The sequence below is a fragment of the Micromonospora sp. DT46 genome (assembly GCF_049841735.1).
Classification (GTDB): Bacteria; Actinomycetota; Actinomycetes; order Mycobacteriales; family Micromonosporaceae; genus Micromonospora; species Micromonospora reichwaldensis.
Map to the genome: position 1 here is coordinate 406,167 of NZ_JBNCKW010000006.1, position 113,448 is coordinate 519,614.

Sequence of the window (113,448 nt, forward strand, 5' to 3'; positions counted from 1 at the left end):
CGCGAGCGGCCGGGGCCCTGCACGTATAGCAGTTCCAGGATCGCCCGGGTCGCCTCGAACCAGCGGTCGAGCCAGCCGGGCGGCGGGACGCTGCCCTTCGGCGGCAGCTCCATCAGCAGCCCGCGCAGCAGCGGATGGTCGACCAGTGACTCGGCCGGCTCCACCGACCAGCTGCCGGGCGGGAACGACGGCTCGGTCAGCGGGTTGGGGTCCAGCGAGGGCAGGGAGAGCGGCGGACCGGGCTGCTCCGGCGGCGCGGCCGGGCTCTCCCGGCCACCCATCTCGGTGTCGGTCGACACCACCTCGGTGAGGACGGTGTCCCGCCGTGCCCCCCGGTACTTGCCCCCGAACCGTTCCGGCTTGCCCGGCCCGTTGGTGAGGTTGTCCGAACCGATCGTCGTCATCCGTCTCGCCTGCCTCGCTCGGTTGCCGATCCCGGCGGCGGCTCGTCGACCACCGCCGTGCCGAGGGGTACAACGACACGGGACCCGATGTGGCGACGCCGACGGCGGGACGACTTCGCGGCCGGTCCGGACGCGGGCACGACGATGCCCCCGCCCGGCTCCACTGCCGGGCGGGGGCATCCCGTCACGTTCCGGTCCCGTCAGCCCCTGTCGAACACACCGCCCCTGGCGCCGGCGACGAAGGCGTGCCAGCCACCCGGGGAGAAGACCAGGGCCGGGCCCGTCTTGTCCTTCGAGTCCCGCACGCCGACCGCCCCCGTCACGTACGCCACCTCCACGCAGTTGTCGCAGTTCGGCCCGCTCTTCGAGCTCTTGAACCACGCCGCCTGCGTCAGGTCCACGGGGAACCTTTTGGTCGCCCTTTCCACATCGGCTCCTCTGCCAGTTTCGCGATGTGTGCGATGGACTCCTCAGGACGAATGGCCGCCGCTCGGATGTGATCGAAGATGAAGCTGTACTTCTGCAGTTCGTCACTCTTCTCCAGGAAGAGCCCACCCGTGGCATTCTCCGCGTACACGACATCCGGATCACCGGGCTCAGGGAAGCTGAGGATCGTGAAGGTGCCGTCCATGCCGGCGTGCGCCCCTACCGCGAAAGGCAGGATCTGGAGCGTCACGTTCGGCAGTTCCGCCACCTCGACCAGGTGTTTCAGCTGGTCACGCATTACCTCGTCCCCGCCCACCGGACGGCTCACCACCGCTTCATCGAGCACCACCCACAGATCGACCGGATCATCCTGCGTCAACAACGACTGACGGCCCAGACGGACACGCACCCGTTGCTGCACCTGTTCGGGAGTGAAGTCGGGCCGGGCGGCCCGGATCATCGCGCCCGCGTAGTCCTCGGTCTCCAGCAGCCCGGGCACCACCTGCTGCTCGTACGCCCGGATCGAACCGGCCGCCGCCTCCAGCCCGACGTACGCGCCGACCAGCACCGTGCTGTAGGGGTGCCACCAGCCCTTCTGCCGCGCCTCGCGGGCGATCTGCACCAGCTCGTCGCTCTCGGCACCCACCACGCCGTAGATCCGCAGCATGTCCCGCACGTCGCGTGGCGTCGCGGTGGTGTGGCCGGTCTCGATCCGCGAGACCTTCGACGCCGAACACTCCAACTGCTCGGCGACCGCCTCTATGGTGATGCCGGCCCCCTCCCGCTGCCGGCGCAGTTCGGCGCCTAGGCGACGCCGCCGGATGGTGGGGCTGCGCCGCTCGCTCACGACACGACCCCGCCCGCTGGTCGGAACCACCGCCTGTCAGGCCTCACCCGGTCCACCTCCGCCTCGCCGTGCGCCACTGTCGTCACCCGCCAGGGGCGCGACCGTCGTACGGCGGGCGTCGTTCGCGGCGTGGGGTGGTGCCGGTCATCGGCCGGCCGCGACGGGCGAAACCGGCTCCCAGTGTGCCGGGCATACGTGAACGGCTTCAAGCGCTGCTTTGCACGAGCCGCTCACGTATCGGCAAAAGTCGACGTGCAACTTGCATGAAGCACGTCGCTGATGCACTCTGTCCGTATGGCACGGGTTACTCACAGTCTCCGTCCGCTTCCTCGCCGTGGTGACCCCACGGACCGCGGGACGCGCGGCGGTGGGACCGCCCGGCAGTCGACAACCAGACCTGCCCCGGGTTGATGACCTCGCCGCTGCACGCCAGTTGGCTGCGGCGGCGGGAGCGGTACCCGGAGTAGCCGAGTGATGGTCGGGTGGCGGTTCGCCACCAGCGGATACGGCCCGACCACCACCGCCCGCAGCACCGGTCCACGAGGCACGACCCCGCCACCGGGCCATCGACGTCCCCCGACCCCCACCGCCGGCCCCTCGGCCGGCCGACCCTTCCCAGGAGCCCATGTGCTTCCCCGCTCCGGTGACGTACTGCACGTGACTCGCGCGGCGAGTGTCCAGTTCCTCAGGCCCATCATGTTCCGGGTCATCCGGGTGCTGGACTGGCCGACCTACGACGGCTGGATCTGGCTCGAAGGCTACGAGTTGAACGCATCGGGGGACGCGGTCAGCCGGCGGTCGATCTTCGTCCAGCGGGAGGGGCTGCGCCACCTGCGCTCGGCCCCCGAGCCGCGTCCGCACACCGTGCGGGCGCCGCGCCGGCCCGCCGCCCGCACCCCGGTCCGGGTGGGCTGACCTGCGCGATCGGCAGTCGAGGGGCATGCCGTCGCCATAAGATGAGGTACGCCCACCCCGGCACGTTTCCACCCCGCGCGTCCAGGACCCCGAACCTGGGATGGCCATGGTCAATCAGCCCGCCGCGCGGCGGCACCACCGCTCCCGTATCGCCTACGCCTTCGGACTACTGGCGCTGATCGGCGCCGCCACCACACTGGTGGTCGTGGTCCGCGATCCCGCCCTCTCGTCCACCACACGGCTGACCACCCCGGTCCCGGCACCGGAGATCACCGTGGTGGACGAGGACCCGCCCTACGGCGACGACGTGCCGGACGCCCTCGACCCCCCGTACGCACTGACCGGGCCGAGGGAACCGGAAGCGCTCGGCGCCGCGGGCGACTCCGGACCCGCAGCCGGGGCGGGGGTTCCCACGGGCTCCCCGGACGGTGCGGCACACGCCGCCCGCCCCGCACCCGACGACGTCCGCCGTTCCCTCTTCTGGTCCGGCATCTTCGGACTGGCCATCTCGCTGGCCGGGCTCGGCATGGTCGGAACGAGACGACGCATGTGGTGACGCGGCGGCTCACCGGGTGGCGGTCGGTTCGACCGACGGCGTGACCTCGCCGGTCGGCGAGGCGGCGTCGCGAGCCACCACCAGCGTGACCTCCTCGTCCGCCGGCACCAGCTCCCCCGCCGCCGGCTCGGTGCGGATCACCGTGCCGGCCGGACGGTCCGACGTCTCGTACTCGACCCGGTGGTCCAGCCCGACGTCGTCCAGGATGGCCTGCGCCGTCTCCAGCGGCAGGTTCACCACCGGCGGCATCGGCAGTTCGGCCGGCTCCGAGGGCGTCGGGGACGCCGAGGGCGACGAGCTGGTGGGGGCCGCCGAGGTCGGCGCGGCGGTGGTCGGCGACGCGCGGGTCACCGACGGCGACGGCGACGGCTCCGGCCCGCTCGGACCGTCGTCCGCCGACTGGAGGGCCAGCCACAGCCCGGTGCCGAGCAGGCCGAGCAGCAGCAGCACGATCACGCCCCACAGGATCGGCAGCCACCAGCGCCGCGAGTCCTGCTCCTCGGCGTACCACTCGGCCTCCGGCTGGTCGGCCGGCCCGCCGGGGCGCACCTCCGCCCGGCCGGACCATGCCGCCGGCCCGGACCGCTCCGGCGGCACGGCAGCCGTACGGTCCAGCGGGGCGGTGCCGTCGCCGGGCATCGGCCGGGTGGCGTCGCCGGCGTCCGGGGCGCTCCGGTCGGGGCGGGGCAGCGGCTGCGTACGGTCGGGTTCCGGCCCGGCCGAGGGATCGCCCGGCGGAGGCAGCGGGCGGGTCCGGTCGTCGTGTTCCCCGGCGGGCGGCTCCCGGCGCTCGTCACTCATGCCGGCACTCCGCTCCGCTGCGTGCCGACCTGAGGCACCACCGCACCATGCCGATGATTCGCTCGCTGACGCTCACTCATGCCCGGCACTCCGCTCCGCTGCGTGCCGACCTGAGGCACCACCGCACCGTGCCGACGGTTCGCTCGCTGACGCTCACTCATGGCGCGTCCTCTCCCGGCCCGGGCGGGCGTCGCGGGCCCTGACCGCCAACCTAGCGGTCCCGGAGGCCATCGGCCGGGATCAGCGTGTCGGACGCTCCGTCACGGCGTCGGGGAGGGCGAACCGTCGTCCTCCGGCGCGTCGCCGCACCAGATCGACACCTGGTCGTTCCACCGGCCCGCACCGTCGCCGGCCGGATCCTGGCGGCTGACCTTGCCGGTTTTGCCCGTCCGGTACTGCGGGTAGAAGCCCTCGTCGACCAGCTCGTCCGCCGCGTCGTCGCAGTCGTCGCCCACCACGTCCGGCACGGTGGCGGCCGGGGCCGGACCGCTCACGTAGAGCGTCACGGTGCGCCCGGGCTGCACCTCGGCGCCCACCTCCGGGGAGGTTCGCTCCACGGTCGTCCCGGTGCCACGGCCGAAGACGAGCCGCCAGCCCAGCCGCTTCTCGCGGAGCTCCTCGCGGGCGTCCGTGAAATCCTCGCCGACGAGCGGCGGGACCGTCAGCCCGGCGGAGCGGCTCGGTGCGGTCGTCCGGGGAGCCGCCGCCGGCGCGGACCGGCCCGGGGTCGATCGGGTCGCGGCGGGCGTGCTGGTGGCGGGCAGACCCTCCGCCGCCGTCGGCGGGGCCGACGGGTCGTCCTCGCCGGCTAGGAGCCAGCCGCCGGTCGCGCCGACGGCAGCGAGCAGCACGACGGCCAACCCGCCCCTGAGCAGCAGCGTCGACCGGTCCGGCCCGGCGTCGTCCCGCGCGCCCGTGTCCCCGTCCGTCATACGCCCACCCCGCCTCGATCACCGGCGACCGTACCCGCTCCCGTCAACGCCGGCGTCATCGCGGTCGCCCGGGCCGGACCGCCACGACTCGCCGCGCCGACCACGGGACGTTACGCTCCCCGGCATGGCCAGACGAGGCTGGGGAGGATCGATCGCGATCGCGGTCGGCGTCGCTGCCGGCGCGGGCGCGGCCCAACTGGGCTTCGGCTACGGGCTGGGCATCATCAACTGGGCGCCGGCGGACGCGACCGCCGGCGCGACCGCCTGGGTGGCGGGCCTGATCTGGGCCACCTGGATCGCGGCCACCTCGACGGTCTTCGGCGCGGTCTGCGCGCAGCGGCTGCGCGACCGCGCCCCGGCGCCGGACACCGGTCCCGCCGACGCGGCTCCGGCCGGACCGGGTGGCGGCGCCCTCGGCTCCGCCGCGCTCGCCGTGGCCGCCGGGGTGGGCGCACTGATCACCGTGCTGCTGGTGGCCGTACCGGCCCGGCAGGCGGTGGCGGTGGCCGACACCGGTTCGCCCCGGAACGTCGCGGCCGCCTACGCGGCGGTCGGCGTGCTGGTCGGCGTGCTGACGGCGGCCTGGGCGCTGCGCTCGCGGGCCGCCGCGAACAACGTGCTCGCCACCGTCGGCTGGCTCTGGCTGCTCGCCGTGATCGCCGTCGTGGACGGCGTGCTGGCCGGGCGCGGCCTGACCAGCGCCCAGCTCGGCATCTGGCAGCTCGGCCCCGACGACGGACGGTACTGGATCCGCGACTACTTCTACTGGCCGGGCGCGCTGCTGTCCCTCGGTTCCGCGCTGGTGATCGGTGCCCTCGCGGCCCGCCGGGACGCCCGGGACCCCGATCACCGGGTCGGGGCGGCCGTCTCGGGTGCGGCCGGGCCGCTGCTCGTCGCGACCGCGTACTTCCTGGCGGTGCCGAGGCTGACCGCGATCAGCCCGGAGCAGGTGTCGGCGCACCTGATCGCGCCGTACGCGGTGATCGTCGGGGTCGGCGGCGCCGTCCTGGTCACCGTCCTCGCCCAGCGGGCCGCCCGACGGGCCGCGGCCCGGGGGCCGGTGCGGGTCCCCCGCCAACGCACCGGCGAGCCCGCCGACCACCCGGGCGACCCGGGGCGGCAGACCCCTCCGGTCGGCGGCACCGACGGCGACGCCCCGGCGACGCCGGACCGCAGCGACGCCCGCACGACGCCGGGCGGCAGCGACGCCTCCGCCAGGTCGGGCGACAGTGACACCTTCACCGGGCCGGGCGGCAGCGACGCCTTCACCAGGCCGGGCGACAGTGACGCCTTCACCGGGTCGGGCGGCAGCGCGCCGGGCGGGGAGCCCGTCGCGGCGGGCGGAGGAGCGTTCCCCGCCGACCGTGAACCGGCGCCGGTCCCCGCCTCCGCGAGACTCGCGGCGGCGTCCGGCACGCCAGCCGGGGAGCCGGCCGCGTCCGGGACGCCGGCCGGGAAGCCGACCGCTTCGGCCCCCGGGAACGGCACGTTGGCGTCGGCGACGACCGGGGAGCCGGCCGTGCCGGCCGCCGACGATCCGGCGGAACCGCAGGCCACCGGCCGCCGATCCCGCTCCGGCCGCCGCACCCGCTGACCGGCGGCCGGGCGGCGTTGGCCACTCCCACCCCGGCCCACTGAGGGGCCTCATCGCCGCACTCCACCCCGGCCCACTGAGGGGCGTCACCGCCTCGGGGCGCCGGGACGGTCAGTCGACGGGCCAGGTGTGCACGGGCTCGTTGCTGCGTTGCAGCTCGGCGTAGCGCTGCACCATGTGGTGCAGGGCGGCGCCCCGGTCCATGCCGCGGTGCCGCTCGGCCGCCCAGACCGCCTCGGTCTGCCAGACCGCGCCGTTGCGGCCCGTACGGCAGCGCTGCTCGATGATGCCGAGCAGCCGGTCGCGTTCGGCCGGGGACACCCCGAACCGGTCGAGCCCGGCGGCCGCCTTGGGCAGCAGGACGTCCAGGACCAGCTTGGTCACCGGCACCTCGCCGAGGCGGGGCCAGTGCAGGACGGCGTCCATGCCGCGCCGGGCGGCGGCGTGGAAGTTCTCCTCGGCGGAGCTGAAGGTGAGCTGGCTCCAGATGGGCCGGTCGGACTCCGCCAGCCCGCGCGCCAGCCCGAAGTAGAAGGCGGCGTTGGCCAGCATGTCGACCACGGTCGGGCCGGCCGGCAGCACCCGGTTCTCCACCCGCAGGTGCGGGCGGCCGTTCATGATGTCGTAGACCGGCCGGTTCCACCGGTAGACGGTGCCGTTGTGCAGGCGCAGCTCGCCCAGCTCCGGCACGCCGCCGCCGTGCAGGACCTCGACCGGGTCCTCGTCCTCGCAGATCGGCAGCAGCGGCGGGAAGTAGCGGACGTTCTCCTCGAAGAGGTCGAAGATCGAGGTGATCCAGCGTTCGCCGAACCAGACCCGGGGTCGTACGCCCTGCGCCTTCAGTTCGTCCGGCCGGGTGTCGGTGGCCTGCTCGAACAGGGCGATGCGGGTCTCCGCCCAGAGCTGCCGCCCGTAGAGGAAGGGCGAGTTGGCCCCGACGGCCACCTGCACCCCGGCGATGGCCTGGGAGGCGTTCCAGTAGTCGGCGAAGCTGTCCGGGGCGACCTGGAGGTGGAACTGGAGGCTGGTGCAGGCGGCCTCGGGGGCGATCGAGTCGGTGTGGGTCTGGAGGCGTTCGACGCCTCGGATGTCGAGCTCGATGTCCTCGCCCCGGGCGCCGACGATCTGGTCGTTGAGCACCCGGTACCGCTCGTTGGTGGAGAGGTTGTCCTCGACGAGGTGACGCTCGGTGAGGGTGGGCAGGATGCCGACCAGGACGATCTTCGCGTCCGACTTGGCGGCCCGCTCGTCGGCGCGGGAGAGGCTGCCGCGCAGGTCCTGCTCGTAGTCGGCGAAGCCGTCGCCCTCGATCAGCCGGGGCGGCGCGTTCAGCTCCAGGTTGAACTGGCCCAGCTCGGTCTGGAAGAGCGGATCGGCGATGTCGGCGAGGATCTGGTCGTTGCGCATCGCCGGCTCGGCCGCCGAGTCGACCAGGTTCAGCTCGATCTCCAGCCCGGTCATCGGCCGGTCGGCGTCGAAGCCGAAGTCGTCCAGCATCAGGGCGAAGACGTCCAGGCACCGCCGGACCTTCTGTCGGTAGCGGACCCGGTCCTCCCGGGAGAAGGCGCCCTGCTCGACGTCCCTGCCCATGTTTCCTCCCGGCGCGAGGCGCAGTCGGACCGTACCGGCCCGGTAAGCGCGTGGTGAACCCCTCCACGTTAGGAGTGTCGGCATCGCCGGGACCAGAGGAGGTCGCGGCGGTCCCACGGCCGGGACGACCGTACTCCGGTCGGCGGACGCGCTCCCGGCGGCATCTCTACCCAGCCGGCGCTGCCCGGCACCAGATCGGTCCGCGAATGAGTCGTGACAAATCGCACCCGGTCGGTGACTTCCACCCTACGTACACGCGTCGGGCCCGCGCCGTGACGCGGCGCGGGCCCGGAAGCGGTACGGCGGATCAGGCCTGGCGGACGGCCTCGCCCTCGATCTCGATCTTGATCTTCTTGCCGACCAGCACGCCCCCGGTCTCCAGGGCGACGTTCCAGGTCAGGCCGAAGTCCTCACGGTCGATCTCGGTGGAGGCGGAGAAGCCGAAGATGTCCTGCCCGAACGGGCTGCGGCCCACGCCCTCGAACTCGACCTCCAGGTCGACCGGGCGGGTGACGCCCTTGATGGTCAGGTCGCCGGAGAGGACGAACTCGTTGCCGTCGCGGGACTTCACGGCCGTGCTGCGGAACTCCAGGGTCGGGAAGGCCTCGGCGTCGAGGAACTCGGGGCTGCGCAGGTGCGCGTCCCGGTCGGCCTGGTTGGTGTTGATGGTGGCCGCCTGGATGGTGGCGCTGACCGAGGACTGCATCGGGTCCTCGGCGACGGTGATGGTGGCGCTGGCGTCGGCGAACTCACCGCGTACCTTGCTGACCATCATGTGCCGGGCGACGAAGCCCACGCGCTTGTGCGCGGCGTCCAGCAGGTAGGTGCCGGCGGTCGGGATGGTGAGGCCGTCCCAGTCGCGGGTAACCGGTGCGGTGCTGCTGGTCATGAAGCTGCCCTCCGTGGGGGAAGTTGTTTAGTAGCCCAACGACTGTCGCAGCAACTATAGGCACAGCAATATTCCTCGTGTCAAGTACTGCTACGATGGGCGCGTGGACCAGAACGTGTTCGACGACCCCCGGATCACCGCTGTCGGCCTGCTCGTCGAGGCGCACGCCGGGCTCTCGGCCCGGTTCGCCGCCCAGTTCGAGGAGCACGGCCTCTCACCGGTCGAGTTCGAGGTGCTGACCAGACTCGCCCGCTCACCCGGCAACCAGTTACGGATGACCGACCTCGCCGCCCAGACCTCGCTCTCGACGAGCGGCGTCACCCGCGTGGTGGACCGGATGGAACGCGACGGGCTGCTCACCCGCCGCGCCTGCCCCTCCGACCGGCGCAGCTCGTTCGCCGTGGTCACCGCCACCGGCCTGCAACGCCTCGACGAGACCCTGCCCGGGCACCTACGGATCATCGAGCAGTGGTTCACCGGCCAGCTCGAGCCGGCGGCCCTGGACGCCCTGCTCGACGGGCTGCGTCGGGTCCGGGACGCGGTGCACCCCGGCGCCACCGCCGGAAGCACCGGATCCGCCGCCGACTGCGACGAGACGGTCACGCCCTCCTGACCCGTTCCCGGGCCCGCTCGGCACCGGCAGAAAGAGCGGCAGAACTGCCGCGCCCACGGGACGATAGACGTTCAAACCGGACGGGCCGGCGTGCGGGCGGTGGCTAGTCTTCGGGCAGTGGGGACGCACCGGGGGGTGATGGCGCGGGCGACGAGCGAGGGGTAGCAAGAGGGGCTTCGTCGCCCGCGTCACCCCCGGTCGCTCTGCGCAACGCGCTCCACTCGCTCTGCGCCACGCCCTCCACGCGACGACCGACGCCGTCGCCGACGGGCCACCCGTTCCGGCCCGCCCTCCACAGGCGCAATTGCTCCTCCTCGTGCGGCAGCAGCCGGACACCGCTCTGCCGGCAGGCCCGGTCGAGACGGTCCAGCACGCCGGGGTCGCCCGAGCTGGCGGCCAGCCCCACCAGCGCCTCCACCACGTCACGTCGGTCCTGGCCGTCGACGCCCGCTTCCGCCGCCGCGGCGAACCACTCCGCCGCCAGCTCACGGTCGCCCCGGCACAGGGCCAGGTTCCCCTCGATCAGCGCGCAGATCCCGTCCTCCGGGCGTGCCCCGGGCGTCGGCGCACCCGGCAGGCGCCCGGGCGACCAGACCTCCTCGGCGCGGGGCACCGGGGGCGGGCGCAGCTCGGCCAGCACCTCGGCCGCCTCGGCGGACCGGCCGTCGCGGGCCAGCGCCAGCCCCACCGTGCCGAGCACCCGGCGACGGTGGCCCGGGTCGCCGACGTCCGCCAGCGCCGCCACCACCCGCCGGCCCTGGTCGACGGCGTCGGCGTAGCGGCCCTCCAGGCGGGACACCTCGGCGAGGTTGGCCCGCGCGAGCACCCGCAGCCGCTGCTCCCCGCCCTGGGCGGCGAGCCGGTCGACCGCGGCCAGCCGGCGCCGGGCGGCCGCCAGGTCACCGACCCGGATGTCGTGCCAGGCGAGGTTGTTCTGCGCCACCGTCATGTCGCGGGCCCGCCCGTGCCGGACGGCCAGCGCCAACACCGCCTCGGCCTGCGTACGCGCCTCGTCGTGCTCGCCGAGGGCGATCAGCAGCGCGCAGAGCACCGAGCGCGCCTCCAACTCCCCGGTGACGTCGCCCGCGTCCCGGAACGCGGCCAACGCCCGCCGCGCGGCCGGCAACTCCTCGGCCCCGGCGCCGTGCTCGGCGGCGAGCCGGGCCACCCCGAGGAACGCCCACGCCCGCAGCACCGGGTCGACATCGGCGGTACGCGGATCCGCCAGCAGGCGCCGGAGCCACTGCCTGCCGGGGACGTCGCGCCCCCGGAACCGCCACCACCGTGACAGCGACGCCGCCAACCGCAGTGCGGTCAACGGGTCGTCGACGGCGGCGTGCGCCAGGGCGGAGCTGATGTCGCCGGACACCTCGTCCAGGCGGTGCACCGCCGCCGGCAGGTTGGCCCCGACCAGCTCCGGCGCGGTCCGCGCCACCAGCCGGGCGACGACCTGCGCGTGCCGGCGCCGGATCGCGGTCAGCTCGCCCGCGCCGGTCGCCTGCTCCGCGGCGAAGTCCCGTACGGCGTCGAGCAGGCGGAACCGGAACGGCCCGGCGCCCCGGACGCTGAGCAGACCGAGCTCGACGAGCCGGTCGAGCAGCGGCACCGGGTCCACGACCACCGTCCCGTCCCGGTCGGCGGGATCGGCGAGCATCTCCTCGGCCAGCTCGACCGACCAGCGGTTGCCGAACGCGGCGAGCCGGCGCAACGCGGCCCGCTCGTCGGGGGCGAGGAGGCGGTAGCTGACGGCCACCGCGTCCCGCAGAGTCTCCGCCACCGCCGCCCGTGGGCTCTCCGGACGGCCCGGCTCCGTGCTGTCCCAGCCCGGCCGCCCGGCCGCCCCCGACGAGGTGGTCAGGTCGAGGACGCGGTCGCCGTACCGGTCGAGCAGCTCGTTGAGGTCGAGGATCCGGCCCCGGGCCGCCATCAGCTCGATGGCGAGCGGGAGCCCGCCCAGGCGGCGTACCAGGGCGGCGAGGGCGGGCAGCTCGGCGGGACCGGGCGGCTCCCGGCGGACCTGGGCGAGCCGGGCGGTGAAGAGAGCCACGGCGGGATAGTCGGCCAGCGCCGCCGGGCCCTCCCGCTCGCTGCCCGGCGGCGGTACGTCGAGCGGGGCGACCGGCCACACCCGCTCCCCGGGCAGGCCGACCGGGTGCCGGCCGGTGACCAGCACCCGCAGCGACGGCACCGCCCCGGCGAGCCGGTGCACCGTCTCGGCGACCGCGTCGGGAGCCCGCTCGGCCGCGTCCACGAGCAGCAGCGCCGGCCGGCCGGCGAGGCGGGCGCTCAGCTCGGGCAGCCGGGCGACACCGAAGACGGCGACCGAGGCGGAGAGCACGTCGGCCGCGTCCGAGCCCTCGCCGATGAGCACTCCGGCCGCCCCGCCGGGATGGTCGTCGGCGACCGCGTGGACCACCGAGAGGGCCAGCGCGGTCTTGCCCACGCCGGCCAGCCCGACCAGGCTGGCCAGCCGGGGCCCGCGCCCGTCGGTGAACAACCCGACCAGCTCGGTCAGGTCACGGTCCCGGCCGACCAGCGCGACCGGGGGCGGGAGCGCGGCCGGCGTACCGGCGTGGTGGTCGAGGTCGACGCGGGCCGGCGGGGCGCCGCGGGTGGTGGCCGGCGCGGCGGCCGGGACCGGCCCCCGGGCGGCGGCCAGGAACGTCGACCGGGCGGCTCCGGCCAGCTCCAGCGCGCCGGCGAGCAGCTCGACCGTGGTGCGCTGCGGCCGGGACGAGCGGCCCCGCTCCAGGTCGCGGACGGTCCGGATGCCCACACCGGCCCGGCCAGCCAGCTCGGCCTGGGTCAGGCCGGCGGCGAGCCGGTGCCCGCGCAACAGCTCCGGCAGCCCGGCACGACCGCCCGGATGCGGCGAACGATCATGATCCGGCGTCATGGGCAGGAAGGGTACGGACGGGGTACGACCGACGGCAGCCGAGCGTCGCCCTGCCGACGCCCCGGCGCGGATATCCGACAGCGGACCGGTCACACCGGGCGGGCCCGGTGGCGCGGAGGCGACTGCCTCGACGCCAGCGGACCCGTCGCCGTCACATGCCCAGATCGCGCGCGATGATCATGCGCTGCACCTCGGACGTGCCCTCGCCGATCTCCAGGATCTTGGAGTCGCGCCAGAAGCGGGCCACCGGGTACTCGTTCATGAAGCCGTAGCCACCGTGGATCTGGGTGGCCTCGCGGGCGTTGTCCACGGCGATGGTGCTGGCGTGCAGCTTGGCAATGGCGGCCTGCCGCTTGAACGGCTCGCCGGCGAGCATTCGCGCCGCCGCGTCGTAGTAGGCCAGCCGGGCGGTGTGCGCCTTCATCTCCATGTCGGCGATCTTGAACTGGATCGCCTGGTAGTTGCCGATCGGCTGGCCGAACGCCTGGCGTTCCTTCGCGTACCGGATCGACTCGTCGACGCAGCCCTGAGCGAGGCCGACGGCCAGGGCGGCGATGGCGATCCGCCCCTCGTCGAGGATGCGCAGGAACTGGGCGAAGCCCCGGCCGCGCTCGCCGAGCAGGTTCGCGGCCGGCACCCGGCAGTCGTCGAAGGTCAGCTCGTGGGTGTCCGAGGCGTTCCAGCCGACCTTCGAGTAGCCCGGCGCGACGGTGAAGCCCGGCGTACCCGAGGGGACGATGATCGTGGACAGCTCCTTGGCGCCGTCCGGGCGGGTGCCGGTGACCGCGGTGACGGTGACCAGCGCCGTGATGTCGGTGCCCGAGTTGGTGATGAACGCCTTGGAGCCGTTGATCACCCACTCGTCCGTCGACTCGTCGAGCACCGCGCGGGTCTGAGTGCCGCCGGCGTCCGATCCGGTGCCCGGCTCGGTCAGCCCGAAGCCGGCCAGCGCCTCACCGCTGAGCAGCTTCGGCAGCCACGTCGCCTTCTGCTCGTCGGTGCCGAAGCGGTAGATCGGCATCGCGCCCAGCGAGACCGCCGCCTCCAGGGTGATGGCGACGCTGGAGTCGACCCGGGCCAGCTCCTCCAGGGCGAGGCAGAGCGCGAAGTAGTCGCCGCCCATGCCGCCGTGCTCCTCCGCGAAGGGCAGGCCGAACAGACCCATCTTGCCCATCTGCCGGATCACCTCGTACGGGAAGGTGTGCTTCTCGTAGTGCTCCGCGATGACCGGGGCGACCACCTCGCGCGCGAATTCCCGCACGCTCTCCCGCAGCGCCTCTTGCTCCTCGGTGAGCCGGAAGTCCATGGAATCCTCCTGTGTGGATGGGCCGCCGGGCGCTCGTGACGCCGGGAACGGACGGGTCGCTGGTGCGGTGCGGGCCCGCGCCGGCCGGGTGGGGCCGGCGGCGGGATCAGACCGGGGTGACGCCGTGCCGGCGCCGGGAGAAGTGCCGCTCCTTCGTGCGGGCGGCGGCGAACCGGCGGACCAGCTCCGCGCGCAGCTCGTGCGGCTCGACGATCGCGTCGACGACCAGCTCGCTGGCGAGCCGGACCACGTCGATGTCGCGCTCGTACTCCTCGCGCTTCGCGGCGACGAACGCGGCCCGTTCGGTCTCGTCCCCGATCGCGGCGATCTTGTTCGCGTAGACCGCGTTGACCGCCGCCTCCGCGCCCATCACGGCGATCTTGGCGGTGGGCAGCGCGATCGTGGCCTCCGGCTCGAAGCCGGGACCGGCCATCGCGTAGAGGCCGGCGCCGTACGCCTTGCGGACCACCACGCAGGTCTTGGGTACGGTCGCCTCCGAGATCGCGGTGATCATCTTGGCGCCGTGCCGGATGATGCCCTGCTTCTCCACCGCGCTGCCGACCATGAACCCGGGCACGTCGGAGAGGAAGAGCAGCGGCACGTTGAACGCGTCGCAGAGCTGCACGAAGCGGGTGGCCTTGTCGGCCGAGTCGACGAAGAGGACCCCGCCCTTGAACATCGAGTTGTTGCCGACCACGCCGACGACCTCGCCGTTGAGCCGGCCGAAGCCGATGGTCAGCTCCTTGGCCCAGAGCGCCTGGATCTCGAAGAAGGAGCCGTCGTCGAGCAGGCCCTTGACGTACCGCCGCATGTCGAACGCCTGCCGCTCGCTCGCCGGCACCAGCGCGGCCAGGTCGGCCTTCTCCGGCGCCGCGACGGCGGGCACGGCCGGCGGGGCCTGCGTCCAGTTGGTCGGGAGGTACGACAGGTAGCGCCGCACCACGTCGAGCGCGTCGGCCTCGGTCTTGCAGAGGAAGTGCCCGACGCCCGACTCGGCGCAGTGCACCTTGGCGCCGCCCATGGCCTCCAGCGTGGTCTTCTCGCCGGTGACCATCTCGACCATCCGGTCGGAGCCGAGGTACATGCTGGCGTTGCCGTCGACCATGGCGACCACGTCGCAGAACGCCGGGATGTACGCCCCGCCGGCCGCGCTCGGCCCGAACAGGGCGCAGACCTGCGGGATGGAGCCGGAGGCGCGGACCTGGTTCCAGAAGATCTTGCCGGCGCCGCGGCGGCCGGGGAAGAGGTCGACCTGGTCGGTGATCCGGGCGCCGGCCGAGTCGACCAGGTAGACCATCGGCACGCTTGTCGAGTAGGCCCGCTCGATGATCCGGATGATCTTCTCGACGGTGCGGGCGCCCCAGCTGCCGGCCTTGACCGTGGAGTCGTTCGCCATCAGGCAGACCGGGCGGCCGTCGATGGTGGCGGTGCCGGTCACCACGCCGTCGGCGGGGAGGCCCTCGGCCATCGCGTTGGCGTAGAGGCCGTCCTCGACGAAGGAGCCCTCGTCGACCAGGAGCGCGACCCGCTCCCGGGCGAAGAGCTTGCCCTTGGCGGCGTTCGCCGCGTGGTACTTGTCCGCACCGCCGGCCCGGGCCCGCTTGCGCAGCTGCTCCAGTGCCTCACCGTCGAGCGTCACGCCGACTCCCTCGCCACCTGAGCCGGTCACCTCGCGGGCGGACCGACTGACCTGAACGATCGTTAGGCTAGCGCATCCCCCCACCCCCCGGCGACCCACGGCCGACGGAGGAGACGCCACCCGGCCGCACCCGGCCGATAGGCATTGAAAATCATGAATTTATAGGGCTACGCTCCTGACACCCCTCCTCCCGGATTGGAGTCAACGATGACCTCACGGCTCAACCGGCTCGCGGTCGCGTTCGTCGCGACGGCACTGGCCACCCTCGGCGTCACGGTCGCCAACCCGTCACCCGCCTCCGCCGCCATGACCATCTGCTACAACACCAGCCAGGCGGGGAGCTTCGCCGGCACCGCCAACCAGGCCGCCTCGATCTGGAACAACGCCACGTCGAACCTGACGCTCACGGCGAACTGCGGCTCCAACCTGCGGATCTACCAGATCACCGGCGGCGGCTCGTACGCCGTCCGGACCAGCCTCGGCAACGGGCGGGTCTACATCGACACCCAGCAGGCCCAGCAGTACAGCCCGCTGCGGATCATGACCCACGAGATCGGGCACATCCTCGGCCTGCCCGACAACTACAACGGCAACTGCGCGCTGCTGATGTCCGGCGGCAGCGCCGGCACCAGCTGCACCAACCCGTACCCGAGCACCACCGAGGCGAACCGGGTCACCAACCTCTTCGCCGGCACCCTCAGCACCAACCGCGCCGGGTCGCAGATCTTCCAGGACAGCTGGCCGAGCATGCTCACCACGGTGGGCTGACCGACCGGGCATGACGGAGGGGCCGGCGTCGTGCCGGCCCCTCCCGCGTGTGGTCAGCCCGGCAGCGGCGTCAGCCGGGTACGCGGCCCGGCGCGGAGCACCCCCGACGGGAGCCGCTTGCCGACCAGCTCCTCGGCCAGCTCGGCCACCTCGACCAGGGCGTCCAGGTCGATGCCGGTGTCGACGCCCATGTCGTGCAGCATGTGCACCGCCTCCTCGGTGGCCAGGTTGCCGCTGGCCCCCGGCGCGTACGGGCAGCCGCCGAGGCCGCCGACGCTGGCGTCGAACTCGGTCACGCCCAGCTCCAGCGCGGTGAGCATGTTGGCCAGCGCGGTGCCCCGGGTGTTGTGGAAGTGCAGCAGCACGGGGACGTGCGCGTTGCGGTCGCGTACCGCCGTCAGCAGCTCGCGGACCCGTCGGGGCGTACCCATGCCGGTGGTGTCGCCGAAGGCCACCCGGTCGGCGCCGTCGCGGACCACCCGGTCCACGATGGCGGCCACCCGGGCCGGGTCGGTGTCCCCCTCGTACGGGCAGCCGAAGCTGGTCGCCACGATCACCTCGGCCTGCGCGCCGGCGCCGTGCAGCAGGTCGATCAGCTCGGCGATGTCGTCCAGCGACTCGTCGGTGGAGCGGTTGACGTTGCGCCGGTTGTGCGTGTCGCTGGCCGAGACCACCACCTCGATCTCGGTGAAGCCGGCGGCCAGGGCCCGCTGCGCGCCCCGGGTGTTCGGCACCAGCGCCGAGTAGCGCACGCCGTCGGCCTTCGCGGCCCGCTGCCACACCTCGTCGGCGTCGGCCATCTGCGGGATCGCCTTCGGGTGCACGAACGAGACGGCCTCGATCCGCTGCACGCCGGTGCCGGAGAGGGCGTCGAGCAGCCGCACCTTGGCCTCGGTCGGGATCGGCTCCTCGTTCTGGAGCCCGTCGCGCGGCCCGACCTCCCGGATCGACACGGAGTTCGGCATTTCCGCCATAAGGGGTCACCTCACTGTGACGCAGAGCTGTTATGTCCCCTCCAGCCTCCCACCCCCTCCACCGCCCCACCCCGGTTGATCATGAAGTTGTCGCCATGACACGCCGCGGCCGAGGGCAACAACTTCATGATCAACGGGGCGGGACCCCGGGCGGACCGGGGCGGGGTGGGGGGGTGGGAGGCAGGGTGGGGGTCAGCGCATTCGGGTGACGATGGCCGTGTCGTAGTCGCCGGAGAGGAATTCCTCGTTCTCCAGGAGTTCGGCGAAGAAGGGGAGGTTGTTCTTCGGGCCGGCCAGCTGGAAGGCGGCCACCGCCGCCTTCGCGCGCTCGATCGCCTCGGCGCGGGTGGCGCCGTTGACGATGAGCTTGGCCATCAGGCTGTCGTAGAACGGGGTGACGGTGTTGCCCTCGACGTAGCCCGAGTCCACCCGGACGCCCTCGCCGGTCGGCTCCACCCAGGTCTTGATCACGCCGGGGCCGGGCAGGAAGCGCTTCGGGTCCTCGGCGTTGATCCGCAGCTCGATGGCGTGCCCGCGCGGGGCGAGCGCGTCCGGGTCGAAGGTGGGCGCCAGGCCGGCGGCCACCCGCAGCTGCTCCTCGACCAGGTCGACGCCGTAGACCAGCTCGGTGACCGGGTGCTCCACCTGAAGCCGCGTGTTCATCTCCAGGAAGTAGAACTCTTCGGAAGCCGGGCCGTCACCGCTGGCGTCCCGCTGGCGCGGGACCAGCAGGCACTCGACCGTGCCCGCGTTGCGGTAGCCCACCGCCTCGCCGGCACGCACGGCGGCGGCCAGGATGCGCTCGCGCAGCTCCGGGGAGACCGCCGGCGACGGCGACTCCTCGACCAGCTTCTGGTTGCGCCGCTGCACCGAGCACTCCCGCTCGCCGAGGGCGATCACCCGGCCGTCGGCCAGGCCGAGGATCTGCACCTCGACGTGGCGCACCCGGGGGAAGTACCGCTCGATCAGCACCGAGCCGTCGCCGAACATGCGCTCGGCGAAGGAGCGCACCTTGTCGTACTCGGTGCGCAGCGCGGCCTCCTCGGTCGCCACGCCCATGCCCATGCCGCCGCCACCGGCCGCGGCCTTGACCATCACCGGGTAGCCGATCTCCGCCGCCGCGACGACCGCCGCGTCGAGGTCGGCCGCCGGGTCGGTGGTGCCGGGCGCGACCGGCACGCCGGCCGCCGCCATCAGGTTCCGGGCGTTGATCTTGTCGCCCATCGCGGTGATCGCGTCCGCGCCGGGCCCGACCCAGATCAGCCCGCTCGCCTCGACGGTACGGGCGAAGTCGGCGTTCTCCGACAGGAAGCCGTAGCCGGGGTGGATCGCCTGCGCGCCGGTCGACTTGGCGGCGGCGAGGATGGCCTCGACGTTGCGGTAGCTCTGGGCCGGGTTGGCCGGGCCCACGCACACCGCCTCGTCGGCCTCCGTCACGAACGGCAGGCCGGCGTCGGCCTCCGAGTGCACCGCGATCGCGCGGATGCCGAGCCGCCTGGCGGTCCGGATGATCCGGCGGGCGATCTCGCCCCGGTTGGCGACCAGCAGCGACTCGATCATGTTTCCCTCCAGCGTCCGGGGGTGGGGACGGGTGCTAGGGAACCACGGCCGGAACGTTACTGACGAGTTGCCCCCGGTTCAGGAACCGGGGTGGGCCAGGAGGGCGGCCAGGGTGGCGGCGCGGAGCAGCTCGGCCCGGCGGCGCCGGTCCACCTCGCCGCCCAGGAACGGCGTCGAGTTCATCAGGCCGAACGCGGCGTGGGCCAGCACCCGCGCCTCGCCGTCGGGCATGCCCGGGTGCAGCGTGGTCAGCACCGTCACCCACTGTTCGACGTAGAGCCGCTGGAGCCGGCGGATCCGGCGGCGCGGCTCGTCGGGGAGGCGGTCCAGCTCGTGCAGGTGCAGGGCGATCACCGCCGGGTTGGCCAGCGCGAAGTCGACGTGGAAGTCGATCAGCGACTCCAGCGCGCCGCGCGGGTCGTCGGGGTGGCCGGCGGACCGCTGCTGGCCGCCGGCCAGCAGTTCCTCGCTGACCGGGATCAGCGCGGCGACCAGCATGGCCTCCTTGCCCGCGAAGTGGTGGTAGAGCGCCGGGCCGGTGACCCCGGCGGCCGCGCCGATGTCGTCCATCGAGACGCCGTGGTAGCCCCGGGACGCGAAGAGGCCGACCGCGATCTCCAGGATCTCGTCCTTGCGGGACCGGCGCCGGGCCGACCCCGCGGCACCGTTCGCCCTGCCCCGTGCCTGCTGCTCGACCGTCACCGGGCAAGCGTAGACCTCGACCGGCCCGGCGTGGAGCCTCCGCTACCCGTCGGTTGGCTCACGTCCGCCGCCCGGGACGCCAGGTCCGGGCCCCTTGACCCTCGACCCGGTCGAGCCCGAAGGGTCGCCGGCATGACCGCACCCCCGCTCGGCCGCGACTACCGACTGCTCTGGTCCGCCGCCGTGTCCTCGCGCCTGGGCGACGCCCTGCGTACGCCGGCACTGGCGCTGCTGGCCGCGACGCTGACCCGCGACCCCCGGGTGATCGCGGCGGTGACCGTGGCCGGGCAGCTCCCGCCGCTGCTGTTCGGCCTGCTCGGCGGCGTGTACGCGGACCGCTGGGACCGCCGCCGGACGATGGCGGTGGTGGACGGCCTGCGCGCCGCCGTGATCGGTGCCCTCGCCCTCGCGGTCGCCCTCGACCGGGCCGGCGTCGCCGCGCTGGTGACCGTGGCCTTCCTGCTCGCCGCGCTCGGCACCCTCTTCGACGCCGCCTCGTTCGCGATGCTCCCGTCCGTGGTGCCGCCGGCCGCGCTGCCCCGAGCCAACGGCCGCCTCCAGGCCGGCTCGGCGGTGGCGGGCGGCTTCCTCGGCGCCCCGGCCGCCGGCGTGCTCTTCGCCCTGGCCGCCCCGCTGCCGTTCGCCGTGGACGCCCTCACCTTCCTCTGCGCCGCCCTGCTGACCCTCGCCCTTCGTCCCGTCCCGCCCCGCCCCCGCGCGAGCCCCGGGCGGCGGTCGGTGTGGCGGGAGGGCGTCGAGGGGGTGCGATGGGTGCGCGGGGACGCGATGCTGTGGCGGCTGACCGTGGCGACCGCCGGGAGCAACCTGGCGATCAGCGGGCTGATGGCGGTGCTGGTGCTCTACGCGCTCGACGTGCTGCGGGTGCCGCCGGCCGGGTACGGGCTGTTCGCCGCGGGGGCGGTCCTCGGCGGGCTCGCCGGTGGGCTAGGGGCGGGTCGGTTGGCCGCCCGGCTCGGCACGGTGCCCGCGTTGCGCGTCGTGCTCGCCGGCCAGGCCGTCGCGCTGACCGGGCTGGCGCTGGCCCGGCACCCGGTGCCCGGCGGGCTGGCGCTGGCCGTGTTCGCCGCCGGCACCACGGTGTGGAACGGCCTGTGGGTTTCGTACGGGCAGCGCCACGTGCCGCCCGCCCTGCTCGGCCGGGTGGGCGCCGCCCAGCGGATGGTCGGCCTGCTCACCGCGCCGGTCGGGGCGGCCCTCGCGGGCATGGCCGGCGCGGCGTACGGGGTGGGACCGGTGGCGGCGGCGGTGGCCGGGGTCTTCGTGCTGGTCACCCTCACGGCGTGGCGGACGCTGCGACCGGCCGCGCCGGCACCGGCCGCCGGGCCCACCAGCGTCGCGACAGCAGCCCGGCCAGGGCGGCGCCCGTCGCGTTGAGCAGCACGTCGTCGGCCGAGGAGACCCGGCCGAGGTCGAGCGCGTACTGGAGGGACTCGACCAGCACGGAACCGGCCGCCCCGAGCAGGAACAGCCGGCCGACGCCGGCCAGTGCGGCCAGGCGTACCGGGGCGAAGAAGCCCAGCGCGGCGAAGACCAGCAGGTTGCCGACGACCTGGACCACGGCGGTCGCCGGCGGCCCGGTCAGCAGGTCGGCCAGGTCGCGCAGCGGCACCGGGTCGACCTGCCGGGGCGCGGGCCGGGGGGTGAGGATCATCCACACCCACGGCAGGGTGCCGGCCACCGCGCCCACCTCGGCGACGCTGCGCCGCCACGACTCCCCGACCGTCGCGGCGTCGCGCCGGTGGCGCGCCAGCACGGCGGTGAGGAGGGCCAGCAGGGGCAGCCCGGCGGCCACGGCGAGCAGCACGCCACCCCAGTCACGCCACACCTGACCCACCGGGGCAGCCTAGCCGCGCGCCCCGTCTCGCCTGATCCACCGGGCGGCCCGGCCGCGCGATCCGCCGGGCAGGTCAGCCGCGCGTCCCGTCGCGGTGGTGCAGGCCGGAGAGGCGCATCGCGATCCGGTGCCGGGCCGGCGGCACGGCGCCGAGCAGGCGGAACAGCAGGTTCCGGGCCGGCCGGGCGGCCGGTGGCAGGGTGGCGAGCCGGGTCAGCCGGGCGGCGAGGGACACCACCTCCCCGGCCATCGGGCGGCGCCGGGCCGCGTACGCGGCGAGCAGCCCGTCGGGCGCGCCGGCCAGCACGTCGGCGAGCGTGTCACCGAGGTCGACCGCGTCCACGATGCCGAGGTTCATCCCCTGCCCGCCCGCGGGGCTGTGCACGTGCCCGGCGTCGCCGGCGAGCAGCACCGGCCCCTTGCGGAAGGTGTCGGCGATCCGGTGGTGGATCCGGAACCGGGAGCCCCAGAGCACCTCCGTCACCCGGTCGGGGCGGCGGGCCGGCCCGCGCTCGTCGAGCAGCGCCTGGAGGTGGGCCTGGTCGGGCGCGGCCGGAGCCTCCGCCACGGCCGCGACCAGCCGGACCACCCCGTCGGGCAGCGGCGCCCAGACCAGCGGGCCGGAGCGGGCCAGGAAGAGGGACACCCGGTCGCGGGGCAGCGCGCTCTCCAGTCGGACGTCGGCGAGGACGAACGACTCCTCGCCGCCGGCCGGGCCGGCGAAGCCGATTCCGGCCCGCTCCCGAACCGTGCTGTGCATCCCGTCGGCGCCGACCAGGTAGCGGGCCCGGACCGTCGCGCCGCCCGCGAAGTTGACGACCACGCCGGCCGCGTCGGGGGCCAGCCCGGTCATCTCGTACGGGCGCAGCACCGGGACGCCGAGCGCGGCGAGCTGCCCGGCGAGCACCTCCTCCGTGACCGACTGGGACACCATCAACGCGTAGGCGTGCCGGGAGGGCAGCGTGTCGAACGGCACGGTGAGCAGCGCCCGGTCGCGGTCGCGGACCGTGAAGCCCGGCGACCGCAGGCCGCGCGCCACCAGCGGGGCGCCGGCGCCGATCCGGTCCAGCGTCTCCAGGGTGTACGCGTGCACCACCGCCGCCCGGGAGGTCCGCGCCGGCCGGTCCAGCCGGTCGACCACGGTCACGCCGACCCCGCGCCGGGCGAGGGTCAGCGCGGCGGTCAGCCCGGTCGGGCCGGCACCCACCACCAGGACGTCCGTGCTCGTGGGCAGCATCGCCGACCTCCGTCGCTCATGCCAACACCTGTTGGCAAACGATTGTTGGCAACGGTAGTTCTCCCGGCGCTGGAGTGTCAACAGGCGTTGGCATACGGTCGTGGGCATGACCGACGCCGCGCCGACCCGTACCCGCCGCTCCGACGCCACCCGGGCGGCGATCCTCCGCGCCGCCCGCGAACGCTTCGCCGCCGACGGCTACGACCGGGCGACCATCCGGGCCATCGCGGCGGACGCGCGGATCGACCCGTCGATGGTGATGCGCTACTACGGCAGCAAGGAGGGGCTCTTCGCGGCGGCGGCCGAGTTCGACCTGCGGCTGCCCGAGCTGGCCGACACGCCACCCGAGCGGCTCGGCGAGCTGCTGGTCCGGCACTTCGTCGACCGGTGGGAGACCGACGGGACGATGGCCGCGCTGCTGCGTACGGCCGCCACCAACCACGCCGCCGCCGAGCGGATGCGGGGCATCTTCGCCGACCAGCTCACCACGGCGGTGGCCCGGGTCGTCCCGGAACCGGCGCAGGCCCCCCGGCGGGCGGGGCTGGTCGCCAGCCAGATGCTCGGCCTGGCGCTGACCCGGTACGTGCTCCGGCTGCCCCCGGTGGTCGACGCCGACCCGGCCGAGCTGGTCGCCTGGGTCGCGCCGACCATCCAGCGCTACCTGTGCGGTGCGCCCGACGCCTGACCGGGCGCCGCCCATCAGCGCGGGATCCGGGGCGTGACCGTCGGTACCGCGTCGGTCGCGCCGCCGCCGTCCGGATTCCGGCAAACGGCCACCCAACCTTCTCCGGCCCCGGTGCGTCTGTCTTGTGACACGCGACGGCCGGCCGGAGGGGAGGGCGGATGGGACCGCCGACGACCGACGACGGGCGGGACGGCTACGTCACCTTCGTCGAGTGCCACCAGCACCGGCTGCTGCGCGCGGCCTACCTGGTCTGCGGCAACCGGCACCAGGCCGAGGACCTGCTCCAGGACGCCCTGCTCAAGCTCGCCCTGCGCTGGCCCTCGGTGCGGCACGGTGACCCGGCCGCGTACGTGCGGACCATCCTCTACCGCGACGCCGTCTCCTGGTGGCGCCGACGCCGCCGGGAGTGGCTGAGCGAGTACCCGCCGGAGCGGGCCACGACCGAGGGCGACGGGGCACTGCGGCTCGCGCTGCACGACGCGCTCGGTCACCTGCCGCCCCGGCAGCGGGCCGTGCTGGTGCTGCGCTACTTCGAGGATCTCACCGAGGCCGCCACCGCCGAGGCGCTCGGCGTCACCGTCGGCACCGTCAAGAGCCAGTGCCACGCGGCGCTGCGCCGGCTCCGGGAGATCGCGCCGGAGCTGGGACGCGACGAGGGGCGGCCCGGCGGCGGCCTGGTCACCGGAATGGAGGTGAACCCGTGAGGGAAAAGGAACTGCACCGGCTGCTCACCGTCGCCGCCGAGGACGTCCGGCCGGCGCACCCCGCCACGACCGGCTGGGAACGGGCCCGCCGGGTACGTCGTACCCGCCGTGCCGCCGGCGCCACCGTGCTCGCGGTCGCCCTGCTCACCGGCGGTACGGCACTGGCCCTGCGCCCCGCCGCGCCGCCACCATCGGCCACCACCGCGACACCGGACCGGAACCCGACCCCGCACCCCGTACCCGTGCAGACGCCCCCGGCCGACCTGGCCTATCCCGGGCACCCGCTGGGTCGCCTCGGCGACCCGGTCGGCGCGACGCTCTCGGCCCGCCCGGTACGCAAGGCGCTGGCGCTGCACCAGCCGATCGACCCCGGGACCGGCGTCGCCGGCCGGATCCGGGTGCTCGGCGACGACGGCGTCGTACGCGACCTCGACGTGGTCACCCCCGCCCCGACCCGCGACTCCGGGGGCAACGAGGCGGTGCCGCTGAAGAGCGGAAGCCTCTCCCCGGACGGACGGACGGCCGCCTTCGCCCAGACCGACGAGGTGATCGTGGTCGACCTGACCACCGCCGCCGTACGCCGCCACCCGCTCAAGGGTTACCTGGAGCACGTCCTCTGGTCCGGCGACCGGCTGCTCGTCGGCGACGACGACACCACGTACGAGCTGGACCGTGGCACGGGCGCCGCCCGGAAGCTGCCCGTGTCTCCCTGGGACGCGGTCACGCCCGACCCGGCGGCCCCGCCCAACGTCCCGCTCGAACTGGGCGGCACGCCACCGAACCTGACGGAGGTCCGGTGGAGCCACGACGAGACGTACCGGAGCATCCGCCGGGTCGACTTCCGCGCGCTACCGCCCGGTCACCGGGTCGACGAGTTCTACGGGCGGGGCTGGCAGCGCGGAAACCGGGTGACTCGCGCCGGCTGGATCACCACCGGCACGATGGGCGGGCTGGAGGGCGTCGCGCTGCTGAACGCCGACACCGGCATCGTGACCCATCTGCTCGACCTGGGCCGGGACCGCTGGAAGGGCTGCTGCGAGGTGCTCGGCTGGGACTCCGACGGCGCGGTGCTGCTGCGCCACAACCCGGGCGGACTGTTGCGCTGGCGGCCGGAGACCCGCGAGATCACGGGCGTGACGCGGAACCTGTTCGGGGCGGTGTCGCTCTCCGCCGGCTGACCTGTCCCGTACCACGGCACGGCCGATCCCCGTGCGACCGTGGCGGGCGCGCGGGGACCGGCCGACGCGTCAGCCCGCCAGGCCGCCGGGCTGGTCGCCCTTCACGACGGGGGCCCGGACCAGGTTGCCCCACTCGGTCCACGAGCCGTCGTAGTTGCGCACCTGCGGGTAGCCCAGCAGGTGCCGCAGCACGAACCAGGTGTGGCTCGACCGCTCGCCGATGCGGCAGTAGGCCACGATGTCGTCGTCCGGGCTCAGCCCGAGCTGGTCGGCGTAGATCGCGCGCAGCTCGTCCGCCGACCTGAACGTGCCGTCGTCGTTGGCGGCGGACTTCCACGGCTTGCTGACCGCGCCCGGGATGTGCCCGCCGCGCAGCGCGCCCTCCTGCGGATAGTCCGGCATGTGCAGCATCTCGCCGGTGTACTCGCCCGGCGACCGGACGTCGACCAGCGGACGGCCCGCCGCCACGTGCGCCATCACCTGCTCGCGGTAGGCCCGGACCGGCGCGTCGTTGCGCTGCGGCACCGGATAGTCGGCGCGGGTCCGGGCCGGCTTGTCCCGGGTCGTCTCGCGGCCCTCGGCGACCCACTTCTGCCGGCCGCCGTCGAGCAGCCGCACGTCCGGGTGGCCGAAGAGCGTGAACACCCACAGGGCGTACGCGGCCCACCAGTTGAAGTTGTCGCCGTAGAAGACGACCGTGTCGCCCCGGCCGATGCCCTTTGCGGCGCACAACTCGGCGAAGCGCTCGGCGTCCAGGTAGTCCCGGGTCACCTGGTCGTTCAGCTCGGTGTGCCAGTCCACCTTCACGGCGCCCGGGATGTGGCCGGTGTCGTAGAGCAGCACGTCCTCGTCGCACTCGACGACGACGAGCCCTTCGTCGCCCAGGTGCTCGGCCAACCATTCGGTGGTGACCAACCGCTGCGGGTCCGCGTACGACTGGAGTCGGGGATCGGGATCGCTCGGCACAGACATGATCCCCAAGGTACGCCGCATCGCGGGCCAGTGACCGACCATCGGGAACGGCGTCGCCGGACGGTCAGGCGCGGCGGTGGGCGATCCGGCCGGCGACCACGGTCACCAGGCAGGCGCCGTCGGCGTCGAGGACCGACAGGTCCGCGCGCCCACCGGGAGCCAGCGTCGGCGGTGCGGTGGCGGGCAGCACCAGCAGGTCGCTGCGCTCCACGGCGGCCCGCAGCGCCGGATCGGTCAGGTGGCCGGCCAGCACGGCGGTCACCCCGAGGCGCAGCAGCGCGTGCACCCGCTCGCGGGGAGTGTCGGCGGCCGGCAGCGGCCCGTCGTGCACCAGCCCCGGCCCGAGCGTGCCGGGCCAGCGGCGGATCCGGGCCCCGGCGTACGCCTCGGTCAGCTCGGCCAGCGGTCCGACCGCGACGATCCGGTCGGCCCGGACCGCGACGGCGGCCCCCGGGGTGGGCGGGGCGTCGGGCGCGGTCCGCAGCAGCGGCGCGGTGTGCAGGGTGAGCACGACTCAGTCGGTGATCGGGCCGAGCGACGGGCGCTTGGCGGTGACCGTGTCGCCGGAGGAGCGGCCGGTGAGCCGGCGCTTGATCCACGGCGCCAGGTGCCGCCCGGCCCAGCGCAGGTCGGCGGCGCGGGCGGCCAGCCAGGGCGTCGGCGCCGGGTGGGGCGGCACCATCAGCCACTCCTCGTCGCAGCCGACGCCCAGCGCGTTGAGCACCTGCGCGGCCACCCGTCGGTGCCCGGCCTCCGACAGGTGCAGCCGGTCGGTGCTCCAGAGCATCGGGTTGAGGTACGCGTCGTCGGCGTACAGGTCGACCAGAATGGCGCCGTGCCGCTCGGCGGTCTCGCCGACGGCCCGGTTGAGCAGTTGCACCCGGGGCGCGACGAGGCGCTGGCCGGGCAGCCGGGCCATCACGTCGGCGAACCGGAAGAGGACCACGTCGGCGCCGCCGGAGCGCAGCCTGCGCACCACGTCGTCGAAGCGGGTGACCAGGGCATCCGGGTCGAAGGTGCGGCGGAGCACGTCGTTGCCGCCGGCCGCGAAGCTGATCAGGTCGGGCTTCATGGCAAGCGCGGCGGGCACCTGCTCGGCCACCACGCCGGGGAAGAGCCTGCCCCGGATGGCCAGGTTCGCGTACCGGAAGTCGGGGCCGGCCCCGGCGGCCAGCCGGGTGGCCACCAGGTCCGCCCAGCCCCGGTAGCTGCCGTCCGGGTACGCGTCGTCCATGCCCTCGGTGAAGCTGTCCCCGACCGCCACGTAACTGCGCCAGCGCACCTGATCATCCCTCCGACATGCGGCAGGGAAGGGCGCCTCGTCATCGCTTCCGGTGGGGCAAGGGTCCTTCCCGACGCGGGACAGTCTTCACCAGGAGGGCCGGTGGCGGGGGGACCGAGGAACAAACGTGGCGGAGGTCATCGTGGACGGCGGGATCGTGGCAGGATGCACCGGCCGTGCCCCGCCCGAGCTGAAAAGTTCGATGGCGCTGTCGGCCATCCGTCGGAGCGTCCTATTTGCGGGGACTGCCGGCCGACCGGCACGGTCCGGTCAGGTGGATGGCGTTGCCAGCAGGTGCGCTGCGGCCTCCGGTGTGCGAGCCTCGTCCAAGCCTTTTTAACGAGGTTGTAACACTTGTCACCGCCGTGTCACCCTCTGCACTGCAGACGGCGACGCCGCCCGCACGTCCTGGGAGAATGCAGCGTGTCGAACCTCGACCTGGCACTGAAGACCGCGATGAGCATCGACGGCGCGATCGGCGCCGCACTCGTCGACTACAACAGTGGGATGACCCTCGGCGTGGCGGGCGGAACCGGGGAGATCGACCTGACCGTCGCCGCCGCCGGCAACACCGATGTCGTCCGCGCCAAGCTGCGCACCATCGAGATGCTCAACCTGAACGACGAGATCGAGGACATCCTCATCACGCTCGGCACGCAGTACCACCTGATCCGCCCAGTGACCAGCCGCACCGGCAAGGGGCTCTTCCTCTACCTGATGGTGAGCAAGAGCCGCGCCAACCTGGCGATGGCACGTCACCAGCTGCGCAGCATCGAGGAGAGCCTGGAGCTGTGAGCGGGATCGACGACACCGAGACCCCACTGCCCCGCCGCACCGCACGCACGGGCACCCTTCCGCCACCCCGGTCGTTGCCCCCGTCGCTCGCCGGGAACACGTCGCTGCCGTACCCGGCGATCGGGCACGAGCTGTCGGAGCTGCGCCTCCAGATCCCCGGGGTGCACGGCTGCGTCCTCGGCGGCGTGGACGGCCTGCTCATCACCCACAACCTGCAGACCGACGTCGACCCGAACGACCTGGCGGCGCTCGCCGCCACCACGTACGGGCTGGGCCGGCAGGTCGGGCTGCGGCTGGGGCAGGGCGACTTCCAGCAGTCCACCGTCCGCAACGCCGGCGGCTACCTGAGCGTCTACGCGGTCAGCTCGCAGGCGCTGCTCGCTGTCGTCGGCGAGGACAGCATCAACGTGGCCCGGCTGCACCTGCACGCCCCGCCGGTGGCCAAACGGCTCGCCGGCCTGCTGGATCAGGTCACGCTCGCCGGTCACGGCGCCCGCTGAGCCGGCCGGGCGGAACAAGGCGTTCCGCCCGGCCGCCGGCGCCGTGTCCGTCCCGCTGGAACAGTCGGAGGGGTGCGCGGGCCGCGTCGACCGGGTCAGGTCGCCGACGACCGCTGCCCGCCGCGCCGGCGGACGGCGAGCAGGAACCGGGCTGACGCCGTACCCGAAATGGATCGTCGTCCCGCCACCGGCCCCCGTACGCTGCGCCAATGCTGCTACGCATGTCGACCCTGCTGCTCCGGACCCTGCGCGAGGACCCGGCCGACGCGGAGGTGCCGAGCCACCGGCTCCTGCTGCGCGCCGGCTACATCCGTCGCGCCGCACCGGGCGGCTACACCTGGCTGCCGCTGGGCAAGCTGGTGCTGGACCGGGTCACCGAGGTGGTCCGGCAGGAGATGACGGCGATCGGCGACCAGGAGGTGCACTTCCCGGCGCTGCTGCCGGCCGAGCCCTACCGGACCAGCGGCCGGTGGACGGAGTACGGCGACGACATCTTCACCCTCGCCGACCGGCGCGGCGCGGAGCACCTGCTGGCGCCCACCCACGAGGAACTGGCCGCGCTGCTGGTCAAGGACCTGTTCACCTCGTACCGGGACTTCCCGGTGACGCTCTTCCAGATCCAGACGAAGTTCCGGGACGAGGCCCGGCCGCGCGCCGGGCTGCTGCGCGGGCGCGAGTTCCTGATGAAGGACGCCTACTCGTTCGACCTCGACGAGGCGGGCCTCGCGGCGGCGTACGAGCGGCACCGCGGCGCGTACCGACGGATCTTCGACCGGCTTGGGCTGGAACACACGATCGTGCGCGCCACCTCCGGGGCGATGGGCGGTTCGGCGTCGGAGGAGTTCCTGGCCGCGACGCCCGTCGGCGAGGACACCTTCGTCGGCTGCACCGCCTGCGACTACGCCGCCAACACGGAGGCGGTGACCACGCCCGCCCCGCCGGCCGGCGACCCGGACGCCCAGCCGCCGGCCGAGGTGCACGACACCCCCGAGACCCCGACCATCGCCAGCCTGGTCGAGCTGGCCAACGCCCGCCGTCTGGGCGGTCGGGACGACTGGACCGCCGCCGACACCCTGAAGAACGTGGTGCTCGCCCTGCGCCGTCCCGGCGTGCAGGAGGCCGAGCTGCTGGTGGTGGGGCTGCCCGGCGACCGCGAGGTCGACCTGAAGCGGCTCGGCGCGGCGGTCGCCCCGGCCACCGTGGACGTCTTCGACGGCTGGGACGCCCGACCCGAGCTGGTCCGTGGCTACATCGGCCCGCAGGTGATGGCGAAGCTGGGCATCCGCTACCTGGCCGATCCCCGGGTCGTGCCGGGCAGCGCGTGGCTGACCGGCGCGAACGAGCCGGGCCGGCACGCGACGGGCGTGGTCTGTGGCCGGGACTTCGAGCCGGACGGCACGGTCGAGGCCGCCGAGGTGCGCCCCGGCGACCCCTGCCCGGCGTGCGGCACCGGCGAGCTGACCATGCGGCGGGGCATCGAGATCGGGCACATCTTCCAGCTCGGTCGCCGCTACACCGACGCCTTCGCCGTCGACGTGCTCGGTCCCGCCGGCAAGCCCGTCCGGCCGACCATGGGCTGCTACGGGATCGGGGTGTCCCGCGCGGTCGCGGCGATCGCCGAACAGCACCACGACGAGCGGGGACTCGTCTGGCCGACGGCGGTCGCGCCGTGCGACGTACACCTGGTGGCTGCCGGGAAGGGGCCGCAGCTGGACGCGGCGCTGGAGCTCGGCGGGCGGCTCGCCGCCGCCGGCCTGCGGGTGCTCGTCGACGACCGGACGCACGTCTCCGCCGGGGTGAAGTTCACCGACGCCGAGCTGATCGGCATCCCCCGCGCCGTCGTGGTCGGCCGCCGTCTCGCCGAGGGGTACGTCGAGCTGCGTGACCGGGCGTCCGGCGAGCGCGTCGAACTGCCGGTCGACGGGGTGGCGGACCGGCTGGTCGACCAGGTACACCGGGAGCGCGGGAACGTGGTGTAGCGAACGTGTCACGGGGTACCGCAGTCCGATCGACTGAATGCGTTCTGGAGGCTCTCATGACCGGTTACCGGGTCAGCGACGTGATGACGAAGCAGGTCATCTACCTGCCGGCCGAGACCACCCTGGACGAGGCGGCCAGGGTGATGAAGGAGGCGGACATCGGCGACGTGGTGGTCACCGACGGCGCCACCCTCGCCGGCATGCTCACCGACCGGGACATCGTCGTCCGGGCGGTGGCCGAGCGCAGCGACCCGGCCACCACCACGATCGGCTCGATCATCACCCGCGAGGTGGTGATGATCGAGCAGCACTCGACCGCGGCGGAGGCGGCGGCCCTGATGCGGGAGCGGGGCATCCGACGGGTGCTGGTCTGCGACAGCGAGCGCAAGCTGGTCGGCATCGTCTCCCTCGGTGACCTCGCGATGCAGCTCGATCCCCACTCGGCGCTGAGCGACATCAGCGAGCAGGCGCCCACCGTCTGAGGTGGGCGGAAGGGCCCTTCCTGACGCCCGTGGCGCAGGAGGGGTCCCCTGTCGGCGGCGGTAGCCTCGGGGGCATGTCATCCATGCCGGCCAGGCTTTCCGAGATCGTCGACGAGTTCGCCGCCGCGCCCCGCGACGTGGTGCTGGAGATGTTGCTGGAGTACGCCGACGTCATCCCGCCGCTGTCCGCCGACGCCGCCGACCGGGAGGGCATGGAGCAGGTGCCGGAGTGCCAGACGGCGTTCTTCCTGCGCGCCCGGGTCACCCCGGAGAAGACGGTGGAGACGCTGTTCGACTGCCCGCCGGAGGCGCCCACCACGCGCGCGTTCGCCGGCATCCTCGCCGAGGGGCTGGCCGGGGCGACCGCGGACGAGGTGCTCGCCGTGCCCGACGACCTCTACCAGCGGATGGGCCTGGCCCAGGCGATCAGCCCGCTGCGGGTGCGCGGCGGCACGGCCATCCTGGCCCGGCTCAAGCGGCAGGTCCGGGAACAGACCAGCTAGGCGGAGGGTTGTCACCCGACATGGAGATCGAGATCTACGCCGACGTCGTGTGCCCCTGGTGCTACATCGGCAAGCGTCGGCTGGAGCAGGCCCTGGAGTCGTACGACGGCGAGGTGACCGTCCGCTACCGGCCGTTCCAGCTCGACCCGTCGCCGGTGCCGGAGCCGCGTCCACTTGTCGACGCGATGGCCGCGAAGTTCGGCGGGCCGGACCGCGTCCGGCAGATGTTCGGTCAGGTGACGGAGGTGGGGGCCCAGGTCGGCCTGAAGCTCGACTTCGACCGCGCGGTCGCGGCGAACACCTTCGACGCGCACCGCCTGGTCGCCTGGGCCACCGACCGGGGACGCGCCGCGGAGACGGTCGACGCGCTCTACCGCGCCCACTTCACCGACGGCGTCGACGTCGGCTCCCGCGACGCGCTCGCCGCGCTCGCCGCCGAGGTGGGCCTGGACGCGGCCGAGGCGCGCCGCTTCCTCGACTCCGACGAGCGGGTGGCGGAACTCTCCGACGAGCTGGCCACCGCCCGGCAGATCGGGGTGACCAGCGTGCCCACCTTCGTGCTGGCCGGCCGGTACGCGGTCACCGGCGCCCAGGAGCCGGAGACGCTGCTCGCCGCCCTGGCCGAGGTGGACCGCCGCGAGGCCGAAGCCGACTGAGCCGTCCACGGCGGCGGTGGGGCCGCCCCCGACGACGGACATCGACATGGGTGATGTTTCACGTGCAACGACATCGACGTCCGTCACCGGTCAGGCCGGCCTGGCCAGCCCCTCCACCACGCGCGCGCCGGGCAGCGCGCCGAGCGCCGGCCCGGGCAGCGCGATCTTGCTGTGCCGTACGCCCGACCCGATGATCACGTGCGGGGCGGCGATCACCCGCGCGTCGACCAGGATCGGCCACTGCTCCGGCAGGCCGATCGGGGTGATGCCGCCGTACTCCATGCCGGTCAGCTCCACCGCCTCGGCCATCGGCGCGAAGCTCGCCTTCCGCACGTCGAGCGCGCGGCGGGCCACCCCGTTGACGTCGACGCGGGTGGTGGCGAGCACGACGCAGGCCGCGTAGCGCACGACCCCCTCGCGCTTGCCGGCCACCACCACGCAGTTGGCCGACTCGTCCAGCCCCACCTCGTAGGCGGCGCAGAAGGCGGCCGTGTCGGCCAGCTCGGCGTCGATCGGCGCCACCAGCACGTCGTCCACGTCCACCGGCGCCTCGGCGGGCCACTGCCCGACGGCGGCGGCGACCGGCGGAGCGAGCAGGTCGAGCCGACTGCGGGCAGGTTCGGTCTTCAGCGTCCCCATCACGCCTGCGATCCTCGCACCCGCCCGGGCCCGGCGTTCCACCACCTGACCAGCGGGCGGAACCGTCGTCGACAGGGGGTCACCCCTATCGATCCGGAGACGGGTGCCGACGGCGTGTGGAAGCGGGTGATGCCGGGTACCGGCGATCGGCATGAGTGAACTTCCGCTGCACATCCTGACCGACGCAGGCTTCACCACCGACGAGGCGAACTCCATCGTCGACCACCTCCTCAAGGGTGTCGACACCCACGACGGGAGAGGCGAGACCGACCGGATCGACGTCGAGGCGCTCCCGGAGGAGAAGAAGGCCGCCGTCGACAAGTTCAACCTGGCCGTGGCCGCCGACTTCTAGCCACCCGGAGCACCGGCCCCGTCCCGGACCGCCCTCCCGGACCGCCGGGACGGGCCGGTCGGGACGGGCCGGTCGAACGGAAAACCCCGGGCCGGTCGGGACGGGCCGGTCAGTTGCCGGTGAGGAAGCCGTTCTCGCGGAGCAGCGCGCGGTCCCGGACGGAGGCCAGTTCCTCCGCCCGTTCGGCCTGGACCCGGCGCACCTCCATCTCCTCCAGGGCGTGGCGGATGGCGAGCCGGATCACGCCGTAGAGGAAGACGAAACCGGCGACGTACAGGATGACGGTGGCGACCATGGCGAACATGGCGTCACGGTAGGCCGGACGTGAACGCGCAGGCCGTTCATCTTGCGCCCGTTCCCCCGTACGTGTCGGCGAGGTGGTCGGCCCAGGTCCGGACGCCCTTCGGGGTCGCCTCGGTGACCAGGCCGCCCGAGCGCAGGGCACGGCCGATCCCACCGGGTATCCGGACCGGGAGCAGCGGACGGCGGGACCGCCGGGCGGCCGTCCACGCGCGGGCCGCGTCGTCGAAGCGGAGCACCTCCGGGCCGCCGTACTCCTCGATGCCGTGCAGCGGGCCGGCGGTCAGCCGCCGGACGAGGCGGTCCGCGACCTCGCCGGGATCCACCGGCTGGGCGAGTACGGCCGGATCGCCGATCACCGGGCCGAGGCGGCTCGCCCCGCGCAGCAGCCCGTCGAGGAACTCCGGGAACTGGGTCGCCCGCAGCACCGTCCACGGCACCGTGCCGGCCGCCACGACCTGCTCGGCGGCGAGCTTGTGCCGGTAGTAGGGGATCGGCACCCGGTCCACCCCGACGATCGAGACGTAGACCAGGTGCCGTACGCCCGCCTGCCCGGCGGCGACGACCAGCCGGCGGGTGCCGAGCACGTCGACCCGGTGGGTCTGCCGCCCCCGGTTCGGTGCCGAAGCCAGGTGCAGTACGGCGTCCACGCCGGCCACCGCCTCGACCACCCCCTCCCCGGTGGCCAGGTCGGCGACCACCCACGAGCCGGTACGCGCCCGCCGGCTCGTCGCCCGCACGTCCCAACCCTCGGCACGCAGCCGGGGCAGCACCACCCGCCCGAGCCGACCGCCCGCCCCGGTGACCAGCACCCGCATGGTTCCCTCCCTCTCCGGCCGTCGCGCGCCCGCCACGCGACAGTGGTGGTGACGGCGCCCGGCCCACGCGTGTGACCGGCTGTGCGACGGCTCACCGCGACAGCTCGGCTCACCGGAGCAGGTCGGCCGCTGTCAGCACCACGGCCATCGGCAGGATGGTCAGGAAGTTCATCGCCCGCCCATCCTCCCGGGCCGACGGCCGCCACCGGACCGGATCGGCACATCGCCGCCGGCCGTGCCGGAGTCGGGCACCCGGCGGGCGGTCAGCCGGCGCGGATCCCGGACGCGCCGGGCACCACCCGGCCGGCGAGCACGACACCCAGCAGGGCCAGCCCCGAGGCCACCGCGAGCGTGCCGGCGTAGCTGGCCGGTCCCGGGGCCGCACCGGCCGCGAGCACCGCGCCGGTGAGCGCCAGCACGGTCGCTGCGAAGAGCGAGTCGCCCAGTTGCAGCGAGGAGCTGTTGCGGCCCTGCTCGCCGGGAGCGGACAGCTCCAGCGTGAGCACCGACAACGACGGATAGAGCAGCCCCATGCCGAGACCCGCGCCGGCCCAGCCCAGCACGCCGACCCAGACCGGCACCGCCGGCGCGACAGCGAGCGTGACCACGGCCGTACCGGCGGCGATGCAGGTCAGCCCCGCCCTCGGCAGGGTGGCCCGGGAGCGCGGCGGCGGCATCCGCACCTGCAACCAGGAACCCGCCGACCAGGCGAGCGCGCCCGTGGTCAGGACCAGGCCGGCGGCGGTCGGCGACAGCCCGCGCTCCCGCGAGAGCATCAGCGGGATCACCACCTCCGCGCCCACGAACGCGGCCGAGGCGAGACCGCGCAGCCCGATCACCGTGGGCAGGCCCCGGCCGGCGCGCAGAAACCCGGCCGGCAGCAGCCGGGGCGCGCAGACCAGCAGCCCGATCAGCGCCATGGCCACCAGCCCGACGGCGGCAGCGCCGCGCTGCTGCCCCCCGATGTGCAACAGTGCGGCGCTCACCCCCGCCCCGCAGGCCCAGCCGATCCGGGCCGCCGCGCCCGACGGCAACCGGGTCACCGGGGGCACGCCGATCGCCCGCAGGCCGGGGTGGATCAGCAGCACCGCCGGCACCGCCACCACCGGCACCGCCAGGAAGACCCAGCGCCAGCCGAGGTGTTCCACGATCAGGCCGGCCAGCGCCGGCCCGACCAGCGACGGTACGACCCACGCGGCGGCGAACGCCGCGAAGATCCGCCGGTGCAGCGCCTCCGGGTACGCCTGCCCGACGATCACGTAGAGCGCCACCGAGAGCAGGCCGGAGCCGAGGCCCTGCACGATCCGGCCGGCGACCAGGACGCCCATGGTGGTGGCGCCACCGGCGAGCACCAGCCCCAGCACGAACCAGCCGAGCCCGTGCCACATCGGCGCCCGGGGGCCCCGCGAGTCGCACCAGATGCCGGAGGCGACCATGGCGAGCACGCCGGCGGCGAACGGCCCCCCGAAGGCGATCCCGTAGAGGGCCAGCCCGTCGAGGTTGCGGGCGACGGTCGGCATGGCGGTGCCCACCGCCAGCGCCTCGAAGGCGAGCAGCGAGATCAGCGCGACGCTGCCCACCGTCATCGCGCGCAGCCGGGGCGCGAAGAGCCCGGCCTCGTCGGCGACCGGGGCGGCGTGCGTCGCCGTTCCGGTCACCTCCGGCCCGCCGCGCCCGGCAGCCACAACGGTCGGTGGCCGAGGCGGGCCCGCGGGTCCGACGGACCCGTCTCGCAGCGGAGCAGTTCGATCAGCATGCGACAAGCCTCGGACCTCAACCCGGCTTCAGGTCAAGGGAGACCCGACTCTCTCCGGCCCATCCGGGGAACTTCCGCTGCTCGGAGCGCATAACGGACGATCAGCCGGGAAGCCAGGCCGCCGGAGCTTCAGGCGTGGGAGGCGAGATGGCGTACGGCGGGAGCAGCGGCAGCGAGGGGCCTGACCGGCGCCTGTCCGGTCGTACGCCTCGATGATCTCACTGGTCCGCACCGCCGGCCGGCTCCTTCCGCCGGTGACGGTGCCGCCGGTCGTCGGCGAGGCGTCCCGGAACGTCGGTGCCGTCGCGGCCCGGCTGGCGCGGGCGGCCGGGCTGGGCCGGCGTCGGGTCTGGTCCCGCCCCGGGCGGCACCACATCGAGGTGCTCGGGGTCTGCCAGGACGGCGGCGACGTCCTCGCGCGGCAGGTCGAGGCGGCGCTGGAGCGGATGCCCGGCGTGGAGTGGGCGCGGGTCAACGCCCCGTCCGGCCGGGTGGTCGTCGCCGTCGGTACGCCGGAGCCCGCCCTGCGGGACCTCATCGCGACCGTCGCCCGCACCGAACACACCTGTCCGCACGAGCCGGACCCGGAGATCCCGCCGCCGCACCCGCCCGAGGAGGGGCCGCGCACGCCGCGCACCCTCGGCGCGCTGGCCTCCGACGCCCTGGGCCTGACCCTCTCCGCCGCCACCCGGATCCTGCCGTTCACGCCGGTGCCCGGGGAGGTCGCCGGGCTGCTCGGCGCGGTCGACCTGCACCCGAGGCTGCACGCGCTGGCGGACCGGGGGCTGCGTGCCGACCCCCGGGCCGAACTGCTGTTCCCGCTCGCCGAGGCGGTGGTGCAGGGCCTCACGGGTAGCTGGACCGGGCTCGTGCTCGACAGCGCGCACCGGGTGGTGCAGTGGGGCGAGGCGCGCGCCCAGCTCCGCGCGTGGGAACAGGCCGAGCCTCGGCTGACCGGGCATCCGGAGCGGGCCGCCGCCTCCGTGCCGAAGATCGAGCGCCCCCGGCCGAAGCCGGACGGCCCCGTCGAGAGGTACGTGGCCCGGACGCTCGACGCGGGCGCCGTGGCGGCGGCCGCCGCGACGCCGGTCGTGGGTGGGAAGCGGGCCGCCGCGCTGGGCCTCTCCACGCTGCCCAAGGCTCCTGGCAGCGGGCGCGAGGGTTATGCCGCGCAGCTCGGCCTGATCCTCGCCCGGCGCGGGGTGATCGCGATGGACCGCAGCGTGCTGCGCGAACTCGACCGGATCGACACCCTGCTGCTGGACGCCGCCGTACTCGGCTCCGACCGGGGCGTGCTGGCGGACCTGGCGCCACTGGCCGGTGCGGACACCGGGCGGGTGGCGGCGCGCGCGTTCGCCCTCTTCGACCCCGCCGCGCCCCGTGAGCTGCGGCACGCCGACGGCTGGCGGCTCGGGCCGCTGGACGCGCTGGACGTCGAGGACCCGGGCGACACCGACGACAGCCGGCGGCTGCGCGACGCGGGCGCCCCCGTGCTCGGCCTGGCCGACGGCGACACCCTCGCCGCCGTACTGCGGGTCGAGCCGGAGCCGGCGCCGGGCGTCGACGCGCTGCCGGCCGCCGCCCGCCGGGCCGGCCTGCGGCTGGTCGTGGCCGGCGACGACGAGCGGCGGTACGACTTCGCCGACGCCCACCTGCCCGGCCGCGACCGGCTGGTCGAGTCGGTGCGGGAGCTGCAACGCGACGGGGCCGTGGTGATGGTGGTCTCCGGTGACCGGGCCGCGCTCGGCGCCGCCGACTGCGGGCTGGGGATCGCCGCCTTCGAGGACCTGCCGCCCTGGGGCGCGCACCTGCTGGTCGGCGCCGACCTGCGGGTGGCGGCGCTGGTGGTCGAGGCGGCCGGGGTGGCCCGTCGGATGGCCCGGCAGAGCATCGGCCTGGCCATGGCCGGCACCGGCCTCGGCGCGCTGAACGCGCTCACCGCCCCCCGCGAGCGGCTGCCCGGACGCGCCCTCATGGCCGTGAACGGGGCGGCGGCGCTGGCCTTCGCCCACGGCGTCCTGCGGGCGCACCGGCTGCCCGGCCCGGCGAACTCCCCGGCGCCCGACATCACCGCGTGGCACCTGATGCCGTCCTCCACCGTGCTCAACCAGCTCGACACCGGCCCGGACGGGCTCGCCACCGACGAGGCCGAACGCCGCCGGGGCAACCGGGAGGCCCGGCCCTCGGGGCCGACGGGGCTGCTCCGCGCCTTCGTCGACGAGCTGGCCAACCCGCTCACCCCGGTGCTGGCCGCTGGGGCGGTGCTCTCGGCCACCTTCGGCTCGCCCGTCGACGCCGCCCTGGTCGGCGGCGTGGTCGGCGGCTCGGCGCTGCTCGGGGCGGTGCACCAGCACAACACCGAGCGGTCGCTGGCCGAACTGCTGTCCCGCTCGGCGGTGACCGCCCGGGTACGCCGCGACGGCGCGGAGCGGATCCTGCCGGCCGAGGACCTGGTGCCGGGGGACGTCGTCCTCCTCGAATCGGGGGACGCCGTCCCGGCCGACTGCCGGGTGCTGGAGTCGGCCGGGCTGGAGATGGACGAGTCATCGCTCACCGGCGAGTCGCTGCCGGTCGGCAAGACCGACCAGCCGGTGGTCGCCGCTGCTGTCGCCGACCGGCGGTCGATGCTCTACGAGGGCACCAGCGTCGCCGCCGGCCACGGAACGGCGGTGGTGGTCGCGACGGGTGCGGGCACCGAGGCGGGGCGGAGCCTGGCGATGGCCCGGCAGGCCCCGCCGTCGAGCGGTGTGGAGGCACGGCTGGGCCGGTTGACCCGGGCGGCGATCCCACTGGCCGCCGGCTCGGCGGTGGCGGTGGCCGGCGCGGGCCTGCTTCGGGGCGTACCCCTGGCCCAGACCGCCGCGACCGCCGCGAACCTGGCCGTCGCGTCCGTCCCGGAGGGGCTGCCCTTCCTGGTCAGCGCCGCACAGCTCGCCGCCGCACGGCGGCTGGCGGAGCACGGCGCGCTGGTCCGCAACCCGCGCACCATCGAGACGCTCGGGCGGGTGGACGTGCTCTGCTTCGACAAGACCGGCACCCTCACGGAGGGGCAGCTGATGCTCGCCGGGGTCGGCGACGACGGCCGGTACGCACCGGTCGACCGCCTCGACGACGGCCTGCTGCGCACCCTCTCGGCCGCGCTGCGCGCCACCCCGGGCGCCGACGACCCCCACGACCTGGCCCAGCAGACCGACCGGGCGGTCCGGTCCGGCGCGCAGGCCGCCGGGGTGACCGAGCAGACCGGCGCCCAGGGATGGGAGCCGGTGGGTGGGCTGCCGTTCGAGCCGTCCCGCGGCTACCACGCCACCGTCGGCCGGACCGGGGACCGGCTGCTGCTCAGCGTGAAGGGGGCGCCGGAGTCGGTGCTGCCCCGGTGCTCAAGCTGGCGTACGCCGGGGGGACGCGACGAGCCCCTCGACGACGAGGGCCGAGGCGGGTTGCACGCCGTGCTCGCCGACCGGGCGGGGGCGGGACACCGCATCCTCGCCGTGGCCGAATGCCGGGTCTCCTCGCCCGGAGTCACCGACGATCAGGTGCACGACCTGACCTTCGTCGGCTTCCTGGCCCTCGCCGACGGGGTACGCGAGAGCGCCGCCCCCGCCGTGCGCCGGATCCGCCAGGCCGGCGTGCACACCATCATGATCACCGGTGACCATCCGGCGACCGCCGAGGCGATCGCGGCCACCATCAGCGACCACGAGGAGCAGCGGGTCGTCACCGCGACGGAACTCGACCAGCTCGACGACGAGGCCCTCGCCGCGCGGCTCGCCGCCACGGACGTGGTGGCCCGGTGCACCCCGGCGCACAAGGTCCGGATCATCCAGGCGTTGCAGCGGTGCGGACGTACGGTGGCGATGACCGGCGACGGCGCCAACGACGCCGCGGCGATCCGGCTGGCCGACGTGGGCATCGCCCTCGGTCAGCGGGGCACCCCGGCGGCCCGGGCGGCGGCCGACCTGGTGGTCACCGACGACCGGCTGGAGACCATCATCGCCACCCTGGTCGAGGGCCGGGCGATGTGGTCCTCGGTACGCCACGCGCTCAGCATCCTGGTCGGCGGGAACCTCGGCGAGATCGCGTTCAGCGTGCTGACCGCCGCCGCGACCGGCCGCTCGGCGCTCACCGGCCGGCAACTGCTCCTGGTCAACCTGCTCACCGACCTGGCACCGGCGTTGGCGATCGCGATCCGGCCACCCGACGCGGACCACGCCGACGGCCTGCTCCGGGAGGGCCCCGACACGTCGCTGGGCGAGACGATGACCCGGGAGATCGGGCTGCGCGCCGCCGCCACGACGCTGGGCGCCACCGCTGGCTGGACGTTGGCCCGCTACACCGGGCGACGCAGGCGGGCGGGCACCGTCGCACTGGTCTCGCTGGTCGGCACCCAGCTCGGGCAGACGGTGCTGGCCGGCGGCACCAGCCCGGCCGTACTGGCCTCCACCGCCGCGTCGCTCGGGGCGCTGGTGGTGGTCGTCCAGACACCGGGGGTCAGCCACTTCTTCGGCTGCACACCGCTCGGCCCGGTCGGCTGGACCATCGCGACGGGCTCCGCGCTCGGTGCCACCTTCGCCAACGGCGCGCTCACCCGCCTCGTGGAGCGCCTGCCCGGCTCCGGGTCCGGCACGGACGACGAACAGGCCTGACCGGGTTCGGCGACCGCAGTCGACCAGCACGCCGTGACCCCGGCCGGAATGGGCCCGCCGATCACGGGTAGGGCTACCGGTGGAGGTGCACATGTCGACGACGCAGCCCGAGGTCACGTTCATCGGCACCGCCACCACGGTGCTGCGGATCGGCGGGTTCACCCTGCTCACCGACCCGAACTTCCTGCACCGGGGCCAACGCGCGTACCTGGGCAAGGGGCTCTGGTCGCGACGGCGCACCGACCCGGCGCTGCGGATCGCCCAACTGCCGTCGCTGGACGCGGTCGTCCTCTCCCACCTGCACGGCGACCACTTCGACCGCGTGGCCCGCCGGGAACTCGACCGGGAGCTGCCCATCGTCACCACTCCCGCCGCCGAGCGGAAGCTGCGCCGCTGGGGCTTCCGGGCCGCCGAGGGGCTGCCCACCTGGAACTCCCGGGAGCTGCGCCGCGACGGCGAGACGCTGCGGCTGACCTCGATGCCGGGCAGGCACGGGCCGGGCGCGCTGGACCTGCTGATGCCCGACGTGATGGGCACGATGATCGACCTGGAACGTGACGGCAGCCGCCGGTTCCGCCTCTACGTCACCGGCGACACGCTCAACCGGCCGATGCTGGCCGAGATCCCCGAGCGGTACCCGGACATCGACGCGATGCTGATCCACCTCGGCGGCACCCGGATCGCCGGCATCCTGCTCACCATGGACGCGCGGCAGGGCGCCGACCTCGTCGAGCTGGTCCGGCCGAAGCTCACCGTGCCGATCCACTACGACGACTATCCGGTGTTCCGCTCGCCGCTGGGCCACTTCGTGGCGGAGGCCCGGCGGCGCGGCCTCGCCGGAACCGTCCGCACCATCGCCCGCGGCGAGACCGTCCCGCTGACCCCGCCGGACTGAGCCGCCGGCCCCCGGCCCATCCGGTCCCGTCGGCGTCTCCTCCCGCGCATCCGGCCCAGGGCCGCCTCCCGCGCATCCGGCCCGTCGGTGCCCCGCGTACGCCGATCGCCGCCTCCCAGCCGGAGCCGGAGGGCGGCGATCGGTCGTGACGTGCGGTCAGACGCGCTCGGAGATGGCCTCGATGAGGTCCCCCACCGGGCGCTCGGGCAGGGAGCGGGCCACGTCGGCGACGGCCACGATGCCGACGAGCTCGTGCCCGTCGATCACCGGCAGCCGGCGCACCTTGTGCTGGCTCATGGTCCGCAGGATCTCCGCCGCGTCGTCGTCGGCGCCGATCGTCACCGCCTCGCCCTGGGCGAGTTCACCGGCGGTGACGCCGCCCGGGTCGCGGCCCTCGGCGAGGACCTTCACCACGATGTCGCGGTCGGTCAGCATTCCCTTGAGCCGGTTGTCGTCCCCGCAGATCGGCAGCGAGCCGACGCCCAGCTGGGCCATCTGCTTGGCGGCCGTCCTGAGGTCGTCCTGCTCACGGATGCAGGTCACGTCGTTCGTCATGATCTCGCGTGCGGTCGGCACTGGCTGACACCTCACTTCCAGGGGGTCGTTGCCGTTTCTCCTACCCCCGTCCTCCCGGCCCATGCGCCCGGGAGAAACCGCCGGCACCGACAGCGTTCGCGCCCGCCGGGAGGCGGCGCCGCCCGACCCGGGTGCCCGCGTCAGGCCGTCGGGTGCCAGGTGGCGGCGGCGCGGCGCAGCCGGTCGTTGACCGCGCGGCCGACGCCCACCTCGGGAACCGGCTCGACCAGGATCTCGCCGACCCCGGCGGCGTCCAGCTCGTGCAGCGCGTCGAACAGCCGCGCGGCGGCCTCCGTCAGGTCGCCGGCGGCGGAGAGCACCTCCACGGCCGCCCAGTCGCCCGCCGGCCGGTCCCGGAAGGCCAGGAAGCCGCGCCGGACCCCGTCGGCCGCCGGCGGCTCGCCGCCCGAGGCCAACCGCAGCGGCGTACGCGGGGCGTAGTGCGCCGCCAGCGTGCCGGGCGCGACGGGCTGACCGGAGCTGCCCGGGCGTACGGTCACCGGGCCGGCCGCCTCCTCCAGCGCCTCCACGGGCAGCGCGCCGAGGCGCAGCACCACCGGCCGCCCGCCCCGGGCGTCCACGATGGTCGACTCGATGCCGCACCGCGTCGGCCCACCGTCGAGCACCACGTCCACGGCGGCACCCAGGCCCCGCACCACGTGCTCCGCCCGCGTCGGGCTGAGCTGGCCGAACCGGTTCGCGCTGGGCGCCGCCACCGGCACCCCGGCCTCGGCGATCAGCGCCCGCGCGTACGCGTTGTCCGGCACGCGGACCGCCATCGTCGCCAGCCCGGAGGTGACGATCGGCGGGATCGCCGCCGGCCGGTCCACGATCAGCGTGAGCGGCCCGGGCCAGAAGCGCTCGGCCAACGCCGTCACCGCCGCCGGCACCGCCCCGACCAGCTTCTCCAGCTCGGCCGCGTCCGCGAGGTGCGTGATCAGCGGATCGAAGCTGGGCCGCGCCTTCGCCTCGAAGATCCGGGCGGCGGCCCGGGCGTCCAACGCGTTCGCGCCGAGCCCGTAGACGGTCTCGGTGGGAAAGGCCACCAACCCGCCGGTACGCAGGACGGAGGCCGCCTCGGCGATGCCGCTGTCGGCCGGGAGCACGCGTGGGGATCCGGTGGTCACGCCTCCGACGCTAACCTGCCGGGGCGGGCGGCTCGTGGGCGGCCGGGCGGAACCGCGGTGCCCTGCGCCGGCCGCGCCCACGCGTGAGCCGACAGGAAGGATCGTGGCGTGTCCAGCGACCGTCTGATGCGTATCCACAGCCCCGAGTTCCAGGCCATGGCCGAGCGGGTCCTGCGGGTCACCGAGCTCACCTCCCGTCTGAACGTCCTGCCCTTCGAGGACGAGGCGGGCAAGGCGAAGCTGTTCGCACAGATCCTCGGCAGGCCGCTGCCGAAGAGAGTCACGATCTATCCACCCTTCTACACCGACCACGGCCTCCGCCTGGACCTCGCGGAACGCGTGTTCGTCAACCAGAACTGCACGTTCCTGGACTACGCCGGCATCCGGCTCGGTCAGGGAGTGATGGTCGGACCGAAGGCCACCTTCATCACCGTCGGCCACCCGGTCGATCCGGAGGAGCGACGGGGCTGGCTCAGCGGAGGGCCCATCGACGTGGCGGAGAACGTGTGGATCGGCGCCGGTGCCACGATCCTCCCCGGCGTCAGCATCGGCCGGGACGCGGTGGTCGCCGCCGGCGCGGTCGTGGCCGAGGACGTACCGCCGGCCAGCCTGGTGACGGGCGGCAAGGCGACCGTGTATCGACAGTGGTGACGCCTGTCCCGGTGCGCGAGGATGACGGGCATGCTTCGTCCCCCTCGGGCTCTCCTGCTGGACTTCGGCGGCGTCCTGGCCGACGCGCCACCCCAACCGCCGGCCCCGCCGGGTCTGGTGCGGCGCCTCGCCGAACTCGTCGACGGCGCCGTACCGGACGAGCAGATCACCCGTGACCTGGGCGAGGGTTCGCGGGCCTACGCCCTGTGGCGCGACGACGTGGGCAGGACGGACGACCCGGTCGAGCTGCCGCACGCCCAGGTGTGGGCCGACTTCGTGACCCGGTCCTGGCCGCAGGAGGCCCGCGCCGCCGTCGAGCGGGAGGCGACCCCGCTGGCGTACGCCTGGACCTGGCGCCGGGAGTGGGCGGTGCGTCCCGGCATCGGCGAGGCCCTGCGGCACGCCGCCGACGCCGGCCTGCCGATGGCGGTCGTCAGCAACACGCTCTGCGGCGCCGCCCACCGGGACTTCCTGGCCGCCGCGGGGCTCTCCGGGCTGTTCGGGGCCGAGTTCTACAGCGACGAGGCCGGGCCCCGGAAGCCGAACCCGGAACTGGCGCTGCTGGCGGCACGCGCCATCACGGTGCCGATCGGCGACTGCTGGTTCGTCGGCGACACCGTGCACCGCGACGTCGTGTGCGCCCGTCGCGCCGGCACGGGCGCCGCGATCCTGATGCGCTCGCCCCGCACCGACCGGGAACCGGCGCTCCCGGGAGTCGAACCGGACGCGCGGATCGAGGACGGCCACGGGCTCCTCGCGCTGCTGCGTGAGCACGCCCGCCCGTGACCGGCGGTACCGCCTGGCAGGCGTGGCACGAGCCGTACGCCGACGTGGACTCCCCGCTGTCACGTCGGCTGCGGCTGGTGCAGCAGCACATCGCGTCGTGGCTCGACAAGCGCTCCGAGGAACGGCTGACGGTGGTCAGCGCCTGCGCGGGGCAGGGCCACGACCTCATCGGCGTCCTCGCCGCACGGCCCGCCTCCCCGCGCATGCACGTGACCCTGCTCGAGTACGACGCCGGCAACGTGGCCGCCGCGCGGGCCGCCGCCGACCGGGCCGGCCTCTCCTACCTCGTAGTCAGGCAGGCGGACGCGGGCCAGCTCTCCTCCTACGCCGGGACGGTTCCGGCCGACCTGGTGCTCATGGTCGGAGTCTTCGGCAACATCCCGGACGCCGACGTGCAGCGGACGGTCGCCGCCCTGCCCCAGCTCTGCGCGGCGGGTGCCACCGTGATCTGGACCCGGGCACGGCGGGCACCGGACCTCACGCCGGCCGTACGGGGGTGGTTTCGCGACGCCGGCTTCGTGGAGGAGGCGTTCCACGCTCCGGCCGACGTGCGGTTCTCCGTCGGCGTCCACCGGTTCGAGGGCACACCGCGACCTCTGGACGCCACGGGAACGCTCTTCACCTTCCTGCGCTGACCGGTGATGCTGTCGCGAGCGTCAGGAACGAGATCAACCAAGGAAAGTGCTGGTGGAGCCCAGGGGACTCGAACCCCTAATGCCGTAGGCCAGGCGGAGATCGTCTGCAAACGGGCAGATCTGGCCCCTGATCAGGGCTGGAGCCCTCAGCACCTCTCGACGTTTTACAGGCGTTTCCGGGCTCAGTTGTGCCGGATCTGTGCCCGATGATCATGCCAGAGCATCGAACTTGATAAAGGCCGCTCAAGATCACTAGAGTGCCTGACGTGAAGCGGGAAGCCCTCTCGAAACGCTGGCCCTGGGTTCTCCTGCCCCTCGTCGTCATGGCGTGCACAGGTGCGCTCGGGCCTGTGTCGAAGTCGGCGAGGGCCTGATGCCAAGGCAATCCGGCCTCGCTGACCACACTCCGGCAAGATCAACATCTAGTCTTTCGTCATGACGGTGGGCGATGGAGTCATCGATTTGGATCTGTCTGGCGTTCAGCTTGGTGGCTCGGACGAGGGCCGCTCCGCCGGAGCGAGGCCTAGGCGGAAGGGTGCTGCCTACCTGATCGTTGCCTTGGTAGTCGGCATGGCGCTCGGCAGCGTCGGCGGCGCCGAAGTGCGAAGCTCTCGCGAGGAACGGACCAAGGCCAGCGTCGTCACACTGGTGGCCTTGCCAGGCTCGTCCAACAATTGGAGGGGTTCGAACGGCGTTGAGACCGTGCGACTCGACGCGCAGCTGGTGCTGGTCAACGCCGGTCCGGCGCCCATCACAGTGCAGGTAGAAGAGGCACGCAGACCAGGCGTCCTGTTACGCGGCACAGGCCAGTCCCGGCTGGTCCGCCCGGGTGGAATGGGCTGGATCGACGTCGAGGTCACGCTCAAGTGCGCAACCGCGTTCACATCGGAGCCGCTGCATGTCAGCTTCTCCGTACAGACAGTCGACCACCGGATCCGACGGACAAGCTATCCCCTCGCTCTTCAGGGCGGCCCATGGCAGCGAGCGTGTGAGCCCCCACCCCATATGGTGTCGAATCCGATCACAGCCACTCGTTGACGGCCGCGAGGTGGATGGTGGCTTCGTAGCGCACGTGCGAGCTTGTCGAAGCGGGTGGCCACGGCCCGGTTGCGCTTGAGGCGGTTGATACCGCACTGCACGGCGTGACGTTGCTGGTAGACGTGCGGGTCGAAGGCTGGTGGCCGGCCGCCGTTGGATTCCTTGGCCCGCCGGTGGGCGTCCTGGTCGGCCTTGCTCGGTATGGTCGCGGCGATGCCCCGCCGACGCAGGTAGGCCCGGTTCGTTCGTCGGCGGCCTGCTCAGTGCGGCTTGACGAACGTGCCCTTCCCGGGCACGACGTAGACCAGGTCCTCAGCGACCAACACCCGGACCGTGTGCAGGATGGTGCCGCGCGCCAGGCCGTACTCCTGTTGAAGTCGGGCCACGCTCGGGATCGGTCGGTTGGGCGGCAGGTCTCCGCGCTCGATCTGCTCGCGCAGGATCGTCGCCAACTGCTGGTAGACCGGCACCGGCCCTTCGGGGTCGATCACGTCTCGACAGTATTTGGGCAGGGACGGCACTGGTCAGGCTTGGTAGACCATGGACCACCATGAACCGGCTGGGATATGGTGCGGTTACCCGCTGTGCTGGTCGTAGAGGATCCGAACTCGCCCCGGTGCGGCGGCATCCCTGCCCGGCCGGGGCTCCTCCGACTCGGTCGGGCAGGGCAACCTTCGAGCAGGAAGGGCCTTGATGCCTGCCGAACAGCACGGCCGCACGTGGGCCAAGCCGCAACCTCGCTCGCCCAAGCCTGGTGATGAGCTGTGGATCGACCGGGAAGCGTCGGTGCAGTTCGCACGACAGCCGCGGTTCATGTTCCGGGTGATCTCGGTGTGCCCGAAGCCGACATATCCGGGCTGGGTGTGGCTGACGGGCTACCAACTCGATGAGCGGGGCAACGCTGTCGACAAGCGGGAGATCTTCGTCCGGCTGGCCGGCCTGCACTCTGCCCGTCGATCTGATGGGCGCCTGGGGTCGGAGTCGGCTTTCGTGTCACGGTCCGGCACCCAGCGGACACCGCCACAGCGGCGCTCTTGACCTAAAACGGGACCAGCCGCGGAGTCGGCTCCTGGCCGATCGCCTCGACCCCGGCGGCTACCCACCCCCTTCCAGGCGAAGGTTTTGACCTGACCCGGACTCGGTCGCGGCCGGCACGGGGGGTCATGTGCTCGGCACCCGCGACGCTGCCCCCATGCTTGGGGCTTGCCGGTCCTGCCCTGCGGGTCATTCTCGGTGCTCAGTCCCCGGCGGCGGCCCGTTCTGACGCCGGGGTACACGAGGGTTAGCCCGGTCGGCCGGGGGAGCTGCACTGAGGCTGTCAAGGGCTTCCTCTGATACGCCGTGCGCCGGGGCGTGACCGGCCGCCAGGCCGCACGCGCGCCCCGGCGCGAACACGGCGGCGGGCCGCAGGCCCGCCCTTGACCAAGTAAAGAAAGTCTGAACACGCTGCGCTCCAACCATGCACGGAGCTACGAGGCCGCCGACCGTCCGTCTACGATCTTGCGAATGGCCATCTCCGAGTACGTGGCGAACCTTCGCAGGCACGTGGGCAAGGATCTGCTCATGCTGCCGAGCGCGTGTGCCGTCGTCGTTGACGACAGCGGACGCGTTCTCCTAGGCTGCCGCGCCGATACTGGAAAATGGGCCTTGCCAGCGGGAGCAATCGACCCGGGCGAACAGCCAGCAGATGCGGCGGTGCGCGAGGTGTACGAAGAGACCGGAGTGCGCATCGCCGTTGAACGCCTTGCTGGGGTGATGCTTCGCGAGGTCGCTTATCCCCACGGCGACCTCTGCCAGTACCTGACAGTGTGGTTCCGCTGCAGGGCGACCGGTGGTCACGCTGTGGTCAATGACGAAGAATCCTCAGCCGTTGCGTGGTATAGCCTTGAAGATTTGCCGAACCTCGACGCGGTAGACCGATTCCGCATCGACACTGCTCTCGATGATGACGCGCCGACATGGTTTGCCGCACCGGGGCGAACGTACGACTGGCTACCAGCTCGATTCTGATCTCGGCAGGCACAGCCCGTACTTGTTAGTCAGGCACCCGCTCATCGGCTACGAGCGGTTGCGGCGCCGCGGTCGCCGTCCCTCCAGACCGCTGGTCGGTCAGCCTTGACGTGATCACGTACCGGCATCATGTGAGGCCGATGCGTCAAGTATGGTCCGAGACCAGGCATCATACGATCCCGCCATTTAGAAACGTGATGGCCAATGCGTTACGGCCGATCTTGCATACACCGCTCGATGGCATTAGCCGCTTCGTGAACTGACACGGCCTCAGTGTCGATTCGCATATCTGCGACCGGCAGGCGAAGCGTTTGCTCGACAACCGTGAGACGTTGGCTCTCGTCCCCGGTGCCCCGTGACTGGATGCGCTTAGCGAGTACGGCCGGACGGGCGTGTAGCTCGACTACAGTCCAGTTCGCTTCGGTGCCATCCGCTACAGCTCCAAGCGCCTCGATTTGGCCAAGGTGCACAACTGGCACCCGACCTGACTCCCATAACTGCTCAAGCCCGAAGCGGTCAACGAAGTATGTTGCGCCGTATCGAGCGTTCTCCCATAAGATTGCCCCCCGCGTTTGCCGCAGGGCATCTACTTGATCTGGCCTGATCATCCGATATCCGCGCGTCCTTCCGGGGCCGCACTTCAACCGCTTGAAGTGCTCAAACTGAGGATATCGGGCGACTAGTTCAGCGGTGATTGTGTCCTTTCCGCTTGCAGGAGCACCGTAGAGGATTAGGCCCCTTCTCATTGTTCAACCATTTTGTCGAGCAGGTCTTTAGCCTGCTCCTGAAGTGGTCTTGCGCCAGCGGAATTGTCGAGTCGGACATGCGCCGACTTTGGTGCGAACTTGAAGTCAAGCTGATCTAGATAATCGGTCCAGTTGGCAAGCTTGTGGTCATCTCGTGCGGCGCCGCGACGACGAATGTAGGTGTGCATGGTGATGGCGTCGCAGTAGACCCAGACGACTTGAAGGCTCCCGTTGTGTGCTGCCACGGTCGCCGCGAGTCGGTCGCACCATGCCTCGTCGCTCAGCTCCCTCACGAAAGGCGCGGTCACGACTACAGACGCTCCGCACTGCAAGTTCTCGGCCAGGGCCGCCATCAAGGCTTCGTACTCGGCGGGTCGAATGACTGTTAGATATGTCTCCGACTCCCGGTCATGGGGCGAGTGCCCCAAGCGTTCCAACGCAGCCTCAACCACGGGACGGGTTGTTGTGTCTTTGTCGAGAATTGCCCAGCCTGTTTGGCAGGCGATGATGCGGCCAAGCTCCGTCTTCCCTGAGCCTGGATACCCTCCAACGAGGATCACGCGGGGGCCTCGCTGGTTCGTCGCTCCTGCGGGGTTGTGAACGATCCTGCTTGACCGTGCTCGGTTGACCACAAGCCCCTCTTCGGCCAGCATCGCCATCGCTCGATTGATCGTGGCGACGCTCGTACCCCAGGACTGGGCGAGGCTCCTGGTGCCGGGCAGTTGCCGACCGTGCGCCAGCCTTCCGGCTTGGATGTCGTTCCGGATGGCCTGTGCGATGACGAGCGCGGACGTCCCTCGCTGTAGCTCCTCGCGTGGGCCTGGGTCAGTGCTCATCGGGGCTCCTTCTCTCGGCGGGCTGAGGACCGTGAGGGCGTCTGAGTCGACCCCCGCGCCGGTGTCCTCGCAGGTCAGCGGGCAACTTTCGTGAAACTGAGTGTATCTGTTGACTCACTCTGAATCAAACTGTTAGCCTCTGCTCCAAGCTGATCCGCTCTGTTACATCGGACAGCAAGTAGGTATCCGGGCCAACGTGCCCACCAGGCGCAGGAGCGACACCCGCGCGACAAAACAAAGGAGAGCGGCGAGATGCGGAACATCCCGGTGAACCTGGCTGGCTTCAAGCTGCGGGTGGTGGAGGAGGCGTCGATCAAGACGGACCAGGAGGGCAGGGTGAAGACCGCCTACGGGACCGATGACCCGCTGTACGTCGTGGGCGTGTTCGCCAAGCCGCTGGCAACGGAGGACGGCTACCGGGGCAAGGGTGAGGAACTGAAGGTGACTCTTTCGATCGCCCCGGAGGGGATCGAGGAGGGCGACCTGGTCGAGCTGGTTGGGCCGACGGTGTCGCACTGGGAGAACGAGGGCCGGTCGGGTCTGTCGTGGAAGGCGCAGGCTCTCAAGCCGGTCGGCGCGTAAGAGTCTTTGGCCCCGCCCCTTTCTGGTGGGTGACCCGTTCGAGTCGGGTCGGGGCACTTTGTCAAGGCAATGCGGTCCGACCGCGGACTTCACTCTTGACTGCTCGTTCATTGATAATTGCACAGTGGATAGAACCTTGCCTAAAGCAGACCCATTGTTGCTATCTAGCTTTTCGATGCATGGAAAGGGGGTTGTCATGTCGGACTTCGAATTGATTCTTATCGGCTTGCTGTTGCTGTCGGTTTCTCTGAACGTCGGTCTTATTCGTCGTGAGGGACGTCGGTTGCGGCGGGTGTGGCGTCTGTCCGGTCGGGAGTAGTCGCCGGTCGGTGGCTTCTATCCGTCCCTTGGAGCGCTTCTCCGGGGACGGGTGGTGCCCACCGATGGTGGTGCGGAGACCGGAAGGAGAGGCATGGATTTGGTGCCGGAGATCGTGAAGTCGTTGACCGGCAGGTCTCGGTATGAGGCGCTGATGGGCAACGTCCAAGGGCTGTCGATGCTGCTGGACGGCGCAAAGAGCCTGATCAAGGGGTGCGAGCCTCCCCCGGGAACGCTGTACCAGTTCGCGGCCCGGGTGGAGGAGCTGGAAGACGCGCACAAGCAGGCGGCAGAGGCGCTGAGGGCGTTCCACACGCGAGTGAAGACGTACGAAGCGGATTTGGTCGCCAAGCCCTGGAAGGTGAGTTGATGTCGTACCAGATTAGCGACACCTACGACGGTATCGACAAGGCCATGCGGCTGATGCGCTCTTCGATGAAGGGAATGCCGGAACGGTATCGGTACATGCGGCACTACGACGATCTCCGTCGGGCGGTCGCGGTGTTGCTGGTGCTACTCGAAGAGGCCGCGCCGTGGATGGACGAGACGCGGGAGGCAAAGGAGTCCACGACGCGCGCGAAGCAGATGCTCGCGGCGGTGCGCTAACGAAAATTGCTCAATGGAAAGGCCCGGATTGGCAATCCGATCCGGGCCTTTCCTCTACCCAAAAACAATTGCAATCGAAGTACTGATGAAGGTAGGTGCGGGAGATGGGTAAGCGTACTCAGGGGTGGGAATGGAAGGTCGCGGGTTGGGCGGCGCGGCACCCGGGTTTCGTGGCTGCTCCGGCGGCGGTGGCTGCCAGCGTGGCGCAGCTCGGGCCGGTGACCACGGGTGGCGTGGCGGCGGGTGCGCTCGCGGCGGGTGTGGGCTGGTACCGGGGTCACCCGGACTCCTGGTCGGCGCTCGCGGCTCCGAAGCTGCGGGCGATACGTCGGCGGTGGCTGTCGCGGACGTACCTCGGTCCGTGGTGGAGCCGGGTAACCGAGGAATGCGGCTTGGTCACGGTGAACCGGCGAACGGGAGCCGTCAACGTTCCTCGGATCATCCGCATCCGTAGTCACTCGCCGTCGACGGAGACGGTGTACGTGCGGCTTCTCCTCGGGCAGACCATGAAGGTGTGGGAGGAGGCGGCCGAAGCCCTGGCGGTCGGGTTGAACGCGGAACGGGTGGGCGTCGAGCGGGTCCGCTCGCAGGTTATCGCCCTGGTCGTGCAGCGGTCCGAGCCGTTCGCTGAGGTGATCGTCCCGCCGGACATCCCGGCTGACGCCGACGCGGTGAGCCTGGCGAACGTGTACCTGGGCGAGACCGAGCACGGTACCGACTGGATCGCTCCGCTGATCGGGCAACACTGGCTCGTCACCGGCGCCACCGGGTCGGGCAAGAACTCGGTCACCTGGATGGCGGCGCGGGCGTGTGCACCGCTGATCCGTGACGGCCTGGTGCGGGTACACGTGGTCAACCCCAAGGGCACGGAACTCAACGCCCTGCGGCCGGTGTCGCACCGCTACGCCGAGACTGACGGCGACATCGTGGAGGTCATCCAGGAGTACTGGGCCACCATGCAGGCCCGCAAGAAGACCTTGGCGGAGCAGGGCCGGCGCACGTTCGAGCTATCCCGCGAAACCCCGCTGGATCTGCTGGTGATCGATGAGCTGGGGGCGGTGACCGGCTACGGCGACCGGTCACTCACCAAGGGCGTCCAGGCGGTGTTGCCGCTGATCCTGTCGCAGGCTCGCGCCCTGGGCGGCAGCGTCATCGGCGCGCTTCAAGAGCCCACCAAGGACGTGATCCCTCAGCGTGACCTGTTCAGTCTGCGGGTGTGCCTGCGGGCCACGTCGGCCGGACACGTCGACATGGTGCTCGGAGACGACATGCGACGCCGGGGCGCTCTCGCCGACGAGATCCCGAACGTGCCGGAGTCGGCCGGTATCGGCTTCGTGGTCAAGCAGCGTTCACGGACCCCGATGCGGGTGCGGGCGGCCTACTGCGACGACTCCGACATCCGCGAGCTGGTGCGGGTCGCCGGCTGGCCCCACACCGAACTCGCCGCGGCGGGCCGGTGATCGCGGTGAACAACCCCGACACCGACAAGCCACGTCCCGCGAAGCAGCCCCGCCCGGTCCGCAAGCTGAGCAAGCGTCTCGACGTTGCCCGGCAGCTTCACGACCTGGAGCAGGATTCCGCGCTGGACATCGTGGAAATCGAGCGGCTGAGGGTGAGCGTGACTCGCTGCCTGTGGCTGTTCCTGGCCGTCGGGTCGGTGTTCACCACCACCGGCGTTCAGGACTTCCTAGCCGGTCACCTCACCCCGGCTGACCCGGTGTGGTGGGGCTGCTGGGGAGTCGAGCCGTGCCTTGTCGGGATCCTCATCACGATCCTGCGATGGGAAGCCGCGATGATCGCCCGAGAGATCGAGATCGACTCTAAGGCGGTCGACTGGCTGAAGCGGTTCCTGCTCGGCTCCACGCTCGTCATGAACGTCGTGCCGGCGATCATGCCTCGTGAGGGCGGGATCAGCGCGGGAATGCTGGCCGCGCACTTCATGGTGCCGATTCTCGTGTTCTTCCTGGCCGAGGTCATGCCGATCGTGCAGGCACGCTGCACCCAAGCACGACGGGCCATCACCCTTCCCACGAACACGCCGGCCCCGGCCCCTGCCCCTGCCTCGGCTCCGGTGACCGTGTTGGCCGCCGTCGCGGAACCCGTCACCCCGGCATCGGTCCCGGTCGCGGCGCCCGCTCCGGTTGAGGTTCCGGCCTCGATCCCGGTTCCCCGGGTGGAGCAGGTCAGTGATGCCGCTGTGGAGCCTCCGGCCCTGGACGGGTTGGGGATTCCGGTCGGGATGCAAGCCCAGATCCGGCGACTGGTCGCGGACCTGGATCGACCGGTGACCGCCGTCGACATCCAACAGGCCACCCGGCTACCGGCGTCGATCGCGTCAAAGGTCGCTGACCGGTTCGTCCCGGCCGCGGCCAACGGCTACACGCACTGATTTCCATACCTTCTCGCTCGCTCTGGCCTGCCGTGCTCCGCGTCCTGGGGCACGGCAGGTCCGTCTACGGAGGAGACACCCCCATGGCAACACCACCTCGTCCGGCGTACGACGGTGAAGCGGCGTTGGCGCAGTGGATGCGTTCGCCGGCGTACAGGGAATGGCGGGCCGGCGTCGAGAGCGTCAAGGGCTGCCTGCAACCGGTGCGTCTGATCGGCAAGTTTGAGGTTCGGCACATCGGCAGCGGTGACCTGATCGCGTCTCGGCAGGGCCGGGTGTGGGCGTCCTGCGGTACCCGCCGATCGACCGTGTGCCCGTCCTGCGCCGACCGGTACGCCGCGGACGCCTGGCACCTGATCCACTCGGGCATGTCCGGCGGCAAGGGCGTCCCTGACACCGTGGCTCGGTCGACGCGGCTGTTCGTCACCCTGACCGCCCCGTCGTTCGGTGCGGTGCACAACCGGCCCGGCAAGCGGCCCTGCTCCTGCGGGCGCTGGCACCCCGAGGGGCATCCGCTGCTGGGTAGCCCGCTCGACCCTGGCTCCTACGACTACGCCGGGGCCGTGCTGTGGCAGGCACACAGCGGGCAACTCTGGCACCGGTTCACCATCGCGCTACGCCGCGCGGTCGCTGCCGCTGGTGGCCTCACCGTCCGCGCGTCCGGGGCGCATCTGCGGATCTCCTACGCCAAGGTGGCCGAATACCAGCGGCGCGGCCTGGTCCACTTCCACGCCGTCATCCGTGCCGATGGCCCGTCCGGGCCGGACTCGTCGCCTCCGGTGTGGCTCACCGCCGACGTGTTGGCCGACGCGGTGCGTTCCGCGGCTTCCTCCGTCGAGCTGGACACCGCCCGACCGGACGGGACTGCCCTGCCTCTCGGCTGGGGCGCACAGGTCGACGTCAAGGACATCACCGCCACCGACATCGACATCGACGACGCAGACGACGACGGGGACCAGGCGGTCACCGACACCCGGCTTGCCGGCTACATCGCCAAGTACGCCACCAAGGGCACGGGCGCCACGGAGACCGGCGACCGTCGTATCCGCTCGCAAGCGCACATCGACCGGCTACGGGTCTCCGCGCACCACCGCGCAATGATCCAAACCGCGTGGGACCTCGGCGGACTCGACCAGTACGCCGATCTGAAACTGCGTCACTGGGCGCACATGCTCGGCTTCCGAGGTCACTTCCTCACCAAGTCGCGGATCTACAGCACGACCTTCAAGAACCTTCGCGCGGAACGGCGAACGCACCAGATCCACACCGCCCTCACGGAAGCCGGTCTGCCCGAAGACGCTGACGTCCTGGTCGTCAACGACTGGCAGATCCTCGGCATCGGCTACGACTCGCCCGAGCAACTCGAACTCGCCACCGCGATCGGTGACCGCATTCGAGCGGCACGACAGCAAGCCAGAAAGGAACCCCGATGACCACCCCCACCACCGAACGCCTGTGGAGCGTTGCCGACGTGTCGGCGTTCCTCGGCATCCCCGTCGGCACCCTCTACCAATGGCGCCACCGCCGAATCGGCCCCCGCGCGTCCCGTGTCGGCCGCCACCTCCGCTACGACCCCGCCGACGTGCGGGCCTGGTTCCACAAGAAGGCGGCCTGACATGCCCATCGATGACCTCTGGTACTTGACCAAGCGCGGGCCAGACAAGAAGCGACTCCCCTCCAAGCGGCACGGCAGGGGCAAGCGGTGGCGGGTGCGCTACGCCGACGCCGCTGGTGAGTCCCGAGAGAAGCTGTTCGAGCGCAAGACCGACGCGGAAGCCTTCGACCTGAAGGCCCGTGCCGGCATCGCGGAGGAAGCCAAGATCGATCAGGCGGAACGACAGGTCACCTTCCGCGAGTACGGCGAGCGGTGGCGGCTCTCGCGTGAGATCGGCTGGGCCTTGGAAACCCGAGACCGGGTCAAGTCCAACCTGAGCCGCCACCTGTACCCGGTGTTTGGTGACCGTCCGCTTCGGTTGATCCGGCTGACCGGGGTGCTGGAGTGGTTGACTCGGCGGTTGGACGAGGGCACGCCGAAGTCGTCGCTGAAGCTGTACTTCGAACTGCTGGATGCGGTGCTCAACGCCGCCGTCACCGACAAGATCATTGCTGACAATCCGTGCGATGGGGTGCGGCTCTCTCAGGTGCTGCGGGGCATGTCTCGGGTCCCGAAGTGGGTTCCGACTGAGGGCGACGTGCTCGCGCTGCTGGACGCTGTGCCGGCGCGGTACCGGGCGGCCGTCTGGCTGGGTGCCGGCCAGGGTTGCCGGTTCGGTGAGATGTTGGGGATGGAGGCTGGCACCCGGTGTGTCGACCGGGGGCGCGGGGAGCTGCACGTCATTCAGCAGTTGCGCTATGCACCGCAGGAGTACGGCGGTGTCTACCTGTGCGAGCCGAAGTCCAGATCATCGGGCACCATCGATCTCGATCCGTTCGTGGGTCAAGTGCTGGCCGATCACGTCCGGGACTTCCCGCCCGAACCGGTGGAGATGGTCGACATCACCTCCGGTGAGCCCGTGCGGCGAACCGTGCCGTTGCTGTTCACCACCACCCGGGGCAACGCCTTCACTGATCGCACGTGGTCCCGAGAGTGGGCCGGATGGCGTGATGCCGCTGGTTGGCCTCAGAAGCACGGCGGGTTTCACGCACTGCGGCACTTCTTCGCCACGACGCTGATCACCAACCACGTCGAGCCGCAGGAGGTGCAGCGTCTGCTTCGACACAGAACGCTGCGCATCACGTTGGAGACGTATGTGCACTGGCTGCCGAAGCGAGACCGGCCCAGCGGCGTCATTGGCTCGGTCCTGAGCTCAGCGGCGGAACGCGCCAACAAGGCGACCATCCGGCCGCAAGATCATGACTGACCTGTGCCCGGCTTGTGCCCGTAGATCTTGCGAAGAGAAATCGCCTGGTCAGAGGCGATTTTGGTGGAGCCCAGGGGACTCGAACCCCTAACCCCTGCCTTGCAAAGGCAGTGCTCTGCCAGTTGAGCTAGGGCCCCGGGAGGCGGACGAAGCCGCCGGTGCCGGCAGTGCCAGCGAGATCAGCGCAGGTCGGGCGCGGTGGTCGCCTCGTGCCACAGGGCGCGCTCGTCGTTGGAAGCCTTGACCTTCCTGGCCACCACGGCTGCCACACCAACGACGCCGGCCAGGATCAGAAGCTTCTTGAACATGGGGCCTACCCCTCGCGCTCGACTGCCGTCGGACGAATGTGCGGTGGGGCTAGCTGGAATCGAACCAGCGACCTCAGAGTTATCAGCTCTGCGCTCTAACCGACTGAGCTATAGCCCCGCGTGGCGACGAGCAAGGTTAACCCATCCGTCCGTCCGGCCCCAAATCGGGGGCCGCCGCGACGTCCGGGCGTTGCCGTCGCTTCTGAACCTACCGGAGGCTTCCCGCCCGGCCCAGCCGATTACGCCGCCCGCACGCCCCGCCCGGACGCCCGGTGACGTGCTCCGGACGCACGAAAGCCGGGGCTCCGCGCTCGGCGGTGCCCCGGCTTCCGAGGTGGTTCAGTCGCGCTCGGCGAGGGTCAACTCGATGCCGCCGACCAGGTCCGCGCAGACGTTGTAGACGAAGGCCCCGAGCGTGGCGAGCGCCGTGAACAGCACGACGTTGACCAGGCCGATCAGCGCCGAGCTGAGGATCACGCCCTTGGCGGTGATCTGGAAGCCGCTGGTGCTCTGGCCGCCGCCCGCGCTGACCAGGTCGGTCAGGCTGTCGTTGACGCTGGTGAACACGCCCATCGCGTCGAGGGCCAGGTAGAGCACCGAGGTGGCCACCACCACGACGATGAAGAGCACCACCGAGACCGCGAACGCGAACTTCATGACGGACCAGGGGTCGATCCGCTTGAGGTTCAGCCGGGCCCGGCGCGGCCCGCGCGACGCGGCCGAACTGACCGACGTACGCGCGGCGCGTACCGCATCACCCACACGGGCCGCCCCGACGGCGGCGGCGCCGCTGATACCCGGCGGCAGGCCGCCCCCGTTGGCGGGGCGGCCGGCGCCGGCCGGGCCGCCGCCGTCCGGCTGCGGCTTCGCGGTGCCCGTCACGCGGGGCTGTGTGCCGGTGGTGCCCGTGATCCGCGGCTGTGTCCCGGTGGTGCCGGTCGACTGGGCGGCACCGACCTTCAGCGGCTGCGTCGTCGTCGGTGTGGCGGCGGCCGGCTTGGCGGCGGGGGCCGGCTTGTCGACCCCCACCGCTTCGGTCCGGTCCGCCGCGTCGCCGTCCTCGGAGGGCTTGTCCGGAGGCGGTGTCATCCCGGGCGCCCGGGTGAATTTCGGGGCAGGCGCGTCGGCGGGGACGGTCGCCCGACCCACGGCCGCGCGGCCGGTCGCTGGTGTGCCGCTCTTCGCGGCCTCCTCGTCGACCGGGGTGGCCGAGGTCCCCGTGTTCCCCGACTTCGCCTGTGTCTCCGTCATTCAACTAGTCCTGTTCGTCAGGCTCGTCGGCATTGCGAGCAATCGCCACGATAGTCACGCCATCCGGAAGGTCCATCAGCTTGACCCCCATTGTGTTCCGGTCACGCGTACGGCGTACAGGCTTCACCGGAGTCCGGATGACACCACCGTTGCTGGTGATCGCGAACAGCTCGTCGTCCGGGTCGATCACCACCGCACCGACCAGACCACCGCGCCGCTCGGTGATCTTCGCAGTCAGCACGCCCTTACCTCCCCGGCCCTGCACGGGGTATTCCTCGATCGGGGTGCGTTTCGCATATCCCCCGTTCGTGGCCACCAGAACGTCCAGCCCCTCGCGGACCACCTCCATGGCCAGCAGGACGTCTTCCTCGCTGAAGCGCATGCCGATCACGCCCGAGGTGGCCCGCCCCATCGGGCGCAACGCCTCGTCGCTCGCGTTGAACCGGATCGCCTGCGCGTTCTTCGAGACCAGCAGCAGATCCTCCTCCGGCGCGACGAGCGCCGCCCCGACCAGCTCGTCCTCGTCGCGCAGGTTGATCGCGATGATGCCGCCGGACCGGGGGGAGTCGAACTCCTCGAGCCGAGTCTTCTTCACCAGGCCGTTCTTCGTGGCAAGTACCAGGTAGGGAGCCACCTGGTAGTTCGGAATCTCGATGATCTGCGCGATCTGCTCGTCGGGCTGGAACGCGAGCAGATTGGCCACGTGCTGGCCCTTGGCCACCCTACTGGCCTCCGGCAGTTCGTACGCCTTCGCCCGATAGACGCGCCCCTTGTTGGTGAAGAAGAGCATCCAGTCGTGGGTCGAGCATACGAAGAAGTGGCTGACGATGTCGTCCTGTCGGAGCGTCGCACCGCTGACACCCTTGCCGCCGCGCCGCTGTGACCTGTAGAGGTCGACCTTGGTCCGCTTCGCGTAACCCGTACGGGTGATCGTGACCACCACGTCCTCGCGGGCGATGAGGTCCTCCATGGAGACCTCGCCCTCGAACGGCACGATCTTGGTGCGCCGCTCGTCGCCCCACTTGGCGACGATCTCGCCCAGCTCCTCCGAGACGATCCTGCGCTGCCGCTCGGGCTTGGCGAGGATGTCCTTGAGGTCGGCGATCTCCACCTCCAGCTTTGCCAGGTCGTCCAGGATCCGCTGCCGCTCCAACGCGGCGAGCCGGCGCAGCTGCATGTCGAGGATCGCGGTCGCCTGGATCTCGTCGATCTCCAGCAGCCGGATCAGGCCCTGCCGGGCGTCCTCGACCGTGGGCGAGCGCCGGATCAGGGCGATCACCTCGTCGAGGGCGTCCAGCGCCTTGGACAGACCGCGCAGGATGTGCGCCCGCTCCTCCGCCTTGCGCAGCCGGAACGCCGTCCGCCGGCGGATCACGTCGATCTGGTGCTCGACGTAGTAGCGGATGAACTGGGCCAGGTTGAGCGTGCGCGGCACCCCGTCGACCAGCGCCAGCATGTTGGCGCCGAAGGTCTCCTGGAGCTGGGTGTGCTTGTAGAGGTTGTTCAGCACCACCTTGGCGACGGCGTCGCGCTTGAGCACGAGCACGATCCGCATGCCGGTACGCCCGGAGGACTCGTCGCGGATGTCGGCGATGCCGGCGAGCTTGCCCTCCTTGATCAGCTCGGCGATCCGCTCGGCCAGGTTGTCCGGGTTCACCTGGTAGGGCAGCTCGCTGACGACCAGGCAGGGGCGACCCCGTTTGTCCTCCTCGACCTCCACCACGGCCCGCATCCGGATCGACCCGCGCCCGGTGCGGTACGCGTCCTGGATCGCCTGCGTGCCCACGATCAGGCCGTGGGTGGGGAAGTCCGGCCCCTTGACGATCTCCAGCAGCGCGTCGAGGGTGGTGGCCTCGTCCTCCTCCGGGTGCTCCAGGCACCACTGCACGGCCGCGCCGATCTCGCGCAGGTTGTGCGGCGGGATCTTGGTGGCCATGCCGACCGCGATGCCCTCGGAGCCGTTGACGAGGAGGTTCGGGATCCGCGACGGCAGGATGGTGGGCTCCTTGGCCCGGCCGTCGTAGTTGTCCTGGAGATCGACGGTGTCCTCGTCGATGTCCCGCAGCATCTCCATGGCCAGCGGGTCCAGCTTGCATTCGGTATATCTCATCGCGGCAGCAGGATCGTTGCCCGGCGAGCCGAAGTTGCCGTTGCCGTCGACCAGCGGGTAGCGCAGCGACCAGGGCTGCGCCATCCGGACCAGCGCGTCGTAGATCGCCGAGTCGCCGTGCGGGTGGAACTGACCCATCACGTCGCCGACCACACGGGAGCACTTCACGTAGCCCCGGTCCGGCCGGTAGCCGGAGTCGAACATGGCGTAGAGGATCTTGCGGTGGACCGGCTTGAGCCCGTCCCGGACGTCCGGCAGCGCCCGCCCGACGATGACGCTCATCGCGTAGTCGAGGTAGGAGCGCTGCATCTCCACCTCGAGCCCGACCGGTTCGATGCGGTCGTGCGCGACGACGGCGGCAACGGTCTCCGGGAGCTCGGGCTCGTTGGGTGTGGACTCGGGGATATCGGTCACTGTTAACCCTTATCAGACTCAGAGTCGTTTTCGTGCTGTGGATAACGGCTGTGGATACCGGCCGTGCTGTGGATAACTCTGTGGACAGGCGGGTCGGCCGGTGGATGACCGGCCGGCCCGCCGGGACCCGTCAGATGTCCAGGAACCGGACGTCCTTGGCGTTGCGCTGGATGAACGAGCGGCGCGCCTCGACGTCCTCACCCATCAGCACGCTGAACAACTCGTCGGCGGTGGCCGCGTCGTCGAGCGTGACCTGACGCAGCGTACGCGTTGCCGGGTTCATCGTGGTCTCCCACAGTTCGGGGTAGTTCATCTCGCCGAGGCCCTTGAACCGCTGGATGTCGTCCGGCTTCGCGTTCGGCTTCTTCTGCTGGCGCAGCGCGATCAGGCCGTCCCGCTCGCGGTCCGAGTACGCGTACTGCGCGTCGTCGCCGCGCTTGTTCCACTTGATCTTGTAGAGCGGCGGGGCGGCCAGGTAGACGTGCCCCATCTCGACCAGCGGGCGCATGAAGCGGAAGAGCAGCGTGAGCAGCAGCGTCTGGATGTGCTGGCCGTCGACGTCGGCGTCGGCCATCAGCACCACCTTGTGGTAGCGCAGCTTCTCCATGTCGAAGTCGTCGTGGATGCCGGTGCCCAGCGCGGTGATCAGCGCCTGGACCTCGTTGTTCTTCAGCACCCGGTCGATCCGGGCCTTCTCCACGTTGAGGATCTTGCCGCGGATCGGCAGGATCGCCTGGGTCCGCGGGTCGCGGCCCTGCTTGGCCGAGCCGCCAGCCGAGTCGCCCTCGACGATGAAGACCTCGGACTCGCGCGGGTCGGTGGACTGGCAGTCGGCCAGCTTGCCCGGCATCGAGCCGGACTCCAGCAGGGACTTGCGCCGGGCCAGCTTGCGCGCCTGCTGCGCGGCGATCCGGGCCCGGGCGGCCTGGGACGCCTTCTGGATGATGATCTTCGCCTCGGCCGGGTTGCGGTCGAACCAGTCGACCAGCCGGTCGTTGCAGACCCGCTGCACGAAGCTCTTCACCGGGGTGTTGCCCAGCTTGGTCTTGGTCTGGCCCTCGAACTGCGGGTTGGCCAGCTTGACCGAGATGATCGCGGCCAGGCCCTCGCGGATGTCCTCACCGGAGAGCTTCTCGTCGCCCTTGAGCAGCTTCTTGTCGGTGCCGTAGCGGTTGACGACGCTGGTCAGCGCGGCCCGGAAGCCCTCCTCGTGGGTGCCGCCCTCGTGCGTGTTGATCGTGTTGGCGAAGGTGTAGACCGACTCGCCGTACGACTCGTTCCACTGCATGGCGATCTCGACCGACATGCCCTCCTCCTCGGCGCCGAACTCGACCACGGTCTTGTGGATCGGGTTCTTCGAGGCGTTGAGGTGCCGGACGAAGTCGGCGATGCCGCCCTTGTAGCAGAAGGTGACCTCGCGCGGCTTGCCCTCCTCGCCCTCCGGGACCCGCTCGTCGAGCAGGTGGATGGTGAGGCCCCGGTTGAGGAAGGCCATCTCCTGGAGCCGCCGGTAGATGGTCTGGAAGTCGAAGTCGACCGTCTCGAACACGTCGGCGTCGGGCCAGAAGGCCACCGCGGAACCGGTGCGGTCGGTCGACTCGCCCTTCTCCAGCGGGGTCGGCTTGGAGTTGTGGTACTGCTGCCGCCAGACGAAGCCGGACTTGTGGATCTCCACCGCCATCTTGGTGGAGAGGGCGTTCACCACGGAGACGCCGACGCCGTGCAGACCGCCGGAGACCGCGTACGCCTTGCCGTCGAACTTGCCGCCCGCGTGCAGCACGGTCAGCGCCACCTCGACACCCGGCTTCTTCAGCTTCGGGTGCAGGTCGACCGGGAAACCCCGGCCGTTGTCGGTGACCCGGACCCCGCCGTCGGCGAGCAGCACCACGTCGATGGTGTCGCAGTGGCCGGCCAGCGCCTCGTCCACCGCGTTGTCGACGACCTCCCACACCAGGTGGTGCAGACCGCGCTCACCGGTCGACCCGATGTACATACCGGGGCGCTTCCGGACCGCCTCCAGCCCCTCGAGAACGGTGATCGACCCGGCGCCGTACTCCTGCTTGTCCTGCGCTGCCACCTTCGGCCACTTTCTCGCGCCGTCCGCACCTGGTGGCGCGTCGGGCGCGGGTTCGGCGGACAGGACGCGACGTCGACGCGCAGACCGGCACCGGGGACAATTCCGGGGTACGGGTCGAACGCGCCGGTCGCCGCGGTTGCCCGCGGATCGCGATCGGCTCGACCCGACGTGGACAATGATCGCGGGCCCCGCTCCGGGCCCGTGTCTCGTCGCTCCGCACCGGGTCTTCGTCTCAGGGTCAATCTTACTGTGCGCGGACGACAGAACCACCACTCGGCACCCCTGCGAGGCGGCTGAGACCGACGTAGCCGGCCGAACCGCGCCGCCCGCGACTCCCCCTACACGCCAGGGTGCGTTCGGGGGCGGCGCCGCCTGACGATCGGTGCGGGTCGGACGGCGGGAATGCCACCGCCGCCACGCCGTCGGCCCGGCCTTGATCTTTTCGGGCCGGAACCGGACGATCGAGCCGTTACGAACTATCCGTGCTCTCGAAGAGGTGACGCCCGATGGGGCTGGACAACGTCGCGGTGCAGTGGCCGCGGACCGGCCGCTTCTACGATCCGGTCGCGCCGGCCGAGTTCGTCGACTTCGGCGACATCGTCGACATGCCCCGCATCTCCGCGCCCACCGCGGCGCTCGCCGAGCTGATCGCCAAGACCGGCACCGTGCGGGCGACCGTGTACACCGAACTGGTCGACCTCCTGCTCGGCCTGGAGGGTGTGCTCTACGCCACTGACGCGGCGGCCGAGGACGAGGATCCGGTGATCGATCCCGACGGCTGTGCCTGGGTCGCCGGCGGCATCGAGCGGTTCGTGACCGGCCACCGCCCGCACGGCGAGGCCGTCACCTTCGACTCGGTGAGCCAGGTGCTGCGGTCGCTGCTCGCCGACGGGCGGTTGGCCGAGCAGCAGCTGCGCTGGCTCGACAGCCGCCTGGACGCGCTGCGCGACGAGAGCGGCGAGCCGCCGCAGTGGAACTTCACCTGCGCCGAGCTGGCCGTGCTGGCGGCCTTCTACCGGCGCTGCGCCGACCGCGGCTTCGCCGTCTACGCCGACGCCTGACCCCGCTCGGCGGCGGACCCGCGGTTGGCGGCGTCGATGACCCGGGTCAGCACGGCGTGCAGGTGGCGCAGGTCCTCGACCGGCATGCCGAGCCGTTCGACGATCGCTGGCGGGATCTGCTCGGCCCGCGCCCGCAGCGCCTGGCCGGCTGCGGTCAGCGTCACCGCGAGGCTCCGCTCGTCGGCGGGGTCGCGTTCACGCCGGACGTAGCCGGTCGCCTCCAGCCGCTTGAGCAGGGGCGACAGTGTGCCGGGGTCGAGCTGGAGCAGACGGCTGAGGTCGCGTACGGACAGCGGCGCGTGCTGCCAGAGGGCGAGCATCACCAGGTACTGCGGATGGGTGAGCCCCATCGGCTCCAGCAGGGGCCGGTAGACGGCGACGACGCCGCGTGCGGCGACGGAGAGCGCGAAGCACACCTGCTGTTCCAGCGCCAGGGGATCCCCGTCGGGCTGGTCGGTCACGGGCGGGCCTCCTCGTCGTCGTTGCGAGCGTACCAATGATTGGTGTACCAATTATTGGTACGCCAATCGTTCCCGTCGCACCGGAGGCCAGGCGATGACCGAGGAGAAGCCCACCCCGAAGGCCCCGGGCGAGGGCGGCCGCCTGATGGCCTGGGCGTTCCGGCGCCTCGCCGGCCCGCCGGAGGTCCAGGGCGCGGTGCAGGGCGGCTCGAACCACGCCCGGGAGGCGTGGAAGCGAGACCTGGAGCGGCGCAAGCAGTGGAGTCGCGAGCAGCGCGAGCGCAAGCGCGCCGAGCGGGAGGCCCGGCGCGAGGGTCGCTGACCGTCAGCCGTAGGTGTCCCGCGGGCCGCGGCCACGGACCCGGCGCGGGCCCTTCGACCAGGAGGGCGCTGCCGGGCCGTGGATGTGCAGCTTGCGCACCACGTTGTGGCCGACCTCGCTGGCGATCTGCTTGAGCAGCGAGCCGGCCAGCAGCCGCAGCTGGGTGGCCCACGCGGTCGAGCGGGCCTCCACGGTCAGCTCGCCGTCCTCCAGCTTCACCGGCCGGCTGTGCTGGGCCACCTCCGGGCCCACCACCCGCTCCCAGGCGCCGAACACCGTCGCCTCGGCCGCCGGCTGCTGCCAGCCACGCGCCTTGACGAGCCGGTTGAGCACCGCGCCGAGCAGCTGCGGATCGCGCGGGTCCGGCCCGGGGCCGGAGTAGCCGCGCAGCCGCCGCTGGCCGCCCTCGCCGTCGCCCCCGCCGGAGGTACGCCGACGCGTACGGGCCGCCGACTCCCGGCGGGCGCGCGCCGCGTCCAGCACGGCCCGCGCCAGCTCCGGGCCACTCGCCCCGGCCGGCGCATCGCCGCCCGTCGCGCTGCCGGAGTCGCCGCCGGTCGCTCCGCCGCCACGGCCCGGGCCGAGCCGGGCCGGCGGAAGCTGCTCATCCGGCACGTCGCACCGTCCCCTCGCCCACGGCGTACCGGGCGCCGCGCAGGGACACCGGCACGTCCTCGTCGACCGCGCAGGTCACCAGCAGCTGGCTCGCCCCGCCGACCAGCTCCGCCAGCCGCTCCCGCCGCCCGGCGTCCAGCTCGGCGAAGACGTCGTCGAGCACCAGCACCGGCTCGATGCCGTCGGAGCGGAGCAGGTCGTAGGCGGCGAGCCGCAGCGCCAGGGCGTACGACCAGGACTCGCCGTGGCTCGCGTACCCCTTGGCGGGCAGCGGGCCCAGGGTCAGCGCCAGTTCGTCGCGGTGCGGGCCGACCAGGGTGGTGCCCCGCTCGACCTCGGCGGAGCGGGACTCGACGAGCGCGGTGGTCAGCGCCGCCGCCAGGGCCTCCCGGTCGGTGGTGGGCTCCGCCAGTTCCACCGACGGCCGGTACGCGATCCCGGCGGCCCCCCGTCCCGCCGCGACAGCGTCGTACGCCTTCGTCACGTGCGGGCCCAGCGCGGCAACCAGTTCCAGCCGGCCGGCGAGCAGCTCGGCGCCGTGCCGGGCCAGGTGGGTGTCCCAGACCGCGAGGGTCGACAGGTCCCCGCCCCGCGACCCGCCCGTCTTGCGGGCCAGGTACGCGGTGCGCAGCAACGCGTTGCGCTGCTTGACCACCCGCTCGTAGTCGGCCCGCACTCCGGCGAACCGGGGCTGACGGCTGACCAGCAGGTCGTCGAGGTAGCGGCGGCGCTCGGCCGGGTCGCCCCGGACGAGTTCCAGGTCCTCCGGGGCGAACAGCACGAGCCGGAGCGCGCCGAGGACGTCCCGCGCCCGGCGGGCCGGCGACCGTCCGAGCCGGGCCCGGTTGGCCTTGCCCGGAACGATCTCCAGCTCGACCAGCAGCTCGCGCCCCTCGTGCACGACCGCGCAGCGGATCACCGCCGAGGAGGCGCCCATCCGGACGAGGGGGGCGTCCGTGGCGACCCGGTGCGAATCCAGGGTCGCCACGTAGCCCAGCGCCTCGACCAGGTTCGTCTTGCCGACGCCGTTGGCGCCGATCAGGACGTTCGCCCCCGGCTCCAGGTCCACGCCGACCCGCTCGTACGAGCGGAAGTCGACCAGTTCGAGCCGGCGGACGTACACAGGCGCGGGGATTCCGGTCAGCGCTTGCGGACGGCGTGACCGCCGAACTGCTGGCGCAGCGCGGCGACGGCCTTCATGGCGGGCGAGTCGTCCTGGCGGGAGGCGAAGCGGGCGAAGAGCGAGGCGGTGATCACGTTCAGCGGCACGGCCAGCCGGACCGCCTCGTCGACCGTCCAGCGGCCCTCGCCCGTGTCCTCCGTGTAGCCGCTCAGCTCGGCCAGCTCCGGGTCCTCGTCGAGGGCCCGGTCCAGCAGGTCGAGCAGCCAGGAGCGGACCACGGTGCCCTCGCGCCAGGACTTGAACACCCCCGGCACGTTGGTGACCAGCTCGGACTTGGCCAGCAGCTCGTAGCCCTCGGCGTAGGCGTGCATCAGGCCGTACTCGATGCCGTTGTGCACCATCTTGGCGTAGTGCCCGGCGCCGACCGGCCCGGCGTGCACGAAGCCGAACTCGCCCTCCGGCTTCAGCGACTCGAAGATCGGCATGAGCCGGTCGACGTGCTCCTGGGCGCCGCCGACCATCAGGGCGTAGCCGTTCTGCCGGCCCCAGACGCCACCGGAGACGCCGGCGTCGAGGTAGCCGATGCCGCGCTCGTTCAGCCGCTCGGCGCGGGGCGCGTCGTCGCTGAAGCGGGAGTTGCCACCGTCGATGATGATGTCGCCCTCGCCGAGAACGTCGGCGAGTTCGTCGATGGTCGCGTCGGTGACACCGGCGGGAACCATGACCCAGATCGCGCGGGGCGACTCCAGCTTCTCCGCCAGCTCCGCCAGGGTCGCGACATCGCTCAGCTCCGCGTTGTGGTCGAAGCCGACCACCTCGTGCCCGGCGGCGCGCAACCGCTCGCGCATGTTGCCGCCCATCCGGCCGAGCCCTACCAGGCCGAGCTGCATGTGTTCCTACCTCCGTGCGTCGGGGTCTTCTCGGGGTGCGATCAGCGGGAGACGCGGATCGGCATGATGAGGTACCGGTACCCGGGGATGACCTCGCCATCCTCGCCGGCGGGCGAAATCACCGCGGGCTTGAAGGCGTCGACGAACGAGAGCACGGCGAACTGGGCCCCCAGGTTGGTCAGGCCGTCGATCAGGTACTGGGGGTTGAAGCCGATGGTCAGCGGGTCACCGGTGAAGGTGGCCTCCATGGCCTCGCTGGCCCGCGCCTCCTCGGTGCCGCCGGCCTCGACCACCAGGCCGTCGGTGCTGAAGCTGAGCAGCACCGGGGTGGTCCGCTCGGCCACCAGGGCGACGCGCTTGACGACCTCGATCAGGGTGCTGACGGGCACCCGCGCCTCGGCGTTGTGGCTGGCCGGGAAGAGCGAGCGCACGGGCGGGTAGTTCGCGCCGTCGAGCAGCCGGCTGGTGGTGCGCCGGGTGCCGCCCGCGAAGCCGATCATGCCTTCGCCGGCCGCGCCCTGGGAGAGCGCCATGACGACCTGGCCGCCGATCGGGCCGAGGGCCTTGGCGGTGTCGTGCAGGGTCCGGGCCGGCACGAGGGCGTTGACGCTCACCTCGGCGTCGTCCGGGTTCCACTCCATCTCGCGCAGGGCCAGCCGGTAGCGGTCGGTGGCGAGCATGGCCAGCGTGCCGCCGGAGAGCTCGATGCGTACGCCGGTCATCATCGGCAGCGTCTCGTCGCGCCCGGCGGCGATGGCCACCTGCGCGACCGCGGCGGCGAAGGCGGCAGCGTCGACGGTGCCGGTGCTCTCCGGCATCTCCGGCAGGGACGGGTAGTCCTCGACCGGCATGGTGGGCAGGGTGAACCGGGCGCTGCCGCAGACCAGCTCGAGGTGCGCGCCGACGGCGGCGATGTCCACCGGCTTGGCGGGCAGTGCCTTGGTGATCTCGGCCAGCAGCCGGCCGGAGACCAGGGCGGCGCCGTCGGCGTCCCCCTGCACCTCGACGGTCACCTGGCTGGAGACCTCGTAGTCGAAGCCCGAAACCTGCAGGTTGCCGTCGGTGACGCGCAGCATCACGCCGGCGAGCACCGGTACGGACGGCCGGTTGGGCAGGCTCTTCGCGGTCCAGGCCACGGCCTCGGCGAGCGCGTCGCGCTCCACTCGGAACTTCATCAATGCCTCCGCGTCGACGTCAGCGACAACTCTCTCATGCCGACCGCTGCCTACCGACCCGCCTGTCCGTGCGGGTACCCATCGCACCTTAGGGCGCGTGGGCATCGGCTGTGCGCCCGACCCCGTGGACTCCTGGTGCCGGGAGGCCGTCCACGACGGCGTTCCGGCCAATCCACAGGAAGTCCAACGGTGATGATTGGTTTTTGTTCTCTTAGAAGAGATAACTCGTCATCTTCATCGCACCTGTGCAAACTGTGGAGAACCCGCGTTTGCGCAGCTCAGACACGTTATCCACCGGTGGTTTACCTGTGGAGAACCCGGGGTAAAACTCGCGTCCCGGTCCACAGGCGGCCAGCGCCCCCGAGTTGTCCACCGCCGTCCACCGGTTATCCACCGGTTATCCACCGACTTTCTCCCCAGACCTGTGGACAGGCGGAAGCCGCACCGACGGCGTCATCCCCAGAACCTTCAACAGGTTTCCCACAGGTAGATCGTCTTCGGTGGACAACCAACCGGTTGTCCCCAGGCGTCCACAGGCTCGTCCCCAGGGTTTGTCCACAACCTGTGGGTAACTGGGGGGTGGACGGACCGTAGTTTCCCACAGGCTGTGGACAACGAGATGTGGACAACGATCCGGGCGGTGGACGGTCACGGCTCAGATGCTGTGGCCTAGACCATGTCGAGGGTCAAGCCGGGACCGGCTGTGGAGGACGAAAAAGCGCCCGACCGATGGTCCGGTCGGGCGCGTCCGTTAGCCGTCGCTCAGGTGTTCTGCTTGATCCGGTTGGTCAGCTCGGCGATCTGGTTGTAGAGCGACCGGCGCTCGGCCATCTGCTGGCGGATCTTGCGGTCGGCGTGCATGACCGTGGTGTGGTCCCGGCCGCCGAAGGCCTGCCCGATGCGGGGCAGCGACAGGTCGGTCAGCTCCCGGCACAGGTACATGGCCACCTGGCGGGCGTTCACCAGCACCCGGGAGCGGGAGTGGCCGCGCAGGTCCTCCAGGCTCACCCCGAAGTAGTCGGCGGTGGAGACCATGATCTGGTCGGCGGTGATCTCCGGCCCGGCGCCGTCCGGGATGAAGTCCCGCAGCACCTCCTCGGCCAGCGCCAGCTCGACCGTCGAGCGGGTCAGGCTGGCGAACGCCGTCACCCGGATCAGCGCGCCCTCCAGCTCCCGGATCGAGTTCGACACCCGCGAGGCGATGAACTCCAGCACGTCCGGTGGGGCGTAGAGGCGCTCCTGCGCCGCCTTCTTCTGCAGGATCGCAATCCGGGTCTCCAGGTCCGGCGGCTGGATGTCGGCGAGCAGTCCCCACTCGAAGCGGGTACGCAGCCGGTCCTCCAGGGTCGCGAGCTGCTTCGGCGACCGGTCCGAGGTGATCACGATCTGCTTGTTGGCGTTGTGCAGGGTGTTGAACGTGTGGAAGAACTCCTCCTGCGTACGCTCGCGGTTCTCCAGGAACTGGATGTCGTCGATCAGCAGGATGTCGACGTCGCGGTAGCGCCGCTGGAACGCACTGGTCTTGTCGTCCCGGAGCGAGTTGATGAAGTCGTTGGTGAACTCCTCGGTCGAGACGTACCGGACCGAGCGCGCGTTGCCCAGCGTCGTGGCGTAGTGCCCGATGGCGTGCAGCAGGTGCGTCTTGCCCAGCCCCGAGCTGCCGTAGATGAACAGCGGGTTGTACGCCTTCGCCGGCGACTCGGCGACCGCGACGCTCGCCGCGTGGGCGAAGCGGTTGGACGAGCCGATGACGAACGTCTCGAACATGTACTTCGGGTTGAGCCGGTTGCCCCCGCCGTCAGTACCGGGCATGCGGCGGTCGTCCCGGCCACCGGGCCGGTGATCCGCGCCACCCCGTCCGGGCCCGTTGTCCGTGCCGGTGTCGCGGGGCAGCGCCCGGATCACGTGCTGGTCCCGGGGGGAGACGGCGTCCTCGCGGTAGCGCGGCTCGTACCCCCGGGTGTCGGCGGTCGGCCGGTCCAGCCGGGCTGCCTGCTCGTCGTAGCTCCGGCGCTCGGACGGGTGCCGGAGCGGCCCCGACCGGTCGGGGCGCGGCGGCTCGGCGAAGGCGGTGCTGAACAGGGCCTCCTGCCCGTCCCGGTCGTCCGGCCGGTGCCCGTCGTCGCCCGGCGACGACGTGTCGGGCCGGCGCCGGGGGTGCGCCTGTTCGGGGATGAGCGGCGACTGCCCGGCGTCGTGGTCCCCGCCGTCGCGCTGCCCGGGCAACCCGTCGTAGCCGGCGTCGGCGTAGCCGGGCGGCCCGCCGTCGTGGTCGGCCGGCCCCGGCTCGGGAACACTGCGGTAGACGGTCCCCGCCGGGCGGCCGGAACCGTCGTCGGGCACGCGTACGGTCACCGCGACCTGGATCGGCCGGCCCAGTCGGCGGGTGAGCGCCTCCGTGATCGCCGGGCGCAGGCGGGACTCGATCACGTCCCGGGTGAAGGCGTCCGGGACGGAGAGCAGCGCCGTGTCCTCGACGATGGCCCGCAGCCGGGTCAGCCGCAGGTACGCCCGCTGCTGCGCGGAGATGATCTCGTCGGCGAGCTCGTCGGTCGTTGCTGTCCACACCGCGGCAAGGTCGGTCGTACCGGTCACCGTCGTGCCACCCCCTCGCCTCTGCTCCGCCGACGCCGCCGTCTTCTCCGGTCGGCCGTCCCGGGCCCGCCGCGTACGCGCGGGTGGAACGACACCCACCGGACGGCCGACCGGTCCTCGTCCACAAGTTATCCACAGCCTGTGTACGCACCGATTGTGGCCGCCCGCCGGACGCGGGTCGGACCTGCCCCCTGCCTGAACGGGCGCTGAAGCGGGTTCACCGTGCCGAACGATTCACTACCTTGTCCGGTCTTGCCCGCCGGCGACGACCGGACCTTTCGACGCTGACCGCAATCGGGCACGGTAACAGCGTTGTCGGCGCGCCATCAACCGCCGACGCGCGGCGACCCTCGTCGACATCAGCGAAAACCGCCGCTCCGGTCGCCGGGAGGGCCCGGTGTCCGCCCTGCTGAGGGTGTTTGACGGTCGTTGCCGCCCTGCGTAGGCTGGAACGGCTGCTCTCTCGCCCTCTGCTAGGGTGTTAGGTGCTTGCTGTCCGCGGTCGCTTCCCCGCATCGCCGAGGTTCCGCGCCGCCGGGCAGCACCGATCGGGGGCCACCGCCGAGGTGGCCTGGACCACCACACGATCCCGGCGACCCCTCGCCCGGGGCGTACGAAAACGGAGAGCCTGACGTGAGCAAGCGCACCTACCAGCCGAACAACCGCCGGCGCGCGAAGACCCACGGCTTCCGGCTGCGCATGCGCACCCGTGCCGGCCGCGCCATCCTTTCGACCCGTCGCTCCAAGGGCCGCACCCGCCTGTCGGCCTGAGGCCGACCGGGTCAGGTCCGGGGGACGTGGGCAGTCGTGCTGGCGGCCGCACAGCGACTGCGGCGCAGCACTGACTTCGCCGCAGCGGTCCGGGGTGGTCGACGCGCCGGCCGTGGCGCGGTCGTCGTCCACCTGAGTCTGCCGACAACCCCCGACGCCGCGACAGCAACCTCGCCGGAGCCGGCGCGGAGCAGCGGTGCGGAGCAACCCTCCGCACCGGCCCGCGCCGGCTTCGTCGTGTCCAAGGCCGTCGGGAACGCCGTGGTCCGCAACCGGGTCCGGCGTCGCCTGCGGCACCTGGTCCGCGAGCGGCTGGCGGCTCTGCCCGCGGGAAGCACCCTGGTCGTACGCGCGCAGCCCGCCGCGGCCGACGCCTCGTACCCGCGACTCGGCGCCGACCTGGACGCGGCGATCGTCGCGGCGAAGGCGCCCCGCGGGCGGCGGTCCCGGTGACCAGCGGACCGGCCGAGCCCCGGCCGACGACGATCGGTGCCCGGGTGCTGAGCGGGCCCGTCATCGCGTACCGTCGGTGGATAAGTCCGGCTCTGCCGGCCCGCTGTCGGTTCTACCCGTCGTGCAGTGCCTACGCCCTGGAGGCGGTGGCGGTGCACGGCGCGATCCGGGGAGCTGGCCTGACGGCCCGGCGGCTGTTGCGCTGCCACCCCTTTCACCCAGGTGGACACGACCCGGTGCCGAAGCCGGGCGGCCGCCGCCGCGCCGATGTGACTGGAGCCTGAGAATTGAGTCTCGACTGGATCTACTACGCGATTTCGTGGATCCTGCTGGTCTGGCACGGGGCCTGGGACTTCGTCGGGGTGCCGGATCCGGCGGTGATCGGCACCAACTGGGCCTGGATCCTCGCCATCATCTTCCTGGTGGTCACCGTCCGGGTGATCCTCTTCCCCGTCTTCGTCAAGCAGATCAAGTCGCAGCGGGCGATGCAGGCGCTCCAGCCACAGGTGAAGGCGCTGCAGGAGAAGCACAAGGGTGACCGGGAGACGCTCCAGAAAGAGATGATGGAGCTCTACCGGAAGGAAAAGGCCAACCCGCTCATGGGCTGCCTTCCGATGTTCCTCCAGATTCCCGTCTTCCTGGGCCTCTTCCACGTGCTCCGTCGGCTCAACCCGGACAAGAGCGAGGCCGGTAAGACCCTCTACGGCTGGACGATCAGCCAGTTCGAGAGCGCCTCGTCCGCGAAGCTCTTCACCGCCCCGATCGCCGGCAAGTTCGGCTCCACCGCCGAGGAGCTGACGCGGCTCGGCGCCAACGGCACCACCGTGAAAATCATCGCCGGGATCCTCGTCCTGGTGATGATGGGCACCACCTACCTCACCAGCCGCCAGATGATCCTGAAGACCGGTTGGGCCGAGGACCCGCAGCAGCGGATGATCCAGAAGCTGATGCTCTACGGCATCCCGCTGTCGCTGCTCATCTCCGGTGCCATCTTCCCCATCGGTGTGATCATCTACTGGGTCACCAACAACCTCTTCACCCTCGCGCAGCAGCAGTGGGTGCTGCGGAAGTTCCCGCCGCCGCCCACCGCCACCAGCAAGCCGGGCACCTCGTCCCGCAACCCGGTGCAGCCGGCGAAGACGGGCGGCCTGCTGGGCCGCACCAAGTCGGCCCCCCCGGCCCCGGCCAAGCCGGTCGCGCCGAAGGTCGCCGGCCCCAAGCCGGGCGCCAAGCCGGTCAACCCGAAGAAGGGCCCCGCCAAACGGCAGGGCTGAGAACGTCCGGGCCGCCGTCGGGAGACCGGCGGCGGCCCGTTCCGCACCGCGCAGCCGCCGTACGGCCGGCGCCGGGGCGGAACCGCCGCGCGTGGCGCGGCCACGGGCGAAACTGCCCTACGACAGACGTGCCCGTGGGCACCGGCGACCTCCCGCCGGCCCCGGGAAACCAGCGGACCCGACGGTCCGGCCGAGCGAGTACGGAGATGAGACCGTGACCGACACCAGCACCCCCCGCGCCGACGAGTCCCTGGACGAGGAGGGGACCGAGCCGACCGCGGTGAACGGCGAGACCGAGGAGACCGACGAGGAGTCGGTTACCCGGGAGAAGAAGGCCGTCGGCGAGAGCGAGCTGTTTCGGCAGAGCGAGATCGCGGCCGACTACGTCGAGGGCCTGCTCGACATCCTCGACTACGACGGCGACATCGACGAGCTGGTCTCGGCCGGTCGTCCCGTCGTCGAGGTGGTCGGCGGCCGGCTGCAGAACCTCGTCGGCCAGCGCGGAGCCACCCTGGAGGCGCTCCAGGAGCTCGCCCGGCTGGCCGTCTTCCGGCAGACCGGCACCCCGAGCCGGCTGCTGCTCGACGTCGGTGGCTACCGGGCGACCCGCCGCAAGGAACTCGCCGCCGTCGCAAAGAACGCCGTGGAGAAGGTCAAGGAGCACGGCGAGCCCGTGCGCCTGGAGCCGATGTCCGCGTTCGAGCGCAAGTGCGTGCACGACGTGGTCAACGCGATGAGCGGCGTGGAGAGCGAGTCCGAGGGCGTCGAGCCGAACCGGCGCATCATCGTCCGGCCGGCGGACTGACCCGGGTGACCCACGACGACACCACGGCCGGTGCCGTGGACGGCCCGGGTGGCACGCCGCCCGGGCCGTCGCCTGTCCGGCCCGAGCCGACCGTGACTTCCGACGCCGCGCCGTCGACCGACGCCCCTGAGGGCGCCCCGTCACCGACTGACACCTCCGAGGACGCCCTGTCCTCGGCCGTGACGGCGGAGGACGCTTCTCCGGCCGTGGCGGTGCTGCCGCCGGAGTTGGCCGCTGCGGCGCGCACCCTCTTCGGCGACCGCCTCGACCTGGCCGCCGCGTACGCCGAACTGCTCGCCACCGACGGCGTGGTCCGCGGCCTGATCGGCCCGCGCGAGGCGCCCCGGATCTGGGATCGCCACCTGCTCAACTGCGCGGCGGTCGCCGAGCGCATCCCGGAGGGCGCGACGGTGCTCGACGTCGGCTCCGGGGCCGGGCTGCCCGGCCTGGTGCTGGCCATCGCGCGACCCGACCTGACGGTGACCCTGATCGAACCGCTCTCCCGGCGCACCTCCTTCCTCATCGAGGCGGTGCAGCACCTCGGGTTGGCGAAGATGGTCCGGGTGTTCCGGGGGCGCGCCGACGAGGCGGCGACCGGGTCGACCGGCATCGGTCCGCTGAGCGGGGACGTGGTCACCGCGCGCGCCGTCGCACCGCTCGACCGGCTCTCGACGTGGTGCCTGCCGCTGGCCGTGCGCGGCGGTCGGCTGATCGCGCTCAAGGGGGCGTCCGCCGCGGAGGAGATCGCCGAGCACGCGCAGACCGTGGCCCGACTCGGTGGCGGTGAGCCCGAGGTGCACCGCTGCGGCGAGGGAGTGATCGACCCGCCGACGACGGTGGTGGAGATCGTGCGGGAGCGGATGATCGGACCGGCCCGGCCGAAGGCCGCGAAGAGCGCTCGCGGCGGCCGCTCCCGGCGGCGGTGAGTCCCTCTCGGACACCCACGCGGGATGTCCGCCTACCGGCTTCCCGGCCGGCGGTTGCGTCGTTGAACCGGTACGGGTGGACGGAAGGATGAGAACCCGACGTGGACCGGTCGCGCCCGTGAGCCGTAGGCTGGCTGCGCGTCGATAGTGTGGAGCGGGCGGCAACGGACGTTCACCGGTCCCGCCGCTCCCGCCGGGCCGTACGCTCCGCGGTGCGATCGCGTACGGCCAGTTGACGGGGTGCGGACCGACCATCCGAAGCGGGCAGGGATGACAGGTGCATGACGACGGAAGGTACGACGATCCACGCGTGACGGGGCCAGCGGGCGACCCCGTTTCACGTGAAACCGACTACCCGAGCTGGTCGCCCGACGGGCCGACGAACCCGCCGCAGGACGGGGACGCGGCCGTTCGGTCGGGCGGCGCCGAGCCGGACGTGCCGGAGCCTCCGGCGATCCGCGCCACGGCCGACGTGCCGCGGGCCGGCAATTCGGCCGGCGGCCGGGTGATTGCCGTCCGGCGCAACCCGTCGGCCTCGGCGCGGTTCGAGTCCGCCGTGCCGCAGCAGCCCACCCCGGACTCCGTGCCGGACGCGACTTCCGAACCCGTTCCCGTCACCGACCCGTTCGCGCCCCCGGCCGGCTCCCCCGGAGCCACCGTCGCCGAGGCCGCGTACGTTTCACGTGAAACCCCGACGCGCGAAGAGGATGACCCACCGTTGGCTATGGAGGCGATGCGCGCCGTGCAGATCCTTAATCCGAGTGGCGAGGTGACGATGCCTCGCCCGGAACGGACCCGGGTCATGTGCGTCGCGAACCAGAAGGGCGGCGTGGGAAAGACCACGACCACGGTCAACCTTGCGGTGGCGCTAGCCCTGCACGGCAACCGGGTGCTGGTGGTCGACCTGGACCCGCAAGGGAACGCCTCCACCGGGCTGAACGTCCCGCACCACACCGGTGTGCCGGACGTCTACGACTGCCTCATCAACAGCGTGCCGCTGGAGGAGGTCGCCCAGGGCGTCGAGGGGATCCCCAACCTCTGGTGCGTACCGGCGACGATCGACCTCGCCGGCGCGGAGATCGAGCTGGTGTCGGTGGTGGCCCGCGAGTCCCGGCTGGCCCGGGCGATCGCCGCCTACCCCGGCCACTTCGACTACGTCTTCATCGACTGCCCGCCCTCGCTCGGCCTGCTTACGGTCAACGCGCTCGTGGCCGCGCAGGAGGTGCTAATCCCGATCCAGTGCGAGTACTACGCGCTGGAGGGGCTGAACCAGCTGATCAACAACATCAACCTGGTGCGCCAGCACCTGAACCCGAAGCTTGACGTCTCCACCATCCTGCTCACCATGTACGACCGGCGCACCCGGCTGGCCGACGCCGTCGAGCAGGACGTGCGGAACCACTTCGGCGACAAGGTGCTCCAGGCGGTCATCCCCCGCAACGTCCGCGTCTCGGAGGCACCCAGCTACGGCCAGTCGGTGATGACCTACGATCCGGGATCGCGGGGGGCGACGAGCTACTTCGAAGCTGCCCAGGAGATCGCCGAGCGTGGCGTCAAGGAGCCGGTGGGCCGGAATGCGTAGTGCGGAACAGTCGCTGGGAGGCGTGGCATGAAGAACCGTCCTCGGGGCGGTCTGGGGCGGGGCCTGGGGGCGCTCATCCCGACCGGGCCGGCGCCGACCGCCGTAGTTGAGCCGATCACCGCAGAGGAGTCGCCAGCTCCCGTGGAGGCGGCTGCTGACACTGCCGCGGCTGCGCCGGCGGGACCGGTGCCCACCGGCCCGGTGCCGACCGTGGCGATCCCACCGGTGGTGGCACAGCCCGAGCCGCAGGCCGAACTCAGCCCGGTGCCGGGTGCCCGGTTCGCCGAGATCCCGGTCGACGCCATCGTGCCGAACCCGAAGCAGCCGCGTCAGGTCTTCGACGAGGACGCCCTGGAGGAGCTGAAGACCTCCATCCAGGAGGTCGGCTTCCTCCAGCCGATCGTCGTACGACAGCTCGACGACGAGAAGTACGAGCTGGTCATGGGTGAGCGGCGCTGGCGTGCCGCGCAGGCCGTCGGGCGGGAGAACATCCCGGCCATCGTCCGGGACACCCACGACGACGCCATGCTCCGGGACGCGTTGCTGGAGAACATCCACCGGGCGAATCTGAACCCGCTGGAGGAGGCGGCCGCGTACCAGCAACTGCTGGACGAGTTCGGCGCCACCCACGAGGAACTCGCCCGGCGCATCGGGCGGAGCCGGCCGCAGATTTCGAACACCATCCGGCTGCTCAATCTGCCCGCGCAGGTCCAGACCCGGGTCGCCGCAGGGATCCTCTCCGCCGGGCACGCCCGTGCGCTTCTGAGCCTCGACGAGGCCGAGGCGCAGGAGCAGCTGGCGCGCCGGATCGTCGCCGAGGGGATCTCGGTCCGCGCGACCGAGGAGATCGTCGCGCTGGCCCTGAGCGACGGTACGAGCAAGAAGGAGACGGCCAAGCGTCGTCCGAAGCCGCACGCTCCCGCACTGACGGATCTCGCCGACCGCCTCTCCGACCGGTTCGACACCCGCGTGAAGGTGGACATCGGCCGGAGCAAGGGCAAGATCACCATCGAGTTCGCGACGGTCGACGACCTGGAGCGGATCGTCGACCTCATCGGCGTCGGCCAGGAAGAGGAGCCGGAGGCCTGACACCCCGGACGGCGGTCCTGCGGGACAATGCCGCCGCGTTGCGCAACGGGGCTCGGCGTGACGATCGGGCCCAGCGTCGTTGCGAATGGCACCATTGCCGGCCGCGTGATCCCGGATCACGCGGCCGTTGCATGTGTTGCGGGTTGCGCATCCTCGATCAGCGCGTTCAGGAGATCCGGGCGGTGGCGGTGTTTCACGTGAAACCCGGGATCAAGTCAGGGCGATTCTTGAGCCGCCTCGACCGTTTCACGTGAAACCGGCCGGGCCTGCGATCTGCGAAGCGGTGGGTCGGCAACGGCGAGGGCGGGACCCTGAGCCCGGAGGAGCCTGACCGGATCCAGAACCTGCCGCGCCCCTCGGTGAGCCGGTAGCGGAAACGCCGCCGAGGAAACCACAGCCGAGTCACCGACGACCCTCAGTGCCTGCGTCAGCGCCCTCAGCGCGCGTTGAGGGCGCTGGCGCTGGTATCGGTACCCGCAGGGCTGGGCCCGCTCGACAGGGCCGCTCAGCGCCGCGGGAGGGCGGGGGGAGTCGACCCTCCCGTCGCTACCAGGCCCGGCATCGGCACCTCCTCGCTGACGCGGGGAGGTGCCCGCTCAGTGCCCTGCCCGGCCGACGGCCTGTTCACGGGGGCCGGGTTGTAATGGCCGTTCCGTTGCGTGGCTGATCTCGCTTGTCTCAGCGGTTCGAGGCTTCTCGGTCTCCCGGCCTCTTCACCCTCCCCGCCCGGCAGCCCGGACGCGTCCCGCGTCGAGTGTCAGCCGGCATCCATGTGGCCACGGCCGCTGCGGACACGCGTAAGTCGATGCTGCCGCCGTCCACCGCGTTCGGATGGTCGCTCGGCGGTTGCTGCCTGACCGATCAGGACTGGCCCGTCCCTACCTCCGTCCGTTCACCCCTCCGCTCCCAGGCCCCCTCCGGACAGGCTGCACACGATGCACCCTCCCACCGCACCGAACCGGCGTGGATGACAACCGGTCATGACGCTCGTCGAACTATGCGGGCACGCCGATGAGTGCCTTCCGCCGCCACACGCCGGCCCGCGCCTCCGATCGCCTGCCGCCCTGCGCGGGGCGCGGTCCCCGGGCGGCGCAGCACTGGCCGGGGTTCGGTGCATGTCGCGCTGCGGAAGCGGTGGACGGCCCAGGTCGTTCGCGTGGCGACGACCTGGGACAGCGGGGACAAGATCCTGAAGGCAACGGTGAGTCCGAACCACGGCGATGCCGACCACGGCGTCCAGCGGCGGCGGAAGCGATGACGGAACCCACCCGACGTGCCTCCGTTTCACGTGGAACCGACGACTCCACCCCGGCGGAGGATCCGTGCTCCCGTGCCCGAAAGTTATCCACAGGGGTTATCCACAGGCACCCTCGTTTCACGTGAAACCCCGCGTGAAATGGGGTGACAGCCTGTGGATGACGGCCTGTGTCCGGCGTCTCATCAACCTGTGGGCGCCTGTGGATACCTGTGGACAGAGCCACTCTCGGTCCTCCCGTCATGGCTGAACTGGGGCCGTCCGGCCGATCGTTCGGGTAGGGACAGCGGTGCCGAGACCGGTTAGTGTCAGCGTCGTGCACGACACCCCTCCCTCCGTTCCGGACTTCACCCAGTGGCCGTCCTTTCCCTTCGAGGGCGACCTTCGTGTCAAGCAACTCGATGACCCGGTCCCGGTCGAGCCGCCGCGCAAGGGCGAGGGGAACCGGGACTGCACCGCCTGCAACGCCCCCGACGACGCCTACATCTGGGTGGGTGAGCGATGGCGGGTACGCGCCATGGACCGCCCTACCGGGCTGCCGATGGTGCTGATCCTGGAATCCCGCTCGCATCTCGACCTCGGCGACCTGCCGAATCTGCTCGCCGCCGAACTGGGCGTGATGACCGTACGGCTGGAGCGGGCCATCCGGTCCCTCGACGGGGTCGCCCGGGTGCACGTCAACCGCTGGGGCGACGGCTCGGCGCACCTGCACATGTGGTTCCTCGCCCGGCCCTACGGTCAGCTCCAGCTGAGGGGGACCTTCCTCTCCCTGTGGGACTCGATCCTGCCGCCCATCTCCGAGGCGCGGTGGCGGGAGAACCTGGCCATGGTTGCCGCCTGGCTGGCGGAGTTCGGGGGCCGACCGCTGGCGGAGCCACCGCGCATCCAGTGGCAGGCGCCTTCCAGCTTCACCGGGCAGCCCCCGGCGGAAGACGCTCCGGCGGAGGGCGAAGCGGTGTCCGTGATCGAGTCCGCCGAGGAGACCCCGCCGGCGCAGGAGCCGGAGGGCGAGGCGTCCGCCACGGACGCCGGACGGTCGGGCAGCCAGACGTAGAACCGGGGCGGCCACCCGAGGACGTACCTCCGGGTGGCCGCGCAGCGGACAGCCCGGCCAGCGCGGCGAGCCAGGTGGTCACCGCCAGTCCGGCAAGCGAGGCGGCGGACCGGACGGGGCGACGGCCGGCGGCGGCACCCCGGCGCCGAACCCCCGCCCGGAAGGTGGGCCGGTGGACCGGTCGGTCAGGGGTGGCGGGCTGCGGCGCGGGCCACCAGGGTGCCGACCATCCTGCCGAAGTCCAGTCCGGCGGCCTGGACCGCGAGCGGCAGCAGCGAGGTCTCGGTCATCCCCGGCGAGACGTTGACCTCCAGCACGTGCGGCTGGCCGGCTGAGTCCACGATCAGGTCGACGCGGCTCAGGTCGCGCAGCCCCAGCGCGGTGTGCGCGGCCAGCGCGACGTCGGCCACCGCACCGGCCACCGCCGGCTCCAGCCGGGCGGGGGTGTGCCAGGTCGTCCGGCCGGCGGTGTAGCGGGCGGCGTAGTCGTACACCCCGTTGCGGGGCACGATCTCCACCGCGGGCAGGGCGCGCGGCCCGTCGCCCAGGTCGACCACCGAGACCGCCACGTCCATGCCGGGCACGTACCGCTCGACCAGCGCCGTGGGGTCGTACGCGAAGCAGCCGACCATCGCGGCCGGCAGGGACGCGGCGTCCCGGACCACCGCGGCGCCCAGCCCCGAACCGCCCTGGGCGGGCTTCACCATGAGCGGCAGCCCCAGCCGCTCGACGATCCGGTCCAGCACCGCCACGGCGCCCAGCTCGGAGAACCGGTCGTGCGGGAGGGCGACCCAGTCCGGGGTCGGGATGCCCGCCTCGCGGAGCACCGCCTTGGCCGAGGGCTTGTCCCAGGCGAGCCGTGACGCGCGGGCGTCGCACCCCACGTACGGGACGCCGCAGAGGTCGAGCACGCCACGCAGCGATCCGTCCTCGCCGGTGGCGCCGTGCAGGGCGATCACGACGGCGTCCGGCGGATCGGCGCTCAGGGCCGGCAGCAGCGCCACGTCGGCGTCCCGCAGCTCGGCGTCCATCCCGACCGCGCGCAGCGCGTCGAGCACCCGGCGACCGGACCGCAGCGAGACGTCACGTTCGTAGGAGAGCCCGCCGGCGAGCACCAGCACCCGCAGGTCGGCGGTGACGGCGGAGTCGGTCACGACGGAACGGTCGGCAGCGGTGGGAACCATGCCGGAATCATGCCAAGTCGGGTCCCGGCGTGTCCGCGCCGGCCTGCCCGCGCCGCGCTCCGGGGCGGCCGACCGTGCCGAAGACCCGCCGCATGGCGATGTCCTGCTCCATCACGCCGGCCAGCCGGCGCACGCCCTCGCGGATCCGCTCCGGGGACGGGAACGAGAAGTTGAGCCGCATGTTGCCGGTGCCGGTGCCGTCGGCGTAGAAGCCGGTGCCCGGGACGTACGCCACCCGGGCGGCGATGGCCCGGGGCATCATCGCCTTGGAGTCGAGGCCGTCGGGCAGGGTCGCCCAGACGAAGAGGCCGCCGGCCGGCGTCGTCCACGTAGTGCCGGCGGGCATCAGGTCGTCCAGCGCGGCGAGCATCGCGTCGCGCCGTTCCCGGTAGACCTCGCGGTAGACCTTGAGCTGCTCGCGCCAGGGCATGGTGCCGAGGTAGGTGGAGACGGCGGCCTGCGCGTAGCCACTCGGGCAGAGGATCTGCGCCTCGCTGGCGATGACCAGCTTGTCGCGGACGGCGTGCGGCGCGAGGATCCAGCCGACCCGCAGGCCCGGGGCGAAGGTCTTGGAGAAGGTGCTGAGGTAGAAGACCCCGTCGCGCCGCCGCGCGCGCAGCGGCGCCGGCGCGTCGCCCTCGAAACCCAGCTGACCGTACGGGTCGTCCTCGACCACCAGCAGACCGGCGCGCTCGCAGATGTCGAGCACCCGCTCCCGCCGCTGCTCGGTCAGCGTCACGCCGGTCGGGTTCTGGTAGGTCGGGATGGTGTAGAGGAACTTGACCCGCCGGCCGGCGCGCGCCTGCTCGGCGATGGCCGCCTCCAGCGCCTCCGGGATCAGCCCGTCGTCGTCCATCGGCACGTGCACGACCTGCGCCTGGGCGGCCTGGAACACCCCGAGCGCGCCGACGTAGGTCGGGCCCTCGGCGAGCACCACGTCCCCGGGGTCGAGGAAGAGTCGGGCCACCAGGTCGAGGGCCTGCTGCCCGCCCACGGTGACCACCACGTCGTCCGGGGAGGCGCCGCAGGCGGCGTCGATGCCGGAGAGCGCCATCACCTCGCAGATCCGCTCGCGCAGCTCCAGGGTGCCCTGGCCGATGCCGTACTGGAGGGTGGTGGCGCCGTGCTCGGCGCCGAGCCGGCCGAGCATCTCGCCGACCGCGTCGAGCGGCAGCGCCGCGATGTAGGGGGCGCCACCGGCGAGCGAGACCACCTCCGGCCGACTGGCCACCGCGAAGAGCGCACGGATCTCCGAGGCGGTCATGCCCCGTACGCGGCGGGCGTACCGGTCGGTGTAGTCGTCGAGCGTCGTGCCGGTCATGACATCACCTCGATGGCTGCTCGGGTGGCTCCCGCCCCGGCGTACCCGGGACACCTGCGACCATGGCGACGCGGGACGCCGAGTGTCGATCCTAGTCGCCGTCTGCCAGGGGCGTAACCGCGAAGTGACCGGCGTCCACATCGCGGACCCCGGCCGGCGCCCCGGAAGGAGAGGCATTCGCGAGTCCCCTCCCGCAGCGTCCGTTTGCGGCGTACGATCGCTCGTCGGGGGCAGGTAGGCGGTGTTGTCGTTCCGTGCCGGTCTCACCTCCGAGCCTAATGTGGGGATACACCAATGTCGCGACGTCTGGTCAGCTTGACCCTCGACACCCTGGAGGACCTGCCCCGCCCGTGCCGGCAGTGCGTCTACTGGGAGCTTGATCCGGTCTCGGCGGACCGGGCCTGTGCCGCGGGCGACCCGGGGCTGGAGAAGGAGGCCTGGGTCTCGCAGACGCTCCTGGAGTGGGGCTCCTGCGGCAAGCTCGTCTACGTCGACGGCATGCCGGCCGGCTTCGTCCTGTACGCCCCGCCGGCCTACGTGCCCCGCTCGATGGCCTTCCCCACCTCCCCGGTCTCCGCCGACGCCGCGCTGCTGATGACGGCCAACGTGGTGCCCGCCTTCGCCGGCGGCGGGCTGGGCCGGATGCTGGTCCAGGGCGTCGCCCGGGACCTCACCAAGCGCGGCATCAAGGCGATCGAGGCCTTCGGCGACGCCAAGTTCGGCGACGCGGCCGACCCCGCCGGCGCCTGCGTCGCCCCGGCCGACTTCTTCCTCTCCGTGGGCTTCAAGACGGTCCGCCCGCATCCGCGCTTCCCCCGCCTGCGGCTGGAGTTGCGTACCGCGTTGAGCTGGAAGTCCGACGTCGAGTACGCGCTGGAGAAGCTGCTCGGCTCGATGAGCCCCGAGACGCTGCTCCGCCCGGTCCGTCCGGCCCCGGCCACCCGCTCGACGGCCGGCTGATCCCGCGCCGGCGCGTCCGGCCCCGGCGGCGGAGCCCGGTCGGGAGTCGGCAGGCGGCTCAGTCGACGACCGTGCCGGCGGCCACCACCGCCCGCAGTGCGCTCACGTCGATCGAGCCGGTGGGGACGTCGCGCTCGACGGGGAAGTACATGCGCTGCACGGCGGCGACGACGGCCTCCACCACCCTGTCCCGGAACCGGGGGTCGACCAGTCGGGCCCGGTCGGTGGGCGAGGTGAGGTAGCCGACCTCGACGCGTACGGCCGGCATCCGGGTCAGCCGGAGCAGGTCCCACGCCTTCGCGTGCGTACGGCAGTCGCGCAGCCCGGTGCGGGCGACGATCTCCCGCTGCACCAGCCCGGCCAGCCGCTCCCCGGTCGCCGAGGTCACCCCGTTGTCGGTGCCGTAGTGGTAGGTCGCCACCCCCTCGGCCTCCGGGTTGACGTGCTCGTCTACGTGCAGCGAGATGAACACGTCGGCGCCGAGCGAGTTGGCCAGCTCCGCCCGGTCGACGTCGGGCAGGCAGTCCTCCTGGGCCGGCCCACGGGTGAGCTGCACCCGGACGCCCGCGGCGGCGAGCCTGCCCTCCAACCGGCTGGCCAGGTCGTACACGAGATCCGCCTCGGTCCACCGCAGCGATCCGTCCGGCACCACCACGCCCGGGTCGGTGCCCCCGTGCCCGGGGTCGATGACGACGGTCCGGCCCACCAGCGCCGGGCCGGACTGCCGGATGGCGTCGGACTCGCGCAGCCACTGCGGCCGCCCGCCGACGACCTTGCGGCCGAGTCGGCGCAGCGCGTTCATGGTGTGCGGACCGCACGAGCCGTCGGGCGTCAGCCCGACCTCGCGCTGGAACTGGGCGACCGCCCTGGAGGTCCGTACGCCGTAGATGGCGTCCGCGCGCCCGACGTCGTACCCCATCTCCAGCAGCCGCTCCTGGAGCGAGCGGACGTCCTCACCGGTGAGCGGCTCCGGAACCGCGTGGTAGAGCGTGCGGGCGCCCAGCCGCCAGCGGGCGGCGTCCAGGGCCCGCCAGGTCTCCGCACCGACCCGGCCGTCCACGCTGAGCCCACGCGACTGCTGGAAGGCCCGCACGGCCCGTTCGGTGTGCGTGTCGAACTCGTCGGCGCCCGGTGCCGTCGGGACGAGCAGGTCGAGGCCGGTCAGCACCGTACGGATCTCGGTCACCGCGGGTCCACGGTCACCGGGTCGGATCGGACGCACGCACGACCCCCTCTGCACGGACGGTTGCTGGCCGGGCGGCCCCCGCTTGAGGCTATGCGTTCCGAGGGCTCCGGGTGCCCCACGTCGGGAAAAACGCGTCGACCCCGTGCCCGGCGGACCGGGTACGGGGTCGACGCGCGTCGGTGCTGCTCAGAGCGCCGATTCGATGAGCCTGACGAGCTCGCCCTTCGGCTTGGCGCCGGCGATCGACTGCACCGGCTCGCCGTTCTTGAAGACGGTGAGGGTGGGGACCGACATCACCCGGTAGGTGCGGGCGGTCTCCGGGTTCTCGTCGATGTTGAGCTTGACGATGGTGACCTGGTCGCCCATCTCGCCGGCGATCTCCTCCAGCAGCGGCGACACCTTGCGGCACGGGCCGCACCACTCGGCCCAGAAGTCCACCAGAACCGGCTTGTCGGACTTCAGTACGTCGGCGGCGAAACTCGCGTCGGTGACCGACTTCGTTGCTCCCACTATGACCCTCCTCCGGGATGTGTTTCGGTTGTTCAGCCCTGCAGCGTGGCGATGAAGCGCTCGGCGTCCAGCGCGGCGGCGCAGCCGGTGCCGGCGGCGGTGATCGCCTGCCGGTACGTGTGGTCCACCAGGTCGCCGGCGGCGAAGACGCCGGGCACGCTGGTCCGGGTGCTGGGCGCCTGGACCTTCACGTAGCCCTCGTCGTCCATCTCCACCTGCCCCCGGAAGAGCTCGCTGCGCGGGTCGTGACCGATGGCCACGAAGACGCCGGTGACGTCGAGGACCTTGGACTCGCCGGTGTGCGTGTTGCGTACCCGCACCCCGGAGACCTTGCCGTCGTCGCCGAGGATCTCCTCGACCGTGGTGTTCCACTCGACCTTGATCTTGTCGTTGCTCAGTGCCCGCTCGGCCATGATCTTGCTGGCCCGGAAGGAGTCCCGGCGGTGGATGATGGTGACCGAGTCGGCGAACCGGGTGAGGAAGCTGGCCTCCTCCATCGCCGAGTCACCGCCGCCCACGACCACGATGTGCTGGTTGCGGAAGAAGAAGCCGTCACAGGTCGCGCAGGACGAGACGCCGTGGCCCAGGTACTCCTGCTCGCCGGGCACGCCGAGCGGACGCCACGCGGAGCCGGTGGAGAGGATGACCGCCCTGGCCCGGTAGGCGGTCTGGCCCACCCAGACGGTGCTGACGGCGTCGGAGCCCACGCTGCCGGTGTCCTTCAGCTCGACCCGCGTCACGTCGTCGGTGAGGAACTCCGCGCCGAACCGCTCGGCCTGCTTGCGCATGTTGTCCATCAGCTCGGGGCCGAGGATGCCGTCGGCGAAACCGGGGAAGTTCTCCACCTCGGTGGTGGTCATCAGCGCACCGCCGGACTGCACGCCCTCGATGATGAGCGGCTTGAGGTTGGCGCGCGCCGCGTAGACCGCCGCCGTGTAACCGGCTGGCCCGGAGCCGATGATGATCAGGTTGCGGACCTCGTCCACTGCCGTCTCCCGATTGTGTTGTTCGCCATCGGCGCGCACCGATGCCGATCCGATGCCGACGCCGCTCGGTGCCGGCACTTCGATGTGCAGAACGTCATCGTACGAACCGGGGATTCCCGAGCCGGTCATCCGGTGGGTCAGGTCACGTGGACGGCCAAACGGCCGGTGACCGCGAATTCACCCTACCCGCGTGCGGTAGCGGCTGTCCGAGCCGGACCCGGGCACACCGCATTCCGGCCCGCTCGCCCAGGCCCAGTGCGCTCCCGTGGCGTCGGTGAAGCGCACGATCAGCGCCGGACGCCCCTGGAACCGGGCGTAGTCGACCACGTCGACCACCAGCGGACCGTTGCCGTGCTCGGCCTTGATCTCAGCGATGCAGGCGCCCAGCGCGGCGGGGTCGGTGAGCCGGTCGAGCCCGGTGACGGAGCCGGGCAGCCGCCCGCCCTCCGCCTGGACGCCGGGCTGCTCCCCGGGCGGGCCGCCGGTGAACGGCCGTGCCTTCGGCGACGACGGAAGGGCGGCCAGGGACTCCTGCGTGTAGTCCGTTCCGCTGCGCACCGACGGCTCGCCGGCGATCCGGAAGGGCGTGGCGGCGGGGGCGGCGTCCTCACGGTTCGTCGTCGCGGGCAACGCCGTGTCCGCGGCGCCGCCCATCTGCTGGTCCCTGGTGAGCTGGTCGACGCCGAGCCCGACCGCCGCGATCGACACGGCGGCCAGCGCGACCGGCCCGGCCAGCCGGGACCAGCGGCGCCGTCGTCGCCCGGGCCCGGTGGCCCCGCTGCGGCCCGGCTCCGACCGGGGTACGCCGGCAGGACGTCTCCCGGACCCGCCGAGCGGCTGTGCCGGCACCGCCCCGATGCCTGTTCTGACCGTTGGTTGACCCTCCGCCGGCCGTTCCTCGGCGGACGTCGCGTCGTCCCCCGCCCCCCGGCCGCCCGGCTCAACCCGGCCGGGCCCCGACCGGCCCGGCTCGGATCGGCCCGGACCTGCGGAGTCCGCAATGGCGAGGTCGGACGTGGTGCCGGGGTCGGACGCCGTGGCGTGGGCCAGGGCGGCAACGATCCGGTCGGTGACGTCGGCCGGCATCTCGGGTGCGGACGCGCCCCAGGTGGCCAGGTCCGCGTGGACGTCCGCCACGGCCGGGGCCAGCAGCGCGTACGCCTGCGCCCAGCCGGGGTCCTCGTCGACCAGTCGGGCGACGAGATCCTCGTCCGGGGTGCCGTCCAGCGCCCCGCCGAGGTAGTCGGCGAGCAGGTCGTGGTCGACCTCCCTGTACCCCCCGGCAGTCACGCGTCCTCCTGGTGGAGATCCCGCCGGGACCGTCCCGACCCCGATCGGACGCCCTCGGGCGACCGCGGGTTCCCTCGGGTGACGGCCGGCACGTTCGGGCCCGTCGCCGGGGCCGGCTCCGCCCGCTGCGGGGTGGCCTGCGGCTCCGTCTTCTGCCTGCCGGGGCGCAGGTGCCCGAGCTGTGTCGCCAGGCGGGCCCGGCCCCGGGCGCACCGGCTCTTGACCGTCCCCTCGGCCACGTCGAGGATCCGGGCCACCTCGGCCACGGGGTAACCCTGCACGTCGACCAGGATCAGCGCCGCCCGCTGCTCGGGCGGCAGATCGGCGAGTGCCTGCCGGACCACGAGCGCCGTGTCGTGGTCCTGGACGGGTGCCGCCGGCTCGACGCCCCCGGTGCCGGAATCGGTGTCCCGGACGCCGTCCGGCAGCGGCACCGTCGGGTGCGCCTGGCGGCGGCGGATCCGGTCCAGGCACGCGTTCACCACGATCCGGTGCAGCCAGGTGGTGACCGCCGAGTCGCCCCGGAACCGCCCGGCGGCGCGGTGGGCGGAGAGCAGGGCGTCCTGGAGGGCATCGGCGGCCTCCTCGCGGTCGCCAAGCGTACGCAGGGCCACCGCCCAGAGCCGGTCCCGGTGCCGGTGGAAGAGCTCGGCGAAGGCGTGCGGGTCGCCGGCCACGTGGGCGTGCAGGAGATCGAGGTCCGCCGGCCCGGACGGTGGCACCGACGACGAGACCGGCGGACCCGCCGGTCCACCGGTCACCCGTTCGCCGCGTACGCCCATCACCACGTCCGGCGGATGCGGTGCCCGGAGCGCGGTGGCCGCCTCACGACCCCTGGACCGTGATCTCCTGGACGCCGAGCTTGTAGCCGCCGTCGCTCGACGGCAGCTCGGTGATCCAGAACAGCAGGTAGCGGTACTTCTGGTCGGCGTTGAAGCCGTTGAAGGTCATCTTGGTGCCCTCGTGCTCCTCGAACGGCTGGCCGATCGCGGTCTTCCTGTAGTCCGCGAAGAGCTGGGCGTCCCCGGAGGACGACGACGGCCGGTCGGTGGTGCCGGCGTAGAGCTGGGCGGAGGCGCCCCGGGCGGACAGGAGCACCTGCACGGACTTGACCGTGTGCTCGCCGCCGAGGTCGATCCAGACGCCCATGCCCTTCTTGAGGTTGCCGAAGTTGGCGCGCCCCCGGTAGGTCTGGGTCTCCCAGCCCTCGTCCTCGTCCCCGTCGTACACCTTGTCGGCGTTGCGGACCTCGGTCCGGTCGCCCTCCGGGTCGATGATCCGGGCGGTGCTGATCTTCAGCGGCCCGGCCGTGATGGCGGCCGGGGTGGCGTCGCCGGCGGGCGCGTTCGACGAGGGCGCCGCGACCGGGTTGGTCTGTGGGTCGTCGTCACCGCCGCCCAGGGCGGTGATGCCGATCAGCAGGCCGACCAGCGCGACCGCCAGCAGGCTGGCGATGCCGATCGCGACCTTGCGTCCGCCGGCGGCGGCGAGCGGCGACGGCTCCTCGCCGGTGTCGGCCGCGAAGCGCAGCGGGCCGGCGCTGTCGAGGAACTGCTCGTCGGCCGGCACGTCCAGCCGGGCCAGCTCGGCCGCGAGCACGTCCGACGAGGGCGGCTCGATCTCGGCGTCCAGCAGGTCCATGGTGAGGTCGTCGAGGTACGCCGGCACGCCCGCCCGCACCTGCCGGGGGGCGGCGATCGCGCCGGCCGCGTCGCGTACGGCGTCGGGGATGGCGGCCCGGCCGTGGCCGGCGGTGGCGCCACGCAGCGGGGCCTCGGCGTGCGGCCAGTGCCCGGTCAGGGCGAAGTAGAGGACCCCGCCGATCGCGCGGACGTCGCTCTGCTGGCTGTCGGCGCCGTCGGTGCGCGCGTCGGCCAGCACCACCCGGCCGTCGTCACTGATCATCACCGTGCCGGGGTGGACGTTGCCGTGCACCATGCCGGTGGCGTGCACGGCGGCGAGGGCGCTGGCGACCGCGTTGCCGATGGTGGTGGCGCGCGCCGGGTCCATCGGCCCGTCGGTGACCAGCTCGCGCAGCGACTGCCCGTCGACCCACTCCCGCACCACGTACGCCCGCTCGGCCTCGTCGATCGCGTCGTAGACGCCGACCAGGTTGGGGTGGATGACACGGCTGGCCGCGACGGCGCCCTGGAGCATCTCGGTGGCCGAGTCGCCACCCGGGTAGCGCAGCACGACCGCGACGGGACGGCGCAGGATGACGTCGACCCCGCGCCAGACCAGCCGACCCGCGCTGTCGTTGTTGATGTGCTCGACCAGCTCGTAACGCTCGGCGAGGATCTCACCGGCCGTGGGAGCACCGAAGGTCATGACCTGAGGAGCGCTCTCCTCCGCCTCCTGACCTTCGCCGACCTGGGTCACCCGTCCTCCCTCGGTGATCGTGTCGATCGATGGACCCGCGCTGCTGGGCATGTGGCTTCCCGCTCTGCCTTCGAAGGAACCGGCCGACCGGTGTCGACGCGGAGCGCCGGCGCCTGCCGTACCCGTCGAGAGCGACCTTACCCGGGTTGGCCGTCTCCCCGACATGTCATCTTCGCGCCGCTCCCGGGCCGAGCTGCCGGCAGGCGGCCGACTTGTCCGGTTGCTCCCGTTGTCAGCCACGTTGCTGGCACATGTACTGGCCAATCTAGAGGTTGGCCGCAAGCGTCCGCAGGGAGGGGGCCGGCCGTTGCGGCGACCGCGCCGACGCAGCCGGGTTCCCCCCGACCGGACCGCCATGCTCAGCCGTACGGCTGGTTATCCACAGGCCCTTTCGGTGCCTGAGCGGCGAATCGCGGAGTTATCCACAGGCGCATCCCCAGGCTGGTGATCCTCGTTCACAGAGAGTGCAGTCCGCCCGCAGCGTGTCGCCCGCCCCGAGAGACGGGTTTCGGTCAGCGGCCCAGCCGGCGGCGGACCATGCCCACGACCTCGGTGATCTCGCCGATCCGCAGGACCATGGCCAGCCCGAGGTACGTCCCGCCGATCACCGCCCCACCGACCACGAGCTGGACGACGGCCTCCAGGCGGCTCGGCGTGTCGTCGCCGGGCAGCAGCTTGACCACGATCAGGCCGACCACCGCCGCGCCGAGCGCCGCGACCGCGACCCGCGCGCTGGTGCGCATGATCTCGCCGAGGCCGATCCGACCCACTCGGGGACGTAGCAGCCAGGCGGAGGCGATCGCGGCGGCCAGGTAGGAGACGGCGTTGCCGATCATCATGCCGGCGCCGGCGAAGCTTGCCGAGAAGACCGCGAAGAGCACGATCTGCACCCCGATGCGCAGCGCCACCACCGGAATGTTGATCAGCGCCGGGGTGCGGGTGTCCGGCAGGGCGTAGAAGGCGAACGTGAAGAGCTGGCTGACCGCGAACGGCACCAGGGCGAGCGCGGCGGCCAGCAGCACCACCGAGGTGGCGGTGGCGTTGCCCTCGTCGAAGGCGCCCCAGCGGAACAGGGTGAACGAGATCGGGGAGGCGAGCACGGCGTAGCAGACCGCGATCGGGGCGAGCACCGCGGTGACCGTCCGGGTGCCCCGGGACAGGTCGGCCGCCACGTCGGCGTACCGGCCGTCGGCGGCGGCCGCGCTCATCCGGGGCATCAGCGCGGTGATGATCGAGACGGCGATGATGCCGTGCGCCGTCATCAGCAGCAGGAAGACGTTGTTGTAGATCAGCGGGCCGGCGGCGTTCTCCCTGCCCGCCCGGTTCAGCAGGTTGAACAGCACGATCAGGCCGATCTGGCTGACCGCGACGTAGCAGAACATCCACGCCCCGAGCCGGCCCAGCTCGCGCAGGCCGAGCTTGCGGAAGTCGAAGCGCAGCTTCCAGCGGAAGCCGACCTTGCGCAGCGCCGGCAGCAGGCCGGCGGCCTGGATGGCGACGCCGAGCAGGGTGCCGCCGCCGATCAGCAGGATCCGCCCGGTCGTCATCTCGTCCGGCTTGATGATGTCCGCGCCGAAGATCGCGATGTAGAGGCCGGCGGTGGCGATCACCACCAGGTTGTTCAGGATCGGCGCCCACATCGGGGCGGCGAAGTGGCCCCGGGTGTTGAGCACCGCGCTGATCAGCGCGCTCAACCCGGAGAAGAAGATCATCGGCAGCATCAGGCGGGCCAGCCCCGTGACCAGCTTCGAATATTCGCCGGCCGACTCACCGCTGCCGTAGAGCATGGTCAACCACGATGCCGACAGCACTGCCAACAACGCGGCCACGCCGAGCGCCAGCACCGCCAGGGTGAGCAGCCGCTGGGCGTACGCCTGGCCGCCGTCCGCGTCCGACTTGCGCCGCCGTACCAGCACCGGGATCAGCACGCTGGTGAGTACGCCGCCGAGCAGGAACTCGTAGACCATCCCGGGCAGGATCTGCGCGGTGGTGTACGCGTCACCGACCAGCGCGCCGCCGAGCGCCGCCGCGATCACCAGGTTGCGCAGGAAGCCCGTACCGCGGCTGACCAGGCTGCCCATGGCCATCACCGCGCTGTTGGTCGCGGCGCTGGCCTCGGCCACCTGCTCCTGTGGCGGCGCGGTCGACTCCATGGCCGGCTGGTTGAGCGGCTCGGCGGAGATGAACGTCGCGCCGTCCGACGGCCCGCCGGGCGTCGCGCCGCCGGGTGCGCCGCCCTGTGCGGCGTTCGCGCTGCGGTAGAGACCGCCGCTCATCTTGTCGCCTCCAAGGCAGGGGAACGTCGGAGCCGGGCCCGGGCCCGCACGTCACAGACGATAGTCAACGGCCACCCGTTACCCGCGCCCGGCGGACCGCATCCCCGTCGGGACCGATAGTCTGGCGCTCCCATGTCCGAAGCCTCCGCTCCCCACGCCGCCGACCGCCGCGAACTCACCGCCGCACAGCGCAACGCCGTCGCCGAACTGCTCCGGGTCTCCCCGGTCGCCGACGAGTTGGGCCGCCGGTTCGCGCGGGCCGGCCACGAGCTGCACCTGGTGGGCGGTTCGGTACGCGACGCCCTGCTCGGCCGCCTCGGCGACGACCTCGACTTCTGCACCGACGCGCACCCCGACGAGACCCTGCGCATCGTGCGCGGCTGGGCCGAGTCGATCTGGGAGACCGGCCGGGAGTTCGGCACCATCGGGTGCCAGCGCGACGGGCTGCGGCTGGAGATCACCACCTTCCGTGCCGAGTCCTACGACCAGGTCAGCCGCAACCCGATCGTCGAGTACGGCACCGACCTCGCCGAGGACCTGCGGCGGCGCGACTTCACCATCAACGCGATGGCGGTCAGCCTGCCCGAGCACCGGTTCACCGACCCGCACGGTGGGCTGGACGACCTGGCCGCCAAGGTGATCCGCACCCCGGGCACCCCGGCGGAGTCGTTCGGCGACGACCCGCTGCGGATGCTGCGCGCGGCCCGCTTCGCCGCGCAGCTGCGCTTCGCGGTGCACCCCGACGCGTACGCGGCGATGACCCGGATGGCCGGCGACCTGGACCGGATTACGGCCGAGCGGATCCGCGACGAGTTCACCAAGCTGCTCTGCGGCGCGGACCCGATCACCGGGCTGCGGCTGCTGGTCGACACCGGGCTCGCCGAGCGCTTCCTGCCGGAGCTGACCGGGCTCAAGCTGGAGATCGACGAGCACGCCCAGCACAAGGACGTCTACGAGCACACCCTGACCGTGGTGAGCAACGCCGTCTCGTACGAGACGGAGGGGCCGGACTTCGTCCTGCGGATGGCCGCGCTGATGCACGACGTCGGTAAGCCGGCGACGAAGGCGGTGGGCTCGGACGGCCGGGTCAGCTTCCACCACCACGAGGTGGTCGGCGCCCGGCTCACCAAGGCCCGGCTGAAGGCGCTGCGCTACCCGAAGGAGATCACCTCCAAGGTGACCGCGCTGGTGGCGCTGCACCTGCGCTTCTACGGCTACGGCCGGGGCGAGTGGACCGACTCGGCGGTGCGCCGATACGTCGCCGACGCCGGTGACCTGCTGCCGCGGCTGCACAAGCTGACCCGGTCGGACTGCACCACCCGCAACCGCCGCAAGGCGGCCCAGCTCGCCGCCGACTACGACGCGCTGGAGGAGCGGATCGCCCGGATCGCCGCCGAGGAGGACCTGGCGCGGGTCCGGCCCGACCTGGACGGCAACGCCATCATGGAGCTGCTGGGCGTACCGCCGGGACCCGTCGTCGGACAGGCCTGGAAACACCTCAAGGAGCTGCGCCTGGAGCGCGGCCCGCTGGACCGCGACGAGGCCGAGGCGGAGCTGCTGCGCTGGGCCCGCGACAGGGGCCTGTAGCAAGGACCGGTGCCGATGCCGGCCAGCGTTCTCCGACGGCTGGGCGTACCCCATCGCGGGGCGAGTACGGGAACGCCGCGTATCGACCGAATGGCTGACGCGTCAGCTACTGATCATTACTGATGATGGGGCGGAATTCTCCAGCCCTCCGAGTCCGGCAGAGGCTGGCCGTGCGACCGGTCCGCGTCCACAGCGGACGGTCCTTCGAATCAACGGGGAGTCATTTGTGAGACGTCGTGGCGTTGCACGCCGCTCAGCGGTGGCGGGGCTGCTTCTCGCCTCCGCGACGGCGGTCGCCGTCGCCGGTTCGGGCGGCGCGGCGATGGCCGAGCCCGCCGAGCCGACCCGGGCGCCCGTGCGTGGTGCCGAACCCGGCAAGGTCGTACCGGGCCGCTACATCGTCGTCCTCAAGGACGGCAGGGCAACACCGAGCGAGACCCGGGCCGCCGCGTCCGCGCTCGCGCAGAAGAACGGGGGCAAGGTACGCAAGGTCTTCACCAACGGCCTGCGTGGGTACTCGATGGAGGCCAGCGCGGGTCAGGTGAAGCGGCTCTCGCTGGACCCGCAGGTGGCCTACGTGGAGCCCGTCGTACGGGCCTCGGCCACCGGGACCCAGAGCAGTCCGCCGTCCTGGGGCCTGGACCGGATCGACCAGGTGTCGCCGAAGCTGGACGGTTCCTACACCTACCCCGGCACGTCGGCGGCGGGCGTCACCGCGTACGTGCTCGACACCGGTATCAACATCACGCACCAGGACTTCGGCGGCCGGGCCAGATACGGCTTCAACGCCATGTCCGACCGCGCCTCCACCAAGGACGCCAGTGACTGCGACGGGCACGGCACGCACGTGGCAGGCACGGTGGGTGGCACCAGGTACGGCGTCGCCAAGGACGTCAAGCTGGTCGCGGTGCGGGTCCTGGACTGCGAGGGCTCCGGCACGAGCGAGGAGCTCCTCAGCGGCATCAACTGGGTGACCGCGAACGCCGTCAAGCCGGCCGTGGCGAACATGAGCCTCGGTTTCGGCGGAAACGTCCAGGCGGTCAACGACGCGGTGAACGCCTCGATCGCCAGCGGCATCACCTACGCGGTCGCCTCGGGCAACTCCATGCAGGACGCCTGCCTGGTGAGCCCGGCGTCGGTGCCGGCGGCGATCACGGTCGGCGCCACGGACAAGATCGACGCGCGGGCCTGGTTCTCCAACTACGGCGCCTGCGTCGACACGTTCGCGCCGGGCGTCAGCATCACCTCCGCCACCATCGGCTCCACGACGGGCGCCGCGACGCTGAGCGGCACCTCGATGGCGTCACCGCACGTCGCCGGCGCTGCGGCGCTGCTGTTGGCGGCGAACCCGACGTGGAGTCCGTCGCAGGTGCGCGACAGCATCGTGACCGGTGGCCTCGCCGGCTCCGTCCACGACACGCAGCGCTCGCTGGACCGGTTCCTCCAGGTCGGTACCGGGCCGGTGGCCCGCAGCTCGTACGGGCTGAAGGCGCGGGTCAACGGCAGGTTCGTCGCCGCCGACGGTGGAGGCACGAAGCCGCTGATCGCCGCTGCTGCTGCCATCGGCGGGTGGGAGAAGTTCGACATCGTCGACGCAGGAAGCGGGTACGTCGGGCTGAAGGCGCGGGTCAACGGCAGGTTCGTCGCCGCGGACGGTGCGGGCACGAAGCCGCTGATCGCCGCTGCTGCTGCCATCGGCGGGTGGGAGAAGTTCCAGATCGTCCACAACACCGATGGCAGTGTCAGCCTCAAGGCGGTGGTGAACGGCAAGTTCGTCGTCGCGGACGGCGGGGGTACGCTGCCGCTGATCGCGAGCGCCGATGTCATCGGTGCCTCGGCGAAGTTCGACCTGGAGGCACCGAACCCGATCGTCAGCCTCAGGGCGGCGGTGAACGGCAGGTTCGTCGCCGCGGACGGTGCGGGCACGAAGCCGCTGATCGCCGGCGCCGCTGCCGTCGGCGGGTGGGAGAAGTACGAACTGGTCTTCCTCCCGGAGGGCAGCTTCTTCACGCTGCGCGCCCTGGTCAACGGCAAGTTGGTGACCGCGGAGAGCGAGGGCACGAAGCCGTTGATCGCCACGGGCACCACCGTCGGCCCCGCAGAGGTGTTCGACTTCGTCGACTACAACGCGGACGGCTCCATCTATCTGCGCGCGTACGTCGACGGGCAGGCGATCACCGCCGGTGCCAACCCGCTCATCGCGGACCGGACCATCGACTGGTCCAGCCCGACCCTGGGCCTCGGGACCGCACAGAAGTTCACTGTCGACGTCGTCTGACGGAGCCTGTGGCACCCGCCGCGTCGCCCCTCGGGCGGAGCGGCGGGTGCCAGCCCACTGCGGCACCCGCCGGGCGGTCACCCCCGGTAGGTGATTCTCCGCCCCACGGCCCCACCGAACGTCGGCGCCCGCCGAGCCGTTTCAGAGCACGGCTCGGCGGGCGCCGTTCTGTCCGGCCTCGGACAGTCGCGTCGGCCAGGTCAGTTGGCGTGCCGCTCGACGGCCGTCCCGGCCACCTGCGGCGCCCCGTCGCCGTTGCCGGTGGTCGCCGCCGCCGAGCCGAGCTTGCCAAGCAGGCCGGCCAGGTCGATGCCGGTCAGGTCGCTGCCGAGCTGGAGCCCCTGGGCCACGTTGCCCGCCACCGACTTGGTCAGCGACGAGGCGCCGTCGGTGGAGATGACGGTCATCTTGTCGATCGCGCCGATCGGGGCGCTGGCCGCCTCGACGACCTGCGGCAGCACCTTGACCAGCAGGTCCAGCACGGCGGCTTCGCCGTACGCCGCGAAGGCCTCGGCCTTGCGGGCCATCGCGTCGGCCTCGGCCTGCCCCTTGGCCAGGATGGCCGCGGCCTCGGCCGCACCCTCCCGCTCGACCGCCTCGGCGATGGCGGAGCGGCGGCGCTGCTCGGCCTCACCCTCCTTGGCGCCTTCGATGGCGTTGGCCTCGGCCAGCGCGGCCCGGCGGGCCCGCTCGCCCTCACCGGTGAGCCGGGCCTGCTCGGCGGCGGCCTGGGCGGCGGCGATGACGGCCTGGCGCTGAGCGTCGGCGTTGAGTACGGCCGCGTTGCGGGACGCCTCGGCCTCCTGCTCCACCTTGTACCGGGCGGCGTCGGCCGGCTTGCGCACCTCCGTGTCGAGCTGACGCTGCTTGAGCTCGGCGTTGCGCTCGGCGACCTTCTGCTGCTCGGAGAGGATCGCCTGGTCCCGCTCGGCCTGGGCCAGCGGCCCGGCGGCGGCGGACTTCGCCTTGGCCGCGTCGATCTCCGCCTGGATGGCGGCCTGCTTCAGCGACAGGTTCCGGTTGGCCTCGGCGATGGCCTCCTCGGCGAGCAGCCGCTCCTGCTCGGCCTGCTGCCGGGCCCGCGCCTCGGCGATGGCCGCGTCCTTGAGCACCCGGGCGGCCTCCGGCCGGCCCAGGTCCTGGAGGTAGGAGCCCTCGGCCAGGATGTCCTGGAGCTGGAAGGTGTCCAGCACCAGGCCCTGGTTGGTCATCGAGTGCTCGGCCTCCTCGGCGACCGCGCTGGCGAACGCCGCCCGGTCCCGGATGACCTCCTCGACGGTGAGCCGGCCGACGATCGAGCGCAGCGCGCCGGCCAGCACCTCCCGGGTGAAGTCCTCGATCTCGTCCTGCTGGTGCAGGAAGCGCTGCGCGGCGGCGCGGATGGCGTCCTCGGTGCCGCCGACCTTGACGATCGCGACGCCGTGCAGGTCGGCACGGATGCCCTGCTTGCTGACCGCGCCCTTGATGCCGACGTCGATCCGCCGGCTGGACAGGTCGAGCGACTGGAGCTTCTGCACCACGGGCAGGACGAAGACGGACGCGCCGAGCACGACCTTCTGCCCGGAGTTGTCGGTCGACCGGCCGCCGTCGGCGGTCTGCGTGGTGCGGCCCTTGCGGCCGGTGACGATGAACGCCTCGTTCGGCCCGGCCACCTTGATGCGGGAGAGCACGAAGAGCACGAGCACGAGGACGAGGAGGACCGCGCCGCCGATGGCGATGAGAAGGGGCATGTGACCGTCCTGTTTTCTATGAGGGGGTTCAGTAGGTCTCGACGTGCACGCTGGTCTCGCTGAGCGCCTCGACCACGAAGATCTGGGCGCCGACCGGGATCGGCCGGTCGGCGCGGGCGTTGAGCTTGACCGGCTGGCCGGCCACCCGGACCCGGACCTCGCCGTAGCCGTCGGCGGGCACGGGGGTGACCACCAGGCCGAGCGCGCCGACCAGGTGGTGGCGGGTGGGGGTGGGGTCGGTGCGCATGTCGCGGGCCGCCCGGCTCAGCCGGGCCGCGGCCCAGGCGGTGGGCACGGCCGCGACGACGCCGCCGGCCAGGGCCACGGCGATCATGCCGGGCGTACGCCCACCGACCAGCTCGTTGACGATCGCGGCGCCGAAGCCGAGCGCTCCGGTGAACCCGGCGACCGCCTCCACCGACACCGGACCGTCGAAGTCCGGGTTGCCGAAGTGGAGCAGCTCGCCGCCGAGCAGGGCGAGCGCCAGTACCGCGACGCCCGCGCCGCCGATGATGAGGAAGATCAGCGTCCCCGTGGCCACGGCCTGCACGGTATCGGTGCCCCGCAACGTCGGCCGGTGCGTCGGCCCGGACGGCGTTGCGATCCGGGCCGTTCAGCGGGGCGCGATCGCGAGGGTCAGGTTGACGTCCAGCGACGCGGGGAGGGCCTGCCGCGCCAGTTCCCGACCGTCGAGGTCGACCAGCACCATCTCGGCCGTCCAGCCGACGCGGTGCAGCAGCCGGTCGTCGGCGACCCACACGGCGTCCTCGGCGGGAGCCGGGCCGATCACCCGCCCGGTCGCCACCTCCGCCAGCTTCGGGCCGTCCTGACCCTTGACGATCACGAGCCGCCCGTCCGGCGACCACGACCAGGGGCCGGCCGGGTCGCCCGGGACGGGCACGAACCGGGTCGGCCGGCCGTCCGTGGCGGAGAAGAACTGCACGCCCCGGCGCGCGTGCGGCCGGGACTCCGAGCGCGGGGCACCCGGATCGGTCTGCTGGAGCGCGACCTCCCGGCCGTCCCGGCTCCAGGTGAAGAAGCAGTGGTCGGTGCAGAAGTACCGGTCGGTGTCCACCGGGAAGGTGCGGTAGGCGCCGGTGGCCGCGTCGAGCACGCCGAGGGAGAAGCTGGCGCTCTCCTTGTCCAGCACGGTCAGCGCCAACCGCCGCCCGTCCGGCGACCAGTGCGGGGTCATGATGTGGCTGCCGGTGCGGATCCAGCGGACCGTACCGTGGCCCAGGTCGAGCAGGCCGATCCGACCGGCGCGTTCGTAGTCGACGACGACGGCGGTTCCGCCGCGGGGCGCGGCCCACGTCTCCTCGTACCGGCGATCGGCGGTGGCGTACCGGCCGCGCTCGCGGTCCAGGGCGTACCCCTGCACGGCGGGAGTGCCGGTGGAGGTGGCGCCGGTCAGCACCCAGCCGCCGGGCAGCGTCACGACCGCCCGCGTCCAGTCGCCGGTCGGCGCGGGGACGACGGACATCGTGCGCGGGGCGGCCGACACCGTCGCCACCGGGGTGACGACCGGTGCCCAGGTGGCGGTGTCCGGGGGTGCGCCGGGTCGCAGCCAGACGTACGGCCCGACGAGGGCGACCAGTGCCGCGACGGCGCCCCCGGCGGCGGTCGTGCGGCGACGGCGACGCAGCCGTCGGCCCCGTCGCAGGGCCCGGTCGGCGAGGTCGGGCGCCGCCCGGGCCTCGGCCGCGATCTCCCGTACGGCGGAACGCAGGACGTCCTCCCCGGAGCCGTTCATCGGACCTCCTCCGTGACACTGTCGTCGAGGACGGGTACCAGTTGCCGCAGTCTGGCCAGTGCCTTCGAGGTCTGGCTGGCGACCGTGCCGGCACGGCAGCCGAGCAGCGCGGCGGTCTGCTCGACGCTGAGGTCCTCCAGGTAGCGCAGGGTCAGCACGGCGCGCTGCCGGGGCGGCAGCGACAGCAGCGCGTCGCGCAGCAGCATCCGCAGGTCGGCGTCCTGACCGCTGTCCCGGCTGCCCACCCGCTCGGGCAGCACCGCGACCGGCACCTCCGGCCGCCGGGACCGGCGCCGCCATCCGGAGACCTGGTCGTGGTAGAGGATCCGCCGCACGTACGGCTCGGCGTCGCCGCGGATCCGGGGCCACCGGGCGTACGCCTTGGCCAGCGCGTTCTGCAGCAGGTCCTCGGCGCCGTGCTGGTCGCCGGCCAGGGCGTACGCGATGCGCAGCAGGACGTTTCCCCGTTCGTTGACGAACGCGGTGAACTCCCCGTCGGTCCCTTCGGTCACCGCCCACCTCCGGTAGCTCTGACGCTCCCCGGCGTCCGAACTTTGCCGTCGCCCGCAATCCAGATGTTGACAAGATCCGGATCGGGCGCCGATCTCGACATCGACGAGAAGGAGCCACGCTTGTCCTCGGCAACCCCTGACCACCGTCGGCAGCTGACCGGCCCGGCCGCCTCTCGTCGGCGACCCGGATGCCCGGCGGCCCGTCCGGCGGCTCGGGCGGGAGGCACTGTCGGGGCACCGGGGACAATGGGGGGATGCGCTGGACCGTGCTCGACTCCCCGATCGGCGAGTTCTCCGTCGCCACCGACGGCACCCACGTGTGTCGGGCCCACTTCGGCCGGGTCGACGCAGCGACCGAGGAGCCGGGCGACGAGGCGGCCCGACAGGCGCTGGCGGAGCTGCGGGCGTACTTTGCGGGCGAGCTGACCGGGTTCGCGGTGCCGCTGGCCGCGCCGGGCGGGTCCGACTTCGAACGGGGCGTCTGGCGGGAGATGACCCGCATCCCGTACGGGGAGACGCTCACCTACGGCGAGGTGGCCCGCCGGCTCGGCGACCCGGGTGCCGCACGCGCGGTCGGGGTGGCCTGCAACCGCAACCCGATCCCGGTGCTCGTGCCGTGCCACCGGATCGTCGGTGCCGGCGGCAAGCTGGTCGGTTTCGGCGGCGGCCTGGACCGGAAGGTGAAGCTGCTGGAGTTGGAGGCCGGGGTCGCCCTGCGCCGCGCCTGGTCCTGACGCGGTCCCGCCCGCACCCGCCCGTTCAGCTCGGGGCGGGCAGGCAGCCGCCGTCGGCGATGCGGGTGCCGATCTCCACCGTGACGTCACCCGCCCGGACGCTGCCGAAGACGCACGCCCGGCCGGTCCAGCCCGCGAAGACCAGCCCGTCGACGGGGCCGAGGTCGAGCCGGCCCGGTGGCCGCACGGTGACCCCGGTCAGCCCCGTCGCCACGATCGCCCGCCGGACGGCCTCCTGCCCGGGCTCGTCCCGGCCGCCGGCGGTCAGCAGGTTGAGGCTCTTCCTGACGTCCGCAGCGCAGGCCCGTGCGCCGCTGGCCGCCTCCTCGCCGAGCGTCCCGCGCTGCCGGAAGGCGTCATTGGCCGCCTGCTGGCGGCGGAACTCCTCCGCGCGACGCTGCTCGTCGGTCAGTGGCTGTCGGGTGCCGGGTGGACGCGACGTGGCGGCCGGGACACCGCCACCGGACGGGGCGACCTGCCCGGGGCGCGCGACCGGCGTGCCCGCCCTGACGCAGCCGGCCTCGGGCGGCGCTGCGGAGGTGACTGGGCGGGCCGAGCCGACGCCGCCGTCCGGTGCCGTGCTGGCTGTTCGGGCCGGGCCACCGGCTGTCGTGGTGCCGTCGGCCGGTGCCACGCCGCCGGCCGGGGCGCTGGTCGGGTCGGATCCCGGCGCCGCACAGCCGACGAGGACCGGAAGGAGCACCGCGACGGCGAAAGCCCCGACGACCCGTCGCGCGCCGCCATGAGGGAGGGACGTCACGTCGGTCAGCGTAACGGCGCGTCGCCGTCCCTTCGACCCCGTGTGCGGCCGGTGGCCGTTGCGCGTACGGCTGCGGAAGGGCTGGACGCGGCGAGGGCCGGGTCCGTGCGGACCCGGCCCTCGATGGTGCTGGTGTCGGCGCGTCAGCGCTCGGCGTCACCGGCGATGAACGCCTCGACGGCGGCGTGCGCGTCGTGGTCGGCGTACTGCACCGGCGGGGACTTCATGAAGTACGACGAGGCCGACAGGATCGGGCCGCCGATCTTCCGGTCCAGCGCGATCTTCGCGGCGCGGACGGCGTCGATGATGACACCGGCCGAGTTCGGCGAGTCCCACACCTCGAGCTTGAGCTCGGCGTTCAGCGGGGTGTCGCCGAAGGAGCGGCCCTCCAGGCGGATGTACGCCCACTTGCGGTCGTCCAGCCACGGCACGTGGTCCGACGGGCCGATGTGCACGTCGCTCTTGGCCATCTCGTGCGGGATCTGCGAGGTGACCGACTGGGTCTTCGAGATCTTCTTCGAGACCAGGCGGTTGCGCTCCAGCATGTTCATGAAGTCCATGTTGCCGCCGAAGTTGAGCTGGTACGTGCGCAGCAGCTCGACGCCCCGGTCCTCGAACAGCTTCGCCAGCGCGCGGTGCACGATGGTGGCGCCGACCTGGCTCTTGATGTCGTCGCCGACGATCGGCAGGCCCGCGTCCTCGAACTTCTTGGCCCACTCCGGGTCGGAGGCGATGAAGACCGGGAGCGCGTTGACGAACGCGCAACCGGCGTCGATCGCGGCCTGGGCGTAGAACTTGTCGGCCTGCTCGGAACCGACCGGCAGGTACGAGACCACGACGTCGACCTGCGCGTCGCGCAGCGCCTGGGCGACGTCGACCGGCTTGGCGTCGGACTCCTCGACGATCTCGCGGTAGTACTGGCCCAGACCGTCGAAGGTCGGACCGCGCTGCACGGTGACGCCGGTCGGCGGCACGTCGCAGAGCTTGATGGTGTTGTTCTCGCTGGCGACGATCGCCTCGGCGAGGTCCATGCCCACCTTCTTGGCGTCCACGTCGAACGCCGCGACGAACTGCACGTCCGAAACGTGGTAGTCGCCGAAGGTGACGTGCATGAGACCCGGGACGCGGTCGTTCGGGTCGGCGTTCCGGTAGTACTCCACGCCCTGTACGAGGGACGAGGCGCAGTTACCCACACCGACGATGGCGACGCGGACGGAGCCCATAGCGTCTGCCTCCTTCTTCTTCATCACGGCCGCTCTTTCCTGGACTCTCCAGGCGGAGGCGGGCTGTTGTCTTCTCGTCGGCCGCCGGCCGTCCCGGTTGACGGGACCGTCGGGGCACGGCCGGAGCGCTCGTTGGCGATGAGCTCCTCCAGCCAGCGGACCTCGCGCTCACAGGCGTCCAGGCCGTGGCGCTGCAGTTCCAGCGTGTAGGCGTCGAGCCGCTCGGCCGCCCTGCCGAGCACGTCGCGAAGCCCTTCACGGCGTTCCTCGATCTTCCGCCGGCGACCCTCGAGGATGCGGAGCCGGGTCGCCTGGTCGGTCCGGGCGAAGAACGCGAAGTGCACACCGAAACCCGTGTCGTCGTACGTCTCCGGCCCGGTCTGCGCGATCAGTTGGGCGAAGCGTTCCTTGCCCTCCGCCGTGATCTCGTAGACCACCCGACCTCGTCGGCTGGTCAGCGCGGGAACCTCCTCGACCGTGGCGGGTGCCTCCGCGGCCTCGGTGATCCATCCCGCCGCCTGCAACCTGCGCAGCGTGGGATAGAGCGAGCCGTAGCTGATCGCCGCCCTGATCGCACCGAGCTTGGCGGTCAGCTCCTTGCGCAGCTCGTAGCCGTGCATCGGAGACTCCTGCAGGAGGCCGAGGATGGCGAGCTCGAGCACGGGCCATCCTCTCTGTACCCTCTACGCGGAGCGGTAACCGCCGCGATGTATCGGACCGATACATCGCACGCTAGCGGATCGCCGTGATCAGGGCAAACCTCCGCTCCGAGGTTCTCCGGTCACGCATCGTCACCGTGGTCGCCCCGTCCGACGAGACCGCGTACCCTTCTCCGCATGCGTACGCAGCGCCAGGTAGTCGACTACTCGCTCCGGAAGCGAGCGGTGCTGCGTGAGCTCCTCGCGGGCCGGGTCGGCACGTACGACGTCTGCGACGCCTCGCCCTACCTGAAGAACGCCGCCCGCTTCCACGGGGAGCCGACCGACGAGCGGTGTCCGATCTGCCGGAGCGAGAACCTGACCCACGTCCACTACATTTACGGCGACGAACTCAAGCAGTCAGCCGGCCAGGCCCGGACACTGGCCGAGTTGCCGGTGCTGGCGATGACGGTGCGTGAGTTCCAGGTCTTCGTGGTGGAGGTGTGCCTCGGCTGTGACTGGAACCATCTCGTCGAGCAGTACCTGCTCGGCCGGGACGGCCTGACCGGGAGTCCGGAGGGTGGGCAGGAGCAGGACGCGGTGGGCGGCGCGGCCGCCTCGGGTAACGGTGCGGGCAGTCGACGGAGGCGAGAGGCGCAACGGTGATCTTCGCTCGATCGGCCGACCCCGGCCAGCGCACGCACGCCTGGGGAGACCGACGGATCGTTGGTCTGATTGGCCCGATTGATTCGCAAGTGGCACCTGTCGACCGGCACGCAAGTGCCGCCCTCGACAGGTGTCCCATCTCACGGCAAACCGGTGGCGGCGCAGTCGCGTCCCACCGCGACGGCAGGGTGTGAGGAATGAACTCGTACGGCGATTCCAGTTCCCCGCGCGGGCGGGCCCAGATTCCGGGCCAGCACGGCGACCCCGGCGGTGACGCCTCCGGGGGCGGCTGGTCGGCTGCACAGGACGGTACGGCACCCGCGGGCCGCGCCTCGGTCGCGCCCCGCGCCGCCGGCGGGCGGGCCTCGGTCGGCGGCTCGGCCGCCGTTCCGCCGCGCGGCGGTTCCGTTCCCGGTTCGGCGTCCGCGGCCGTTCCGCCGCGCGCCGGAACAGCCTCGGTGGGCTCCGCCTCGGTGGGTTCGGCCTCGGTCGGTCGGGCGGCGCCCGGCCGGGCCGTGCCGGTCTCGCCTGCGCCCGGCGTCGGCCGGGCGGCGGGCTCGGGTCGCGCTTCGGTGCCGGTCTCCCCGGCCGGCGGGCCGGCAGGTCGCGCCTCGGTGGGCTCCGCCGCCGTCGGCGCCGCCCCGGCCGGACGGGCCAGCGTCGGATCGGCGGCGGTCGGCGGCGTCAGCGGCCGCGCCTCGGCCCGGGCGAGCGTCTCGCCGGCCGCAGGCGGCCCGGGTGGGCCCGGCGGGCCGACCGGCCCCGGTCGGCGCGGGCGCGGCGCGGGCGACCCGGCCGGTGCGTCGCGGGCGAAGAAGCGCAAGCGGGTCAACATGCTGATCGCCGCCTTCGCCGTGTTCATCATGCTCGCCGGGCTCGGCGTCGTCGGCTTCACCTACTACTCGACCAACGTGGTCCTTCCGGAGGACACCACGCCGCCGCAGGCGACCACCCTCTACGCGTCCGACAACAAGACGATCATCGCGAAGGTCGGCACGCAGAACCGGACCCTGGTCACCATCGACCAGATCCCGAAGTGGGTGCAGGACGCCGTCGCCGCGGCCGAGGACCGCAACTTCTACGAGCACTCGGGTGTGGACTACAAGGGCATCGTCCGGGCCGCGTGGAACAACGTCTCCGGCGGCAGCAAGCAGGGCGCCTCGACGATCACCCAGCAGTACGCGCGCAACGCGTTCGACAACCTGAAGGACGACACCTACGCCCGGAAGGTCAAGGAGGCGATTCTCGCCTCCAAGCTGAACGACGAGTACACCAAGCCGCAAATCATGCAGCACTACCTGAACATCATCTACTTCGGGCGGGGCGCGCACGGCATCGAGGCGGCGGCGCAGACGTACTACGGCAAGCCGGCGAACAAGCTGAGTGTGGCCGAGGGCGCGGTCCTCGCCGCGCTGATCAAGCAGCCGGAGGCCGGGATGGGCCACAAGGGCTACGACCCGGCGGTGAACCTTGCCGAAGCCAAGTCCCGCTGGGAGTACGTGATCGGCGGCATGGTCGCCGAGGGCTGGCTGAACGCCCCGGGCAAGCCGGCGGCGCCCACCCTGGCCGAGTACCCGATGCCCAAGAAGCCGAACCAGGGCGGCGCCGGCATCGACTTCGGCGTCAACACCCCGTACGGCAACGTGATCAACTACGTCAAGCAGGAGATGCGGGACAAGGGCATCTGCGTCGACAAGGAGGAGCAGATCACCGACGCCAAGCCGCTCTGTTCCCAGGCGCTCATGTCGGGTGGCTACAAGATCCGCACCACGATCGACACGAAGATCCAGGAGGCGGCGGTCGAGACCGCCCAGCGCAGGACCAAGGGATCTGAACTCGCCGGCCAGCCGCCGAACCTGATGGCGGCGGTGGTCGCCATCGAGCCGAAGAACGGTCGCGTGCTCGCCTACTACGGCGGCGACAACGGCACCGGCACCGACTACGCCGGCAGGAACATCGACTCCTCCGGCAACCCCTACGGCGGTCACCCGCCGGGCTCGAGTTTCAAGATCTACACGCTGGCGGCGGCGCTCAAGGAGGGCAAGGCCCTCGAGTCGCGCTGGAAGGGCAAGGCCTTCACCCCGAAGGACACCAAGTTCAAGGTCAGCAACGCCGGCGTCGACAACCCGGAGTGCGGCAACTCCTGCACCCTGACGGTCTCCACCCTCAAGTCGCTGAACGTGCCGTTCTACCACGTCACCGAGGCGATCGGCCCGGACAAGGTCGTCGACATGGCGGCCAAGGCCGGGGTCAGCATGATGTGGCGGTCGGACACCGACCCGCCGAAGGGCTACGACCTCACCAAGACCGACCCGAAGGACATCGCGCCGAACCCGTTCTTCCACGTCATCGGCTACGGCCAGTACCCGATCACCGTCCTGGACCACGCCAACGGCGTCGCCACCTTCGCCAACCAGGGCCGCTACCACAAGGCCCACTTCCTCTACTCCGTCGAGAAGAGGGACGAGGCCACCGGCAAGTGGAAGAAGATCGCCGACGAGGGTTCCCTCAAGGGTGAGCAGCGCATCGACAAGGACGTCGTGGCGGACGTGACCTCGGTGCTGGAGCAGTACCCGGCGCGGGTCGACCACAAGCTCGACGACGGCCGGAAGGCCGCTTCCAAGACCGGCACCTGGGAACTCAAGGCGGACAGCGACGACAACGGCGACGCCTGGATGATCGGCTACACCCCGCAGATCGCCACCGCCGTCTGGGTCGGCAACGTCAAGGACCGCAAGCCGCTCAAGCTGAAGAACGGCAACAAGATCAGTGGCGGCAACCTGCCGGGCACCATCTGGGAACGGTTCATGGACGAGGCACACAAGGTCAAGAAATGGGAGAAGAAGGACTTCCCGCCTGCGGCGAACGTCGGCAATCCGAACACCGGCAACGGTGAGGCACCGCCGCCCCCGCCGCCTCCGACGGGCCCGCCGAACTGCGGTCCGCTGGGCCTGCTCTGCCCGCCCGGCGGCAACAACGGCGGCGGCAACCCTCCCGGCGGCCCTGGTGGCCCCGGTGGCCCCGGCGGACCCGGCGGGCCCACCACTCCGATCGATCCGCGCCCCGGCCGGGACGGCGGCGGCGGCGGGCTGCTACCGAGCCTGACACCCAGACCGGACAACGACTGATCGACGAACGCCGCCGGCGGCCGGAGCACCTCTCCGGCCGCCGGCGGCGTTTCGCGTATCGACGTGTCGCGAGAGGGAGGGGACGCGGAGGCCCGATGTACGGCAGGATGCACCTTCATGAGCACGCAGTCGACGCGAGGCATCGACGACGCCGGTGCCCCTGACCATCCGTCCCGCTCCGACGGCTTCGTCCGGGGCGTCTCCGGCGCGATCGGCGGCCCGCTGGGCGACCACGCCGTCGCTCTGGACCGGCCCGTTGGGCGGGAGAGCCGGTTCTGGACGGCGACCCGCATCGTCCTGGCCCTGGTCTGCCTGACCCTGGCGTTGCACTGGGTGCAGAAGTCGCCCTGCCAGGACGGCGCCTGGCAGAACAATGTGCAGTACACCCGCTTCTGCTACACCGACGTGCTGGCGCTCTACTACGCCGAGCGGCTCAACGAGGGTGCGGTGCCCTACCAGGACCACCCCGTCGAGTACCCGGTGCTCACCGGCTACTTCATGGGCGCCCTCGGCCTGCCCGTGCACGCCCTCGGCCAGAACGACCCGGGGCTCAACCAGGGCATGTGGTTCTACAACCTGAACGCGCTGGTGCTCGGCGCGCTGGCGGTCGCCACCGTGGCGATGCTCCTCGCCCTACGCCGCCGGCGACCATGGGACGCCGCGCTCTTCGCGCTCGCCCCCGCGCTGATGCTCACCGCCACGGTCAACTGGGACCTGCTCGCCATCGGCCTGGCCGCGTTCGGCCTCTTCGCCTGGGCCCGCAGCCGACCACTGGCGGCCGGCGTCCTGCTCGGTCTCGCCGGGGCGGCCAAGATGTGGCCGCTGTTCATCCTCGGCCCGATCCTGGTGCTGGGACTGCGCGCCGGGCGGCTCCGCGCCGCCCTCACCGCCCTCGGCGCGGCCCTCGTCTCCCTGGTCCTCGTGAACCTTCCGGTCGCCATTCCCTACCGGGAGAACTGGGACCGCTTCTTCGAGCTGAACTCGACCCGGCCCATCGACTGGGGCACCCTCTGGTACATCGGCCGCTACGTGGACGGAAAGTTCGGCAACGCCAACCCCGCCGACCTCGGGCCGTTCGAGTGGCTCAACGCCAACATCCCGACGCTGAACACCCTGTCGTACGCCCTCTTCGGGCTGGCCTGCCTCGGGGTGGCCGCGCTGGGGCTGCTGGCCCCGCGCCGGCCCCGGCTCGCCCAGCTCGCGTTCCTGGTGGTCGCCGCCTTCCTGATCTTCAGCAAGGTGTGGTCGCAGCAGTTCGTGCTCTGGCTGCTGCCGCTGGTGGTGCTCGCCCGCCCGAAGTGGGGTGCCTTCCTCGCCTGGCAGGTGGCCGAGGTCTGCTACTTCGTGGCGTTCTACGGCGAGTTGCTCGGCGCGGCGACCAGCAAGCCGGTCTTCCCGGAGGGGGTCTTCGTGCTGGCGTCGACGCTGCGCCTGGCCACCGTCGTGCTGCTCTGCGTGCTGGTCGTCCGGGAGATCCTGAACCCCGAACTGGACGCGGTCCGCAAGACCTATCCGGACGATCCAGACGGTGGCGTGTTCAACGGCACCAGGGACGCACCCTGGGTGGCTCGCTGGCGTCGACCAGCCCCGCCCTCGCCGCAACCGACGGAGTTGGCGGCCAGCTCGGCCGCGGCCGGCAGCGGTGGCGGGCGGACGGTGGCCGGCGAGTGACGTCCTGATGGCGCCCTGTCGGGGGTCCCTACCCCGTCGACCGGTGTGAGCGCCGTCGACGCGATCCTGCCCGCGCTGCTCGTCACGGTCTGGCTCGGCCTGGCCCTCGTCCGGCGGGCGTCCGGGTGGTTCTTCGGCCTGGGCGGCTGTGTCGCGCTGCTCTGCTTTCCTGCCGGAATCATCGCTGGCAGGTTCGAGCTCGGCGACACCGACTGCACACCGGGGAACCTGTGTTTCTCCGCCAACATGGTCGACTGGTGGTTGAACGGGCTGTTCGGTCTGTTCACGGTCGCGGTGTTGGCGATCCTCTCCGGTGCCCGCAAGCTCTTCGGGGGATCGGACGACCGGGAGGCTGCTGCGAGATCAACGCGAGGGTGATGAGGGTCACAGGCGGTAGATCACGATGTTCCCTACTTCCTCGCGGGTGATGCCGAGCCCGTCGACCGGCGCGTCCACGGTGACCTCCCACGGCGTGCCGACGATGTGGTCCCGCATCAGCAGCACGTTGCGTACGCCGAGGACGCGCAGGTAGTCGACGCTGGTCTGATCGGGGAAGGCCAGCGTCACCCGGCGTACGTCGTCGAGTTGGCGCGGGGTGAAGCCGCTGCCCCCGTTGACCAGGTCCTGGAACTTGCTGGTGGACCAGAGCATCACCGGCTGGTCGAGGCTCTGGCTGCTCGGCAGCACCAGCAGCGGTCCCTCCACGGTGCGCATCGCGGCCGGCTGGGACGGCACGACCGGGTGCGGCGTGGCGTTCAGCCCCTCGCCGAGCACCAGCACCAGCGGCAGCAGCGTGGCCAGCCGCAGCCACGGGCTCGGCCAGGAGGGGATCCGCTCGGCGTAGACCTCCCGTACCCGGGTGGCGAACGCGCTGACCGCGCCCGCCGCGAGCAGCCCGAGCAGCAGCGTGGTCCAGAGCATCAGCCGGCCCGGGGTGCGGATGCCGTTCCAGCCGGGCAGGTGGTCGAACAGCGGCACGTAGGTGAAGGTGCCGTCGAAGAACCGGGTGCCCATGGCGAGCACCATCGTCACCACCACCCCGGCGAGCAGCAGCAGCCGGTGGCGCAGCTTCCACACCGAGAAGAAGAGCCCGCCGGCGGCGAGCGCGTAGAGCACGAAGCCGGGCAGCAGGGTCATCTCCGGGTGCCAGGGCAGCGCCGCTCGCGCGCCCTCGTGCAGGGCGCCCCAGACCCGCGACTCGGCGGGTGCCGTGAAGAAGCCAGCCGCCGGCGGCGAGTAGACGCCGATGTCGCCGATGGAACGCTCCGCCTGCGGGTGCGCCCCCGCCACCTTGAAGTACGGGATGGCCAGCAGGCCGCCGACACCGGCGAAGAACAGGCCGCCGACCAGGTCCGCGATCAGCAACCGGCGGCCGAACGGGCGCTTGACCGGCCGGACGACCCACCGCCGCAGGAACCAGGTGACGGCCGCGACCAGCACGGTCCCGGCGAGGAAGTACGCGAACGGCAGCCCGATGCCGAAGCCGAGACTGAGTTGCCAGGCCGCCACGAACCAGCCGGCGTAGACCCAGCCGTCGTGCCGGCGTTCGGGACGGTACCCGTGCCGCAACGACCAGCCGTGCCCCCGGGCGAGCATCGCCAACGCCAGCGGGATGCCGCCGTTGGAGATCACGTGCAGGTGCCCGGCCTGGGCCAGCAGCCACGGCGCGTACGCGAAGCTCGCCCCGGCCACCGCGGAGCCGATCCGGCCGGCGCCGAGCTGACGGGCCAGCGCGTACGCCCCGAGCATGGCGAGCGCGTGGGCCAGCACGAACATGATGTTGTAGCGGAGCACGGCGGCTTCGGGACCGGTGCCGATCATGCCCGCCGGGGCGTAGCCGAGCAGGGTGTCGGAGAAGGCGAAGCTCCAGGACTCCGGAAAGAAGGTGTTCGACTGCCACATCTGCGCCGGGTTGGTCAGCAGGATGTGCCCCGACCAGGCCATCTGCCACGCCTGGAGGCTGGGGTCCCAGTAGTCCTGCGGCAGGGTGTGTCGCGGGTAGCGCAGCGTGGGCCAGGTCAGCAGCACGGCCAACGCCAGCGAGGCGAGCGTCGCGAGCGTCCACTCGTGGATCAGCCGGCGGCCCACCGCCCGCACGGCGCGCCCGAGCCGGGAGGGCACCGGTTCAGGGGCGGACGCGAAGGCCTCCCACCGGTCCGGCTTGCCCTCCTTGTCACCCCCGTCCTGGCTCTTGCCGGCCGCCTTGTCGCCGTCCTTGCCCGCGCCGTCCTTGCCCGCGCCGTCCTTGCCCGCGCCATCGCCGACGGCCCCGGCCACACCGGCTGAGCCCGCCTTGACGTCCGGCTTGTCGGCTGCACCCGCCTTGGCGCCGTCTTTGTCGGTTCCGCCGGCCTTGGCGTCGACCTTGTCGGCTGAGCCGGCCTTGGCGTCGTCCTTGTCGGTTGCGCCCGCCCTGGCGTCGTCCCTGCCCGCCTTGGTTGCGGTCTTGTCGGCCCCGCCCGCCGTGGCGTCGGTCTTACCGTTTTCCGTCTCGGTCGCGCCGGTCGCGCCGGTCGCGCCGGTCGCGCCGGTCCCGTCGGACCCGACCGCCCCGGCGGGTGCCCCGGCCTCGGCATGGGCCTTGCCGGCACCGGGCCGGGCTCCACCGGCCTTGGGCTCGGTCGCCCCAGCCTTGGGCTCGGCCGCCCCAGCCTTGGGGGCCCCGCCGGTCCTGGGTTCGGCCTCGGCGGTCCTGGCGGCGGCCGGGCCGGTCGTGGCGCCGGTCGTGTCGGTCTTTCCGGCGGCTTCCGTCTTCCCGGCGGCGTCGGCCTTCTCGGCGGCGGAGTCGGGACGGGGGCTGCCGGGGGCGGACTGCTCGGTCGTCATGCCGCCGGGCTCCCCGTGCCCAGCCGGTCGCGTAGGAAGGCGATGTCGGCGCCCTGACCGTCGACTCCGCCCGGGGTCTCGACGATGACTGGTGCGCCGGCCGCGCGGATGACCGCCACCACCAGCTCCGGGTCGATCGTTCCGCCGTCGAGGTTGTCGTGCCGGTCCTGGCCGGAGTTGAACGCGCCCTTGGAGTTGTTGGCGTGCACCAGGTCGATCCGGCCGGTGATCGCCTTGACCCGGTCGACGAGCCCGAGCAGCTCCTCGCCGCCGGCGTGGGCGTGGCAGGTGTCCAGGCAGAAGCCCACCTCGTGATCGCCGACGGCGTCCCAGAGGCGGGCGAGCGCGTCGAGCCGCCGGGCGCAGGCGTTGTCACCGCCGGCGGTGTTCTCGATCAGGACGGGCACGCCGAAGCCGCCGGAGTCCGCCGCGTACGCGAAGGTCTTGCGCCAGTTGTCGAAGCCGACGGCCAGGTCGTCGCCGGCATTGACGTGCCCGCCGTGCACGATCAGCCCCTTGGCGCCGATGGCGGCGGCCGCCTGGGCGTGCCCGAGCAGCAGCTTGCGGCTGGGGATCCGGATCCGGTTGTTCAGGGTGGCGACGTTGATGACGTACGGCGCGTGCACGTAGAGGTCGACGCCCGCGGCCCGCAGCCGGTCCGCGTCCTCCCGCGGCTTCGGCGCCTTCCACCCCTGGGGGTCGGAGAGGAAGAACTGCACGGCCTCGGCCCCTCGGGCGGTCGCCTCCGCCACCGGGTCGGTCGAATCGACGTGGGCTCCGATACGCATGCACGGGAGCCTACGTCGCGTCGCCGACAGCCGGGATGACGGCGGTGGCGGACTCGCCGTTCCTCGCGTCACCTCCCAGCGGCGGCGGTCGTTGATGCGAGTGGGATCCACGGTTGCCGCAGCCGGCCCGGAACGGCCGCTGGTCGGCCCGTCCCGGAGGCGCGTCGAACCGCCCGAGAGCGGGGGCACCCCCCGTCGCGCGGCCCGGCGCGGCGGGGGCCCGCCCTGACGGAACCGGGCTCATCGGGAAATTTGTCGGAGAATTCCGCCATTTCCCCCGACAAGGGGCAAGAGCCGTTGTAACGTCAGGTAACAACACGATAAAGCTCCGCGGGGCGTCCCCGGTCCAACCTCATCGGTGTGGTCGTTCCTCCCCAGGTCCCACCCAAGGAATGCGGACGGGACGCCCCGCGGCCTCGTGTACGGGGGCTCGCATCGACAGCGACGTCGACGCGGGCCCCCGTCGCCTCGCCCGGTGGAAGGGCCCCGCCGACCACCCCGGGCATGATCGTCGGGACCGGGTATCCTGGTCCGGTTGTCCGCGTACGGCCGGGTTCCCCCGGAACCGGCGCGGGCCACGACGCACGACCTCCTGCCACGGAAGGACCGTGGCCGCTTAGCCCACAGGAGGTGAGCACGTCTTGCGT

At 72.3% G+C, this 113,448-nt stretch carries 105 protein-coding genes, 2 tRNA genes and 3 pseudogenes (3 of these 110 only partly in view); 53 read left to right on the plus strand and 57 right to left on the minus strand.

All coding sequences use genetic code 11. The annotated features are described in order from the left end of the window. A protein-coding gene (locus tag ACLQ20_RS19050; RefSeq protein WP_151455335.1) for a hypothetical protein crosses the window boundary here: on the plus strand, positions 1-29 show its final stretch. Its footprint begins 571 nt before the window's first position; the window shows 29 of its 600 coding nt (coding positions 572-600); its start codon lies off the left edge, out of view; the stop codon is at positions 27-29. Here the strand turns inward: ACLQ20_RS19050 and ACLQ20_RS19055 are convergent. From ACLQ20_RS19055 to ACLQ20_RS19065, 3 genes are all read right to left on the minus strand, one after another. Then, positions 1-404: the 5' portion of a hypothetical protein gene (locus tag ACLQ20_RS19055; RefSeq protein ID WP_151455336.1), read on the minus strand. 4 nt of this gene lie to the left of the window's left edge; only the first 404 of its 408 coding nucleotides appear in the window; it begins with the start codon at positions 402-404; its stop codon lies off the left edge, out of view. The genes ACLQ20_RS19050 and ACLQ20_RS19055 overlap by 33 nt on opposite strands. 200 nt (positions 405-604) lie before the next feature. Next, a complete protein-coding gene (locus ACLQ20_RS19060) occupies positions 605-805 on the minus strand; it encodes a DUF397 domain-containing protein (protein WP_327030066.1) in 201 nt (66 codons plus the stop codon). Then, on the minus strand, positions 796-1,677 hold the full coding sequence (locus tag ACLQ20_RS19065; protein ID WP_151455338.1) for a helix-turn-helix domain-containing protein: 882 nt from the start codon (positions 1,675-1,677) through the stop codon (positions 796-798). Before ACLQ20_RS19065 ends, ACLQ20_RS19060 begins: the two co-directional genes overlap by 10 nt. A 627-nt stretch (positions 1,678-2,304) precedes the next feature. Here ACLQ20_RS19065 and ACLQ20_RS19070 point away from each other — a divergent pair. Further along, positions 2,305-2,592, plus strand: a complete 288-nt coding sequence (locus tag ACLQ20_RS19070) for a hypothetical protein (protein WP_151455970.1) — start codon at positions 2,305-2,307, stop codon at positions 2,590-2,592. Between the two features lie 100 nt (positions 2,593-2,692). Further along, positions 2,693-3,148 carry a hypothetical protein gene (locus tag ACLQ20_RS19075; protein WP_192581485.1) on the plus strand — a complete coding sequence of 152 codons (456 nt, stop codon included), beginning with the start codon at positions 2,693-2,695 and terminating at the stop codon, positions 3,146-3,148. A 9-nt stretch (positions 3,149-3,157) separates the two neighbouring features. On the opposite strand, the gene ACLQ20_RS19080 is transcribed toward ACLQ20_RS19075, so the two are convergent. Together ACLQ20_RS19080 and ACLQ20_RS19085 are read right to left on the minus strand one after the other, a co-directional pair. Further along, positions 3,158-3,949, minus strand: a complete 792-nt coding sequence (locus tag ACLQ20_RS19080; RefSeq protein WP_151455972.1) for a PASTA domain-containing protein — start codon at positions 3,947-3,949, stop codon at positions 3,158-3,160. A 260-nt stretch (positions 3,950-4,209) separates the two neighbouring features. Then, on the minus strand, positions 4,210-4,881 hold the full coding sequence (locus ACLQ20_RS19085) for a PASTA domain-containing protein (protein WP_151455973.1): 672 nt from the start codon (positions 4,879-4,881) through the stop codon (positions 4,210-4,212). A 124-nt stretch (positions 4,882-5,005) separates the two neighbouring features. Here ACLQ20_RS19085 and ACLQ20_RS19090 point away from each other — a divergent pair, with 124 nt between their 5' ends. Further along, positions 5,006-6,475 carry a hypothetical protein gene (locus ACLQ20_RS19090; RefSeq protein WP_425856984.1) on the plus strand — a complete coding sequence of 490 codons (1,470 nt, stop codon included), beginning with the start codon at positions 5,006-5,008 and terminating at the stop codon, positions 6,473-6,475. Between the two features lie 111 nt (positions 6,476-6,586). Here ACLQ20_RS19090 and ACLQ20_RS19095 read toward each other — a convergent pair whose 3' ends face one another. Continuing rightward, positions 6,587-8,065, minus strand: a complete 1,479-nt coding sequence (locus ACLQ20_RS19095; protein ID WP_311410012.1) for a glutamate--cysteine ligase — start codon at positions 8,063-8,065, stop codon at positions 6,587-6,589. A 307-nt stretch (positions 8,066-8,372) separates the two neighbouring features. Beyond that, a complete protein-coding gene (locus tag ACLQ20_RS19100) occupies positions 8,373-8,954 on the minus strand; it encodes a YceI family protein (protein ID WP_151455975.1) in 582 nt (193 codons plus the stop codon). A gap of 103 nt (positions 8,955-9,057) precedes the next feature. On the opposite strand from ACLQ20_RS19100, the gene ACLQ20_RS19105 reads away from it, so the two are divergent. Next, positions 9,058-9,567 (plus strand): MarR family winged helix-turn-helix transcriptional regulator, encoded by a 510-nt coding sequence (locus tag ACLQ20_RS19105; RefSeq protein ID WP_151455976.1) that lies wholly within the window; start codon positions 9,058-9,060, stop codon positions 9,565-9,567. A gap of 301 nt (positions 9,568-9,868) precedes the next feature. On the opposite strand, the pseudogene ACLQ20_RS19110 reads toward ACLQ20_RS19105, so the two are convergent. The 3 genes and pseudogenes from ACLQ20_RS19110 to ACLQ20_RS19120 form a co-directional block, all read right to left on the minus strand. Further along, positions 9,869-12,463: pseudogene (locus ACLQ20_RS19110) on the minus strand (ATP-binding protein); the annotation flags it as partial. A gap of 151 nt (positions 12,464-12,614) precedes the next feature. Further along, positions 12,615-13,769 (minus strand): acyl-CoA dehydrogenase family protein, encoded by a 1,155-nt coding sequence (locus ACLQ20_RS19115; protein ID WP_121397345.1) that lies wholly within the window; start codon positions 13,767-13,769, stop codon positions 12,615-12,617. Between the two features lie 106 nt (positions 13,770-13,875). Next, entirely contained in the window at positions 13,876-15,408 is a 1,533-nt protein-coding gene (locus ACLQ20_RS19120) for an acyl-CoA carboxylase subunit beta (RefSeq protein ID WP_425856990.1), read from the minus strand. A 207-nt stretch (positions 15,409-15,615) separates the two neighbouring features. On the opposite strand from ACLQ20_RS19120, the gene ACLQ20_RS19125 reads away from it, so the two are divergent. Then, a complete protein-coding gene (locus ACLQ20_RS19125; protein ID WP_151455979.1) occupies positions 15,616-16,176 on the plus strand; it encodes a snapalysin family zinc-dependent metalloprotease in 561 nt (186 codons plus the stop codon). 53 nt (positions 16,177-16,229) lie between these two features. Here ACLQ20_RS19125 and ACLQ20_RS19130 read toward each other — a convergent pair whose 3' ends face one another. From ACLQ20_RS19130 to ACLQ20_RS19140, 3 genes are all read right to left on the minus strand, one after another. Then, positions 16,230-17,150: a hydroxymethylglutaryl-CoA lyase gene (locus ACLQ20_RS19130; RefSeq protein ID WP_425856994.1), complete on the minus strand. Its 921-nt coding sequence runs from the start codon at positions 17,148-17,150 to the stop codon at positions 16,230-16,232. 192 nt (positions 17,151-17,342) lie between these two features. After that, the gene (locus tag ACLQ20_RS19135; RefSeq protein WP_425856997.1) at positions 17,343-18,710 is read right to left on the minus strand and encodes an acetyl-CoA carboxylase biotin carboxylase subunit; all 1,368 of its coding nucleotides are present in this window, start codon (positions 18,708-18,710) and stop codon (positions 17,343-17,345) included. 78 nt (positions 18,711-18,788) lie between these two features. Beyond that, positions 18,789-19,412, minus strand: coding sequence for a TetR/AcrR family transcriptional regulator (locus tag ACLQ20_RS19140; protein WP_327030060.1), 624 nt, complete (start codon positions 19,410-19,412; stop codon positions 18,789-18,791). 132 nt (positions 19,413-19,544) lie between these two features. Between ACLQ20_RS19140 and ACLQ20_RS19145 the strand changes: the two genes are divergently transcribed. After that, a complete protein-coding gene (locus ACLQ20_RS19145) occupies positions 19,545-20,807 on the plus strand; it encodes an MFS transporter (RefSeq protein ID WP_425857001.1) in 1,263 nt (420 codons plus the stop codon). On the opposite strand, the gene ACLQ20_RS19150 is transcribed toward ACLQ20_RS19145, so the two are convergent. Both ACLQ20_RS19150 and ACLQ20_RS19155 read right to left on the minus strand, forming a co-directional pair. Then, positions 20,707-21,267: a VanZ family protein gene (locus ACLQ20_RS19150; RefSeq protein ID WP_425857004.1), complete on the minus strand. Its 561-nt coding sequence runs from the start codon at positions 21,265-21,267 to the stop codon at positions 20,707-20,709. The genes ACLQ20_RS19145 and ACLQ20_RS19150 overlap by 101 nt on opposite strands. Positions 21,268-21,340: 73 nt before the next feature. Next, positions 21,341-22,504 carry an FAD-dependent oxidoreductase gene (locus ACLQ20_RS19155; protein WP_327030057.1) on the minus strand — a complete coding sequence of 388 codons (1,164 nt, stop codon included), beginning with the start codon at positions 22,502-22,504 and terminating at the stop codon, positions 21,341-21,343. 106 nt (positions 22,505-22,610) lie between these two features. Here ACLQ20_RS19155 and ACLQ20_RS19160 point away from each other — a divergent pair, with 106 nt between their 5' ends. From ACLQ20_RS19160 to ACLQ20_RS19170, 3 genes are all read left to right on the plus strand, one after another. Continuing rightward, positions 22,611-23,189 (plus strand): TetR family transcriptional regulator, encoded by a 579-nt coding sequence (locus ACLQ20_RS19160; protein ID WP_425857007.1) that lies wholly within the window; start codon positions 22,611-22,613, stop codon positions 23,187-23,189. A gap of 158 nt (positions 23,190-23,347) precedes the next feature. After that, positions 23,348-23,893: a SigE family RNA polymerase sigma factor gene (locus tag ACLQ20_RS19165; RefSeq protein ID WP_425857010.1), complete on the plus strand. Its 546-nt coding sequence runs from the start codon at positions 23,348-23,350 to the stop codon at positions 23,891-23,893. Then, entirely contained in the window at positions 23,890-25,071 is a 1,182-nt protein-coding gene (locus ACLQ20_RS19170; protein ID WP_425857013.1) for a hypothetical protein, read from the plus strand. The genes ACLQ20_RS19165 and ACLQ20_RS19170 overlap by 4 nt, the downstream gene beginning before the upstream one ends. A gap of 69 nt (positions 25,072-25,140) precedes the next feature. Here the strand turns inward: ACLQ20_RS19170 and ACLQ20_RS19175 are convergent, their stop codons facing one another. The 3 genes from ACLQ20_RS19175 to ACLQ20_RS19185 form a co-directional block, all read right to left on the minus strand. Beyond that, on the minus strand, positions 25,141-26,043 hold the full coding sequence (locus ACLQ20_RS19175) for a sulfurtransferase (protein ID WP_151452782.1): 903 nt from the start codon (positions 26,041-26,043) through the stop codon (positions 25,141-25,143). Positions 26,044-26,107: 64 nt separating this feature from the next. After that, positions 26,108-26,554: an imidazolonepropionase-like domain-containing protein gene (locus ACLQ20_RS19180; protein ID WP_425857016.1), complete on the minus strand. Its 447-nt coding sequence runs from the start codon at positions 26,552-26,554 to the stop codon at positions 26,108-26,110. 3 nt (positions 26,555-26,557) lie between these two features. Beyond that, positions 26,558-27,325: an SGNH/GDSL hydrolase family protein gene (locus ACLQ20_RS19185; RefSeq protein ID WP_151452780.1), complete on the minus strand. Its 768-nt coding sequence runs from the start codon at positions 27,323-27,325 to the stop codon at positions 26,558-26,560. A gap of 423 nt (positions 27,326-27,748) precedes the next feature. Here ACLQ20_RS19185 and ACLQ20_RS19190 point away from each other — a divergent pair, with 423 nt between their 5' ends. The 6 genes from ACLQ20_RS19190 (at position 27,749) to ACLQ20_RS19215 (ending at position 32,240) form a co-directional block, all read left to right on the plus strand. After that, complete coding sequence (locus ACLQ20_RS19190; protein WP_151452779.1) at positions 27,749-28,120, plus strand: hypothetical protein; 372 nt, start codon at positions 27,749-27,751, stop codon at positions 28,118-28,120. Beyond that, a complete protein-coding gene (locus ACLQ20_RS19195) occupies positions 28,117-28,620 on the plus strand; it encodes a roadblock/LC7 domain-containing protein (protein WP_151452778.1) in 504 nt (167 codons plus the stop codon). The genes ACLQ20_RS19190 and ACLQ20_RS19195 overlap by 4 nt, the downstream gene beginning before the upstream one ends. A 209-nt stretch (positions 28,621-28,829) precedes the next feature. Continuing rightward, entirely contained in the window at positions 28,830-30,599 is a 1,770-nt protein-coding gene (locus ACLQ20_RS19200; protein WP_425857020.1) for a proline--tRNA ligase, read from the plus strand. Positions 30,600-30,655: 56 nt separating this feature from the next. Beyond that, positions 30,656-31,081: a CBS domain-containing protein gene (locus ACLQ20_RS19205; RefSeq protein WP_132235410.1), complete on the plus strand. Its 426-nt coding sequence runs from the start codon at positions 30,656-30,658 to the stop codon at positions 31,079-31,081. Positions 31,082-31,155: 74 nt separating this feature from the next. Continuing rightward, positions 31,156-31,584, plus strand: a complete 429-nt coding sequence (locus tag ACLQ20_RS19210) for a SufE family protein (protein ID WP_425857022.1) — start codon at positions 31,156-31,158, stop codon at positions 31,582-31,584. Between the two features lie 20 nt (positions 31,585-31,604). Beyond that, positions 31,605-32,240, plus strand: coding sequence for a DsbA family oxidoreductase (locus tag ACLQ20_RS19215; RefSeq protein ID WP_151452775.1), 636 nt, complete (start codon positions 31,605-31,607; stop codon positions 32,238-32,240). Between the two features lie 90 nt (positions 32,241-32,330). On the opposite strand, the gene ACLQ20_RS19220 is transcribed toward ACLQ20_RS19215, so the two are convergent. Further along, positions 32,331-32,879: a YbaK/EbsC family protein gene (locus ACLQ20_RS19220; RefSeq protein WP_151452791.1), complete on the minus strand. Its 549-nt coding sequence runs from the start codon at positions 32,877-32,879 to the stop codon at positions 32,331-32,333. Between the two features lie 151 nt (positions 32,880-33,030). Here ACLQ20_RS19220 and ACLQ20_RS19225 point away from each other — a divergent pair, with 151 nt between their 5' ends. Beyond that, positions 33,031-33,231, plus strand: coding sequence for a hypothetical protein (locus tag ACLQ20_RS19225; protein ID WP_358118828.1), 201 nt, complete (start codon positions 33,031-33,033; stop codon positions 33,229-33,231). 109 nt (positions 33,232-33,340) lie between these two features. Here ACLQ20_RS19225 and ACLQ20_RS19230 read toward each other — a convergent pair whose 3' ends face one another. The 3 genes from ACLQ20_RS19230 to ACLQ20_RS19240 all read right to left on the minus strand — a co-directional run bounded on the left by ACLQ20_RS19230 (position 33,341) and on the right by ACLQ20_RS19240 (position 36,007). Further along, on the minus strand, positions 33,341-33,535 hold the full coding sequence (locus tag ACLQ20_RS19230; protein WP_132235413.1) for a hypothetical protein: 195 nt from the start codon (positions 33,533-33,535) through the stop codon (positions 33,341-33,343). 37 nt (positions 33,536-33,572) lie between these two features. Then, entirely contained in the window at positions 33,573-34,349 is a 777-nt protein-coding gene (locus ACLQ20_RS19235) for an SDR family oxidoreductase (protein ID WP_327030051.1), read from the minus strand. A gap of 263 nt (positions 34,350-34,612) precedes the next feature. Beyond that, a complete protein-coding gene (locus ACLQ20_RS19240; protein WP_425857027.1) occupies positions 34,613-36,007 on the minus strand; it encodes an MFS transporter in 1,395 nt (464 codons plus the stop codon). A gap of 310 nt (positions 36,008-36,317) precedes the next feature. Between ACLQ20_RS19240 and ACLQ20_RS19245 the strand changes: the two genes are divergently transcribed. Next, positions 36,318-40,748, plus strand: a complete 4,431-nt coding sequence (locus tag ACLQ20_RS19245; RefSeq protein WP_425857029.1) for an HAD-IC family P-type ATPase — start codon at positions 36,318-36,320, stop codon at positions 40,746-40,748. A gap of 91 nt (positions 40,749-40,839) precedes the next feature. Further along, on the plus strand, positions 40,840-41,643 hold the full coding sequence (locus tag ACLQ20_RS19250) for an MBL fold metallo-hydrolase (RefSeq protein WP_151452771.1): 804 nt from the start codon (positions 40,840-40,842) through the stop codon (positions 41,641-41,643). A gap of 156 nt (positions 41,644-41,799) precedes the next feature. Here the strand turns inward: ACLQ20_RS19250 and ACLQ20_RS19255 are convergent, their stop codons facing one another. Further along, a complete protein-coding gene (locus ACLQ20_RS19255) occupies positions 41,800-42,219 on the minus strand; it encodes a CBS domain-containing protein (protein WP_425857033.1) in 420 nt (139 codons plus the stop codon). A gap of 140 nt (positions 42,220-42,359) precedes the next feature. Continuing rightward, on the minus strand, positions 42,360-43,346 hold the full coding sequence (locus ACLQ20_RS19260) for an L-threonylcarbamoyladenylate synthase (RefSeq protein WP_151452769.1): 987 nt from the start codon (positions 43,344-43,346) through the stop codon (positions 42,360-42,362). A gap of 108 nt (positions 43,347-43,454) precedes the next feature. On the opposite strand from ACLQ20_RS19260, the gene ACLQ20_RS19265 reads away from it, so the two are divergent. The 4 genes from ACLQ20_RS19265 to ACLQ20_RS19280 all read left to right on the plus strand — a co-directional run bounded on the left by ACLQ20_RS19265 (position 43,455) and on the right by ACLQ20_RS19280 (position 46,456). Further along, the gene (locus tag ACLQ20_RS19265; RefSeq protein ID WP_151452768.1) at positions 43,455-43,997 is read left to right on the plus strand and encodes a DapH/DapD/GlmU-related protein; all 543 of its coding nucleotides are present in this window, start codon (positions 43,455-43,457) and stop codon (positions 43,995-43,997) included. Between the two features lie 30 nt (positions 43,998-44,027). Then, positions 44,028-44,783, plus strand: a complete 756-nt coding sequence (locus ACLQ20_RS19270) for an HAD family hydrolase (RefSeq protein ID WP_192581254.1) — start codon at positions 44,028-44,030, stop codon at positions 44,781-44,783. Further along, positions 44,780-45,418, plus strand: coding sequence for an SAM-dependent methyltransferase (locus ACLQ20_RS19275; protein WP_425857037.1), 639 nt, complete (start codon positions 44,780-44,782; stop codon positions 45,416-45,418). Before ACLQ20_RS19270 ends, ACLQ20_RS19275 begins: the two co-directional genes overlap by 4 nt. Positions 45,419-45,853: 435 nt before the next feature. Next, entirely contained in the window at positions 45,854-46,456 is a 603-nt protein-coding gene (locus ACLQ20_RS19280) for a hypothetical protein (RefSeq protein ID WP_425857040.1), read from the plus strand. On the opposite strand, the pseudogene ACLQ20_RS19285 reads toward ACLQ20_RS19280, so the two are convergent. Continuing rightward, positions 46,440-46,704 (minus strand): annotated as a pseudogene (locus ACLQ20_RS19285) (IS5 family transposase); the annotation flags it as partial. The gene ACLQ20_RS19280 and the pseudogene ACLQ20_RS19285 overlap by 17 nt on opposite strands. A gap of 12 nt (positions 46,705-46,716) precedes the next feature. Continuing rightward, positions 46,717-46,947, minus strand: a complete 231-nt coding sequence (locus ACLQ20_RS19290) for a GntR family transcriptional regulator (protein ID WP_425857043.1) — start codon at positions 46,945-46,947, stop codon at positions 46,717-46,719. A 202-nt stretch (positions 46,948-47,149) separates the two neighbouring features. Between ACLQ20_RS19290 and ACLQ20_RS19295 the strand changes: the two are divergent. Continuing rightward, positions 47,150-47,434: pseudogene (locus ACLQ20_RS19295) on the plus strand (hypothetical protein); the annotation flags it as partial. 528 nt (positions 47,435-47,962) lie between these two features. Continuing rightward, positions 47,963-48,466, plus strand: a complete 504-nt coding sequence (locus ACLQ20_RS19300) for an NUDIX hydrolase (RefSeq protein WP_425857046.1) — start codon at positions 47,963-47,965, stop codon at positions 48,464-48,466. Between the two features lie 742 nt (positions 48,467-49,208). Here ACLQ20_RS19300 and ACLQ20_RS19305 read toward each other — a convergent pair. Continuing rightward, on the minus strand, positions 49,209-50,048 hold the full coding sequence (locus tag ACLQ20_RS19305) for a GntR family transcriptional regulator (protein ID WP_425857048.1): 840 nt from the start codon (positions 50,046-50,048) through the stop codon (positions 49,209-49,211). 252 nt (positions 50,049-50,300) lie between these two features. Between ACLQ20_RS19305 and ACLQ20_RS19310 the strand changes: the two genes are divergently transcribed. The 8 genes from ACLQ20_RS19310 (at position 50,301) to ACLQ20_RS19345 (ending at position 56,804) form a co-directional block, all read left to right on the plus strand. Continuing rightward, positions 50,301-50,630: a hypothetical protein gene (locus ACLQ20_RS19310; RefSeq protein ID WP_425857052.1), complete on the plus strand. Its 330-nt coding sequence runs from the start codon at positions 50,301-50,303 to the stop codon at positions 50,628-50,630. A 412-nt stretch (positions 50,631-51,042) separates the two neighbouring features. After that, a complete protein-coding gene (locus ACLQ20_RS19315; RefSeq protein ID WP_358167583.1) occupies positions 51,043-51,318 on the plus strand; it encodes a hypothetical protein in 276 nt (91 codons plus the stop codon). Then, entirely contained in the window at positions 51,318-51,554 is a 237-nt protein-coding gene (locus ACLQ20_RS19320) for a hypothetical protein (protein WP_425857055.1), read from the plus strand. Before ACLQ20_RS19315 ends, ACLQ20_RS19320 begins: the two co-directional genes overlap by 1 nt. Before the next feature lie 104 nt (positions 51,555-51,658). Then, positions 51,659-53,014: an ATP-binding protein gene (locus ACLQ20_RS19325; RefSeq protein ID WP_425857058.1), complete on the plus strand. Its 1,356-nt coding sequence runs from the start codon at positions 51,659-51,661 to the stop codon at positions 53,012-53,014. 5 nt (positions 53,015-53,019) lie between these two features. Beyond that, a complete protein-coding gene (locus tag ACLQ20_RS19330) occupies positions 53,020-53,943 on the plus strand; it encodes a hypothetical protein (RefSeq protein ID WP_425857061.1) in 924 nt (307 codons plus the stop codon). Between the two features lie 137 nt (positions 53,944-54,080). Beyond that, positions 54,081-55,376: a replication initiator gene (locus ACLQ20_RS19335; RefSeq protein ID WP_425857220.1), complete on the plus strand. Its 1,296-nt coding sequence runs from the start codon at positions 54,081-54,083 to the stop codon at positions 55,374-55,376. Further along, the gene (locus tag ACLQ20_RS19340) at positions 55,373-55,558 is read left to right on the plus strand and encodes a helix-turn-helix transcriptional regulator (protein ID WP_425857063.1); all 186 of its coding nucleotides are present in this window, start codon (positions 55,373-55,375) and stop codon (positions 55,556-55,558) included. Before ACLQ20_RS19335 ends, ACLQ20_RS19340 begins: the two co-directional genes overlap by 4 nt. Position 55,559: 1 nt before the next feature. After that, positions 55,560-56,804 (plus strand): site-specific integrase, encoded by a 1,245-nt coding sequence (locus ACLQ20_RS19345; RefSeq protein ID WP_425857066.1) that lies wholly within the window; start codon positions 55,560-55,562, stop codon positions 56,802-56,804. Positions 56,805-56,865: 61 nt separating this feature from the next. Here ACLQ20_RS19345 and ACLQ20_RS19350 read toward each other — a convergent pair. The 6 genes from ACLQ20_RS19350 to gyrB form a co-directional block, all read right to left on the minus strand. Next, a tRNA-Ala gene (locus ACLQ20_RS19350) sits at positions 56,866-56,941 on the minus strand. 42 nt (positions 56,942-56,983) lie between these two features. Continuing rightward, positions 56,984-57,112 carry a DLW-39 family protein gene (locus ACLQ20_RS19355; RefSeq protein WP_210834795.1) on the minus strand — a complete coding sequence of 43 codons (129 nt, stop codon included), beginning with the start codon at positions 57,110-57,112 and terminating at the stop codon, positions 56,984-56,986. Positions 57,113-57,156: 44 nt separating this feature from the next. Continuing rightward, positions 57,157-57,230 (minus strand) — tRNA-Ile (locus ACLQ20_RS19360). A 221-nt stretch (positions 57,231-57,451) separates the two neighbouring features. Further along, positions 57,452-58,363: a DUF3566 domain-containing protein gene (locus ACLQ20_RS19365; RefSeq protein ID WP_358118822.1), complete on the minus strand. Its 912-nt coding sequence runs from the start codon at positions 58,361-58,363 to the stop codon at positions 57,452-57,454. Positions 58,364-58,367: 4 nt separating this feature from the next. Further along, entirely contained in the window at positions 58,368-60,887 is a 2,520-nt protein-coding gene (gyrA, locus tag ACLQ20_RS19370; RefSeq protein WP_151452764.1) for a DNA gyrase subunit A, read from the minus strand. A 130-nt stretch (positions 60,888-61,017) separates the two neighbouring features. Beyond that, positions 61,018-62,964: a DNA topoisomerase (ATP-hydrolyzing) subunit B gene (gyrB, locus tag ACLQ20_RS19375; RefSeq protein ID WP_151452763.1), complete on the minus strand. Its 1,947-nt coding sequence runs from the start codon at positions 62,962-62,964 to the stop codon at positions 61,018-61,020. 506 nt (positions 62,965-63,470) lie between these two features. Between gyrB and ACLQ20_RS19380 the strand changes: the two genes are divergently transcribed. Further along, positions 63,471-64,025: a hypothetical protein gene (locus tag ACLQ20_RS19380; RefSeq protein WP_151452761.1), complete on the plus strand. Its 555-nt coding sequence runs from the start codon at positions 63,471-63,473 to the stop codon at positions 64,023-64,025. On the opposite strand, the gene ACLQ20_RS19385 is transcribed toward ACLQ20_RS19380, so the two are convergent. Continuing rightward, complete coding sequence (locus tag ACLQ20_RS19385) at positions 64,010-64,486, minus strand: MarR family winged helix-turn-helix transcriptional regulator (RefSeq protein ID WP_151452760.1); 477 nt, start codon at positions 64,484-64,486, stop codon at positions 64,010-64,012. The two genes, ACLQ20_RS19380 and ACLQ20_RS19385, sit on opposite strands and share 16 nt — an antisense overlap. A 94-nt stretch (positions 64,487-64,580) precedes the next feature. On the opposite strand from ACLQ20_RS19385, the gene ACLQ20_RS19390 reads away from it, so the two are divergent. Continuing rightward, positions 64,581-64,808 (plus strand): hypothetical protein, encoded by a 228-nt coding sequence (locus ACLQ20_RS19390; protein WP_132235445.1) that lies wholly within the window; start codon positions 64,581-64,583, stop codon positions 64,806-64,808. Positions 64,809-64,811: 3 nt separating this feature from the next. Here the strand turns inward: ACLQ20_RS19390 and ACLQ20_RS19395 are convergent, their stop codons facing one another. The 5 genes from ACLQ20_RS19395 to dnaA all read right to left on the minus strand — a co-directional run bounded on the left by ACLQ20_RS19395 (position 64,812) and on the right by dnaA (position 71,206). Continuing rightward, positions 64,812-65,423, minus strand: coding sequence for a DUF721 domain-containing protein (locus ACLQ20_RS19395; RefSeq protein WP_425857071.1), 612 nt, complete (start codon positions 65,421-65,423; stop codon positions 64,812-64,814). Then, positions 65,413-66,546, minus strand: a complete 1,134-nt coding sequence (recF, locus tag ACLQ20_RS19400; protein WP_425857073.1) for a DNA replication/repair protein RecF — start codon at positions 66,544-66,546, stop codon at positions 65,413-65,415. The genes ACLQ20_RS19395 and recF overlap by 11 nt, the downstream gene beginning before the upstream one ends. Before the next feature lie 17 nt (positions 66,547-66,563). Then, the gene (gene gnd, locus ACLQ20_RS19405; RefSeq protein WP_132235451.1) at positions 66,564-67,436 is read right to left on the minus strand and encodes a phosphogluconate dehydrogenase (NAD(+)-dependent, decarboxylating); all 873 of its coding nucleotides are present in this window, start codon (positions 67,434-67,436) and stop codon (positions 66,564-66,566) included. A gap of 41 nt (positions 67,437-67,477) precedes the next feature. Beyond that, positions 67,478-68,611 carry a DNA polymerase III subunit beta gene (dnaN, locus tag ACLQ20_RS19410; protein WP_151452757.1) on the minus strand — a complete coding sequence of 378 codons (1,134 nt, stop codon included), beginning with the start codon at positions 68,609-68,611 and terminating at the stop codon, positions 67,478-67,480. A 762-nt stretch (positions 68,612-69,373) separates the two neighbouring features. After that, the gene (dnaA, locus tag ACLQ20_RS19415; protein ID WP_425857077.1) at positions 69,374-71,206 is read right to left on the minus strand and encodes a chromosomal replication initiator protein DnaA; all 1,833 of its coding nucleotides are present in this window, start codon (positions 71,204-71,206) and stop codon (positions 69,374-69,376) included. Positions 71,207-71,839: 633 nt separating this feature from the next. Between dnaA and rpmH the strand changes: the two genes are divergently transcribed. The 9 genes from rpmH (at position 71,840) to ACLQ20_RS19460 (ending at position 80,415) form a co-directional block, all read left to right on the plus strand. Next, entirely contained in the window at positions 71,840-71,977 is a 138-nt protein-coding gene (gene rpmH, locus ACLQ20_RS19420; RefSeq protein ID WP_088959667.1) for a 50S ribosomal protein L34, read from the plus strand. 36 nt (positions 71,978-72,013) lie between these two features. Beyond that, complete coding sequence (rnpA, locus tag ACLQ20_RS19425) at positions 72,014-72,430, plus strand: ribonuclease P protein component (RefSeq protein WP_132235457.1); 417 nt, start codon at positions 72,014-72,016, stop codon at positions 72,428-72,430. 44 nt (positions 72,431-72,474) lie between these two features. Further along, entirely contained in the window at positions 72,475-72,714 is a 240-nt protein-coding gene (gene yidD / locus ACLQ20_RS19430) for a membrane protein insertion efficiency factor YidD (RefSeq protein WP_207914193.1), read from the plus strand. Positions 72,715-72,717: 3 nt separating this feature from the next. After that, a complete protein-coding gene (gene yidC, locus ACLQ20_RS19435) occupies positions 72,718-73,704 on the plus strand; it encodes a membrane protein insertase YidC (RefSeq protein WP_151452754.1) in 987 nt (328 codons plus the stop codon). Between the two features lie 214 nt (positions 73,705-73,918). Then, positions 73,919-74,509, plus strand: a complete 591-nt coding sequence (locus ACLQ20_RS19440) for a protein jag (protein ID WP_425857082.1) — start codon at positions 73,919-73,921, stop codon at positions 74,507-74,509. Between the two features lie 5 nt (positions 74,510-74,514). Next, the gene (gene rsmG, locus ACLQ20_RS19445) at positions 74,515-75,435 is read left to right on the plus strand and encodes a 16S rRNA (guanine(527)-N(7))-methyltransferase RsmG (protein ID WP_425857085.1); all 921 of its coding nucleotides are present in this window, start codon (positions 74,515-74,517) and stop codon (positions 75,433-75,435) included. Positions 75,436-75,712: 277 nt separating this feature from the next. Further along, positions 75,713-77,017, plus strand: a complete 1,305-nt coding sequence (locus ACLQ20_RS19450) for an AAA family ATPase (RefSeq protein WP_425857088.1) — start codon at positions 75,713-75,715, stop codon at positions 77,015-77,017. 27 nt (positions 77,018-77,044) lie between these two features. After that, entirely contained in the window at positions 77,045-78,106 is a 1,062-nt protein-coding gene (locus tag ACLQ20_RS19455; protein WP_327030044.1) for a ParB/RepB/Spo0J family partition protein, read from the plus strand. 1,571 nt (positions 78,107-79,677) lie between these two features. Continuing rightward, positions 79,678-80,415, plus strand: a complete 738-nt coding sequence (locus ACLQ20_RS19460) for a hypothetical protein (protein WP_425857092.1) — start codon at positions 79,678-79,680, stop codon at positions 80,413-80,415. Positions 80,416-80,600: 185 nt separating this feature from the next. Here ACLQ20_RS19460 and ACLQ20_RS19465 read toward each other — a convergent pair whose 3' ends face one another. Then, the gene (locus tag ACLQ20_RS19465) at positions 80,601-81,599 is read right to left on the minus strand and encodes a D-alanine--D-alanine ligase family protein (RefSeq protein WP_425857094.1); all 999 of its coding nucleotides are present in this window, start codon (positions 81,597-81,599) and stop codon (positions 80,601-80,603) included. A 7-nt stretch (positions 81,600-81,606) separates the two neighbouring features. Beyond that, positions 81,607-82,920: a PLP-dependent aminotransferase family protein gene (locus tag ACLQ20_RS19470; RefSeq protein ID WP_151452749.1), complete on the minus strand. Its 1,314-nt coding sequence runs from the start codon at positions 82,918-82,920 to the stop codon at positions 81,607-81,609. Between the two features lie 294 nt (positions 82,921-83,214). Here ACLQ20_RS19470 and ACLQ20_RS19475 point away from each other — a divergent pair, with 294 nt between their 5' ends. After that, positions 83,215-83,880: a GNAT family N-acetyltransferase gene (locus ACLQ20_RS19475; RefSeq protein ID WP_132235474.1), complete on the plus strand. Its 666-nt coding sequence runs from the start codon at positions 83,215-83,217 to the stop codon at positions 83,878-83,880. Positions 83,881-83,938: 58 nt separating this feature from the next. On the opposite strand, the gene ACLQ20_RS19480 is transcribed toward ACLQ20_RS19475, so the two are convergent. From ACLQ20_RS19480 to murJ, 7 genes are all read right to left on the minus strand, one after another. Further along, positions 83,939-85,102 carry an N-acetylmuramoyl-L-alanine amidase gene (locus ACLQ20_RS19480; protein ID WP_151452748.1) on the minus strand — a complete coding sequence of 388 codons (1,164 nt, stop codon included), beginning with the start codon at positions 85,100-85,102 and terminating at the stop codon, positions 83,939-83,941. A 150-nt stretch (positions 85,103-85,252) separates the two neighbouring features. Continuing rightward, positions 85,253-85,576, minus strand: a complete 324-nt coding sequence (gene trxA, locus ACLQ20_RS19485) for a thioredoxin (RefSeq protein WP_151452747.1) — start codon at positions 85,574-85,576, stop codon at positions 85,253-85,255. Between the two features lie 32 nt (positions 85,577-85,608). Beyond that, positions 85,609-86,562, minus strand: coding sequence for a thioredoxin-disulfide reductase (gene trxB, locus ACLQ20_RS19490; RefSeq protein ID WP_327030040.1), 954 nt, complete (start codon positions 86,560-86,562; stop codon positions 85,609-85,611). A 177-nt stretch (positions 86,563-86,739) separates the two neighbouring features. Beyond that, a complete protein-coding gene (locus tag ACLQ20_RS19495) occupies positions 86,740-87,852 on the minus strand; it encodes a hypothetical protein (RefSeq protein ID WP_358118801.1) in 1,113 nt (370 codons plus the stop codon). Continuing rightward, on the minus strand, positions 87,849-88,634 hold the full coding sequence (gene sigM / locus ACLQ20_RS19500) for an RNA polymerase sigma factor SigM (protein ID WP_425857100.1): 786 nt from the start codon (positions 88,632-88,634) through the stop codon (positions 87,849-87,851). Before sigM ends, ACLQ20_RS19495 begins: the two co-directional genes overlap by 4 nt. A gap of 43 nt (positions 88,635-88,677) precedes the next feature. Next, positions 88,678-90,282 carry a protein kinase family protein gene (locus tag ACLQ20_RS19505; RefSeq protein ID WP_151455435.1) on the minus strand — a complete coding sequence of 535 codons (1,605 nt, stop codon included), beginning with the start codon at positions 90,280-90,282 and terminating at the stop codon, positions 88,678-88,680. A gap of 461 nt (positions 90,283-90,743) precedes the next feature. Continuing rightward, entirely contained in the window at positions 90,744-92,507 is a 1,764-nt protein-coding gene (murJ, locus tag ACLQ20_RS19510; protein WP_327030038.1) for a murein biosynthesis integral membrane protein MurJ, read from the minus strand. 132 nt (positions 92,508-92,639) lie between these two features. On the opposite strand from murJ, the gene ACLQ20_RS19515 reads away from it, so the two are divergent. Together ACLQ20_RS19515 and ACLQ20_RS19520 are read left to right on the plus strand one after the other, a co-directional pair. Beyond that, entirely contained in the window at positions 92,640-94,094 is a 1,455-nt protein-coding gene (locus ACLQ20_RS19515) for a CCA tRNA nucleotidyltransferase (RefSeq protein ID WP_425857104.1), read from the plus strand. A gap of 259 nt (positions 94,095-94,353) precedes the next feature. Beyond that, the gene (locus ACLQ20_RS19520) at positions 94,354-96,372 is read left to right on the plus strand and encodes a S8 family serine peptidase (RefSeq protein WP_425857106.1); all 2,019 of its coding nucleotides are present in this window, start codon (positions 94,354-94,356) and stop codon (positions 96,370-96,372) included. A gap of 200 nt (positions 96,373-96,572) precedes the next feature. Here the strand turns inward: ACLQ20_RS19520 and ACLQ20_RS19525 are convergent, their stop codons facing one another. The 4 genes from ACLQ20_RS19525 to ACLQ20_RS19540 all read right to left on the minus strand — a co-directional run bounded on the left by ACLQ20_RS19525 (position 96,573) and on the right by ACLQ20_RS19540 (position 100,367). Then, positions 96,573-98,102, minus strand: coding sequence for a flotillin family protein (locus ACLQ20_RS19525; protein WP_425857109.1), 1,530 nt, complete (start codon positions 98,100-98,102; stop codon positions 96,573-96,575). Between the two features lie 28 nt (positions 98,103-98,130). After that, positions 98,131-98,652 carry a hypothetical protein gene (locus ACLQ20_RS19530; RefSeq protein WP_225852283.1) on the minus strand — a complete coding sequence of 174 codons (522 nt, stop codon included), beginning with the start codon at positions 98,650-98,652 and terminating at the stop codon, positions 98,131-98,133. Between the two features lie 63 nt (positions 98,653-98,715). After that, positions 98,716-99,855, minus strand: a complete 1,140-nt coding sequence (locus ACLQ20_RS19535; protein WP_425857112.1) for a TolB family protein — start codon at positions 99,853-99,855, stop codon at positions 98,716-98,718. After that, positions 99,852-100,367: a SigE family RNA polymerase sigma factor gene (locus ACLQ20_RS19540; RefSeq protein ID WP_151455441.1), complete on the minus strand. Its 516-nt coding sequence runs from the start codon at positions 100,365-100,367 to the stop codon at positions 99,852-99,854. The genes ACLQ20_RS19535 and ACLQ20_RS19540 overlap by 4 nt, the downstream gene beginning before the upstream one ends. 254 nt (positions 100,368-100,621) lie before the next feature. On the opposite strand from ACLQ20_RS19540, the gene ACLQ20_RS19545 reads away from it, so the two are divergent. Continuing rightward, the gene (locus ACLQ20_RS19545; RefSeq protein ID WP_151455442.1) at positions 100,622-101,101 is read left to right on the plus strand and encodes a methylated-DNA--[protein]-cysteine S-methyltransferase; all 480 of its coding nucleotides are present in this window, start codon (positions 100,622-100,624) and stop codon (positions 101,099-101,101) included. 25 nt (positions 101,102-101,126) lie between these two features. Here ACLQ20_RS19545 and ACLQ20_RS19550 read toward each other — a convergent pair whose 3' ends face one another. The 3 genes from ACLQ20_RS19550 to ACLQ20_RS19560 all read right to left on the minus strand — a co-directional run bounded on the left by ACLQ20_RS19550 (position 101,127) and on the right by ACLQ20_RS19560 (position 103,746). Continuing rightward, the gene (locus ACLQ20_RS19550; RefSeq protein WP_425857115.1) at positions 101,127-101,861 is read right to left on the minus strand and encodes a hypothetical protein; all 735 of its coding nucleotides are present in this window, start codon (positions 101,859-101,861) and stop codon (positions 101,127-101,129) included. 143 nt (positions 101,862-102,004) lie between these two features. Beyond that, complete coding sequence (locus tag ACLQ20_RS19555; RefSeq protein WP_425857117.1) at positions 102,005-103,084, minus strand: inositol-3-phosphate synthase; 1,080 nt, start codon at positions 103,082-103,084, stop codon at positions 102,005-102,007. A 23-nt stretch (positions 103,085-103,107) separates the two neighbouring features. After that, complete coding sequence (locus ACLQ20_RS19560; RefSeq protein WP_121397428.1) at positions 103,108-103,746, minus strand: PadR family transcriptional regulator; 639 nt, start codon at positions 103,744-103,746, stop codon at positions 103,108-103,110. Between the two features lie 174 nt (positions 103,747-103,920). On the opposite strand from ACLQ20_RS19560, the gene ACLQ20_RS19565 reads away from it, so the two are divergent. The 4 genes from ACLQ20_RS19565 (at position 103,921) to ACLQ20_RS19580 (ending at position 109,565) form a co-directional block, all read left to right on the plus strand. Next, on the plus strand, positions 103,921-104,388 hold the full coding sequence (locus tag ACLQ20_RS19565; protein ID WP_132235496.1) for a DUF5318 domain-containing protein: 468 nt from the start codon (positions 103,921-103,923) through the stop codon (positions 104,386-104,388). A gap of 197 nt (positions 104,389-104,585) precedes the next feature. Further along, the gene (locus ACLQ20_RS19570; RefSeq protein WP_425857120.1) at positions 104,586-107,516 is read left to right on the plus strand and encodes a transglycosylase domain-containing protein; all 2,931 of its coding nucleotides are present in this window, start codon (positions 104,586-104,588) and stop codon (positions 107,514-107,516) included. Between the two features lie 117 nt (positions 107,517-107,633). After that, entirely contained in the window at positions 107,634-109,187 is a 1,554-nt protein-coding gene (locus tag ACLQ20_RS19575; RefSeq protein ID WP_425857122.1) for a glycosyltransferase family 87 protein, read from the plus strand. Positions 109,188-109,232: 45 nt separating this feature from the next. Beyond that, positions 109,233-109,565, plus strand: a complete 333-nt coding sequence (locus ACLQ20_RS19580) for a hypothetical protein (RefSeq protein WP_358118786.1) — start codon at positions 109,233-109,235, stop codon at positions 109,563-109,565. Positions 109,566-109,571: 6 nt separating this feature from the next. Here ACLQ20_RS19580 and ACLQ20_RS19585 read toward each other — a convergent pair whose 3' ends face one another. Further along, a complete protein-coding gene (locus ACLQ20_RS19585) occupies positions 109,572-112,013 on the minus strand; it encodes a hypothetical protein (protein ID WP_425857125.1) in 2,442 nt (813 codons plus the stop codon). Next, positions 112,010-112,801, minus strand: a complete 792-nt coding sequence (locus ACLQ20_RS19590) for a deoxyribonuclease IV (RefSeq protein ID WP_151456172.1) — start codon at positions 112,799-112,801, stop codon at positions 112,010-112,012. The genes ACLQ20_RS19585 and ACLQ20_RS19590 overlap by 4 nt, the downstream gene beginning before the upstream one ends. 641 nt (positions 112,802-113,442) lie before the next feature. Here ACLQ20_RS19590 and rpsF point away from each other — a divergent pair. After that, positions 113,443-113,448, plus strand: partial view of a 30S ribosomal protein S6 gene (gene rpsF / locus ACLQ20_RS19595; protein WP_121397433.1) — the 5' portion only. 285 nt of this gene lie beyond the right edge of the window; the window shows 6 of its 291 coding nt (coding positions 1-6); it begins with the start codon at positions 113,443-113,445; its stop codon lies off the right edge, out of view.

Bases quoted from the DNA above. Each gene is read 5' to 3' on its own strand.
- ACLQ20_RS19075 (WP_192581485.1), top strand. From the start codon at position 2,693: ATGGCCATGGTCAATCAGCCCGCCGCGCGGCGGCACCACCGCTCCCGT.
- ACLQ20_RS19080 (WP_151455972.1), bottom strand. From the start codon at position 3,949: ATGAGTGACGAGCGCCGGGAGCCGCCCGCCGGGGAACACGACGACCGG.
- ACLQ20_RS19085 (WP_151455973.1), bottom strand. From the start codon at position 4,881: ATGACGGACGGGGACACGGGCGCGCGGGACGACGCCGGGCCGGACCGG.
- ACLQ20_RS19090 (WP_425856984.1), top strand. From the start codon at position 5,006: ATGGCCAGACGAGGCTGGGGAGGATCGATCGCGATCGCGGTCGGCGTC.
- ACLQ20_RS19095 (WP_311410012.1), bottom strand. From the start codon at position 8,065: ATGGGCAGGGACGTCGAGCAGGGCGCCTTCTCCCGGGAGGACCGGGTC.
- ACLQ20_RS19100 (WP_151455975.1), bottom strand. From the start codon at position 8,954: ATGACCAGCAGCACCGCACCGGTTACCCGCGACTGGGACGGCCTCACC.
- ACLQ20_RS19115 (WP_121397345.1), bottom strand. From the start codon at position 13,769: ATGGACTTCCGGCTCACCGAGGAGCAAGAGGCGCTGCGGGAGAGCGTG.
- ACLQ20_RS19125 (WP_151455979.1), top strand. From the start codon at position 15,616: ATGACCTCACGGCTCAACCGGCTCGCGGTCGCGTTCGTCGCGACGGCA.
- ACLQ20_RS19130 (WP_425856994.1), bottom strand. From the start codon at position 17,150: ATGGCGGAAATGCCGAACTCCGTGTCGATCCGGGAGGTCGGGCCGCGC.
- ACLQ20_RS19135 (WP_425856997.1), bottom strand. From the start codon at position 18,710: ATGATCGAGTCGCTGCTGGTCGCCAACCGGGGCGAGATCGCCCGCCGG.
- ACLQ20_RS19145 (WP_425857001.1), top strand. From the start codon at position 19,545: ATGACCGCACCCCCGCTCGGCCGCGACTACCGACTGCTCTGGTCCGCC.
- ACLQ20_RS19155 (WP_327030057.1), bottom strand. From the start codon at position 22,504: ATGCTGCCCACGAGCACGGACGTCCTGGTGGTGGGTGCCGGCCCGACC.
- ACLQ20_RS19160 (WP_425857007.1), top strand. From the start codon at position 22,611: ATGACCGACGCCGCGCCGACCCGTACCCGCCGCTCCGACGCCACCCGG.
- ACLQ20_RS19165 (WP_425857010.1), top strand. From the start codon at position 23,348: ATGGGACCGCCGACGACCGACGACGGGCGGGACGGCTACGTCACCTTC.
- ACLQ20_RS19175 (WP_151452782.1), bottom strand. From the start codon at position 26,043: ATGTCTGTGCCGAGCGATCCCGATCCCCGACTCCAGTCGTACGCGGAC.
- ACLQ20_RS19200 (WP_425857020.1), top strand. From the start codon at position 28,830: ATGCTGCTACGCATGTCGACCCTGCTGCTCCGGACCCTGCGCGAGGAC.
- ACLQ20_RS19205 (WP_132235410.1), top strand. From the start codon at position 30,656: ATGACCGGTTACCGGGTCAGCGACGTGATGACGAAGCAGGTCATCTAC.
- ACLQ20_RS19210 (WP_425857022.1), top strand. From the start codon at position 31,156: ATGTCATCCATGCCGGCCAGGCTTTCCGAGATCGTCGACGAGTTCGCC.
- ACLQ20_RS19215 (WP_151452775.1), top strand. From the start codon at position 31,605: ATGGAGATCGAGATCTACGCCGACGTCGTGTGCCCCTGGTGCTACATC.
- ACLQ20_RS19220 (WP_151452791.1), bottom strand. From the start codon at position 32,879: ATGGGGACGCTGAAGACCGAACCTGCCCGCAGTCGGCTCGACCTGCTC.
- ACLQ20_RS19225 (WP_358118828.1), top strand. From the start codon at position 33,031: ATGAGTGAACTTCCGCTGCACATCCTGACCGACGCAGGCTTCACCACC.
- ACLQ20_RS19230 (WP_132235413.1), bottom strand. From the start codon at position 33,535: ATGTTCGCCATGGTCGCCACCGTCATCCTGTACGTCGCCGGTTTCGTC.
- ACLQ20_RS19235 (WP_327030051.1), bottom strand. From the start codon at position 34,349: ATGCGGGTGCTGGTCACCGGGGCGGGCGGTCGGCTCGGGCGGGTGGTG.
- ACLQ20_RS19245 (WP_425857029.1), top strand. From the start codon at position 36,318: ATGATCTCACTGGTCCGCACCGCCGGCCGGCTCCTTCCGCCGGTGACG.
- ACLQ20_RS19250 (WP_151452771.1), top strand. From the start codon at position 40,840: ATGTCGACGACGCAGCCCGAGGTCACGTTCATCGGCACCGCCACCACG.
- ACLQ20_RS19270 (WP_192581254.1), top strand. From the start codon at position 44,028: ATGCTTCGTCCCCCTCGGGCTCTCCTGCTGGACTTCGGCGGCGTCCTG.
- ACLQ20_RS19280 (WP_425857040.1), top strand. From the start codon at position 45,854: ATGACGGTGGGCGATGGAGTCATCGATTTGGATCTGTCTGGCGTTCAG.
- ACLQ20_RS19300 (WP_425857046.1), top strand. From the start codon at position 47,963: ATGGCCATCTCCGAGTACGTGGCGAACCTTCGCAGGCACGTGGGCAAG.
- ACLQ20_RS19305 (WP_425857048.1), bottom strand. From the start codon at position 50,048: ATGAGCACTGACCCAGGCCCACGCGAGGAGCTACAGCGAGGGACGTCC.
- ACLQ20_RS19310 (WP_425857052.1), top strand. From the start codon at position 50,301: ATGCGGAACATCCCGGTGAACCTGGCTGGCTTCAAGCTGCGGGTGGTG.
- ACLQ20_RS19315 (WP_358167583.1), top strand. From the start codon at position 51,043: ATGGATTTGGTGCCGGAGATCGTGAAGTCGTTGACCGGCAGGTCTCGG.
- ACLQ20_RS19320 (WP_425857055.1), top strand. From the start codon at position 51,318: ATGTCGTACCAGATTAGCGACACCTACGACGGTATCGACAAGGCCATG.
- ACLQ20_RS19325 (WP_425857058.1), top strand. From the start codon at position 51,659: ATGGGTAAGCGTACTCAGGGGTGGGAATGGAAGGTCGCGGGTTGGGCG.
- ACLQ20_RS19335 (WP_425857220.1), top strand. From the start codon at position 54,081: ATGCGTTCGCCGGCGTACAGGGAATGGCGGGCCGGCGTCGAGAGCGTC.
- ACLQ20_RS19340 (WP_425857063.1), top strand. From the start codon at position 55,373: ATGACCACCCCCACCACCGAACGCCTGTGGAGCGTTGCCGACGTGTCG.
- ACLQ20_RS19345 (WP_425857066.1), top strand. From the start codon at position 55,560: ATGCCCATCGATGACCTCTGGTACTTGACCAAGCGCGGGCCAGACAAG.
- ACLQ20_RS19355 (WP_210834795.1), bottom strand. From the start codon at position 57,112: ATGTTCAAGAAGCTTCTGATCCTGGCCGGCGTCGTTGGTGTGGCAGCC.
- ACLQ20_RS19365 (WP_358118822.1), bottom strand. From the start codon at position 58,363: ATGACGGAGACACAGGCGAAGTCGGGGAACACGGGGACCTCGGCCACC.
- ACLQ20_RS19380 (WP_151452761.1), top strand. From the start codon at position 63,471: ATGGGGCTGGACAACGTCGCGGTGCAGTGGCCGCGGACCGGCCGCTTC.
- ACLQ20_RS19390 (WP_132235445.1), top strand. From the start codon at position 64,581: ATGACCGAGGAGAAGCCCACCCCGAAGGCCCCGGGCGAGGGCGGCCGC.
- gnd (WP_132235451.1), bottom strand. From the start codon at position 67,436: ATGCAGCTCGGCCTGGTAGGGCTCGGCCGGATGGGCGGCAACATGCGC.
- dnaN (WP_151452757.1), bottom strand. From the start codon at position 68,611: ATGAAGTTCCGAGTGGAGCGCGACGCGCTCGCCGAGGCCGTGGCCTGG.
- ACLQ20_RS19455 (WP_327030044.1), top strand. From the start codon at position 77,045: ATGAAGAACCGTCCTCGGGGCGGTCTGGGGCGGGGCCTGGGGGCGCTC.
- ACLQ20_RS19465 (WP_425857094.1), bottom strand. From the start codon at position 81,599: ATGGTTCCCACCGCTGCCGACCGTTCCGTCGTGACCGACTCCGCCGTC.
- ACLQ20_RS19470 (WP_151452749.1), bottom strand. From the start codon at position 82,920: ATGACCGGCACGACGCTCGACGACTACACCGACCGGTACGCCCGCCGC.
- ACLQ20_RS19475 (WP_132235474.1), top strand. From the start codon at position 83,215: ATGTCGCGACGTCTGGTCAGCTTGACCCTCGACACCCTGGAGGACCTG.
- sigM (WP_425857100.1), bottom strand. From the start codon at position 88,634: ATGGGCGTACGCGGCGAACGGGTGACCGGTGGACCGGCGGGTCCGCCG.
- ACLQ20_RS19505 (WP_151455435.1), bottom strand. From the start codon at position 90,282: ATGCCCAGCAGCGCGGGTCCATCGATCGACACGATCACCGAGGGAGGA.
- murJ (WP_327030038.1), bottom strand. From the start codon at position 92,507: ATGAGCGGCGGTCTCTACCGCAGCGCGAACGCCGCACAGGGCGGCGCA.
- ACLQ20_RS19515 (WP_425857104.1), top strand. From the start codon at position 92,640: ATGTCCGAAGCCTCCGCTCCCCACGCCGCCGACCGCCGCGAACTCACC.
- ACLQ20_RS19525 (WP_425857109.1), bottom strand. From the start codon at position 98,102: ATGCCCCTTCTCATCGCCATCGGCGGCGCGGTCCTCCTCGTCCTCGTG.
- ACLQ20_RS19535 (WP_425857112.1), bottom strand. From the start codon at position 99,855: ATGAACGGCTCCGGGGAGGACGTCCTGCGTTCCGCCGTACGGGAGATC.
- ACLQ20_RS19545 (WP_151455442.1), top strand. From the start codon at position 100,622: ATGCGCTGGACCGTGCTCGACTCCCCGATCGGCGAGTTCTCCGTCGCC.
- ACLQ20_RS19555 (WP_425857117.1), bottom strand. From the start codon at position 103,084: ATGGGCTCCGTCCGCGTCGCCATCGTCGGTGTGGGTAACTGCGCCTCG.
- ACLQ20_RS19565 (WP_132235496.1), top strand. From the start codon at position 103,921: ATGCGTACGCAGCGCCAGGTAGTCGACTACTCGCTCCGGAAGCGAGCG.
- ACLQ20_RS19570 (WP_425857120.1), top strand. From the start codon at position 104,586: ATGAACTCGTACGGCGATTCCAGTTCCCCGCGCGGGCGGGCCCAGATT.
- ACLQ20_RS19575 (WP_425857122.1), top strand. From the start codon at position 107,634: ATGAGCACGCAGTCGACGCGAGGCATCGACGACGCCGGTGCCCCTGAC.
- ACLQ20_RS19585 (WP_425857125.1), bottom strand. From the start codon at position 112,013: ATGACGACCGAGCAGTCCGCCCCCGGCAGCCCCCGTCCCGACTCCGCC.
- ACLQ20_RS19590 (WP_151456172.1), bottom strand. From the start codon at position 112,801: ATGCGTATCGGAGCCCACGTCGATTCGACCGACCCGGTGGCGGAGGCG.